Source organism: Martelella mediterranea DSM 17316, from assembly GCF_002043005.1.
GTDB lineage: Bacteria > Pseudomonadota > Alphaproteobacteria > Rhizobiales > Rhizobiaceae > Martelella > Martelella mediterranea.
Window position 1 is genome coordinate 4,308,776 of the sequence record NZ_CP020330.1, and the last position, 115,343, is coordinate 4,424,118.

A 115,343-nucleotide genomic window follows, 5' to 3' on the forward strand; every position below is an offset into this window, starting at 1 on the left:
ATCCACGTTTCCTTGGGATTTTGGTTCCTTGATGGTCGCTCAGCCACCCACCTGCGTCATCCTCGGGCTTGACCCGAGGATCTAATCACATCAGACGCGAGAAGCGTTGGCGGATTTTTGATGTTATATTTCAATGACTTCATGACGCCGCAGACGCCTGTCGCAGGGTGAGGTGCTTGGATCCTCGGGTCAAGCCTAAAGATGACGCCCGTAAAACAGAGAGACTTGTCAACAAATAGTGCTGTTATCTTCTCCGGCGTACGCTCAGTGCAGCCGGGAACCGTTCGCGACGGGTTTGTCGACACCTGCAAGCACAACCGCGCCGGCGTCATCGGCAAAGCCTAAAGTCAGCACTTCAGAGCGCACCGGGCCGATCTGGCGCGGCGGGAAATTGACGACGGCCATGATCTGGCGGCCCACCAGCGTTTCCGGCGTATAATGCACTGTGATCTGGGCGGAGGATTTCTTGACGCCAATCTCCGGGCCGAAATCGATCTTGAGCCTGTAGGCGGGCTTGCGCGCCTCGGGAAAGTCTTCGGCCTCGACAATGGTGCCGACGCGGATGTCGACCTTCAGGAAATCATCAAAACTAATCTCGTCGCTCAATTCTCCGCCCTCCGATCAGCCGGCAAGCTCCTGCGAACGCTCGCGGGCGGCTTCCAGCGCGCGGTCGAAAACCGGCTGCAGCCCATCCTCGGCCATGAGCTGCTCCAGCGCGGCCGCCGTGGTGCCGCCGGGCGAGGTGACATTCTTGCGCAGAGTGCCCGCATCGTCGTCGGACGCATCAAGCAGCGCGCCCGCGCCGGTCACCGTGCCGCGGGCAAGCCGCATGGCAAGATCGGGATCGAGGCCAAGCTTGCGCCCGGCTTCGGCCATGCATTCGACCAGATAGAAGGCATAGGCCGGACCACTACCGGACACCGCGGTGACGGCATCGATATCGGCTTCCTTCTCCACCCACTCGACTTTACCAACGGCGGCAAGCAGCGTGTCGGCGACTGCCTTGCCCGCCGCGCCGACCTTGTCGTTGCCGAAAGCGCCGATCATGCCGCGGCCGATCATCGCCGGGGTGTTGGGAATGGTGCGCACGATCGGCAGCGCGCCAAGCCGCTCCTCGAAATAGCCGAGCGTCTTGCCGGCGGCGACCGAAATCACCAGCGTGTCGTCATCGATCATTGGCTTGACCGTGTCGAGCACCGCATACATCACCTGCGGCTTGACGGCGAGCACGAGGATCTTCGCCTTGATCGCATCGGAAGCCGCGACCGCGTGGCGGATGCCGCTTTTGTCGAGCAGGCTCTTGATGTTGTTGGATGGGTTGGGATCAATGACCGTGATCGCCTCGCGCCTCAGCCCGCCAGCGACCCAGCCGGACAGCATCGCGCCGCCCATATTACCCGCCCCGACCAGCACCACGCCATCGATGTCTGCCAGTTCCGTCATCTCAGGCCTCTCCGACCGTCTCGAACAGCACCGCCTTCATGGCGTCGTCGGCGGACATGCCGGACCAGACGACGAACTGGAAGGCCTGGAAATAATTCTCACAGGCATCGAGCCCGCTGGACAGCGTGACTTCGACCTGCTGGTTGGTGGGCTCGGCGCCACCGGCCAGAAGCAGGGACTGGCGATAGACCACGACATTTTCATGTGCCCAGAAATCGAAATGCCCCATCAGCACCTGGGAATTCACCCGCGACAACAGCTTGACGACCTCGTTGACCCGATGCTCGGGCACCCGCAGATCGAAGGCGCAGGCCAGATGCAGCGCCTCGTAGTGGCTCATCCACGAGAACGAGACGTGATAGTCCGCCCAGCGGCCGCCGACCGTCATGGCGATCTCATCCTCGCCGGAACGCTCGAACGTCCACTCATTCGTGGCGGCCACGAATTCGATCATATCGACCGGATTGTTCAGTCGTTCGATTTCCAGCAAACCCAGGCTCATAAACCACCTTCTCAGCGCGGGGCCGCCGGTCATCCGTCAATGCGGACCGACACAGGACCTCCTGCCTCAATTTCGAATCATCTATTAAAATCAGTGTATAATGCGATTTCATCTACACCAGCCCCCAACGGCGGCCTTTCACGATCCGAGTCTTTTCGCGGCTCTGAAAATGATTCAGGGCTGACACCTAACCGACTCTGCGACCTGCATTTTTTTGCCATGTCCACAGGCCTGATTTTTTTTGGTGAAATCCGTCTTTGGGCCCGTTTGGAGGTCGGTTTTGGCGCGCGGAAACGAAGAAACCGGGCCGCATGTGCTGACCCGCTTTCAAAATTCGGATTTTCGGAGGGTGGGGGGGGCGGGTTATTTGCCCCCCTTCAGTTTGCTGACAAAGCCTGCCCTATTCTCCGCCGTCATCCTCGGCCTTGTGCCGAGGATCTAAGCACGGATCAACGCGAGGAGCGTCTCGGGAAAAAAGTGACCTCAAACACACTCCCTTCCGGCGCGCCAACGCCGCTCGCGCGGAACGGACGTCATCCTCGGGTCAAGCCCGAGCAACTGTGTGCTTTTCTGTCAAGTTGTTTGTGCATTGAGGATTGGTCTTTGCTCCCGAATGGCTGTGTTGAGGGCGACGAGGAGCTTTCTGGCGATGGCGACGATCGCGGCTTTGGGTGCCTTGCCGCGGCTTCGCAGATGGTCGTAGTCCTGTTTCCACCGGCCGGTTCTGATCGCGGCAAGGGCGGCCATGTAGAGGGCATCGCGCACCCGCTTTCGCCCACCCTGGACATGGCGTTTGCCGCGCATGAGGCCGGATTCACGCGCGATTGGCGCCACGCCGGCCAGGGCGGCGATGGCGCGCCGGTCAACCAGGCCCAGTTCGGGCAGGCTGGCAAGGATTATGGCGGTGCAAACCGGCCCGACGCCTGCGGCCGAACGCAGCAGCGCCGCATCGCGGGCAAGATCGCAGGTCTCTTTGATGGCATTGGCGATCTGCCGCTCAAGCGCGCGGATCTGGACGTCGAGCAAGGCGATCACCGCCTCCAGGCTTTCCGTCACCACCGGATCGGCGACGCCCTTCAGGCGGATACGTTCGGCCTTGCGCATCGCGACCAACTGGTCGCGGCGGCTGTTGAGGCCCTGAAGCTTCAGCCGTTCGGGCGAAACCGGGGCGGTGGCCGGCAGGTCGAGATTGGCGCCGTAAAACGCCAGCATGCGCGCATCCACCGCATCGGTCTTGGCCAGCATGCCGATGGAGCGGGCAAAGTCCCGGGCGCGGCGGGGATTGGCGCGATGGAAGGAAAGCTCCGCCTTCTCAAGCGCCCGCACCAATGGCTGGTCCCACGGGGCGGTGGCTTCCAGCACCACGAAAGCCCGGTGTTCGAGCGCAAGGCCGATCAGGGCGGCGATGCCCGCCGGATCGTTGGAAAAGCTGCACGACCTGGCAGCCGGGTGAAGATAAACATCGAGACGCTGACCGGAGACATCGCAACCGATCGTGTTTTGTGGCAAGGTCATGATCCCATCCTTGTCCTACGGGCTCGGCGCGCCAACGCCGGCCCCGGCAACTGTTCGGGGTGGTTGACGAAAGGCGGGCGGCGTTTCCAGCTCGGGCACGGTCGCATAACGACCAAGGATGACACGAAACACCGTCCGCCAATCAGACTGCCGCGTTCACGGCAGACGTCAACAGACAAGGATGACGTCCGTAAAAAGGATAGGTCTGTCAATATTTTAGACGCAGATCAGCCGCCCGCCTTTTCACTGAGCTTCGCCTCGAGCGCGTCGATGCGGGCGCGCAGCGCGTCGTTCTCGTCGCGGGCCTTGATCGCCATGTCGCGCACGGCGTCAAACTCCTCGCGTTTGACGACGTCCATGCTGTTCAGCCAGCGCTCGACCTGGGCCTTGACCCCGGTTTCGAAATCCTTGCCGGCGCTTTGCACCGAGCCCGCCGCATCGGTCATCAGCTTTGCCAGATCGTCGAGAATGCGGGTGGTGCCGGAACTCATGTCGCTGTCTCCTTGGTCGGCCGGGCGCTGTGCCGGCTGCTCTTTGCCTTGAATTAGTGCCGGTTCGGGAAGCACGCAAGGCCGCCGACCGATAATCTGCGATAACAGGCAGCGCCTGCCGCAATTCGGCCGGCTTGACCGGGCCCCGTTATGCCGCCATCTTCGCGCCCGATCATAGAGGAAACCCCGCCTTGCTGCCAGATCATATCAAACTTGCTGCCATCCCCTACCCCGCCATCGACCCGATCGCGCTCAGGCTCGGCCCGCTGCAGATCCACTGGTACGGACTTGCCTATGTGGCCGGCATCCTGCTCGGCTGGCTCTATGCCCGCTGGCTGCTGAAGAAGGACAGGCTGTGGCCGGCAAACCAACCGCCAATGGCGGTTGCGCGGCTGGATGACTTCGTCACCTGGTCGGTGATCGGCATCGTGGTCGGCGGACGGCTCGGCTACATGCTGTTTTACGCGCCGGGCGCTTTCCTCGCCAACCCACTGACGATATTCAAGATTTGGGACGGCGGTATGTCGTTTCACGGCGGGCTGATCGGCATGATCGTGGTGATGATCATCTTCTCGAGGCGGCACGGCATTCGCGTCTGGTCGCTGCTGGATCTGATCGCGACGGTCGCGCCGATCGGGCTGTTTTTCGGCCGAATCGCCAATTTCATCAATGCCGAATTGTGGGGCCGCCCCTCCGATGTGCCCTGGGCTATGGTGTTTCCGGGCGCGGGCGACCTGCCGCGCCATCCGAGCCAGCTTTACGAGGCCGGGCTGGAGGGGATCGTCATCCTTATCGTGCTGTTCGTCATCACCCGGTTCTTCGGCGCGCTGAAGCGGCCGGGGCTGACCGGCAGCATCTTCATCTGCCTTTATGCGCTGTCACGTATCTTCGTGGAATTCTTCCGCGAGCCCGACCCGCAACTCGGCTATCTCTTCGGCGGCTGGCTGACCATGGGCATGGTGCTGTCGCTGCCGATGCTCGCCGTCGGACTCTGGGGCATATGGTATTCCGGCCGCATGGCAAGACGGAGCCCGGCACCGTGACGACGCCGCTGCTGCCGAAAATCCGGGCGATGATCGAAGCCGACGGGCCAATGCCGGTTTCGACCTATTTCTCGCTCTGCCTTGCCGATCCCGAGCACGGCTATTACCGGACCCGCGATCCGCTTGGCGCCAAGGGCGATTTCACCACCGCCCCGGAAATTTCGCAGCTCTTCGGCGAGTTGGTCGGCGTCTTCCTGATTTCCGCATGGCAGGCCCATGGCAGCCCGGTGGAAACGAGGCTGATCGAGGGCGGCCCCGGTCGCGGCACGATGATGGCCGATATCCTGAAGACCATCGCCGCCCTCGCGCCCTCGATGTATAGCGGCCTTTCGGTGACGCTGATGGAAACCAGCCCGGCGCTGCGCGCCCGGCAGAAGGAAACGCTTGCGCCCCATGCCGACCGGCTTTCCTGGGTGGACCAGTTGGCCGACGCGCCCGAAGGCTTCACACTCTTCGTCGCCAACGAACTGTTCGACGCGCTGCCGACCCGGCAATTCGTCAAATCCGGCGCGCATTTCTTCGAACGGGTCGTGACGCTGGACGAGGATGGCGCGCTTACCTTCTCCCTGTCCCCGGCCCGGCTTGAACCGGCAAGTCTTCCGGAGGGCTGGCAAGGCGCGAAGGAAGGCGCGATCTTCGAATACGCGCCCGCCCGCGAGGCGCTGATGGCGGAGATCGCGGCCCGGCTGATCCGCCATGGCGGCAGCGCGCTGATCATCGATTACGGCCATCTCGAAAGCGGTTTCGGGGACACGCTTCAAGCGCTGCGCGATCATCGCTTCGATCCGCCGCTCACCCATCCCGGCGAGGCGGATCTGACCAGCCATGTGGACTTCGCGGCCCTTGCCGCATCCGCCCGCGCGGAAGGCGCGCATGTCCATCCGCCAATGACGCAGGGCGATTTTCTGGCAGCCCTCGGGCTCGGTCCCCGCGCCTCCGCGCTCGGCCGCGGCAAGGACCAGGAAACCCAGGGCAAAATCGTCGCAGCCGTCCGCAGACTTGCCGGCGATGGCCCAGAGGAGATGGGCGATCTGTTCAAGGTTCTGGCGGTCTCGTCCGGGCCGGTCCAGCTCGCCCCCTTCGATGGCGCGGATTGACAAACCCGCCTCGACCGCCTCAACATTTAACAACGAAACACCGGAAACACGCCATGCTGGACACCGCCATTCGCGATGCGCTCTCGCCGCTGCAAAGCCCGCTCTTCGAGGAACGGCTTGCCGGCACGGATATCCGCTACGGCTTCTTCACCCGCCGAGGCGGCGTCTCCACGGGGCTCTACGACAGCCTCAATTGCGGCATCGGCTCCGATGACCGCCCTGAGGCGGTTGCCGAAAACCGCGCCCGGGTCGCGGGATGGTTCGACGCGGATGCCGACCGGTTGATGACGCTCTACCAGTGCCATTCCGCCGATGCGATCGCGGTTTCCGGCCCGCATGAAGGCGAACGCCCGCAGGCAGACGGCATGGCGAGCGCGACGCCGGGCCTCGTGCTCGGCGTGTTGACCGCCGATTGCGGGCCGCTGCTGTTCGCCGATCCCGAAAACGAAATCATCGCCGCCGCCCATGCCGGCTGGCGCGGGGCGTTCAGCGGTATCATCGAGGCGACGATCGAGAAAATGGTGGCGCTCGGCGCGCGCCGTCGCTCGATCATCGCAGCACTCGGGCCCACGATCGGGCCCGAGAATTACGAGGTAGGGCCGGAATTCGTGGAGCGTTTCACCGCCGCCGATCCGGCCTTCAGGGCCCTGTTCCGGCCCTCGCCATCCGATGGCCACGCATTTTTCGACCTGCCCGGCTTTATCGGCCTCAGGCTTGACCGGGCGGATATCGAGCACGACATCATCCGTCATTGCACCTATCAGGACGAGGAAGGTTTTTATTCCTATCGTCGCGGCACCCATCGGGGTGAAAAGGATTATGGCCGCCAGATCTCGGCCATTTCCATTCTTTGAGCATTTCACATATCAATGCGTGCCTGCACGCTTGGGGAGACTGACATGGCGCTTGCTTTTGAACCTGAAGAATATGCCGAGCGATTGTCGCGGCTGAAAGCCGCGATGGCCGAGAAGAAACTGGACGCGGTGCTGCTGTTCGCGCAGGAAAGCATGTACTGGCTGACCGGCTATGACACATTCGGCTTCGTGTTTTTCCAGTGCCTCGTGGTGACCGCGGATGGCCGCACGGCGCTGCTGACGCGCTCGGCCGATGTGCGCCAGGCCCGCCAGACCTCCAATATTTCCGAGATCCGCATCTGGGTCGATCGCGGCCAGACCGATCCGAGCCGCGACCTGAAGGAGATGCTTTCCGACATGGATCTGCTCGGCTGCCGGATCGGCGTCGAATACGACACCCATGGCATGACCGGGCGCTCGGCCCATTTCCTTGACGGACAGCTCAGTTCCTTCGGCCAGCTTCAGGACGCCTCCTATCTCGTCAGCAATCTCCGGCTCATCAAGTCGGAAGCGGAGATCGCCTGCATCGAAAAGGCCGCCACGCTCTGCGACGATGCCTTCGACGCCGCCCTGCCGCTGATCCGGCCGGGCGTGGACGAGGCCGAGATTCTTGCCGCCATGCAGGGCACGGTGCTGTCCGGCGGCGGCGATTACCCCGCCAACAACTTCATCGTCGGCTCCGGCGAAAGCGCGCTTCTGTGCCGCGCCAAATCCGGTCGCCGCAAGCTTGACGCCAACGACCAGTTGACGCTCGAATGGGCCGGCGTCTGGTCGCATTACCACGTCGCCGCCATGCGCACCGTGGTCATCGGCGAACCGACGGAGCGCCACCAGTCGCTGTTCCGCGCAGCGACGGCGACCCTGTCGGCGATCGAGGAAATCCTGAGGCCCGGCCATACCTTCGGCGATATCTTCGACAAGCATGCCGAGATCATGGATGCGCGCGGGTTGTCGCGCCACCGCCTGAATGCCTGCGGCTATTCGCTCGGCGCGCGATTCGCGCCGTCATGGATGGAGCACCAGATGTTCCACACCGGCAACCCGCACCCGATCCTGCCGTCGATGTCGCTGTTCGTGCACGTGATCATCATGGATTCCGACAGCGGCACGGCGATGACGCTGGGGCGCACCTACCTGACCGGCGAGGACGAACCCCGGCCGCTGTCGCGCCTCGGCCTGGACCTTTACACAAAATAAAGGATGATCGCCGCACGCGTTTGACATTGCCCCCTTCGCTTCGGAAAATTGCGGCCGTATTTCCGCTTCATCCGTGACCCGGAAATGCGCAATCTTCTGATTTTTCTGGCGTCCGGGCCGGTTTTTCCGGACGCCTCCGGCGTTTTCCGGGAAGGGCAAGGCATATGGCGCGTGCGGCGAGCCTTCTACTCATCACCGGCCTGCTTGCGGCCTGCTCGACGGCCGACGTTCTGACGGTGGATGCGACGCCGCCCGAGACCGTTGGCAGCGCCCCCGCCCAGTATAATCCGCCTGCTGTTGCCGCCGCGCCGGCGGAGAACGTCGCCCGCCAGAGCCTCGCGCCGCCATCGGGCGCTCCGCAGCAGACCTATAGCACTTCGCCGCAAACGAGCTATCCGGCAACCGCTTCCAGCGCACCGCGCTATGACGCGACGCCGGGCGTGGGGCGCCCGCCAAGCACTTTCGGCGCGCAGCTGGCAAACCTCGCCCCGGCCGAACCTGCCTATACCCCGCCGCCGCAACAGACCGTGGCCGCGCCCGCGCCGCAGACGACCGCGACTGCGGCAGCCCAGCCCGCCCCGGCTGCCCAACCTCCGGCGGCAAGCGCGCCCGCCGCCACAGCAGCCGCGCCGAGCGCTTCGATCGCCGCTGCCGACACGCTCCGCTTCCTGCCGATCATCGGCGCGCCGTCCGACAAGCTGCAGCCGCTCTCCGCTCGGCTCGGCGAAAGCGCGCGGGCGGCAGGCCTTTCGATTGTCGCCATGGACGACGACAAGGCCGATCTCAGCCTCAAGGGCTATTTCTCCGCCGTCGACCAGGAGGGCGTGGTCTCCGTGATCTATGTCTGGGACGTGATCGGCGCCAATGGCGTGCGTCTGCACCGCATCCAGGACCGGCAAGCCTCCGAGACCGGCGGCTTTACCGGCTCCGACCCCTGGGCCGGCGTCAGCGCCGATATGATGGCGGCGATCGGCCAGAAGTCGATCGGCTCGCTTCTTGCCTGGCTCGATACGCAGGGTTGACCCGCCCGCGCACAGGGCCCGCGCATGTTCCTGTCATAAAAAATTCGGAAAAGCCCAGGGACAGCTTGACTGCGGCCTTGCTTTCGCGTTGATCCGCGTTAAAAAGCGACAGTCAGATTGAACGGGCGAGATGATATGAAAGTTTTCGCGGGCAATTCCAACCGACAACTTGCCGAAGCGATTTGCAATTATCTCAATGTGCCCCTTGGCAAAGCCAGCGTCAGACGCTTCGCCGACCAGGAAATCTTCGTTGAAATTCAGGAAAATGTGCGCGGCGAGGACGTTTTCGTCGTCCAGTCGACCTCGTTTCCCACGAACGACCACCTGATGGAACTGCTGATCATGATCGATGCGTTCCGCCGGTCCTCCGCGCGCCGCATCACCGCGGTCCTTCCCTATTTCGGTTATGCCCGTCAGGACCGCAAGCCCGGTCCGCGCACCCCGATCTCGGCCAAGCTGGTCGCCAATCTGATCACCCAGGCCGGCGCCAACCGGGTGCTGACCCTCGATCTTCATGCCGGACAGATCCAGGGCTTTTTCGATATTCCGACCGATAATCTCTACGCGTTGCCGATCCTCGCGCGCGACATCAAGGCGCGGCGCAATCTCGACAATGTCATGGTGGTCTCGCCGGATGTCGGCGGCGTGGTGCGCGCCCGCGCGCTTGCCAAGCGGCTCGACTGTCTGCTCGCCATCGTCGACAAGCGTCGCGAGCGGCCCGGCGAATCGGAGGTGATGAACATCATCGGCGAGGTCGAGGGCAAGGAGTGCATCCTGATCGACGACATCATCGATTCGGGCGGCACGCTGGTCAATGCCGCAAGCGCGCTGCTTGCCAATGGCGCCCTGTCGGTCACCGCCTATATCACCCACGGCGTGCTGTCCGGCACCGCCGTCGACCGGATCACCGCCTCGAGCCTCGAGGAACTGGTGATCACCGATTCGATCCAGCCGCGCGGCGACATGGTCGCCTCCTCCAAGGTCCGCGTGATTTCGACGGCCGCCCTGATCGGCGAGGCGATCAACCGCACCAGCCACGAATCATCGGTTTCGAGCCTGTTCGACTAGAACAGCTCCGTTTTCACGGCAGCGCATACCCTTAATCAGGGACATTCGGTCCTCTTCATCGGACGTTCAGGCTCCAGTTCCGCGGCCTGGAACATTCCGCATGGAAGCACTGGACCGTATTCAAACGCATATTCCGCAATCCCGCCATTTATCAATTTTAAATTAGTTTCGCCTCATACTGCGGTTCCGTTCAGGTTGTTCTCACCAAACCAATTTCAATATATCGGTTCGTTGCGAAGGAGGCTGTCATATATTCCGCATGCAGACAACGGACGTGCGTTCGCGGCTTCGCTCAGCTGGCATTGCTCGCTATTGTGTTATTTGCCTCCCCTCTCCATGCCAGACCCCGCCCCTTCGCGTTCCCGCCCGCCATCGATGAGAGCCCGATGGCCATGTTCGTCGTCGACCCTTCGACCGGCTCGTTTCTCGCCTCCAACCGGGCGGCGCAGGCGCTTTACGGCTGGTCGCGGGAAGAGTTCCAGGCGCTTTCCGTTTCCGACCTGAACCAGATGCAGCAGTCGAAGGTTGCCGACGACCTCGACCAGGCCGTGCAGTTGCAGAGAAATTATTTCGAGTTCAGCCAGCGCCTGAAGGATGGCGAACTGCGCGAAATCAGCATGTTCAGCTGGCCGATTACCGAGCAAGGCGAAACGGTGCTGATGTCCGTGGTGCTTGAAAGCCGGGATGCCGGCCGGACCTATGCCATCATCGACTTCAATCGGATGAACCTCGCCTTCATCTTTGTTCTCGGCATACTGGTGGCGACGGTTCTGCTGCTGATCTTCATCACATTTCGGCGGCGCAGATTGGTGCGGGAGCTTGGCCGACAGCACCTGCTTTTGCGCGTGATGATGGACGCGATACCGGATCAGATCTATTTCAGGCGTCCCGACCGCCAGATCGTGGCCTGCAACCAGGCGGCGGCCGAATTTCTCGGCATGCCGGTGGAAATGATCGTCGGCAAGAGCGACCGGGAGTTGTTCGGGCAGAGCGAGGACAGCCTGTTGCGGCAGCAGGTCTTCGGCGCGATCGATGAGCGCGACCACCAAGTCGTCCAGGGCGAAGTCACAAGTCCGACGGGCAAGAAACACACGCTTGAAATGTTCCGCGCGCCCGTGATCGACCCCAGCGGCAAGCCCTTCGGCACCGTCAGCATCTGGCGCGACATCACGGACCGTCGGCGCAACGAAGAGCGGATCGAGGCGCTCGCATTCTATGACCCGTTGACCAAGCTTGCCAATCGCGCCAGGGCGCAGGAAGTCTTGCTGGACCTGCTCGCCGCGCATCGACATGCCAAGCAGCATATGGCGCTCGCGATCTTCGACCTCGACAATTTCGCCGCGGTGAACTCGATCTTCGGCCACAATATCGGCGATGCGCTGCTGCGGGCGACCGGGCGGCGGTTGAGCAACACGATCGAGGCCGGCAGCTTCGCCGCGCGGCTTTCGAGCGACGAGTTTCTGGTGCTGCTGACGGAACTGGGCGACGACCGGACGACGGCGCTGCAGACCGCGCAGGAACGGATCGACAGGCTGCACGAGAAACTATCCCAGAAGGCCTTCGTCAACAGCCATCACATCACGCCCAGCACCTGCGTCGGCGCCGTGCTTGTGGGCCCGGACGCCGAAAGCGCCAACGACGAGTTGCGCCGCGCGGATCTTGCCATGCACAACGCCAAGGCGAAGGGACGCGGCAGCGTAAGCTGGTTCCATGACGACATGGTCGACCAGCTGGTATCGCGTTTCGACCTGGAAACCGCGCTGGAACGGGCGCTGCAGACCAACGGCTTCAGCATCTACCTACAGCCGATCATCAACCGCAATGCCTCGGGTCGTCACTTCGAGGCGCTGTTGCGGCTCGACCATCCCGAGCGCGGCGTCATCAGTCCGGGCGATTTCATCGATGTCGCCGAGAGCACCGGCCTTATCGTGCCGATCGGCGCCTGGGTTCTGGAGGAAGCCTGCAAGATGTTGAGCGAATATCCAGACCTGCATCTTTCGGTCAACGTCTCGGTGCAGCAGTTCCTGCAGGAGGATTTCGTCGATCAGTTGACCGCGCTGCTGGAACGCTACGACTTCGCCCCCAACCATCTCACGCTGGAGATGACCGAAAGCCTGATGATCGCCAATTTCGAGATCACCCTGTCCCAGTTGATGGCGATCCGCGACCTGAAGATCCGCCTCTCGATCGACGATTTCGGAACCGGCTACTCCGCCTTGCTTTACCTCAAGCAACTGCCACTCGACGAATTGAAGATCGACCAATCCTTCATCTCCGGCGTACCGCATGACAGCAACGACACATCGCTGGTCGAGCTGATCATCACCACGGCGCACCATCTCGGCCTCGTGATCGTGGCGGAAGGCGTGGAAACCCCCGAACAGGAGGAATGGCTGCGCAGACATGGCTGCGAGAGCCTGCAGGGCTTTCTGTTCAGCCGGCCGCAGCCAATCAAGCATTATCTGCCATCTTTCCATTGAGTGCCATTCCATGGCAGGCTGGCGGAAATGTTCTTTTGGTCCGTGCGCCCGGACGGAAAGCCGGCGTCCACTGGACGCTCTTTGAATGAGGTGAGAGATGAAAGCGCTGCTGCTGGTCGATATCCAGAATGGCTTCTGCCCGGGCGGCAATCTTGCCGTCGCCGATGGCGATGCCGTGGTGCCGGTTGCCAACCGGCTGATCGAAAACGGCGGCTACGGCCTGATCGTCGCCTCGCAGGACTGGCATCCGCCCGGCCACGGATCGTTCGCCTCGTCCCACCCCGGCAAGCAGCCCTTCGAGATGGGCGAGCTTTCGGGCAAGCCGCAGGTCATGTGGCCCGATCACTGCGTCCAGAATACGCCCGACGCCGATTTCCACCCCGAGCTGAACGTTGCCGCAATCGATCATGTCCAGCGCAAGGGTGAAAATCCCGACGTCGATTCCTATTCGGCCTTCCGCGACAATGATCGCAACGCCGTGACCGGGCTCGATGCCTATCTGCGGCACAAATCGGTCGGAACGCTCGATATTCTCGGCCTGGCGACGGATTACTGCGTCCGATTCTCGGCGCTCGACGCCGTTGCCATGCTGCCAGGCGTCAGGGTTCGCCTGATCGAGGACGGGTGCCGCGGGATCGATGCCGAGGGCGTCAGCGACGCGATTCGCGAGATGCGCGACGCCGGCGTCGAGATCATCGACAGCGATGCCGCCATCGCCGGCTGAGAATTCCTTAATCCACCCATCAACCGAACTGATTTGTGTTGCCGGCCTCAACCGGCTAAGCCCTGAGAATGTCCCTCGATTTCCTTATCCGGGCTTGCCGCCTGATGACCTCATCTTGTTTTCCGCTCCGGCCCACGGAAGGTCTCCGTCATGGTTGACGCCCCCGATTTTCTGACCGGCATGCGCTCCGGCGTGGTGCCGGCGCTTTCGGCGGCGCCGTTCGGCGTCCTGTTCGGCGCCGTCGCCGTGGCGCAGGGGCAGAGCGTGGCCGAGACCGCGCTGATGAGCCTGACGATATTCGCCGGCGCAAGCCAGCTGGTGGGCGTGGAACTGTTTGGCCAGCATGTCGCGGCCTGGATCATCGTCGCCTCGATCCTCGCAGTCAACTTCCGGCACGTGCTCTATTCGGCGGCGGTCACACCGATCCTCTCGCGTTTTTCATCGGCCGAGCGCCTTGCCTCCTTCTTCTTCCTGACCGATCCGCAATTCGCCGAAACGCTGAAGCGCGAGGATGCGGGCACGCCGGTGACCTTTACCTGGTATATCGGCATGGCGATCTGCTTCTATGCCATCTGGAACGTGATGACGCTGATCGGGGCGACCCTCGGCGGGTTCATCGAAAACCCGGAAGCCCTCGGGCTGGACGTGCTGCTGCCCATCTATTTCCTGAACATCGTCATCGGCTTTCGGCGGCGGGCGAACTATCTGCCCGTGGTGGTGGTCAGCGCCATCGGTTCGGTGGTCGCCTTCATAACCATCGGTTCGCCCTGGCATGTCAGCGTAGGGGCCTTTGCCGGGATCCTGCTTGCCGCGGCACTGCCACCCCGGCCTGCCGGCAAGGCGGACAAGCCATGAGCAATTTCACCGATGATCACATCGTGCTGGTCATTCTGGCCGCAGCGCTCGCAACCTACATGACGCGGATTGCGGGCTATCTCCTGCTCTCGGCGGTCTCGCACATCCCGCCGCGGGTCGAAGCGGCGCTCAACGCGATTCCGGCCGCGGTGCTGACGACGCTGGTCGCGCCTGCCTTCTATGCCGGGGGATGGGATACGAAACTCGCCCTGGCGGCCGCTCTCCTGCTCGGGCTCCGCTACGCCTCGCCTCTGCCGATGATCGCGGTCGGCTGGGCGGTGGTGATGATCGCGCGCTATTTCGTCATTGGCTGAGAGGCCTTGTGGCCGCCTCCAGCCAGCGCCGCTCGGCCTCGCTTGCAGCCAGAGGCGCAAGTTTTTCGCGCACCTCGCCGTGATAGGCGTCGAGCCATGCCTTCTCCTCCGGGCTCAACAACGCTGGCACGATCAGCCTCAGATCGATCGGGCACCATGTCAGCGTCTCGAAGCCGAGCATCGGGATTTCGCCGCCCTCGATCGGCTCGGCCTCTTTCACCAGAACCAGGTTTTCGATGCGGATGCCAAACGCGCCGGGGCGATAGTAGCCCGGCTCGTTGGACAAGATCATGCCGGGCTTCAGTTCGGCCGATCCCAGCCGCGATATCCGTTGCGGTCCCTCATGCACCGAGAGATAGGAGCCGACACCGTGGCCGGTTCCGTGGGCATAGTCGACGCCGGCCTGCCACAGCGCGGCGCGGGCGAACGGGTCGAGATCCATGCCGCGCGTGCCTGCCGGAAAGCGCGCCCGGGAAATTGCGATCATGCCCTTCAGCACCAGCGTAAAGAACTTCTTCTGCGCGTCATCGACTTCGCCGATCGCGATCGTACGGGTGATGTCGGTGGTGCCGTTCTGGTACTGCGCCCCGGAATCGACGAGATACATCTCGCCGGGCTGGAGCATGCGGCTGGTCTCGCTGGTGACGCGGTAGTGGATGATCGCGGCATTCGGTCCCGCGCCCGAGATCGTGTCGAATGAGATGTCGCGCAGCGGGTTCTGCATCCGCATCCCGGTCTCGGCGCGCGCCGCCTCCAGCGCGCTTGCCGCATCGATCTCGCTGACCGTGCCGGGCGTCTGACCATCGAGCCATGAGAGAAACGACACCATGGCCGCGCCGTCCTGCAGATGGGCGGCGCGCGTGCCCGCCTGTTCCGCCGCGTTCTTGACCGCGCGGGCGGGCGCAACCGGGTCGGGCGCGTTCTGCCACGTGCCGCCGGCCGCCTCCACGATCTGCACCACGGCAAAGGGCACCGCCGCGCGATCGATCAGCAGCGTTTCGCCCGCCGCCGCGATCGCCGCAAGCGCATCGGAAATTGCTTCGGGCGGCAGCAAGCCGGCAAGCGGTGCGAGATGGCCAGCGGCCTCGCCGGCCACTTTTTCCGGCATCACGAACAGCATCGCCGAGCCGTCCGCCTTTACGATCGCGCGCGACAAGGGGGCTGGCGTATGGGCAACGTCATTGCCGCGGATGTTGAACAGCCAGCCGACCGAGGTCGAATCGGCGATCAGCACCGCCTCGGCCTTCTTCTTTTGCAGCATCGCGGCAATGGCCGCGATCTTGTCCCCGGCCGGTTGTCCCGCCAGATCGCTTTTCTGAACCGTGACGGGCGCGGAGGGCACGGCCGGACGATCGGCCCATATGCCGTCAATCGGGTTTTCGGAAAGCAGCACCAGTTCGCCGCCGATGTCGGCCAGCGCGGATTGCAGCTTCTCGACCTCCGCTGGCGTATGCAGCCAAGGATCGATGCCGAGCTTCAACCCTTTCGGCTTGTGCTCGCCAAGCCATGCGGAAGGCGGGCAGCCGACAAGATCGCCGGCGGTGATGAGTGCGGCATCGGTCTGGGCGGCAAGCTGGGTGGTGTAGCGACCATCGACGAACACCACGGCCTGTTCTTCCATCACCAGCGCGATACCCGCCGAGCCGGTGAAACCAGTCAGCCAGGCCAGCCGCTCGGCCGATGGCGGCACATATTCGCCTTGATACTCATCGGTGCGCGGCACCAGAAAGGCGTTGATGCCGAGGGCTGGAAACAGCGCGCGCAGGCCGGCGATGCGGGGTGCTGCCTGTTCGGGGCGTGAGGAAACGTCGAAGGACTGAAACATGAATGGATACCACTGGCTATTTGACGGCGCGACGATAGCTGATCGAACGCCGGATCGGAATCGTTTTCCGCCGCGTTTTTGCGTGCGCGGGTAATCGCGCCAAGCATGCAAGAGGTGCATGGCTCCCATGACCCAGCCCACCTGCCTCAACGCCGGGCATGCATCTATATTGGGCACAGTTGATCGATGAAGGCCTCGCGCCGAACCGGAGGTCCGGTTTGAAAGCGGCAGGGCCGATTGGATCGGCGGCCGACACCGCATTCCGATCATCAAGACAGGGAGTTACCGAAATGGGCTTTTTCCGCACCGCCTACAAGAATCTTACCGAGGCTCGCCAGCGTCAGGCAGACCGTTTCGTCGCCGGCGCCCTGCTGCGCCTTGACGACGTGTCTCTCAATGAGATCGGCAAATCCCGCGCCGAACTCACCGACAAACGGTCTGGTCGCACGCGTCTCTGATCTGCCGGAACGTTTAAGCGTTGAATATTGCGCCTGCTTGAGCTTGCTCGCAGGCGCAATGTTTTTTTTCAAAGGCCGCCCACTCGGGGTGGCCTTTTCTGTTTGCAGTTCGCGTCAGAGATCAGTCAACTTCGGGAAACAGCAATTCAACGATGTAGCTCGGGTCGAAGCGGGTATCGAGCATGCCATAGGTGGAGCGCCAGCCGGCGGCGAGGCGGGTCTCCAGGAAGGCATCGGCAATCCGCCCCGCCCCAAGCCGGTAAAGTTCCGCAGCGCCCGCGGCGAGCGCCAGTTGCTCGACGAATATTCGGGCGGCGCTTTCATCGCTCTTGCAGAGCGCCATCGCCGCGCGCAGCAGCTCCACGATCTTGCCCCCCGAAGCGCCGAGATCGCGCGCGATGACCTGGAACACGGCCTCGAACAGTTCGCCGCCATGCTCCACGACCCGGCGCAGGTCGAGCGCCATCAGGTTGCCGCCGCCGTCATGCATCGCGAGACCGGGCGCATCGCGATAGTGGCGGGCGATCGGCCGGTCCTCGACAAAGCCGTTGCCGCCCATTGCCTCCATCGCCTCGGCCACCACGGCGGGCGCGATCTTCGTGGTCCAGTATTTGGTAACCGGGGTCATGACCCGCGCATAGGCCGCCTCCTCGGCGCTGTCGCGGGCACGGTCGAAGCTTTCGGCAAGCCGGAACGACAGCGCGCCGGCGGCGGCGACATCGAGCGCGAGATCGGCGAGCACGCGCATCATCAGCGGCTGGACCACCAGCGTGCGGCCGGCCACTTTGCGCCCCCGCGCGGCATGCGTCGCTTCGGCCACCGCCGCGCGCATCAGGCCCGAGGCGATCACGGCGCTGTCGAGCCGCATCAGAGTCAGCATGTCGAGGATCGTCCTCAACCCGCCATCCGGCGGCCCGAGCAGGAAGCCGAAGGCATCGGAGAATTCCACCTCGGCGGCCGCATTGGAGCGAAGCCCCAGCTTGTCCTTGAGGCGCTGGTAGCGCAGCGCATTGCCCCTGCCCTCGTCCAGAAGCCGCGGCACCAGGAAGCATCCGGGTTTGCCATCGACATCAGCGAGCATGATGAAGGCGTCGCTCATCGGCGCGGAGACGAACCATTTGTGGCCGGAAAGCCGATAGACCCCCTCGCTGACCCGATGCGCCTTGGTGGCAAGCGCGCGCATATCGCTGCCCGCCTGCTTTTCGGCGATGGCGAGCCCAACCGTGGCGGATGCCTTCTGGTTCTGGGCGCGGTTGGTCGAATCATATTTGCGCGACAGGATTTTCGGCGCCCATTCGTCGCGCAGTTGCGGGGCCGCGGCGAGAACGGCAAGCGAGGCGGAGGTGGATGACAGCGGCTCCAGATGTCCGCATTCGAGCTGGGCGGTCAAGAACACCCGGACGGCGCGCAGCTTGTGGGCCTTGGATTTCGAATCGGCATCGCGCGGCGGCTCCCACAGCAGCGAATGCAGGCCGGATGCCATGGACCGGCGCATCAGCGCATGCCAGGCCGGATGGAAAGAGACGACGTCGAGCCGCTCGCCCGCCGGTCCGTGGGTCTTGAGCTGCGGCAGGCTGGTATTGGCCATCTGCGCAAGTTCCTGCGCATCGGGCGAGGTAACGTAACGTCCGATCGCATCGAACTCCTCGCGCAGCGGTTTACCGAGGGAACGCGTCAGGTCGCCAAGCAGCGGGTCCGACTGGAACGCGTTCAGATTGCTCCACGGCCTTGGCTGGTTCAGAGTCTTGTAAATGTCGGTGTCGGCCATCGGCGTACACATCGTCCCGTTTTCAGCTTATCCGCAGTTGGCATGCTTCGATATCATCTGTCAAAGCTTGCGGCGAGGCCGGCGAGCCATTATAGACGCCAGAACTTCTTCCGACGGACCGCCCGACCTCATATGGAGGAAAGCTTCATGGTCTTCTTTCCCCACCGACACTTGATCGGCATCAAGGGGCTTTCTCCCATCGATATCAACACCCTTCTCGACAAGGCCGAAGAGGCGATCGCCTTCAACCGGTCGCGCGAGAAGAAGAACGCCGTGCTGCGCGGCCTCACCCAGATCAACCTGTTCTTCGAGGCCTCGACCCGGACCCAGGCCTCGTTCGAACTGGCCGGCAAGCGGCTCGGCGCGGATGTGATGAACATGTCGGTCGGCAATTCCTCGGTCAAGAAGGGCGAGACGCTGATCGATACGGCGATGACGCTGAACGCCATGCACCCCGATGTGCTGGTGATCCGGCACTCCTCGGCTGGCGCTGCCGAACTGCTCTCCCAGAAGGTCGCCTGCGCGGTGATCAATGCCGGCGACGGCGCGCATGAACATCCGACCCAGGCGCTGCTCGACGCGATGACGATCCGCCAGGCCAAGGGCCGGCTCGACAATATCGTGGTGGCGATCTGCGGCGATATCCTGCATTCACGCGTCGCCCGCTCCAACATCATCCTGCTCAACACGATGGGCGCGCGCGTGCGCGTCGTGGGCCCCGCGACGCTGCTACCCTCCGGTATCCGCGACATGAGCGTCGAGGTCTGCGACACGATGGAGGAAGGGCTGAAGGGCGCCGACGTGGTGATGATGCTCCGCCTGCAGCGCGAGCGCATGTCCGGCGCCTTCGTACCCTCGGTGCGCGAATATTTCCACTTCTGGGGCTTGGACCGCGAGAAGCTGAAGGCGGCCAAGGAGGATGCGCTGGTGATGCACCCCGGACCGATGAACCGCGGCGTGGAAATCGCCTCCGACGTCGCCGACGGGCCGCAAAGCGTGATCGAACGGCAGGTGGAAATGGGGGTCGCGGTGCGCATGGCGGTGATGGAGACGCTGATGCTTTCGGAAAACGGAGGGTCGCGCGCATGAAGCCGCTCGTTCTGAAAAACGCCCGCATCATCGACCCCTCTCGCGACCTTGATGAAACCGGCACGATCATCGTCGAGGACGGCCGGATCGTTGCCGCCGGGGCCGAAGCCATGAACCAGGGCGCGCCGGAGGGCGCCGAGATCGTCGACTGCAACGGTCTTGTCGCAACGCCTGGCCTTGTCGACGCCCATGTCTTCGTCGGCGAGCCTGGCGCGGAGCATACCGAAACCATCCGCTCGGCAAGCCAGGCGGCGGCGGCCGGCGGCATCACCTCCTTCGTGATGATGCCGGACACCCAGCCGCCGATCGACGATATCGCGCTGCTCGAATTCGTGCTGAAGACAGCGCGCGACAACGCCGTCGTCAACGTCTATCCCGCCGCCGCCCTGACGAAGGGCCTCAAGGGCGACGAGATGACCGAGATCGGCATGCTCAGGGCCGGAGGCGCAGTCGCCTTTGCCAATGGCCGCTACTCGCTTTCTGACAACCGGGTGCTCCGGCGCGCGATGACCTACGCCCGCTCGTTTGATGCCGTGGTGGCGCTGGAGCCGCGCGACCGCTATCTCTCCGAAACCGGCGTCATGAACGAGGGACTTTTCGCAAGCTGGCTCGGCCTTTCCGGCACGCCGCGCGAGGCCGAGGTTATCCCGCTTGAACGCGATCTGCGCCTTGCGACACTCACGAGAGCCCGCTACCACGCCGCGCTGATCTCGGTCCCCGAATCGGTCGAGGCCGTGGGGGTGGCGCGCGATCGTGGCGCTTCGGTTTCCAGCGGCATCTCGATCAACCATCTGACGCTCAACGAAAACGACATCGGCGAGTACCGCACTTTCTTCAAGCTCTCGCCGCCGCTCAGGCAGGAAGAAGACCGTCAGAAGATGGTCGAGGCGCTGAAGGACGGGCTGATCGACATCATCGTCTCCTCGCATGACCCGCAGGACGTCGACACCAAGCGCCTGCCGTTCTCCGATGCCGAGGATGGGGCGATCGGGCTTGAGACCATGCTCGCCGCCGCCCTTCGCCTCCACCACAGCGGCGACGTGCCGCTGATGCGGCTGATCGATGCGATGTCGACGCGACCGGCGAAACTGTTCGATCTCGACGCCGGCTCGCTTCGTCCGGGCGCGAAGGCCGATATCACACTGATAGATCTCGATGAGCCCTGGGTGGTGACGCCCGACCGGCTGGTATCGCGTTCAAAAAACACGACATTCGAAAATGCCCGCTTTTCCGGACGGGCCGTCAGGACATATGTTGGCGGCATTGAGGTCTACAAGGCGGACTGACCGGGAGGGGACGACGTGCCGGCACTATTCTCATTCGATCTGACAGCGACGCAGGCCGCGATCGCGCTGGCCGGCGGTTACCTTCTGGGCTCGATCCCGTTCGGCTATCTGATCACGAAGGCCGCTGGCCTCGGCGATATTCGCGGCATCGGCTCCGGCAATATCGGCGCCACCAATGTGCTGCGCACTGGCAAGCGGCATCTGGCCGCCCTCACGCTTGTGCTCGATGCACTGAAGGCAACATTTGCTGTAATCCTGGCGACGACGCTTTACGGCAGCGATGCCGGGCTTCTGGCGGGCGCGGCCGCCTTTATCGGTCACCTGTTTCCGGTCTGGCTCGGCTTCAAGGGCGGCAAGGGGGTTGCGACCTATATCGGCGTGCTGCTCGGCGTCGCGCCGGCGGCGGTGCTTATCTTCGCCTTCGTCTGGCTGCTGATTGCGCGTCTTTCGCGCTATTCCTCGCTTTCCGCGCTGATTGCAACGCTTGCCATACCGGTTGCTCTGTGGATAATGGGCCTACCGCAGGTTTCAATCGTAATGGCCGTTCTCACGGTGATCTCATGGTGGCGGCACAAGACCAATATCGAGCGCCTGATATCGGGCACCGAAAGCAGGATCGGAGACAAGGGGTGACAGCGAGGGGGATTTTCCGCATCCGGGCCGAACGGTCTCCATCAACGGAAATGCCCCTTTGACAAGCCGCTCCGGCATCGCCCTGTCGGAAAGCCAGCGCATCGCCTGGCTTCGTCTGATCCGCAGCGACAATGTCGGCCCGGTCACTTTTCGCGAACTCATCAATCACTATGGCAGCGCCGAGGAAGCACTTGAGCGTCTGCCGGAACTTGCCGTGCGCGGCGGCGCGCGGAAGCGGTTTCGGGTGGCAAGCGTCACTGAAGCCGAAAGCGAGCTGGAAACCGCCGCCCGCCACAAAGGCCGGTTCGTCGCGATTGGCGAGCCGGACTACCCGCCAGCGCTGCGCGCGATCGACGGTGCGCCGCCGCTTCTTGCCATGTCCGGCAGCGGCGATGTCGCGACCCGGCCCGCGCTCGGCCTTGTCGGCGCGCGCAATGCCTCGGTCGCCGGCGCGAAATTCACCGCCATGATCGCCGGTGCTGCGGCCGGCGCCGGCTATACCGTGGTCTCGGGCCTTGCCCGCGGGATCGACGCCGCCGCCCACCGCGCGAGCCTTGCCCATGGCACGCTGGCCGCGCTTGCCGGCGGCCTCGACCGCCCCTACCCGCCCGAAAACATCGAACTCTATCGCGCAATCTGCGAGGATGGCGGCGTCGCCATCAGCGAGATGCCCTATGGCTGGGAGCCGCGCGCCCGCGACTTTCCCCGCCGCAACCGGCTGATCGCCGGCTGCTCGCTTGCGGTCGTGGTGATCGAGGCGGCAAACCGCTCCGGCTCGCTGATCACCGCGCGCCTTGCCAATGAGTGCGGGCGACTGGTGCTAGCCGTGCCGGGCTCGCCGCTCGATCCGCGCGCGCAAGGCACCAACGGGCTGATCAAGCAGGGCGCTATGATCGTATGCAGCCCGGAGGACGTGCTGGAGGCGCTGGCGCCGCTGTCCCAGATGGAACTGCCGATCCGGGGCGGGGCCGACGAGGAGGATACCGAAGACCTGCCGCCAGCCGCCCCCGATGACGACGACCGCGCCCGCGTTGCCGAGGCGCTTGGCCCCAGCCCGTGCGAAATCGATGACCTGATACGCTTCACCGGCGTGAACCCCGCCGCCGTGCAACTGATCCTGCTCGAGCTGGATCTCGCCGGCCGGCTTGCGCGGCACCCGGGTGGTCGGGTCTCGCTGATCTGAGACACGCGACCTTCATAGGGCAATGATAGCGCTAACAGACCCTGCGGGTCGTTGCCGATCAAAACCGAATTCAGCCCTTGCCCACCGACGTGGCGAGCACCTGCGTCTGCAAATCCCCAGCCTCTATATAGGCCATGTCGATCAGGTAGCAGAGCATTTCCGCCCCGTCCTTGTTTGAAAGCCGGCGCAACTGGCCCAATATCTGACGGATATAAATTATTTCCTCCTCGGTCAATTTTTGAGAACCTTCGCGTTCGGCTGGAAAGGACGACATACATACACCTATTTTTCGGCCACGGATCGAATCCGAACCGTACTCTACTCATCCGGCTAAACAATACCGGCAAAGGTCAGGATTGCAATTACAATTAGTATTCTCTTCAGGTTGTATTAGCGTGTAGTCATGCAAAAATAGCTTCAAGGGCTTGACCCGGCCGCTGTCTCTGTCCATCTCGTGAGCGACCGGCCGGAACAGTAAATGCAGCTTTAAACAGCCCAAAAATGTCTATTCTGCTTGATCTCCCGGCGAAATTGGTAGAAGCGGAAGCGACGGTTGCCATCAGGGGGACGCCTCTGTAGCGTTCTCCCATAAGCGCGAGGCCCGTCATATCCGCCATCTGCCTGGATGCGCCTCGCGGCCGCCAAGCCGGCGGGCACGGCCGAGCGCGCGACCGACAATTTGCCGCGAAGATGCGGGCGTCGAACGAAGTCCGACGCAGACCCAGGATACGGATTACATGGAAGTTGTTGTTGTAGAGTCGCCCGCGAAGGCCAAGACGATCAACAAATATCTCGGCAAGGACTACAAGGTCCTCGCCTCCTTTGGCCATGTCCGCGACCTGCCCGCCAAGGATGGATCGGTCCTGCCCGATGATGATTTCGCGATGTCGTGGAAGGTCGATACCGCATCGACCAAGCGGGTCAAGGATATCGCCGACGCGGTCAAGAACGCCGACGGCCTGATTCTCGCAACCGACCCGGACAGGGAAGGCGAAGCCATTTCCTGGCACGTTCTCGACCTTTTGAACAAGAAGAAGCTGCTGAAGGACAAGCCGGTCAAGCGCGTCGTCTTCAACGCCATCACCAAAAAGGCCGTGCTCGACGCCATGGCCAATCCCCGCGACATCGACGAAGCGCTGGTGAACGCCTATCTCGCCCGCCGCGCGCTCGACTATCTGGTCGGCTTCAACCTGTCGCCGGTTCTGTGGCGCAAGCTGCCGGGCGCGCGGTCTGCCGGCCGCGTCCAGTCCGTGGCGCTGCGTCTCGTCTGCGACCGTGAAAACGAAATCGAACGTTTCGTTCCCGAAGAATACTGGAACATCGTCGCCGATCTGAAAACCGTGCGCGGCGATGCCTTTGAAGCCCGGCTGGTGCAAGCCGACGGCAAGCGCATCCAGAAGAATTCGGTGAAGAACCAGGAACAGGCTTTCCGCATCCGCGACCTGCTCGAAGGTGCGACCTATTCGGTGGCGAGCGTCGAGGCGAAGCCCGTTCGCCGCAATCCCGGCCCGCCGTTTACCACCTCGACCCTGCAGCAGGCTGCCTCGTCTCGCCTCGGCTTTTCCGCCTCGCGCACCATGCAGGTGGCGCAGCGGCTCTACGAAGGCATCGCGGTCGGCGGCGAGACGGCGGGTCTCATCACCTATATGCGTACCGACGGCGTCTCCATGGCCCCGGAAGCCGTGACGGCGGCGCGCGACGCGATTGGCGATCAGTTCGGCGCGCGCTATCTGCCGGAAAGCGCCCGGCATTATTCGGTGAAGGCAAAGAACGCCCAGGAGGCCCATGAAGCGATCCGTCCGACCGACTTCACCCGCACGCCGCAATCGGTGAAAAAGTACCTCGATTCCGACCAGTTCCGGCTCTACGACCTCGTCTGGAAGCGCGGCATCGCGAGCCAGATGGCGTCGGCCGAGATGGAGCGCACCACCGCAGAGATCACTGCAGCCAAGGGCGGCGAGAGCGCCGGCCTGCGCGCCGTCGGCACCGTCGTGAAGTTCGACGGCTTCCTCGCCGCCTATGCAGACAATCGCGAGGAAAAGACGCCATCCGACGAGGATGACGACGACGGCCGTCTGCCCGAAATCAACAAGGGCGAAAATGTCGACAAGGAAAAGATCCGCGCCACCCAGCATTTCACCGAGCCGCCGCCGCGCTATTCGGAAGCCTCGCTGATCAAGCGGCTGGAAGAGCTCGGCATCGGCCGCCCCTCGACCTATGCCTCGACGCTCGCCACGCTACGCGACCGTGAATATGTCACGATCGAGGGCCGCAAGCTGACGCCGGAGCCCAAGGGCCGGCTGGTGACAGCCTTCCTGGAGAACTTCTTCAATCGTTATGTCGAGTATGACTTCACGGCCGAGCTTGAGGAAAAGCTCGACAAGATTTCCGACGGCTCGCTCGAGTGGAAGCAGGTGCTGCGCGATTTCTGGAAGGATTTCTATGCCCAGGTCGAGGGCACCAAGGAACTGCGCGTCACCAATGTTCTGGACGCGCTGAACGAGGCGCTGGCGCCGCTGGTGTTCCCCAAGCGTGAGGATGGCGGCGATCCGCGCCAGTGCCAGGCCTGCGGCACGGGGCAGCTTTCGCTGAAGCTCGGCAAATACGGCGCTTTCGTGGGCTGCTCGAACTATCCGGAATGTAACTTCACCCGCCAGCTTTCCGGCGACGCGGAGGCCGCAAACGGCGGCATCAATCCGAACGAACCCAACGAGCTTGGCGCCGACCCTGAAACGGGCGAGATCGTCACGCTGCGCTCCGGTCGATTCGGCCCCTATGTCCAGCGTGGCGACGGCAAGGAGGCCAAGCGTTCCTCGCTACCCAAGGGCTGGAAGCCCGAGGATATTGACCTTGAAAAGGCGCTCCGGCTGCTGGCGCTGCCGCGCGATGTCGGACCGCATCCCGAAGACGGCAAGATGATTACGGCCGGCCTCGGCCGCTACGGACCGTTCGTGCTCCACGACGGCACCTATGCCAATCTCGAAAGCATCGACGAGGTCTTCGAGGTCGGCGTCAACCGCGCTGTTGCCGCCATTGCCGACAAGAAGGCCAATGGCGGACGCCGGGGCGCAACGGCAAAGGCACTGAAATCACTTGGCGACCACCCCGATGGCGGCGGCGAAGTGACCGTCAACGAGGGCCGTTACGGGCCTTATGTCAAATGGGGCAAAATCAACGCCACCATCCCCAAGGGCAAGGACCCGCAATCGATCACCATGGAAGAGGCGGTCCCGCTTCTGGCAGCGCGCGCCGAAAAGGCAGGTATAAAGAAGCCCGCCAAGAAGGCGGCTGCCAAAAAAACGGCCGCGAAATCCAAGACGGCGACAAAGAAAACGGCCAGTTCTAAGAAGACGGCCGAGGCTGAAAAGAGCGACAGTTGAGCGCAAAACCGACCGCCTCCCGGTCTCGCAAACCGGATGAGATCATTCACGGCGAAGTGCCGCCGCGCGATGTTCTGTTGAAGTTCATCGCCGACAATCCCGACCGCGCCTCCAAGCGCGAGATCGCCAAGGCGTTCGGGATCAAGGGCGACGACCGCGTGGTGCTGAAGGCGATGCTGCGCGAGCTCGAGGACGAGGGCCTGCTGCAGAAGAAGCGCAAGAGCCTGATGCGGCCTGGCGCCCTGCCCCCGGTCACCGTGCTCGACATCACCACCCGCGACAAGGACGGCGAGCTGATCGGCCGTCCGGCCGAATGGCCAATTGAGGAAGGCGCGGCCCCCGCCGTGCTGATCCGCCAGCAGGGCGGCGGCAAGAACGGCAAGCGCAAACCGGCGAGCGCCGGCATCGGCGACCGGGTGCTCGCCAAGATCTTCCCGTCGAAATCCGAAACCGGACCGGCCTATACCGCCCGCGTCATCAAGGTCATCGACAAGCGCCGCACGGCGGCGCTCGGCGTGGTCCGCATGCTCGATGACGGCTCGGCCCGGCTGATGCCGATCGACCGGCGAAACGACGAGGTCGAGATTGCCGACCTTGCCGGCGCGAAGGATGGCGACCTCGTGGAGGTCGATGTCCAGCGTTCCGGCCGTTTTGGTCTTGCGCGCGGCTCCGTGCTTTCCGTCGTCGGCTCGCTCGCCTCGGAAAAGGCGGTCTCGATGATCGCGATCCACGCCCACGGCATTCCGCATATCTTTCCGAAGGAAGTGCTCGACGCGGCGGATGCGGCGAAGCCCGCCACCATGTCGCACCGCGAGGACTGGCGCGACCTGCCGCTCGTCACCATCGACCCGGCCGACGCCAAGGACCATGATGACGCGGTCTTCGCCGAGCCGGACACAAGGCCGGAAAACGAGGGCGGCGTGATCGTCACCGTCGCGATCGCCGACGTCTCTTACTATGTCCGCCCGAAATCCGCGCTCGACCGCGAGGCGCTGAAGCGCGGCAATTCAGTCTATTTCCCGGACCGCGTCGTGCCGATGCTGCCCGAGCGGATTTCCAACGATCTCTGCTCGTTGCGCGAGGGCGAGGACCGGCCGGCGCTTGCCGTCAGGATGGTGTTCTCGAAGGAAGGCCGCAAGGCATCCCACACCTTCCACCGCATCATGATGAAGAGCGCGGCGAAACTGTCCTACCAGCAGGCCCAGGCCGCCATCGACGGCACCACCGACGACAAGACTGGCCCGCTTCTGGAGCACGTGCTGAAGCCGCTCTGGGCCGCCTACAAAACGATGACGATCGGCCGTGACCGCCGTCAGCCTCTCGAACTCGACATGCCGGAGCGCCGCATCCTGCTGAAGGATGACGGCACGGTCGACAGGGTGGTCGTTCCGCCCCGCCTCGATGCCCACAGGCTGATCGAGGAGATGATGATCCAGGCCAATGTCGCCGCCGCCGAAACGCTGGAGCAGAAGCGCCAGGCGCTGATCTACCGCACCCATGACGCGCCGTCGCTCGCCAAGCAGGAGACGCTGCGCGAGTTTCTGGCGACGCTTTCCATTCCGCTGGCAAAGGGCGGCAATCTGCGCGCCAATTCTTTCAACGGCATCCTGTCCAAGGCCGAGGACAGCCCGCACAAGGACATCGTCAACCAGATGGTGCTGCGTTCGCAGAGCCAGGCGGTCTATTCGCCGGAAAACATCGGTCATTTCGGGCTGAACCTGATGAAATACGCCCACTTCACCTCGCCGATCCGCCGCTATGCCGACCTGATCGTCCATCGCGCGCTGGTCGCCTCGCTGCATCTCGGCGAAGGCGGGCTGACGGCGGAGGAGGAAGCGCAGCTCGACGACATCGCCGCCGAGATCTCGACCTTCGAGCGCCGCGCCATGGCCGCCGAGCGCGAGACCGTGGACCGGCTGATCGCGCATCATCTGGCGGGCCGCATCGGCGAGAGCTTCGATGGCCGCGTGGCCGGCGTCACCCGCTCCGGCCTGTTCATCGCACTGCCGGAATATGGCGCCGACGGCTTCGTTCCGGTCTCCACGCTCGGCGCCGACTATTTCGTCCATGACGAGGTCCGCCAGGCTCTGGTCGGCGAGAAGACCGGGCTTGGCTACCAGCTCGGCGATGATGTCGAGGTGCAGCTCGTAGAAGCCATTCCGCTGGCCGGCGCGCTCAGATTCGAAATGCTCAGTTCAGGCAAGAAGCTGCCGGCGGCGACCCGTTCCTTCCACAAATCGAAGCGCGGCCGCCCGATGCGCGGCGGAAGGCCGGGGCGGCGGTAAATCCGGCCCGGCGATCAAACCGGCACGGCGCTTGCCTTTTGCAACCGTGTCGGATATAGGCACTGCGTTCGCGCAGACACCCTTGGAGGCAGCGCGAATGAGGGCCGGCAACGGCGCTCCGCTTTGCGGCTTTCAGATATCGCCGCAAAACGCTCCGCACACAACCGAAAGGAATTGCTATGAGCAACACCAACTCTGTGCTCACGGCCGAAGCGCGCGAACGGGTCGGTAAGGGGTCCGCCCGGGAACTGCGTCGCAATGGCATGGTACCGGCCGTCATCTACGGCGACAAACAGCCCCCGGTTTCAATTTCGATCTCGCGCAACGAGATCACGAAGCTTATCTTCGGCGGTGGTTTCATGACGACCACGTTCAACGTCGAAGTCGGCAAGGACAAGTACATGGTCCTGCCGAAGGACTATCAGCTCGATCCCGTCCGCGATTTCGTCATGCATGTCGATTTCCTGCGCATTTCGGAAAAGAGCATCGTGACCGTGGCGGTTCCGGTTCACTTCATCAACGATGACACCTGCCCCGGCATCAAGAAGGGCGGCGTTCTCAACATCGTCCGTCACGAGGTCGAATTCCACTGCCCGGCGAACGCGATCCCCGACAGCATCACGGTCGATCTCGGTTCGGCCCAGCTCGGCGACAGCATCCACATTTCGTCGGTTGACCTGCCGAAGAACGTGACGCCGGTCATCACCGACCGCGACTTCACCATTGCCACCATCGCAGCGCCGGCCGGCCTCAAGTCCGACGACGAAGAAGCGCCCGAGGCCGATGAGGTTGAAGCAACCGCACAGTCTGACGACGACAATTCCGACGAGAATTGATCCCGTCCAGGACAGGCAATCAGGGACCGCGGGCGAAAGCTCGCGGTCTTTTATTGTAAGCGCCGACTAAAATACACTTGCCAACCCTGTTGCCAAAGCGTTTAATATCAGTGTTTTAAGTCTGTCGGCTGCGCCTTGCCCCGCCGGGAAAGCGTGTTTCAAGCCTTTGGATATCGGCACATCTCCCCTTGGGATCAGCAACCAATGCGTCAGGCAGGAGCGCGCTCTGTGTTACGCCGTCAGTTGAGCAGAACGAATATGATAGCGCTTTCATGCGGGATAGCGCTTGCCTCCACGATGATGCTGACCGCGCTTCTTGGACTTTGGGTCGCGGAGAAGCGGCGGGTTGAAGCGAGGGACTACATTGCCGACCTGGCAAGCTCGGTAGCGCCGGCGATCAGGGCCGCCGACAGCCGCTCCATTCACGAGATCGCCACAGCGCTTGTGAATACATCCGTCATCAGAAAGCTTGAAATCACCAGCCGAACCGGCCTGCTTGAGCTGATCGTGAGAGATGAAAACCTGACGCGTCGTCAGGAGCGGAACCTGCTCGCCTACGCCCAGCCGGTCGACTTTACGCGCCAGGCAGGCGGAACAGGGCAATTGTCGTTCTATTTTGCCGACCCCACATTCTGGAGCACCTGGATCCTGCGCGGCATCTGCCTGTTCGCGGCGGTGGCGCTGGCCCTGCTCGTCTGGCGGGCGCCGCCGGCCCTGGCGGACAGCGCCTTCAAACGCGAATTGCTTGAAGGCCGCATGCGGCGGCGGCGGCGCCGGGCGAAACTGAACAGGTTCTCGCGCAGTTTTGCCTTGTCGGAACGCAAGTCGCTGCCGGCCACCACCGCTTTCGGCGAATTGTTCGAAAGTGAAAGCGAAATGGTCGTTCTGATTTCGGTCACCGGCCAGATCGTAGACGCCAGCCATGGCTGGCTGACCGCGGGCGGATACCGGCGCGAGAAGGTCTTGAACGTTCACATGACCGAGTTCATCGCCGACCCCGACCGCCGCATGGTGGCCGACCGGCTGGAGCGGATGCGATCTTCGGGACTGTCGCAGGCGGGCACGCTGAAATATCTGCGCGCCGATGGCAGCTGCATCGATATCTGGTTTTCCGCCGTTCCCGTCTCCACACCCGATGGCAACAATTTCATACTCGCCGTCATCCGGGAGCTCCCTGAGATATCGGGCAGCGCGGATGCGCACACGCCGCTTCTCACCGATCCCCTGACCGGGCTTTTGAACAGGATGGGGTTCGAGCGGGCTCTGGATCGCCTGTTGGCCAATCCCGGGCGGGACGTGATCTGTGTTCTGGTCGATTTCGACCGTTTCAAGACCATTGTCGACCACCACGGTTTCCGCACCGGAGAGGAGGTCTTGCGCGGTTTCGTCAAGCGGCTCACCCCGGCACTGGATGAAATGACCGCCGCCGCGCGCCTTGGGGGCGATGAATTCGCCTTCGTGCTCACCGGTCCCGATGCCAAGGCGCGGGCCGAGGCGCTCGCCAGCGCCATCCAGGATGCGATCTATCTGCCCTTCATTGTGAAGACGGCCTCGATCACGACCAATGTCAGCACCGGCATCGCCTGCGCGCCGGACCACGCCACCGATGGCACGGATCTGCTGCGGCTTGCCACAATCGCGGTTTCGGTTCAGAAGAACGCCGGCCGCCACGGAACGCTGTGGTTCGAGCCGGAAATGTTCGCCAACGCCAGACGGCGCGCGGAAACCGAGGCGCATCTGCAAAGGGGCATCGAGGAGAACCTGTTCGAGCCGCACTTCCAGCCCATCATCAGCTTCGCCGGCGGCGCAACGATCGGCTTCGAGGCGCTGATCAGGATAAACCACCCCGAAAAGGGCGTGATCATGCCCGGCGAATTCATCGCGATCGCCGAGGAGACCGAGCAGATCGTTCCGGCCGGACGCCAGTTCTTTGCAAAAACGCTTGCGGGTTTCCGGCAGATCAGCAGGGCGTTGCACAATGATGCGCTCTATCTCGCGGTGAACCTCTCGCCGGTGCAGCTCACCCCCGACATGATCGATTTCATGGCCGAGAAACTCGATGCTTTCGGCATCGATCCGGCGCGGCTGACCGTCGAGATCACCGAGGCGGTGTTTCTGGAAGACAGCGACCGGATCCGCGCGAGCCTGCAGAAGCTGCGGCTGATGGGCTGCCGGCTGGCGCTTGATGATTTCGGCACCGGCTATTCGTCGCTCTCCTATCTCTCGCGCCTGCAGGTGGACGTGATCAAGATCGACCAGTCGTTCACCCGCAACCTCACCGATCACGACGCCGCCGTCGCCAGCCGGTCACGCCGCCTGATCGAGGGAATCGCCGCCATTTCGCTCAATATGGGCTGCCAGATGGTGGCGGAAGGCGTCGAGAACGCGGAACAGGCGCGACAAGTTCACGCCATCGGCGCTCAATATGGCCAGGGCTATCTCTATTCCCGACCGCTCTCTCTTGCCGCTACCATCGCAAAGCTTTCCAGCGGTTGACACCGGCGACGAAAACCGGTTGTTGAGAACCGGTTTTCACGACAGGACAGTCCCATGCTCATCATCGCGGGCCTCGGCAATCCGGGCAGCCAATATGAAGGCAATCGCCACAATATCGGCTTCATGGCCGCCGATGCGATCGCCGAAAAGAACGGCTTCTCGCTCTGGTCGAAGAAGTTCAAGGGACTGATCGCCGAGGGCAGCCTTGCCGGCGAGAAGGTGCTGATCATCAAGCCCCAAACCTTCATGAACCTCTCCGGCGAAAGCGTGGGCGAGGCAATGCGCTTCTACAAGCTGACGCCGGCCGATCTGATCGTGATCTATGACGAGCTGGACCTGATGCCGGGCAAGGCCCGGATCAAGACCGGCGGCGGCTCCGGCGGCCATAACGGCATCAAGTCGATCGACGCGCATTGCGGCAAGGACTACCGACGGCTGAGGCTGGGCATCGGCCACCCCGGCAGCAAGGAGCGCGTCCACGGCCATGTGCTGGGCGATTTCGCCAAGGCGGATTCCGAATGGCTGGAGCCGCTGCTCTCGGCACTCGCGGAAAATGCCGATCTTCTGGTGCGCGGCGAGGATTCAAAGCTGATGAACAAGCTTGCGCTTTCGGGAGGGGCCGTGCCGGCAAAACCGGAACCGAAACCCGCACCCGCCCGCAAGGGCCAGTCTCACATCCACAAGGCCCGGCAACGCGGCCAGCAGTCTGTGCCGGAACGCGGCCCGATGGCCGATATGCTGAAGAAGCTGCTCGGCCCGAAGAAGGACTGAACCGGCCTACTCTTCAGGCTCGGTCCTGAACATCAGCGGAAAGCCGATTTCCTTGGCAAGATCAACCGCTTCCTTCGCCTTGGTCTCGGCAATGTCGCGGGTGTAGACGGCGACGACGCAACTGCCTTTCTGGTGGGCGGTGATCATGACCTTGTAGCCCTGATCCTCGCTCATGCGGAAAACCGCCTTCAGCACCACCAGCACGAATTCGCGCGGCGTATAGTCGTCATTGACGAGAATGACCTTGTAGAGCCGCGGCTTTTCAACCTTCGGGACGGTTTTGGTCTTGCGTTTGGTATCGGCGCCCGTATCGCTCACGCGCTTGCTCTCTGATTTGGTCTCTGATGAGGATTGTGTGGTCGGCGGCGGCCATTCATCGCGGCGCCCGACGATGGACCTATTTTGCGCTTTCAGCGGCATTTTCGCAAGGGCCGGGGCGAGAAAAGCCCGGTTTCGTCGATCGAGCCTTGACCTTGGCGGCCTAGATCGCCCATAGCCACAGGCCAGAAGCGAATTAACGAAACAGGATATTTCCATGGGTTTCAAATGCGGAATTGTCGGCCTGCCCAATGTCGGCAAATCGACCCTTTTCAACGCGCTGACGAAGACCGCCGCGGCGCAGGCCGCCAATTATCCGTTCTGCACGATCGAGCCCAACACCGGCGAAGTCGCCGTGCCCGACGAGCGCATGGCAGCCCTTGCGAAAATCGCCGGCTCCAAGGAAATCATCCCGACCCGCATCTCCTTCGTCGACATTGCCGGCCTGGTGCGCGGCGCCTCCAAGGGCGAAGGGCTCGGCAACCAGTTCCTCGCCAATATCCGCGAGGTCGACGCCGTGGTCCACGTGCTGCGCTGTTTCGAGGATGACGACATCACCCATGTCGAGGGCAGGATCGACCCGGTGGCCGATGCCGAAACCATCGAGACCGAGCTGATGCTCGCCGACCTCGAAAGCCTGGAACGGCGCGCCGACCAGACCCGCAAGCGCGCGACCGGCAAGGACAAGGAGGCGCTGGCCGTGCTGCCGGTGATGGAAGCCTCGCTGAAGCTTTTGCAGGACGGCAAGCCGGTGCGCAGCCTTCTCGCGACCCTTGACCCCGAGGACCTGAAGATCCTGAAGGCGCTCAACCTTCTGACCTCCAAGCCGGTGCTTTACGTCTGCAATGTCGCCGAAGCCGATGCCGCCAATGGCAACGAACACACAAAAGCGGTTGAAGAGATGGCGGCCAGACAGGCCGCGGAAACCGTGATCATCTCGGCGGCGATCGAGGCCGAAGTGGCCCAGCTCGATGCCGAGGAAGCCGAAATGTTTCTCTCCGAAATGGGTCTCGAGGAGCCTGGCCTCGACCGGCTGATCCGCGCCGGCTACAAGCTGCTCGACCTGATCACCTATTTCACCGTCGGGCCGAAGGAAACCCGCGCCTGGACCATCCGCCGCGGCACCAAGGCCCCGGCGGCCGCCGGCGTGATCCACACCGATTTCGAACGCGGCTTCATCCGCGCCCACACCATCGCCTACGACGACTACATCGCCTTCAACGGCGAAACCGGCGCCAAGGAAGCGGGCAAGGCCCGCGACGAAGGCAAGGAATATGTCGTCGCCGACGGCGACGTGATCCACTTCCGGTTTAATACGTAAACGCTCTTGCCTGCATTGCGGCCTGCTTGAAGTCGCCTCTCCCCTGCGCCACATTGCTGTCATCCAGTGAGCATCCGGGGACCGAGCATGAGCGTTTATGATTTTACCGCGAAGAGCATAGCCGGCGAGGACGTGAGCCTTGCCGATTTCAGGGGCCATGTGCTGCTGATCGTCAACACCGCCAGCAAATGCGGGTTCACGCCGCAATATGAAGGGCTGGAGATGTTGCACAGGAAATACAAGGATCAGGCCTTCGCGGTGTTCGGTTTTCCGTGCAACCAGTTCGGCGGTCAGGAGCCGGGTGCGGAAGATGAGATCGCCGAATTCTGCAAGACCCAGTTCGACATCGACTTCCCGATGTTCGCCAAGGTCGATGTCAATGGCGACGATGCCCATCCGCTGTTCAAATATCTGAAGAAGGAACGCCCCGGCCTTCTCGGCTCCGGCATGATCAAATGGAATTTCACCAAATTCCTGATCGGCCGCGACGGCGAGCCGATCAAGCGTTACGCCCCGACCGAAAAGCCGGAGGATATCCAGGACGATATCAACGACGCGCTGGCGAAAGCGGCCTGAAGTCGCTTCACGCTGCCAATTTTTCGTGGGTGACGCCCGTCGTGAACGGGCGGGTCACGAAGACAACCGGCCTAAACCGCCTCAATGCCCCTCGTACTCCACCAGCGAGCGTACCTCGACATCCATTGCCTCAAGCTTCTTGCGGCCCGGAAGGTCCTTCAGGTCGATGATGAAGCAGGCCGAGACGATCTCGGCGCCCATCTGGCGCAGCAACTTGACAGCGCCTTCCGCGGTGCCGCCGGTGGCGATCAGGTCGTCGCACAGGATTACCTTCTCGCCGGGCCGGATGGCGTCGACATGCATCTCCATCGTGTCCTCGCCATATTCGAGCTGATAGGCCATGGAGACGGTCTTGTCGGGCAGCTTGCCCTTCTTGCGGATCGGCACGAAACCGGCGGATAGCTGGTGCGCCAGCGCGCCGCCGAGAATGAAACCGCGCGCCTCGATGCCGGCGATCTTGTCGATCTTCATCCCGACATAAGGCTGCACCAGCTCATCCACGGCCCGGCGAAAGGCGCGGGCATCGCCCAGCAGGGTCGTGATATCGCGAAAGATGATGCCGGGCTTGGGATAGTCCGGGATCGAACGGATCGCGGCGGCCAGTTCGGGGTTCGATTTCATTGTCAAAGGTCCTTTCGTCGTGCCAGACCGAACACATTAAAAAGGCGGCTGCCGCCGCCTTTTCCTGCTTATGCAAAACGTCGAGAAATCAATGCGGCTTGCGCGCGTAGATCGATTTCTTCGTCAGGTAGACCAGAACCGTCAGGATCACAAGAAAGACCATAACCGTAAGACCGGTCTGCTTGCGCGCCTCGAGCTTGGGCTCCGCCGTCCACATCAGAAATGCCGATATATCCTTGGCATACTGATCGAGCGTTTCGGGCGAACCGTCCTCATAGGTGACGATCCCATCGGAAAGCGGCGGGGCCATCGCCAGAGCCGCGGCATTGGCGAAATACGGGTTGTAATGGCCGCCCGCCGGAACCTCGACGCCTTCCGGCGGCTCTTCATAGCCGGTCAGCAGCGAATAGATATAGTCCGGTCCGCCTTCCTGATACTGCGTGAACATGTCGAACACGAAGGTGGGAAAGCCACGGGTGATGCCGCGCGCCTTCGCCATCAGCGACAGATCGGGCGGGGCAGCACCATTGTTGGAGGCGGCGGCCTGTTCGGCATTTTCAAACGGCGCCGGGAAATAGTCCGACGGGATGCCCGGCCGCATATACATGTTGCCGTCATTGTCCGGACCGGCCTCGATTTCGTAATCGGCGGCGAAGGTCTTCACCTGATCTTCCGAATAGCCGAGATCGGTCAGCGTGCGGAAGGCCACGAGGTCCATCGAGTGACAGGCCGAGCACACTTCCTTGTAGACCTTCAGCCCGCGCTGAAGCTGGGCGCGGTCATAGGTGCCGAGCGGGCCGGAGAAGCTCCATTCCATGTTGTGCGGATGCTTCAGCGGATAATGCGGCGTGCCGCCTTCGTGTCCCTCCTCCTCGGCCGCCATGGCACCCGTCAGACAGACGGGCGTCATCAGCGCTGCGAACAGGATGCGGGTAACAAGTTTCTTCATGATATTTCCCCCGCCCTTCACACGCCGGAACCGGCTGGCTTTTTCCGGGCGGCTTCCTTTTCAAGCACCGCCTCGGTGATGGAATTCGGTATCCTGGTCGGCTTCTCGATAAGCCCCAGAACCGGCATGATGACGAGGAAGAACCCGAAATAATAGAGCGTGCCAAGCTGCGACAGCACCACGAATATGCCTTCGGCGGCCTGCGAGCCGAGCCAGCCGAGCATGATCGCGTTGGCGACGAACAGCCAAAAGAACAGCTTGTACCACGGACGGTAGGCAGCAGAACGCACCTTGGACGTATCCAGCCAGGGCAGGAAGAACAGGATCAGGATCGAACCGAACATCACCAGCACGCCGCCGAGCTTGGAGTCGATCGGGCCGACATTGAAGGTGATGGCGCGCAGCATGGCGTAGAACGGCAGGTAGTACCATTCCGGAACGATATGCGACGGAGTCTTCATCGAGTCGGCCGGAATGTAGTTGTCCGGATGCCCGAGGAAGTTCGGCATGTAGAAGATGAACCAGGCATAGACGATCAGGAACACGGTCACGCCAAGCGCATCCTTGACGGTCGCATAGGGCGTGAAGGCGACGGTGTCGCTCTTCTGCTTGACCTCGATCCCGGTCGGGTTGGTCTGCCCGGTCACGTGCAGCGCCCAGATATGCAGGATCACGACGCCGGCGATCATGAACGGCAACAGGTAGTGCAGCGCGAAGAAACGCTGCAGCGTTGGCTCGCCAACGGCAAAACCGCCGAGGAGGAGTTGCTGCACCCAGTCGCCGATCAGCGGGAAGGCGGTGAAGAAGCCGGTGATGACGGTGGCGCCCCAGAACGACATCTGCCCCCAGGGCAGAACATAGCCCATGAAGCCGGTGGCCATCATCAACAGGTAGATCACCACGCCGAGCATCCAGAGGATTTCGCGCGGTGCCTTGTAGGAGCCGTAATAAAGCCCCCGCGCGATGTGCAGGTAGACGGCGATGAAGAAGAACGACGCGCCATTGGCATGCATGTAGCGCAGCAGCCAGCCGTAGTTGACGTCGCGCATGATCTTCTCGACGGAGAGGAAGGCGGCGCCGGTGGAGGCGGTATAGTGCATGGCCAGCACCACGCCGGTGGCGATCTGCACGATCAGCATCACCGACAGCATGGCGCCGAACGTGTAGGCGTAGTTCAGATTACGCGGCACCGGGTAGGTGACGAAGCTGTCGTAAAGCATGCGGGGCAGCGGCAGACGCGAATCCACCCATTTCGACACGCCGTTCGACGGCACATAGCTTGAGTGTCCACTCATGAAACAGTCTCTCCCCCTCAACCGATCGTGATCACGGTATCGGCCGTAAATTCGTATAGCGGAATGGCGAGGTTCTGCGGCGCAGGCCCCTTACGGATACGGCCGGCCGTATCGTAATGCGAGCCATGACAGGGACAGAACCATCCGCCGAAGTCACCGGCCTGGCCGAGCGGTATGCAACCGAGATGGGTGCAGGAACCGATCATCACGATCCAGTTTTCCTTGGATTCTCCGGCCGAGCGATCGAGGTCGGTCGCGGGCGAGCCTGAGGGCAGGTTCTCGTTGCGCGCTTCCGGATCCTTCAGGTCGGAAAGCGGGACGGCCTTGGCCTCCTCGATTTCCTGTTCCGTGCGATTACGGATGAAAACCGGCTTGCCGCGCCACTTCACCGTCAGCGACATGCCGGGTTCGAGGCTCGATACATCCACTTCCACTGTCGATAGCGCAAGGGTCGACGCGTCGGGTCGCATCTGGTCGATAAACGGCCAGGCGACCGCCGCGGCCCCGACGGCTGCGGCCATTCCGGTAGTCAGATAAAGAAAATCGCGCCGGGTCGGTTCGCCGGAATGATCCGTCGAAACAATCTCGTCTTGCACCGCTGTCCCTCCATAGCTGATGCCGCTGCCACCGAGGACCGTCCTTCCTCCGCATGTCTACCCGCGAAGGCGCGTGGCAGCGTCCATTTGATCCGCCAAGTTTTATGCATGTTCATCAACGATGTCCAGTGTTTGACAGATTTCAATCACAAGCAAAAGCCCAAGCCTTCGCGCGCCCCCAAAATGCGAGCGGCAAAGACGCGACCGACGCGCGCCGAAGCATCACTCCTCCGTATCGAACGACGGCAGAAAGCCGCCGGACTGCCGCTCCCACAGCGAGGCGTAAAGCCCTTTCTTCTCGATCAGTTCGGCATGGGTTCCCTGTTCGACGATGCGGCCCTTGTCCATCACGATCAGCCGGTCGAGGGCTGCGATCGTCGACAGCCGGTGGGCGATCGCCAGCACGGTCTTGCCCTCCATCAGCTTCATCAGATTGGACTGGATCGCCGCCTCCACCTCCGAATCAAGCGCCGATGTCGCCTCGTCGAGCACCAGGATCGGCGCATTCTTCAGCATCACGCGGGAAATCGCGATGCGCTGGCGCTGGCCGCCCGAAAGCTTCACACCGCGTTCGCCGACATGGGCATCGAGCCCCTTGCGGCCGCGCAGGTCGGAAAGATCGGCGATGAAGCTGTCCGCCTCGGCCCGTTCCGCCGCCTCCCACAGCCTGTCGTCATCGGCGTCCTGAGAGCCGAAGCGGATATTGTCGCGGATGGCGCGGTGCAAAAGCCCGGTATCCTGGGTCACCATGCCGATATGGGCGCGCAGGCTTTCCTGCGTGACATCGGCGATGTTCTGGCCGTCGATCAGGATCCGGCCGCCATCGACGTCGTAAAACCTAAGCAACAGGTTCACCAGCGTCGACTTGCCGGCGCCGGAGCGTCCGACAATGCCGACCTTCTCACCGGCCCCGATCGTGAGCGACAGATTGCGGATCACCGGGCCCGCGCCGTCATAGCCGAAGGCCACATTCTCGAAGCGGATTTCGGGATGACTGACCGTCAGTTCCGCCGCGTCCGGCTTGTCGACAAGTCCGATCGGCTGGGCAATCATCTCGGCCGAATTCTGGATCGTGCCGATCGCGCGCATGATGCCGTTGAGCTGCATCATCAGCCGCCCGAGCAGCATCGAGAGCCTCAGCGCGAGACCGAGCGTGAAGGCGACCGCGCCGGAGGAAATATCACTGGTGAACCAGAGTTGGACGGACAATGCCGCGATCGCGGTGATCATCACCCCGGAGAGCAGGTTGAGCGCTGCCCGCACCCCGGTGATCAGCCGGGTGAACGTCTGGATCTGGGCGATCAGCCGGAGGAAGCCCTGGCGGATATAGGTGTCATTGCCCTCGTCGCTGCCGAACAGTTTCAGCGTCAGGATATTGGAAAACGAATCAACCAGCCGACCGGACATCATCGAGTTGACCTCGGCCAGTTCCTTGGCGTTGTGACGGATGCGCGGCACGAAATACCGCGCCAGGATAGCAAAGATCGCGATCCACAGCGCGATCAGCGCCGCAAGCCGCCAGTCCAGCGCCGCCACCAGCGCCATGGTCGAGATCGTGTAGATCGCCATGAACCAGACGACCTGCAGGAGCGAGGACATCAGGTCGCCGATCGACTGGCCGGCGGCAGAGACCTTGGTGACGATCCGGCCGGCGAAATCGTTCTGGAAGAAGGTGAGCGACTGGCGCGCCACATAGCGGTAGGACTGCCAGCGCACAAGGTTCTGGAAGCCGGGCGTGATCGTCTGCTCCTCGACCAGCATCGACGCCGACAGCAAGGTCACGCGCACCACGATCATGGCGAAGGCCATGCCGATAAGCGCCCAGCCATGGGCCGCCATCAGGCCCGACCAGCCCGCCTCGCGCGAGGTTTCATCGAGAATGTTGATCAGCACGCCCATGAACCAGAACGACGCCGTCTCCATCAGCGCAGCGCCGCCGCCGAGCACCAGCATGGTGAAAAACGGCCATTTCGCCTGCCGCAGATAGAACCAGGTGAATCCGAGCAGCGTGTCCGGCGGCTGCTCCACCGGCCGGTCGGCGAGCGGATCGATCCAGTTTTCGAAGATGCGGGCAATGCGACGGAAAATCATAATCGAGCCTTACAGGGATTCGCCGTTCGCGAAAATGCCATTCAACGCGAACCGGGCCCGCCTTTCAGCGGGCCCGGCTCATCTTATTCAGCGGCGGTGTCGGCAATGAGGTCCTCGTCACCGCCGAGGAAACCGCCGGACTGGCGGCGCCACAGGTCGGCATAGATGCCGTGACCGTTGGCGAGTTCCTCGTGGGTGCCCACCTCGACGATCTCGCCCTTGTCGAGCACGACCAGACGGTCCATCTCGGTCAGTGTCGACAGCCGGTGGGCGATCGCGATCACGGTCTTGCCTTCCATCAGCCCGAACAGGCTTTCCTGGATGGCGGCCTCGACTTCCGAATCGAGCGCCGAGGTCGCCTCGTCCAGCACCAGGATCGGCGCGTCCTTCAGGAACACGCGCGCGATCGCGATACGCTGACGCTGGCCGCCGGACAGCTTGACGCCGCGTTCGCCGACATGCGCCTCGAGCCCGGTCCGGCCGTGCATGTCGCTCAATCCCTGGATGAACTCCCAGGCATTGGCGCGCTTGGCCGCCGCGATCACCTGCTCGTCGCTCGCGCCGGGGCGGCTATAGGCGATGTTGTCGCGGATCGAGCGGTGCAGCAGCGAGGTATCCTGCGTCACGACGCCGATATTCTCCCTGAGGCTGTCCTGCGCCACCTTCGACACATCCTGGCCATCGATGGTGATCCGCCCGCTCTCCAGATCGAAGAAGCGTAACAGCAGGTTCATCATCGTGGTCTTGCCCGCGCCGGAGCGGCCGACGAGACCGACCTTTTCGCCCGGCTTGATGGTCAGCGACAGACCTTCGATCACGCCGCCCTTCTTGCCGTAATGGAAGGAGATATCGTCATAGACGATCTCGCCTTTCTTGACGGTCAGGGCCGGAGCATTCTCGACATCGGTGAGTTCGTGCTTCTTGGTCATCATCGCCATGCCGTCATAGACGGTGCCGATGTTTTCAAAAAGCCCGGTCACTTCCCACATGATCCACTGCGACATGCCGCCGATGCGCATCACCAGACCGAGCGTCAGGGCGATGGCGCCGACGGTGATCGTGTCCTGCATCCAGAAATGGATGGCCAGCGCGGCGACCGAGAACAGGGCGATCGCGTTGTTGATATAGACGAGGATCTGGAACTGGGTCACTCGGCGCATCTGCCGGTAGACGGTATCCAGGAACCCGTCCATGCCTTCCTTCGAGAACTGCTCCTCGCGACCCGCATGGGAAAACAGCTTCACCGTTGCGATATTGGTGTAGCTGTCGACCACGCGGCCGGTCATCAGCGAACGCGCATCGGCCTGCTCCGCCGAGATCCTTCTGAGCCTGGGAATGAAGTACCACAGCAATATGCCGTAGATCACCAGCCACACCAGAAGCGGAATCACCAGACGCCCATCGGCCGCCGCGACGACGAAGATCATCGACCCGAAATAGCTCACCACATAGACGAACATGTCGAGCGTCTTCATCACCGTTTCGCGAACGGCAAGCGAGGTCTGCATCACCTTCTGCGATACCCGCCCGGCGAACTCGTTGGCATAGAAGTTCATCGAATGGCGCAGGACATAGCGGTGCATCTGCCAGCGGCCGATCATCGGCAGGTTGGGCATCAGCGCCTGATGGATCAGCAGCGACGAGAAGGCGGTCAGCAGCGGCAGCCCGACGAGCACCAGCGCGCCCATGAAGAACAGATGCCAGCCTTCATCCGCGAGGAAGGTCTCGCGGTCGGCCGTCGACAGCCAGTTGACGATGTCGCCGAGGAACTGGAACAGATAGACTTCCGCAAAGGCGACCGCGGCCGCAACAACCGACATCAGAATAAGCCAGGGCGCTGCCGGCTTGGAATAATGCCACAGGAAGGGGAACAACCCCTTGGGCGGCGTGTCGGGCACTTCCGTGGGATACGGATTCAGGCGGGTTTCAAACCAGCGAAACATGATCGGACTCCAATAGGTCTCCTCAAACCCAAAACGGCGGCACAAAGGCGCACAGACACGGGACGAGACGGAGACTGGAACAGCGGCCAAACGATAAGGGCCGCGACAGTTGGGATTGATTATCTAGGAATTATAAGAGGCGTGTGAAAGGTCACGCGAGCCGGCGTGGCGGGACGCGGAGCAACACGGTGCTGCTGACAATCATCATGCGGTCGCTCCTCTGCCGGCGTTGAAAACGGAGCCGCTTATACGCCCGCCGCCGAATTTTGACCAGCGTCAATCGACAATTACGTGGAGATTGCAAGACAGTGTTGCCGGTGGGCAACGGGGGTGATCAGTGCCATCAACGCTGGTTGTGTGTGGCGCGCGCCGCTTGAAAGTTGCGGCCAAATGTCCGAAACCGCGACATGAGAGCAGTTCCGCGGACGTCAGGCGTTTCCACCTGACTGCGAAACGCTCCAGGCCCCGCGCCGCGAGTTGGACAGGAAGACTGCCTATGCAAGGTTTCAAAGCCGGTTGGTATCGCAAGCTCGCGCTTATGACGCCCTACAAGCCATGGCACCATTGCCTGCGGATTTCGCTCGGCACCGGCCTGCCGCTGCTCGCTGGCGTTCTTTCCGGCGACATCGCGCCGTTTCTCTATGCCGCGCTCGGCGCGTTCCTGACCGAGGTCACGACCCGGCTCGGCCCCTATCGCGAGCGGTTCCGGATGATCGCGATTTCGACCGCGATCGGCGCCATCGGATGCCTGATCGGACCGGTGATTGCCGGTCACGGCCCGACGACCTTTCTCGTCCTGATGCTTGTCGGCCTCGCCTCCGGCATCATCAGCAGCTATGGCGCCGCGTTTTCGACTGGCGCACTGTACATGCTGGTGCTTGCCATCGTTCATGCCAGCACCGCGGGCAGCATGCCGGCATGGGCGGTCGGCGCCTGTTTCGTCGCGGGCGCCGCCCTGGTCACGGCCATGCTTGCCATTGACGCCCTTGCCGACCACGACAGGCCCGAACGCATATTGCGCGCAAACCTCATCCGCGCGCTGGCCCAATTGGCCCGCGCCAGGGACCGCGCCGCCGCCGAGACCGCCCGCCGCGCCGTGACCGACCAGACCAAGGCCGCCTATGACATGCTGATCGAGAAGCGCAGCCACGACGCCGGCCGCACGCGGGACATGGCACGCAGCGCCAACATGCTGTCGCTCGCCCATCAGCTGACCATGGCGATCATCGGCGCGCACCGCGACCCCAAGGCCCGGCAGGCGGCGGCCGACATGCTGGACGCCGTGGCAAACGCGCACGAGGCCAATGGTCGCCAGCCCTCTCTGGAAGGCGATGGCGAACTCGCCCGGCTGTGCCGCCAACTCTCCGATACGCTCTGGCGAACGAATACTGTCGAACGCGGCTCAGCCGATGCGACCCGCCGCCACGCGCCGCATCTCTCGCGCGCGGCGTTTCAGACCTGCCTCCGCAAGCTGATCGTCGGGCGCGAGGTCATCGACGCCGCGCTGCGGCTTGCGCTTTGCATCGGCATTGCGGAAATCGCCGGACGCTTCGTCTCCGGCGATCATGCCTATTGGGTGCCGATCACCGTCGCCATCATCATGAAACCCGATTTCGGATCGGTGTTCGTGCGCGCCGTCCACCGCAGCATCGGCACCGTCATCGGCGTGCTGATCGGGATGGCGCTGATCAAGCTGATCCCCGACCGGCTCGGGCTGGTCGCCGCCATCGCCGTGCTTGCCGCTCTCCAGCCATTGGCGGCACTGCGCAGCTATGCCGCGAAGGTGGTGTTGCTCACCCCCGTGGTCCTGCTCATGATCGAGATCGCGGTTCCCGCAGCCCCGTTTCACTATGGTCTCCAGCGGCTTGACGACACCCTGGTCGGCGCGGCGATCGTGCTCGTTTTCGGCTACCTGATCTGGCCTCGCTCCCAGGGCATCAGGATCGCGAGCGCCTTTGCGGCATCAAACCAGGCCGTCGCGGATTTTCTCGCCGCAGCCTCCGGCAGCGGCGCGGAAAGCGTTGGCAAAAACCTCGGAGAAAAGGAGTTTGCCGCCTATCGCAAGCTTTCCGACCTGCGCACCCAGCTTCAGAAACTGAGCGCCGAACCGCCGCCGGCAGGCCGCGAGGCCGCTTCGTGGTTTCCCGCCGTCGTTGGCGCGGAACGCCTCTGCGATGCGATTTCCGCCTATGCCGACGGATGCAAATGCGGCGAGCCGCCGCCGGATCCGGAACGGATCACCCCCGCCGAACAGGCGATGGCCGATCTGAGGGCTCATATGCCGCGACCAACGCGCACCGAGAAAACCGACCGGTTCACCGCCGTGGAAGCCGAAATCGACTGGCTTGCCGACTATCTGCGCAACCTGCCATCCGGGTGACCGCGACCCTTTCCGTCTCTCAGAGAGAGCCGTCCTTCATGTAGGATTGCGGCGGCACCCCGAAATGGCGGCGGAAGGCGGCAACGAAGGCGCTCACGCTTTGATAGCCGAGCCGCCCGGCGATCTCCGTGCTGCTTCTTCCGTGGCCGAGATCGTTGACCGCCTCCATCAGCCTGAGCCGGCTGCGCCATTCGGAAAAGCTGAACCCGGTCTCGCGGCGGAACAGACGCTCGAGCGTACGCACGCCCGCGCCCGAAGAGCGCGCCAGTTCCTCCAGATTGGCATGATCGTCCGGGCTTTCAAGCAGGCGGCCGGTGACGCGCTTGAGGCGCGGATCGCTGCCGGCGGGCAGGCTGAGGGGCGCGGACGGCAGTGTCGCCAGTTCATCGATGATGACCTCTGACAGCCGCGAAAGCCGCTCGTCCTTGTCGGCCGCCTCCTCCAGCGCCAGCGCGCGAAACTTGAGGATCAGATGCCGCATCAGCGCGGTCATGTGCAGAACCTCGCAGGCGCTCTTGCCGACGCGGGTCACGGAGGGGTCGATATAGATGAAACAGGCCGCGACATCGGTTTCCATCGCCACCGCATGCACGACCCCGCCCGGTATCCAGACGCAGTGGCTGGAGGGCGCGAGCCAGTGCGTGCCGCCGGAGCGCACCCGCAATATCCCCTCCTCCGCCCACAAAAGCTGGCCGCGCGGATGAGAATGCGATTCGCGGCCGACCTCGCCCGCCTTCCAGCGCCGCACCCGCGCCATGACGGGACGCTCGGGGTCGAGGACCGAACCCGGCGCCTCGTCCTCGAAGAAGATTGTCGGAAACGCGATATCGTTTGGCATCATGTAGCAGTTCCGCAGTTCTTTCCGATCTCATACACTGACCGAAAGAACAATCCAAAGGCTTATCGATGCCGACCTACAAGAAACTTATCGTCGCGGGCATCGCCATACTGGCGATCATATTCGCATTTTTTCCCGTCTCCTTCATGACCCCGGATCAGGCCCGCACCCTGGGCCTAGTGCTGGTGACGCTCAGCCTCTGGGCAACCGGCCTGGTGCCGCCCTATCTGGCCAGCCTGCTGTTCTTCGTCATCGCCCTGCTGTTGAAACTCGCGCCGCCGGAGGTGGTGTTTTCCGGGTTCCATTCCGCCGCGATGTGGCTGATATTCTCCGGGCTCCTGGTTGCCGCGGCCATTAAAAGCTCCGGCCTAAGCGAAAAGATCGGTTCCGCTCTGCTCGGACGCTTTTCCGGAAGCTATGTCTTTCTGATATCCGGCATATTCGCGATCTCGATCGTGCTGTCCTTCGTGATGCCCTCGTCGCTCGGGCGATTCTTCCTGCTCTGGCCGATTGCCGCAGCCCTTGCCGATGGCCTTGGCTTCGAGAAGGGAACGACCGGGCGAACCGCGATTGCCATCGCAGTCACCTTCGGCTGCCATATTCCCGGTTTCGCTCTGCTGCCTTCCAACGTACCCAATCTCGTTCTCGCCGGCGCTGCCCAGACGATCTATGGCATCGACCTTACCTATGCCTCCTACATGGCGCTGCACTTCCCGATCCTGGGGCTTTTGAAAAGCATCATCATGGTCGTGCTGATCGTCCGAATCTTTCCCGATACGCCGAGACCGAAGAGCGACGGCGGTAAGGCGGAGGTCGCCTCGCGTCCGCTTGGCTGGCGGCAATGGTATGTCGTCGTTATTCTCGTCACGACGCTCGCCTTCTGGATGACCGATACGTTACACGGCATCAATCCGGCCTGGGTCGGTATTGCCGCCTCGATCGCGCTGCTATGGCCTGGCGTGGGGCCGGTCGGGCCGGCCGAATTCGACAAGCATGTGAATTTCAGCGTATTGCTGTTCATGGGCGGTTTTCTGGCGCTTGGCGCCGTCGTCAATTTCACCGGTCTCGGGATCGTGATCGCCCATGGCATGGAACGCTTCCTGCCGCTCGAACCCGGCCAGGATTTTCTGAACTTCATGTCTTTGTCGCTGATCGCCTTCGTGGTCGGCATCATATCGATCCTGCCGGGCGTGCCCGCCGTCTTGACCCCGATGGCGGGCGAACTGGCGGAACTGACCGGCTTCAGCGTGATGGCGGTATTGATGACGCAGGTCATCGGCTTCTCGACCATCCTGTTTCCCTACCAGTCCGCCCCGTTGATGGTCGGCATGCAGGTCACCGAGCAGCCGGTGGCCAAGCTGATGAAGATCCTCCTGCCGCTGGCGGCGATCACCGCGCTGATCCTGGTTCCCCTCGACTTCCTGTGGTGGAGACTTCTTGGGGTCATCTGAGGCTTGAGGCACCCGGCATTCCGACATAGACAATGCCCATGACCCTGCGCATTGCCCTTTACCAGCCGGATATCGCCGGCAATACCGGCACGATCCTCAGGCTCGCCGCCTGCCTCGGCCTTGCCGTCGATATCATCGAGCCGGCGGGGTTCGCGCTGTCCGACCGGAACCTCAAGCGGGCGGGACTGGATTATATCGCGAGCGCCGTCCTGACCCGGCATGTCGACTGGGAGGCCTTCGAGGCCTTCCGGCGCGATAGCGGCCGGCGCCTTGTACTGGCCTCCACGAAGGCAAGTGTCGGCCATACCGAGTTCGCCTATCGGCCAGATGACATCCTGCTGTTCGGCGGCGAGAGCGCCGGCGTGCCCGATCATGTCCATAAGGCCGCCGACCATCGGGTGCGGATCCTGATGGCTGAGGGGCAGCGTTCGATCAATCTCGCGGTATCCGCGGGCATCGTCGCGGCCGAGGCGATGCGCCAGACGGGTGGTTTCGAGGGGCTTTCCTGACCGCGATCAGTCGGCGGAGGAGAGCCGCCGCATGGTGAATTCGATCCGGTCGTCGCCGGTCACGCGCCAGCTTTCAACTTCGGTCCAATAGGCCGCCTTGGGATAGCTCTGGAACCACTCGCGCGCCTTGGCGCGGGCATCCTCGCGGGCGAGGCAATAACGCTCGCGCACGAACCCGTCGCTCTTTTCCCGCGCCCGGTGTTCCCGGATGCGTTTTTTCAGCCCCGCCATTGAAGGCGGCTTTGGAACATTGGCCATCACGCTATCCTTCATTCTTCAAAGAAGATAAGGTTTTCATCTGATCTTTGCGAGTCAAATCAAAAGCCCGGGTCAACGGGCGTTTCAGTCTTGAGTGGAGTGCATCTATGGAACGGCCGCAATTGCCCGTGGGTCTGCCGGACGATATCGAAGACAAAAAAGCCGCCTCAAAGGCCTGGTTCGAAAGCCTCCGGGACACGATCTGCGCCGGCTTCGAGGCCCTGGAACGCGAGCTGACGGGCCCGATGAGCGATCTCGAACCCGGCCGTTTCGAGGTCAAGGACTGGACCCGCGAAAACGGCGAAGGCGGCGGCCGGATGTCGACCATGCATGGCCGCGTGTTCGAGAAGGCGGCGGTCCACACCTCCACCGTCGAGGGCGTTTTTTCGCCGGAGATGGCCGCCAACATGCCGGGCGTCGACGAGGAGACGCGCTATTGGGCGAGCGGCATCTCGCTGATCGCCCATCCCGTCAACCCGCATGTGCCGGCCGTGCACATGAACACCCGCATGATCGTCACCAAGAGCTGGTGGTTCGGCGGCGGCGCGGACCTGACGCCCGTGCTTTCCCGCCGGCGCAAGCAGGAAGACCCCGACAGCATGCTGTTTCACCGCGCCATGGAGATCGCCTGCAACCGCCATCAGGCCGTCATCGACTACAAGAAGCTGAAGACATGGTGCGACGAGTATTTCTACCTGCCGCACCGCAAGGAAGCGCGCGGCATTGGCGGGGTGTTCTTCGACTGGCAGCATTCGGCGGATGACAAGGGCGGGCTCGATGCCGATTTCGCTTTCGTTCAGGATATCGGCCGGGCGTTCAATCTGGTCTATCCGCGGATCGTGCGCTCCAACTTCAATCACGAATGGACGTCGGAGGATCGCGACGAGCAGCTGATCCGCCGCGGGCGCTATGTCGAGTTCAACCTGCTCTACGATCGCGGAACCGTTTTCGGCCTGAAAACCGGGGGCAATATCGAGGCAATCCTGTCCTCGCTGCCGCCTGTCACAAGATGGCCTTAATTCTAAATCGTTACAGTTAATTTTTTATCAAACTATCGCCTTGTTCACCTTGCATTCATAGGGTCGTTGCACCACGTCAGTATAAGACTTGATTGTAAACTTGTTCGGGAGGAGCTGAACAATGACGAAGAAAGTCGAAATCAAGGAATACAAGCATAAACAGGACGACCAGAAGCCGAAACCGCGCAAGGTTGCGGCCTCTGAGGAGAATGCGCGTACGGGCCATATCGCCCACCTGCATCGTCGGCCCTGCGAGGGTTCGGCCGTGTTTGAAACCTGGGCCCGGCACTAAGACAGGGAGCCGTGAATGACGGCTCCGATCGGGCCCGCCGCGACCCGCGGCGCTCAGCAAAGACCTCCCGGTCCTTGCCGGCTGGGAGGCCAACCACAAGGAGGAAGCCATGAAACGCTTTGATTGCGGTTCACTCGTACCCGGTTGCACCTTTCATGCCAGTGCGGACGAGGAGGCGGAAGTCGTCCGTCGCGCCGTCGAGCATATGAGGACAACCCATGGCGAGACCATTATTCGCGAGAATATGGTCGACAACATCAAGGCGCGCATCAAGGACGAGGAAAAGGTTTAGGCCTTATCCTTGCGAAGCGCGTCGAGCCGGGCGGCGAGCGCTGCCCGGTCAGCTTTGAAATCGCCTTCGATCCACCAGTCTTCCAGCTTTTTCAGATAGTCGCCGACCGCCGGCCCCGCCGGCACGCCGGCAGCGACGATATCGCCGCCCGAAAACGGCATTTGCGGCTTTTCCCATCTCTCCGCGAAATCGACCAGTTGCCCGAGCTTGCCGGCCTCGCCTGCCGCGTCGAGATCGCCTGCGGCGGCCTTGCCGCGCGCGCTCGCCAGCGCCAGTTTCAGCCTGATGAGAATGCCGTCCCTGCCATTGCGATAGAGCAGCTTGCGCAATGCCAGCGCCGTGGTTGCGCCGCTGATGGCGGGCGCCGTCGCGAAGGCGAGGAAGAGCGCACGCTCGGCATTGGAGAATTTCAGCCGGTCGGCGAGTTCAGTGACACGGACGTCATAGGGCGGAATGATCGCGGCAAGCCGCAGATAAGGGTCCGGCTGCCAGCCGAGCGCGGCTTCGCAATCGATCAGCGCGGGGATGGCATCGATCCCCCATTTCTCGCTTTCCGGCACGATGGCGGTCAAAATCCCGGTCTGACGCATCCATAGCAGCGCGCGCGAGGGATCGCGGGCGGTCAGCAGCTTCTTCGTCTCCGCCCACACCCGCTCGGCCGAAAGCGATGCGAGACCGTCGCGCGCGCGAGCCGAGGCGCGAAGGCCGTCCGCATCCGGCCTGCCGCCGCCATACCAGGCGAAGAACCGGAAAAACCGCAGAATCCGGAGATAATCCTCCCGGATCCGCGTTTCCGCCTCGCCGATGAACCGCACCGTCTTCGTCTCGATATCGGCAAGCCCGCCGACCGGGTCATGGATCTTGCCATCGGCATCGGCATAGAGCGCGTTGATGGTGAAGTCGCGTCGCGCGGCGTCCTCGGCCCAGTCGGTGCCGAAGCGCACCGTCGCGTGGCGGCCGAAGGTTTCGACATCGGCGCGCAGCGTGGTCGTCTCGAAGGGCTTGCCCTCGCAGACCACCGTGACAGTGCCATGATCGATCCCGGTCGGGATCGCCTTCATGCCGGCATCCTTCGCCCGGGCCATGACGGCGTCGGGCACAAGCGTCGTCGCAAGGTCGATATCACCGACAGGCTGATCCATCAGCGCATTGCGCACCGCGCCGCCGACAATGCGGGTTTCGCCGCCCTCGCCGTTCAGAATTCCAAGAACCGTCTTCAGCCGGTCGTCTTTGAACCAGTCCTGATTGCAGAGCTTGGTCAAGCGTAAAGCCTTTCGTAAATAGTCCTGACGATGCCGGCGGTTATGCCCCAGATTCGGTGATCGCCGAACTTGATTTCGTAGTACTGCCGCATCTGACCGCCCAACATCGCGGTGCCGCGGGCGTGGTTGGCGGGATCCATGATGAAGCCGAGCGGCACTTCGAACACCGCGTCGACCTCGTCCGGATTGATCTTCAGCGAAAAGCCGGGCCGCACCACCGACAGGATCGGCGTGATCCGGAAACCGCTGCCCGCAAGATAGTCCGGCAGCCGCGCCACCGGCTGGACGAAATTGCGAGCAATCCCGATTTCCTCCTCGGTTTCGCGCAGCGCCGCGTCCTCCGGGGACCGGTCCTCGGGATCGATCGAGCCGCCCGGAAAGGCGATCTGGCCGGAATGCTTGCGCAGCTTCGTGGTCCGCTGGGTGAAGATGACGCGCGCCTCGTCTCCATAGTCAACCACCGGCACCAGAACGGCGGCGGCCCGCATGTCGAGATCTTCGTAATAGGCGAAGAGGTCGGGATTGAGCTTGTGATCGCCATGATCGCGCCAGGCATGTTCCGGCGGCCGTCCGCGCTGGCTGAGCGCCCGTTCGCGAAAAGCGCCTGCGGCAAACGGTGTTTCCTTCACAGATTCATTCACAGACGTTTCTCCAGCGCCGCCATCTCCATGACCGGAAACGCCATCCCGCCGGATCGGATCGCAAACATGGCGCGGCCGTCGATGTCGATCTCCTCGCCAAGCGCCATCAGGTCATAGGTCAGCGCCCGCGAAAATAGCGCCTCAAGCCTACCGCGCACCAGCACATAGGGCCTCAGCCCGTCATCATCGTCATCGGCGGCAAAGCGCAGGGGATGATCGGGACCGGCCTCAACCACATCACCCATATTGGTGCGAATCACAAGCGTCCGGCTGTCGCCGTCCCCCTCGATGTCCCCCTCGACATCCATGCCGACGGCAATGAACGGCGCATCCTCCACCGTGATCCTGAGCTTTTCCACCGGCGTTACCAGATAGGTCTCGCCGTCCTCGTCCTTGCGCAAGACCGTTGAAAAAAGCTGGGCCATGGCCGCGCGGCCAATGGGGCTGCCCTGATAGAACCAGGTCCCGTCCGCCTTGATTTCCATGTCGATATCGCCGCAAAACGCCGGCTCCCAACGGTCCACAGGCGCGGCCTTGCGCAATTTGCCGCCATCAAGCTGGCGCGTAATGGCCGAAGCCAGCCCGCCGACATCGCCCGCCATATTGCCTTGCGTCATTTTTCCGTCTCACTTTCAGGGCCAGAATGCCCTCCTCTCGAAATAGTCATTTCAAACCGGCTTGTCAGCCGCCCGCAGGTGATTATCCTTTCCCGACAGGTAGCGTTCCAACTTTTCGCCGCCTGAGACCCGAACTGGCCATGGGCCGTGGAGACATGTAAATGGGCGCGATTGACACCGAGGAAACGCAGATCGTGGCGGAGGCCGAAAAGGCGCTCGCCGATATCAGGATCGTGCGTGAGGAAGTGTCGAAAGTCATCTACGGGCAGGAAAGCGTGGTCGAAAACGTTCTGCTCGCGATCCTTTCCGGCGGTCATGCGCTGCTGGTCGGCGTGCCGGGGCTTGCCAAGACCAAGCTTGTCGCAACGCTCGGCACCGTGCTCGGCCTTGACGGCAACCGCATCCAGTTCACGCCCGACCTGATGCCCTCCGATATTCTGGGCTCCGAAGTGCTGGAGGAGAGAGAGGCCGGCCGCCGCGCCTTCCGTTTCATCAAGGGCCCGGTGTTCGCGCAATTGCTGATGGCCGACGAAATCAACCGCGCCTCGCCGCGCACGCAATCGGCGCTGCTGCAGTCCATGCAGGAATATGCCGTCACCATCGCCGGCCAGCATTACGATCTGCCGCGCCCGTTCCACGTGCTCGCCACCCAGAACCCGCTGGAGCAGGAAGGCACCTATCCGCTGCCGGAAGCCCAGCTCGACCGGTTCCTGCTGCAGGTCAATGTCGATTATCCCGACATCGCATCCGAACGCCGCATCCTGCTGGAAACCACCGGTGCGGAAGAGGCAACCGCAAGCCCGGTGCTGAGCGCCGCGCGACTGATGGAAATCCAGACGCTGATCCGCAAGATGCCGGTCAGCGAAAGTGTGCTGGAGGCGATCCTTGCGCTGGTGCGCGCCGCGCGCCCCGGCGAGGGTCACGCCGATACCGACCGCGACGTCGCCTGGGGCCCCGGCCCGCGCGCCGGTCAATCGCTGATGCTGACGGCCCGCGCCCGCGCGCTTTACCAGGGCCGGCTTGCGCCGTCCGTCGATGATGTACGCGCCCTTGCCGGCCCCGTGCTGCAGCACCGCATGGCGCTGACCTTCGCAGCCCGCGCGGAAGGAAAGACCGTGACCGACGTCATCGCCGCAATCGCCCAGCGCGATTTCAACTGACAGGCTTGCCATTGGCTGCAATCGGACAAACGACACCGCCGACCGCCCGTAATTCGGCCCTTGCCGAAGGCCGGCGGCGCGCGGCCCTTTTGCCGGACTGCCTGATCGAGGCGCGCCGGATCGCCAACACGGTGATCACCGGCTGGCACGGCCGCAGGCGGCGGGGGCCGGGCGAGAATTTCTGGCAGTTCAGGCCCTATTCGCCGGGCGAATCGATGACGCGCATCGACTGGCGGCGTTCGGCGCGCGACGACCACACCTATGTCCGCGACATGGAATGGGAGGCGGCGCACACCGTCTGGCTTTACGCCGATCTCAGCCCGTCCATGCATTTCCGCTCCGAGCTTGCGCCCGTCTCCAAGGAACACCGCGCGCTGGTGATCCTGCTGGCGCTTGCCGAAACCCTGCTGCGCTCCGGCGAACGCGTCGGCTATCCCGGCCTGATGGAGCCGGTCTCCAACCGCAACGGCGCCGAAAAGCTTGCCCATGCGCTGGCGGCGGCATCCGACATGCCGGTTGAGCTGCCGCAGACCCGGATGATGCGCGGCCCGTCGGAACTGGTGATGATCGGCGATTTCCTGGATGCGCCGGATCAACTGTTTGCACAGATCATGCCGCTTTCGGAACGCGGCCTCAGGGCGCATCTCATCGAGGTGGCGGACCCGGCGGAGGAGAGTTTCCCCTATAGCGGCCGCACAGCTTTCACCGACCCCGAGACCGGAAGCGAACTGACGCTCGGCCGCGCTGAAAGCCTGAAGGACGCCTATCTCGCGGCATATCATGCCCGGCGTGAGGTGCTTGCCGATACCGCACGCCATGCCGGCTGGTCGTTCGCGACCCATCACACCGACCGCCCTGCTTCCGAGGCGCTGACCGCGATCCATACGCGCCTTGCCGGCCTCGGCAGAGGGGTGCGGTGATGGAATTCGCAAGCCCGCTCATCCTGGCCGCGCTGGTGGTTCTGCCGGCAATCTGGTGGCTGTTGAAGCTGACGCCGCCGCGTCCGCGCCGCGAGGTGTTCCCGCCGCTCGCGATCCTGCTCAGGCTTGCCAAACGCGACGAGACGCCGGCGAAAAGCCCGTGGTGGCTGACATTGCTGCGCATGGCGCTGGCCGCGCTGGTGATCCTCGCGATCGCCAATCCGGTGATCGACCCCGAACGCACCACGATCGCGACCGGCGGCCCGCTGGCGCTCCTGATCGACAATGGCTGGGCCAGCGCCGAGGACTGGAAGTCGCGCACCCGCGCGGCCGAAACGCTGATCGATGCCGCCGCCGATGCCGACCGGCCGATCATGATGGCGTTCACCGCCGAGACCGTGAATGATCCAACGCCGGTTTCGGCAACCGAGGCGCGCCAGCGCCTTGCCGCCGCAGAACCGCGCGCCGCGCGCCCCGACCGGCTGGCCGCAGCGACCACGCTGTCCGAGGCCTTCGGCGAAACCCCGCCCGCGACCGTCGCCTTCATCAGCGATGGCCTTGCCGAACCGGATGACGCGGCCGCTTTTTCCATGCTTTCCTCGGCCGAGGACAATATCGTGCTGAGCGCGCCGCGCGCCCTGCCCGCGGCCCTCACCGATGTCGACAACGACGCGACCGCGAGCCGCATCACCGCCAGCCGCGCGGAATCCGCTTCGCCGGCGGAAATGACGGTCAACGCCTACGACCTCCAGGGCCGGGTGATCGCCTCGGCTCCGCTGGTCTTCGAGGCCGGCGCCGGGGCCGCTTCCGCCGAAATCCGCGCGCCGTTCGAGGTCCGCAACGATTTCGCCCGGGTCGCGATCGATGGCGCGGCCAATGCCGGCGCGGTCCATCTGCTCGATGACGGCTTCAAGCGACGGCGGGTGGGGCTGATATCGGGCAGCCCGGCCAACGATGCCCAGCCGCTTCTCTCCGCCGCCTATTACCTGCAGCAGGCGCTCTCGCCTTATGCCGACCTGATTTCGAGCGATGCGGCAACGCTGCCCGAGGAGATCGCCGCGCTTACCGATCGCAACCCCTCGGTGCTGATCCTGAGCGATGTCGGCACCCTGCCCGAAGAGGCCCATGCCGCGCTCTCGCAATGGGTCGAGGCCGGCGGCACGCTGATACGCTTTGCCGGTCCGCGGCTTGCCGCCGCCTCGGGCGATGACACCCTTCTGCCGGTGCGGCTGCGCTCCGGCGCGCGCGCCTTCGGCGGCGCGATGAGCTGGAGCGAGCCGCAGCCGCTGGCGCCGTTTCCCCCCGAAAGCCCGTTCTACGGTCTGCCGGTTCCAGACGACATCACCGTCACCCGTCAGGTGCTGGCCGAACCCGCCCCTACCCTCGCGGATCACACCTGGGCAAGCCTTGCCGATGGCACCCCGCTGGTGACGGAGGGCGCGCTCGGCGAGGGCCGGATCGCGCTGTTTCATACCTCCGCCGATCCCAACTGGTCGAACCTGCCGATCTCCGGTTATTTCGTTGAGATGCTGCGTCGGATCGTAAACCTGTCGCGGGCGGGACAGGCCGAAGAAGGGGATGCGGTTTCGCTGCTTTCGCCCTATCGCCTGCTCGCCGCCAACGGCACGCTCACCAGCGGTGTGGCCGACGCTAAGCCGCTTGCCGTCCCCGGCGGGCCAACGGCGGCAACGGCGGAACACCCGCCCGGCCTCTACGGCTCGCCGGATGGCTTCACGGCGCTGAACCTGTTTGCGGCAGGCGATCAGCTTGCGCCGGTCGATATTTCGGGCTTCGGTGATGCGGTCAGAACCGTGACGATCGGCGATGCCCGCGCCTTCAGCCTGAAACCCTGGCTGCTGGCCGCCGCGATGGCGCTCCTGATCATCGACGGCATCATCATGCTGGCCATGAACGGGGCGTTCCGATCCCTGCGTCCGCGCCGTGCAGCAATGTCGGTTGCGATCGTCGCTGCCTGCGCCCTGGCGATCCCGCTTTATCTCGGCTCAGCGCCGCCGGTTCACGCCCAGATGGACGATGCGGCGATCGCCGATCTCTTGTACGAGACCCACCTCGCCTATGTCGTCACCGGCGAGGACGAGGTCGACCGCATCTCCGAACGCGGGCTGAAGGGCCTTTCCGACTACATCTCCTACCGCACGGCGCTGGAGCCCGGCGACCCCGTCGGCGTCGATCCGGCGAGCGAGGAGCTCGCCTTCTACCCGCTGATCTACTGGCCGATCTCGGCCACGGCGCCGATGCCCTCCGAAGAAGCGATTGCCGGGATCGAGGCCTATATGCGCAATGGCGGCACCGTGCTGTTTGATACCCGCGACCAGTATTCGCCGCTTGGCCAGAGCGCGGTGAGCGCCAACACCGAGCGGCTGCGCCAGATCCTCGACAATATCGACGTGCCGCCGCTGGAGCCCGTGCCGGAGGATCACGTACTGACGCGTTCGTTCTACCTGCTCTCCGATTTCCCCGGCCGCTATGACGGCTCGCCGCTCTGGGTCGAGGCCCGCGCGGGCGAGGATGCGGCCGGCAATATCGTCACCAGCGGCGGCGACGGGGTTTCGCCGATCCTGATCACCGGCAATGATTTCGCCGGCGCCTGGGCTACCAATCCCGATTCGACGCCGATGCTGCCGACCGTGCCGGAAAACCCGACGCAGCGCCAATATGCCTATCGCACCGGCGTCAACATCGTGATGTACATGCTGACCGGCAATTACAAGGCCGACCAGGTGCACGTCCCTGCCCTCCTGGAAAGGCTGGGGCAATAATGGCGCTGACCTTCGCACCGCTGCTGCCGCTCTGGGCGATCTATGCCGCGCTCGCCCTCGTGCTCGCGCTGATGGCCGCCGGCTACCTCACCCGCATGCGGGCGACCACGCTGCGCGCCGCCGCCGGCCTGTTGCTGGTGACGGCGCTTGCCAATCCGACCATCAGTCGCGAGGAACGCTCGGCGCTCACGACCATCGTGCCGATCGTGGTTGACCGCAGCCAGAGCCAGTTGACCGGCGAGCGCGAAGGCCAGACCGACGCGGCGCTTGCCGCCCTTCAGGCAAGGCTCGCCGACGATCCGATGATCGAGCCCCGTGTGGTGGATGTCGCCACCGCCGACGAGAACGGCCGCGCCGAAACCCGCGCCTTCGCCGCACTTTCGGAGGCCGTGCGCGATGTGCCGCCAAGCCGGCTGGGCGCCGCCTTCCTGATCACCGACGGCCAGATCCACGACCTGCCGGAGGATGCCGGCGGTCTTCCCGGCGCAATGCCGCTCAACGCGCTGGTGACCGGCACCGACAGCGAATATGACCGCCGCATCGAAATCAACGAAGCGCCGCGCTTCGGCCTCGTCGGCGACAGCCTGCCGGTGGAATTCACCGTGGTCGATGACGGACCGGTGGACGAGCACACAAACGGCCCGGCCAAGGTGACGGCCCGCATCAACGGCCAGGTGGCGGCCGAGATGCTGGTCGGCACCAACCTGCCGACGCGCTATGTCTTCGACATCGACAATGGCGGCGAGAACATTCTCGAACTCTCCGTCGCGCCGGTCGATGGCGAACTGACCACCATCAACAACCGCGCCGTCCAGATCGTCGAAGGCATCCGCGAGAACCTGCGCGTGCTGCTGGTCTCGGGCTCGCCGCATTCGGGCGAGCGCACCTGGCGCAACCTCCTGAAATCCGATGCCTCCGTCGATCTGGTGCATTTCACAATTCTGCGTCCGCCGGAAAAGCAGGACGGCACGCCGATCAACGAGCTTTCTCTGATCGCATTCCCGACGCGCGAACTGTTCGTCGACAAGATCGACGATTTCGACCTGATCATCTTCGACCGCTACCAGAATCGCGGCGTGCTGCCGCTGCTCTATTACGACAATATCGCGCAGTATGTGCTGAATGGCGGCGCGCTGCTGGTGGCCGCGGGACCGGAGATCGCGGGCCCCGAATCGATCGCCGACACGCCGCTTTCCGCCGTGCTGCCGGCGATACCGACCGGCGACCTTGCCGAGGGCGGCTACTACCCCGAAATCTCCGAGACCGGCGAGCGCCATCCCGTCACCCGCTACCTGCCCGGCAGCGGTTCCGAGCCGCCGGCATGGGGCCGCTGGTTCCGCTCGATCCCGGTCGGTCCCGCGCGCGGAGAAACCGTAATGACCGCCGCCGACGGCGCGCCGCTGCTGGTGCTATCCCGAGAGGGCGAAGGTCGCGTTGCCGAATTCCTCTCCGACCAGGGCTGGCTCTGGGCGCGCGGTTTCGAGGGCGGCGGCCCCTATGTTCCGCTCTACCGTCGCATCGCCCATTGGTTGATGAAGGAACCGGCGCTGGAGGAAGAAACGCTTTCGGCCGCTGTCGATGGCGAGACGCTGACAATCACCCGCCAGACGATGGAAGACGGCGCGCCGGACGCGACCGTGACCACGCCGTCGGGCCAGAGCATCACGGTCCTGCTCACCGAGACGGAGCCCGGTCTCTACCGGGGCGAAACCCGGGTCGATGAAATGGGGCTGTTCACCGTTGCGAATGGCGATCTTCAGCGCCTCGTCAATGTCGGCGATCCGGATGCGCCGGAGTTCAAGGGCATGATCTCGACCACCGCCACCCTCGCCCCGCTTTCAGCGGAAACCGGCGGGCTGACCCAGCGGATTGCCGACGGCATGCCGCCGATCCGCCTTGTCAACGGCCCGGTCCGGCCTGGAAACGACAGCTATATGCCAATTGTGGAAACCGCCGACACAAGGCTCGAAAGCATCCGCTCCCTGCCGCTCTTCAACGGCCTCCTCGGCCTCGCAGCCCTCCTCGCGCTGATCTCCGCCACATGGTGGCGCGAGGGGCGGAGCTGAGGACGGGCTTTGCCGCAAGTGAAACGCAAGCTTCGATAAGCGGCCTCGCAGCCCATAATCTCTCGCCTTGAGAGCACGAAAGTAGCATATGGTTTTCCGCATAGCCCCCAAGTCTTCTCGCCCCGGAGGGGAGAGATGTCGCGAAAGCGACAGTGAGGGGGGAGCCTATCACCGCGAGCACTCTCACAATTTGAAATGCCGCGCCACCCTCACTGCCCCTGTCGGGGCATCTCTCCCGCCAGCGGGAGAGAGTATTGGGAGCAAGCTGCTACGCCATATGCGGCAGCCCTGCCCTCAAGGGGGGAGATTGAGGCTGAGGCGGTTTCGCCAACGCGCCGGCCTCTCACAAAACGGAAAAGCCCTAACCGCGAAACCGCATCATGCCGATGAGCTTCGCTTCCACGCCTTCGACAAGCGGCGCGGCCAGAACGCGGCGGTAATCCACCGGTCCCGGCAATTGCAGCGTCGGCGGGACGATCGGCAGGAAGCCGAGCGGGCCGTAATAGGGCGGATCGCCAACCAGGATCACGACTTCCGACCCGGCATCGCGGGCGGCCTGAACTGCTATCTTGACGAGGTGACGGCCGATGCCGCGGTTCTTGTAGGAGGGTTTGACGGCGAGCGGTCCGAGCATGTGCCCTTCGGCCATACCCGCGAAAACCGGCGTCATCCGAACCGAGGCGATAACCTCGTCGCCATCGACGCAGACAAAAGAAAGCGCGGGATCATGAGGCCCCTGTTCGCGGATACGGGCGGCAGCCCGCACGAAACGGGCCGGGCCGAAGGCCTCGGCATTGATGTCTTCGATGGCAGCGTCGTGGGAGGCCTCTTCGGGGAGGTAACGCAATTCACTCGTCATTGATGTCTGAACCTGTCTGGAGAACGCATGATTTCGGGGCCGGAGGAGGTCCGGTCTGAAGTCTCAATCAGCGTCGTCGCAGGTCCCGCATGACATTTTCCATATTTGCGTTTCGTCGGCCACTAGCAGGAAACGCAGCGGTCGTCCAGACCGGCGACTGCGAAAACGACAGGGCCCGATGGCATGCAACACACTGTCAATGGTTTCAGGGGTGGCAAAGTAGCGGGCGCGCCGTATGTAAATGGGTAAGACGAATGAAAGGAGCAGGCCATGGGTATGCTGGTAGACGGCGTCTGGAAGGACGTCTGGTACGACACCGACAAGACGGGCGGCAAGTTCAAGCGCGAAAGCTCGAAATTCAGGAACTGGATCACCGCCGACGGCAGCGCCGGCCCCGAGGGCGAAGGCGGCTTTGCGGCCGAGAAGGGCCGCTATCACCTCTATGTCGCGCTGGCCTGTCCCTGGGCGCACCGCACGCTGATCTTCCGCAAGCTGAAGGGGCTCGAGGACTATATCGACGTCTCGATCGTCGACCCGCTGATGCTGGAAAACGGCTGGGAATTCAGGAACCGCGACGGCGGCACGGCCGACAAGGTCAACGGCGCCGATTATCTCTGGCAGGTCTATACCAAGGCCGATCCGAACTATTCGGGCCGCGTCACCGTGCCGGTCGTCTGGGACAAGAAGCGCGAGACCATTGTCTCCAACGAATCGGCGGAAATCATCCGCATGTTCAACAGCGCCTTCGACCATCTGACCGGCAATGACGTCGACTTTTACCCGGAGGATCTGCGCGAGGGGATCGAGGAGATCAACGCCGTGGTCTACGACACCGTCAACAACGGGGTCTACAAGGCGGGCTTCGCGACCACGCAGGAGGCATATTCGGAGAATGTGCTCAAGCTGTTCGAAACGCTCGACATGCTGGAAAAGCGCCTCTGCGAAAACCGCTATCTGATGGGCGACCGGCTGACCGAAGCCGACTGGCGGCTGTTCACCACGCTGGTGCGCTTCGATCCGGTCTATGTCGGCCACTTCAAGTGCAATCTGAGACGGATTGCCGACTATCCCAATCTATCGGGCTATCTCAGAGAACTTTATCAGGTGCCGGGCGTTAAGGAGACAGTCAATATCGACCACATCAAGCGCCACTATTACGGCTCGCACAAGACGATCAACCCGACGGGCATCGTGCCCGAAGGGCCGGCACTCGATCTCGACGCACCGCACGGGCGCAGCTGAAAAGGCGGCGCTTGTCCGGCGGGCGTCGGAAAGCTAAGAAGACTGCATGTATACCATCGCCCATATTTCCGACGTCCATCTCGGGCCGCTGCCGCGGCTGTCACCGAAGGAGCTGTTTTCCAAACGGATCACCGGCTTCTTCAACTGGCATCGCAACCGCCGCAAGCATCTCGGCAAGGATACGCTGGAGAACCTGCTGCTGGCGATCGCGGACGAGAATCCGGACCACCTCGCGATCACCGGCGACCTGGTCAATCTCGCCACCACCAAGGAAATCGATATCGCCGCCGACTGGCTGAAAAGCGTCGGCCCGGCGCATGAAGTCTCGCTGGTGCCAGGCAATCACGATGCCTATGTCGGCGGCGCTTACGCCAAGATCGCCAGGGCCTGGGGCGACTACATGCAGGGCGATGATCACGAGGGGGCGCATCTGGGCAAGATGACCTTCCCCTATCTCCGCAGACGCGGTCCGATCGCCATCATCGGCTGCTCATCGGCCATTCCCTCGCCGCCATTTCTGGCGATCGGCTCGTTCGAGGCGAAACAGGCGCGCAAGACCGCCGAGCTTCTACGCCAGGCAGGCGAGGAAGGGCTGTTCCGGATATTGATGATCCATCATCCGCCTGTTCGCAACGCGGCCCCGCGCCACAAGCGGCTGCTCGGCATTCGCCGGTTCCGGGCAACGATCGCAACCGGCGGCTGCGAACTGGTGCTTCACGGCCATACCCATCTCAACACCGTGAATTTCATTGAAACCCGAAAGGGCAAGACGCCGGTGATCGGCATCGCCGCCGCAGGCCAGGGCGCCAACGGCAAGAAGCCGCCGTCCGGCTTCAACCTTATCTCCGTCAGCGGCAGGTCCGGCTCATATGAAATGCAATGCCGCCGCCACGCTTTGAGCGCGGCGAGCGGCCTCATAGAACCGGAAAGCGAATTCAGCTTCTCTTATACCAAAGACCGTTGATTGGCCCTTCGCGTTACACCGCGTCCTCGTGCACGGGGGTCCGGCGCAAAGCCGGGGTAGCGCTGGCATCAACGATAGCGTTAACGTTGAACCGGACGGCATTGCGCAGTTTCAGGCATTCATTCTGGCCTATCCCGTCCCAATCAAGGCTGCGCTGCACGACGTGGCGACAAATCTTGAAATAATGTGCCTGGCCGAGAAGGGTAAAGGTCAGGATCGCCAGATCCTCGCCATTCTCGTCACGTCCGGTGGCCCGCGCCAGCAATTGCCGCAAGTGCTTGTTCAGCGGCTCGATAAACTCGTTGAACAGAAGGTCGAAAGCCTCGCTTGGAAGCGCGATATAGCGCATGATGAAGGCCGAGATCTCATCCTGGTCGTAATTGGGCGTCAGGGGCTGAACCAGACGCACCATCAATTCGACCAGTTCTTCCCGTGCCTCGGTCGGCGTCATCTTCGCCGATATCGGCTCCAGCATCGCACTGCCGATATTGTTCTTGGCAATATCGATCACGTAAAGTGCACAGGCGCGCATCAACCCGGGCTTGCCGCCGAAATGGTAGGCGATACTGCCAATATTCGCGCCTGAAAGTTCCGCGATTTTACGTGTGGAAACAGCGTTATAACCATATTCTCCAAAAAGCCGGAGGGCCGCGGCGATAATCGCCTGCCTCGTTGCTGCTGCACCGCTCTGATTTTCGATCATGGCTCTGTTTATTACTCTGTTTCTGGCCAAACGTTGATCATAGAATTAATTCTCCCCTTCATTCTATTTTCTGTTTGGCAGGCAAGATAAAGCAACGTGCCCGCAAGCGCCAGCCATATTTCAGCCATATTTCCCAAGCTGCATGGCTGGACCTGCTGCAACAGAAGGTTGCGATCCAAGTAAATTCGCTTTCCGACTGGGGAAACGCTGCAGGCCCCTTGTTTCCGCCATTTACACAAGGCAATATCGCGCCTGCATGCGGGCCGGCGAAGGGGTTGACCGGCCATTATTATATCGCGTATGCGATCGAGAGTTTCAAGGTCGTTATGGATTCCGCAGTCATCAAGAGCAGACCGAAAAGGGCAGCCGGCCGTCGCCGCTGGATGGCGGGCGCGGCCTGCGCGGTATTTCTCGGCATCGGTGTGGCCGTGGGCGCCAGCCTGTCGCGGGATTCCGGCGCCTCCCACGTTGTCGATCTTTCGCTCGACCAGTCGAACGACTGGATCGATGACGTCTGTGCGAGCTTCAGGGTCTTCGGCCGGAAATACCAGCCCCTGGTCGATGTCGGCCCTGATGATGACGCAGCCTTTGCGGAACTCGTCCAGCGCACCATCGGCATCGACATGACGGTCCCCACTTTCGAGGAAGGCGCTTCGATCTTCGAGGGTGCCAGGGTCGTGGCGATCGACCGCGCCCCGGGCATCGAGCTGTTCTACCGCAATGCGGCCGGCGACCTGCTGTCCGTGTTCGTGCTGGCCCGCCCCGCCTCGCCCGACAATCAGGTGACGGATGTGCAGGAAACCATCCGCGACGACCTCATCGTCTCGTGGTGGCAGGGCGAACGCACGCTGGTCGCCGTCGTCGGCCCGTCTTCCGATGCCAACATGCCGGAACTGGCCCAGGCCGCCTATCTCAAGCTTTGAGAAAACGAAAGCCGGCCGCGTTGAGCGCGACCGGCCTTCTTCAGAGTCGTAAGGCGCGCGCTACCGCGCCGTCAGGACCTGGTTCGCCGCCGACACGATCGCTTCCAGCGATGCGGCGACGATATTGGTGTTGATGCCGACGCCATAGATCTTGCCGCCATCATAGGCGACCTCGACATAGGCGATCGCCTTGGCGTCGGAACCGTGGTTCAGCGAGTGCTCGGAATAGTCCTCGACCGACAGCGCAATGCCGAGATAGTCGGACAGCGCATTGATGAACCCGTCGACGGGGCCGTTGCCCTTGGCCTCGATCCGTTTGGAAACGCCATTATCCTCGATCTCCGCCGTCACCACGCGCTGGCCCTTGGCCTGGCCCTGCGGGTAGGTCTGGTGATCGACGAACCTGATGCGGCCGTTCGGCTGCTCGACATATTTTTCCATGAACACGTCGTAGATCCGCTTCGAAGGGAGCTCGCGCCCCTCTTCATCGGTGATCTTCTGCACGTGCTCGCGGAACGCCACCTGCAGGCCGCGCGGCAGGTTGATGCCGTAATCGGATTGCAGGATGTAGGCAATGCCGCCCTTGCCGGACTGCGAGTTGATGCGGATGATCGCCTCATAGGTGCGGCCGACATCCTGCGGATCGATCGGCAGATAGGGCACTTCCCACTGCGGCTTGTTGGCAACCTTGATCGCCTTCATGCCCTTGTTGATGGCATCCTGATGCGAGCCGGAAAAGGCGGTGTATACCAGTTCGCCGACATAAGGGTGACGCTCCGGAATGACCATCTGGTTGGAATATTCGTAGACTTCCTTGATCCGCTCGATATCCGAGCAGTCCAGTTCCGGATCGACGCCTTGCGTGAACATGTTCAGCGCCAGCGTGACGATATCGACATTGCCGGTGCGCTCGCCATTGCCGAACAGCGTGCCCTCGATCCGGTCCGCGCCGGCCAGAACGCCCATCTCGGCGGCGGCAATGCCCGTACCGCGGTCATTGTGCGGATGCACGGAGACGATCAGGTTCTCGCGGTTGTCGAGATTGCGGCACATCCACTCGATCTGGTCGGCGTAGATGTTGGGCGTCGACATTTCCACCGTCGAGGGCAGGTTGATGATCAGCTTGTTGTCGGCGGTCGGCTTCACAACCTCGATCACCGCGTTGCAGATCTCCAGCGCGACGTCCAGCTCCGTCCCGGTGAAGCTTTCCGGAGAATATTCGAAACGGTAACCGCCGCCGGCCTTGGCCGCCATGTCGGTGATCATCTTGGCCGCATCGACCGCGATCTGGCGAATACCCGCCACATCCTTGCCGAACACGACCCGGCGCTGCAACTCGCTGGTGGAATTATAGAAATGCACGATCGGGCGGTGCGCGCCCTCCAGCGCCTCGAATGTGCGGGTGATCAGCTCCGGCCGGCACTGGACCAGCACCTGCAGCGACACATCATCGCCGACATTGCCGTTTTCGACGCACCAGCGGGCAAAGTCGAAATCCGTCTGCGATGCGGACGGAAAGCCGATCTCGATTTCCTTGAAGCCCATGTCCAGCAGCAGCTGGAACATGCGGGCCTTGCGGTCGTGGCCCATCGGATCGACCAGCGCCTGGTTGCCGTCGCGCAGATCGACCGAGCACCAGATCGGCGCCTTCTCGATGCGTTTCGACGGCCATTGCCGATCTGTCAGATTGATCTGCTGATAGGGCTGGTATTTGTGAGCCGCGAACGGCATGCCCTTGGCGGTTGTGGTTTTCACGTCCATTTTTCCTCACTCCGGCGCTCATCCGCGCGTCCCGCGCAATGGCTGCCTTTATCTTCAATTTCAGGGATTTTTCAGGAGCGCTTGTGCCAGACGGCTTTCCGGCCGCCGGGCGCTCCTCAAAGGACCCGGCAACCGCCGTTAAGGCCGAGAAGAAGAAGCGAGTTTAGGTCGCGCAGGACGGGCGCCGCGGCAATGGCACCGCGCGTGGACTTCGCCTGAAAATTGTTCGCAAACCTGATCATGAGCGTTCCTTAGCGACATCCGCGGCAAATTGCAATCGCAAACAGCGCCTCCTAGGCGGGCTTGCGCGAACGCCTCGCCGCCCATGACTTGATGCCATGCACCAGCAGACCCGCGAGAAGGCCCCAGAAGGCCCCCGAAATGCCGAGAAAGCCGACGCCGGAGGCTGCGACCAGAAATGTGATCGCCGCCGCCTCGCGCGCGTCCGGCTCCTTGAAGGCCCCAAGCACCGCGCCGCCGAAAGCGCCGATCAGCGCAAGGCCGGCCACCGCCTCGATCAGCACCGGCGGCGCCAGCGAAACGGTTGCCACCACAAGGCCGCTGAACAGGCCAAGCACGATATAGCCGATCCCGGCGATGATCGCCGACCAGTAGCGCCGTTTCGGATCGGGGTGGGCATCCGGGCCCGCGCACATCGCCGCCGTGATTGCCGCCAGATTGACCCCGTGCCCGCCGAAGGGCGCGGTAAACAGCGTGGCGAGGCCGGTTGCCGAGAACATCCGGCCGGCCGAGGGGCGGTAATTGTTGATGTTGAGAATCGCGACGCCCGGAATGTTCTGCGAGGCCATGGTGACGATGCACAGCGGCAGCGCCAGCGAGATCGCGCCTTGAGCCGAGAAATGCGGCGTCACCCAGACCGGCGCGGCAAACGCATTGCGAAATACGCCGGACCACGCGCCCGCTTCGATATCGACGCCGAAGATCAGCACCGCCACGAAGGCGAGAAAAGCGGCCGGTACTGCCATCAGCCGGTTAAACGCGCCGACGATCACCCAGGTCGCAACGATCGGCAGCGCCAGCAGCGGCGAAAACTTCACAGCCTCCACCGGCGCGAAACAGAGCGCCAGCAGCACGCCGGCGAGCATCGCATTGGCCAGCGGCGCGGGAATGGCGGAAATCGCCCGACCGACCGGCTTCACCATGCCGGCGAGGATGATCAGCACCGCCGAGATAATAAAAGCACCGACCGCCGCGTTGAAGCCGCCGGGCAAAGCCCCGCTGGTGGCCATCAGCGCCGCGCCCGGCGTCGACCAGGCCACGCTCACCGGCATCCGCGTGACCACCGAGATGACGATGCCGCACACCCCCATGCCGATCGACAGCGCCATAAGCCCCGATGCCGATTGCGCATGGCTGGCGCCCGCGCCTTCCAGCCCCTGAAGCACGACCGAAAACGAGCTCGCGAAGCCGACAAAGGCGACCAGAAGCCCCATGAACAGGCTCTGCAGTGAAAAATCCCGCAGCATTGCGCACCCCTTCAACAACGCCGACCCGCGCCGGCGGCACCAAGCGGTTGCAGCGTAAATGGGGGTTGCAGTCAAGCCCGACGCCGACATGGCCAGTACGGTGTGAAAAGCCTTGAACTTATCCTGCAGCCTGTCGGCCTCAATCTCCCCCCTTGAGGGGGAGATGTCGCGAAAGCGACAGAGAGGGGCATAAGCCGCAAGCTCCGAACTAACGGAAAGATTTCACCCCTCTCTGCCCCTGTCGGGGCATCTCTCCCTCAAGGGGAGAGATTGTGGGCTGCTCGGCTCTTTGCACGACCACCTCCCTCAAAGCGGCATACGCAAAATACCCCACAAACGAAAAGGGCCGGCATCGCTGCCGGCCCTTTCGATTTCCGTGTTGCTCCGAAAAATCAGAGCGTGCGCGTGACGTGCTCGACGCGGAAGGCTTCGATGACGTCGCCGGCGCGGATGTCTTCGTAGTTCTCGAAGGCCATGCCGCATTCCTGACCGACCGGCACTTCGGAGACTTCGTCCTTGAAGCGCTTCAGCGTCTTCAGCTTGCCCTCGTGGATAACCACGTTGTCGCGGACGAGGCGGACGCCGGCGCCGCGTTCCATGCGGCCCTCGGTGACGCGGCAACCCGCGACCTTGCCGACCTTGGAAATGTTGAAGACCTCGAGGATCTCCGCATTGCCGAGGAAGGTCTCGCGCCGTTCCGGCGAAAGAAGACCCGACATCGCCGACTTCACGTCATCCACCAGGTCGTAGATGATGTTGTAGTAGCGGATCTCGATGCCTTCCTGCTCGGCAAGCCGGCGGGCCTGCGCGTTGGCGCGGACATTGAAGCCGATGATCGCCGCATTGGAAGCTTCCGCAAGCGAAATATCCGACTCGGTGATGCCGCCTGCCGCCGCATGGACGATCCGGGCGCGCACTTCGTCGGTCCCAAGCTTTTCGAGCGCCGCAGCGATCGCCTCGACCGAACCCTGAACGTCGCCCTTGATCAGCAGCGGGAATTCCTTCAGCCCGGTATCCTGCAACTGGCTCATCATCTGCTCGAGCGAACCGCGCGAACCAGACTGGCGGGCGGCCGCCTTGTCGCGGGCAAGCCGCTGGCGGTATTCGGAGACTTCGCGGGCCTTGCCTTCGTTTTCAACGACGGCGAAGCGATCGCCGGCCGCGGGCGTGCCGCTGAGACCGAGGATCTCGACCGGCATCGACGGGCCGGCTTCCTTCACATGTTCGCCGCGATCGTTGACGAGCGCGCGCACGCGTCCCCACTGATCGCCGGCAACCACGATCTGGCCGGGCTTCAGCGTGCCCTTCTGAACCAGAACGGTCGCGACCGAACCACGGCCACGGTCGAGCTGGGCTTCGATCACCACGCCCTCGGCGGTGCGGTCGGCATTGGCCTTGAGGTCGAGGATTTCGGCCTGCAGCAGGATCGCCTCGAGCAGCTTGTCTAGGTTCTTGCCGGTCTTGGCCGAGACTTCGACTTCCAGCGTGTCGCCGCCCATGGTTTCCACGAACACTTCGTGCTGAAGCAGCGCCGTGCGCACCTTCTGCGGATCGGCGTCCGGCTTGTCGATCTTGTTGATGGCAACAATGATCGGCACGCCGGCGGCCTTGGCGTGATTGATGGACTCGATCGTCTGCGGCATGACGCTGTCGTCGGCGGCAACCACCAGAATGGCGATATCGGTCACCTCGGCGCCGCGGGCACGCATTGCCGTAAAGGCGGCGTGGCCGGGCGTGTCGATGAAGGTGATCTTCTGACCGTCCTGCTCGACCTGATAGGCGCCGATATGCTGGGTGATGCCGCCGGCCTCGCCGGAGACCACATTGGCATGGCGGATCGCGTCCAGCAGCGAGGTCTTGCCGTGGTCGACATGGCCCATGATGGTCACGACCGGGGCGCGCGGCTCCAGATCGCCCTCGTCATCCTTGACGTCGAAAATGCCCTCTTCCACGTCCGATTCGGCAACGCGCTTCACGGTATGGCCGAATTCGGTGGCGATCAGCTCGGCGAGATCGGCATCGATCACGTCGCCGGGCTTCATCATCTGCCCTTCCTTCATCAGGTACTTGATCACATCGACCGAGCGTTCGGACATGCGCTGCGACAGTTCCTGAATGGTGATGGTTTCCGGCAGCACGACCTCGCGCAGAACCTTTTCGCGCGGCTCCTGCGAATGGGCGCGGCGCATCTTTTCCTGGCGGCGGCGCATGGCCGAAAGCGAACGGCCGCGCTGGCTGCCGCCGTCCTCGTCGCCGGTAACCGCAGTTACCGTCAGCTTGCCGCGGCGACGCTCGCCGGTGCCCTTGGGGCGGGAGGCGGGTTTCGGCGCGGTGTCGGGCCTCAGCGCCTTGCCGCGCGCCGGTCCGCCTTCGCTCTCGCCTTCGCGGCGCGGCTTGCGGCCGCGCGCCGCTTCATCATCCTCTTCCGCCGTCGTGCGCGCGACAGGGCGCGGACGCTGTGCGGTCCGGCTCGGCTTGGCGTCCTCGCCCGGCGGCAGATCGGGCACGACCGGCACCTCGGCCTCGGTCGGCGTTTCCTCGACGGCGGGCGCGGGCGCTGCGGCGCGGGCCTTGGCCTCTTCCGCTTCGCGCTTGGCCTTTTCCTCGGCTTCGAGCTTCGCCCTTTCCTCGGCAATGCGGGCCTCTTCGGCCTCGCGCTTGCGGCGTTCGGCATCCTCGGCCTCGCGCTGCTGCGCCATCACCAGCGCGCGGCGGCGGGCATCCATCTCCCCCTGGGAGAGATCGTGCAGCACATTGCCGCGCTGGCGGTTCTGGCCGCCACGGTCGGCATTACCCCGATCCTGGCCGCGATCCGGCTGACCGCCGCGCTGGCGGTTCTGCGCGCCCGGCCGCGAAGGCTGGCCCTTGGGGTGGTGCGTCGGCCGGTCATCGTTGCGGCGGGTCTCGCCCTGGCGCGGCTGGGCGCTCTGAGAAGCCGGCGCGCGCGATGCTGATGCTGCTGCTGAAGTGTCTTCGCCGGGCTTGTGGATCCGGCGTTTGCGTGTTTCCACCACGACCGCCTTGCTGCGACCGCGGCCCATATCCTGGCGCACGGTGCCCTGGCTCACACCCGACGGCTTCAGCTTAAGCGTCTTCTTGCCTTCATTGTCGAGTGTCTTGTCGTCTTTACTGTCCGTCATTCGGTTCCCGTTCCTTGGCGCGGGAACCATCTCCGATCGGAGACAGTATGCCCGCCCTAAAAATTCATATTATGGCGTCCGGCCAACTTCCGTGACGTCGTCATGTGTTCGTCATCGCGGCTTTTCCTTCGGTTCGGGCATCTGCCCGGTACCTTTGAAGTATCATTGCGCGCTTCACTACACCCTCACCGGCCTTTCCCGCAAGCACTGCGGCGTGTTTAAACGCATTCTCATGCAAAAGAGTGCCGATTTCGTCCGCATTGAAAGGCCTGAGCGCCGGCACCGGCGCATCGGCCTCGCTTTGATGCATGAAGGCGGTGCGGGCCTGATCCAGCTTGCGGACGCCATCCGGCGCGGCATCGGCGGAATGAAACACGGCGATCGCCACGCCGCTTCTGATCGCAAGGTCGACCTTGGCCGAGCCCGTCACGAATTCCCCCGCCTTGATCGCCATGTTGATCATACCCGCCAACTGGCGCGCCATCAACATGTCAACCATCGCGCCGAGATCGTCGGCGGCCTGAACCTTCTGCTTCAGCGCCCGGGAGAACAGGCCCTTCGCGACAGCCTTGTCGACGGCCCGACGTTCCGCGACGACCCAGCAGCCGCGGCCGGGGAGCTCGCGCTTCAGGTCCGGCACGACCTGCCCGTCGGGGCCGGCGACAAACCGGATGAGTTCATCCGAATCGCCGGCCTTGCGGGTTACGATGCAGGTGCGCTCGCTCATCGCCTCAGCCTCGACCGCTTTGCGGGGCGAGGTCACGACTTCGAGAATACGCCGCTCAGATCGTCAGCTGCCGGCTCCTCGTCGCCGCCCTCGACCTCTACTTCCTCTTCCTCGGGAAGGTCGGCGGCGAGGTCTTCCTCGGTGATCCAGCCTGCAGCGAGACGCGCCTGCATGATCATGTTTTCCGCTTCGACGCGCGACAGCGCGAAGGACGACAGCGTGCCGTCGAAACGCTTGGTCTGGCCATTCTGACGCTCGGTCCAGCCGATCAGGTCGTCGGCGGCGCAGCCGGCGAAATCTTCCATCGTCTTGATGCCTTCCTCGCCGAGCGCGACCATCATCGCCAGCGTCATGCCGTCGATCTGGCGCAGGTCGTCGGAAACGCCGAGTTCCCGGCGCTTCTCGTCCAGTTCGGCATCGAGACGCTCCAGATGCTCGCGGGCGCGCATCTGGATTTCCTGCGCGGTTTCCTCGTCAAAGCCCTCGATCGAGGAAATTTCGTCAAGGTCGACATAGGCCAGTTCCTCGATGGCCGCGAAGCCTTCCGAGGCCAGCACCTGACCAACCATCTCGTCGACGTCCAGCGCATCCATGAACAGCTGCGAACGCTCGTTGAATTCCTTCTGGCGGCGCTCCGATTCCTCGTTCTCCGTCATGATGTCTATGTCCCAGCCGGTGAGCTGCGAGGCGAGACGGACATTCTGGCCGCGGCGGCCGATCGCCAGCGAAAGCTGGTCGTCCGGCACCACGACGTCGATGCGCTCGGCATCCTCGTCCAGCACCACCTTGGCGACCTCGGCCGGCTGCAGCGCGTTGACGATGAAGGAGGCCGGATCTTCCGACCACGGAATGATGTCGATCTTCTCGCCCTGAAGCTCGCCGACGACCGCTTGGACGCGCGAACCGCGCATGCCGACGCAGGCGCCGACCGGATCGATCGACGAATCGGACGAGATCACGGCGATCTTGGCACGCGAACCGGGGTCGCGGGCAACCGACTTGATGGTGATGATGCCGTCGTAGATTTCCGGCACTTCCATGGCAAACAACTTGACCATGAACTGCGGATGGGTGCGCGACAGGAATATCTGCGGACCGCGCTGTTCGCGGCGGACGTCATAGACATAGGCGCGGATGCGGTCGCCGTAGCGCGGCACTTCGCGCGGGATCATCTCATCGCGGCGGATGATTGCCTCGCCACGGCCGAGATCGACGATGACATTGCCGTATTCGACGCGCTTGACCGTGCCGTTGACGATCTCGCCGATGCGATCCTTGTATTCGTCATACTGGCGATCGCGCTCGGCTTCCCGCACCTTCTGGACGATGACCTGCTTGGCCGACTGAGCGGCGATCCGGCCGAAATCCATCGGCGGCAGCGGATCGGCGATGAAATCGCCAAGCTTGGCTTCCGGGTTGCGGTCGAGCGCCAGCGCCAGCGGGATCTGGGTGCTGTAATCCTCGGCTTCCTCGACCACTTCGAGCAGGCGCTGCAGGTGGATTTCGCCGGTCTTGGGATTGATGTCGGCGCGGATATTGGTTTCCGATCCGTAGCGCGACTTGGCCGCCTTCTGGATGGCGTCGGCCATGGCGGTCAGGACGATCTCGCGATCGATCGATTTTTCCCGCGCCACCGCGTCGGCGATCTGCAACAGTTCCAGCCGGTTCGCACTTACTGCCATGTTCCTGTCTCCATTCTTGTCTGCGAGCCTCGAGGCTTCGCGAAATTGCTGTCACGCCTGCGCGATAAAAGCTGCGGTCGGGCGGTGTTCAATTCTCTTCGGTGTCTTCGACACCATTGTCTTCGTCGTTTTCGTTGGCGGCCTTTTCCTTGGCCAGCTTGTCGGCGCGCAACGCCTCGCGGATCAACTCGTCCGTCAGGATCAGCTTGGCATCGGAAAGCGCCGAAAACGGGATCGTGACCTCGCTTGGCTCGCCATAGGCGACGCCGTCGCGCAGAAGCGTGAAGCCGTCATTGTCGGCCTCGACGATGCGGCCGCGGAACCGCTTGCGCTCGCCGATGAGCACAGAGGTCTCGCATTTAAGCAGGTGACCCTTCCAGCGGTAGAAATCGGACTTGCGCACCATCGGCCGGTCGATGCCGGGCGAGGAGATTTCCAGATGATAGGCGCGGTCGATCGGGTCCTCGACATCGAGCACCGGAGAGACCGCCTTGGACACTTCCTCGCAGTCCTCGACCGTCATCGTGCCGTCGAAACGCTCGGCCATGATCTGCAGCGTCAGCCCGTTCTGGCCGGAGAGATTGACCCGCACCAGCTTGAAACCGATATCCTCCAGAACAGGCTCGAGCATATCGGCAATCCGCTTCTCGACGCCGGTTTCCACGATAAGCCGTTCTTCTCTTGCCCTATCATCCATGTTTGTCAGCCATGTTCCTCAAATCTGTCCCATCAGGCTCCCGGCGCCTGGCGGCCGCGCCAAACAAAAAAGAGCGGGTCCGTGCGGCCCCACTCTTCATCTGACGATCAAGAATTTGAGCCCTAGATAACCTCACGAAGGGAAAATTGCAAGTTTTATCGCGGCCCGGGCATGGAACCGACCTCGGGGGATATAGGCAACCGCCTGATTTCGGTCCTATACTTGTGGTTCGGGAGAAGCCGAAGCGAACGCAGCATCGCATCCGCCGATCGCGCTGCGCGCAAACAACAAAATGCCCGGAGGAACGACGATCCATGAACAAGGCGACACCCTCGCTTTTTGCCCCGTTTGCGCATACCACCTTCCGCAATATCTGGTTTGCCTCGATCGCCTCCAATCTCGGCACCAACATCCAGAATGTCGGCGCGGCCTGGATGATGACCTCGATCTCGAATTCGGAAAGCATGGTGGCGCTGGTTCAGGCCTCGACCACGCTGCCGGTGATGCTGTTCGCGCTGGTCGCCGGCGCGATTGCCGACAGTTTCGATCGCCGACGGGTGATCCTCGCCGCCCAGGGCTTCATGTTCGCCGTCTCCGTGGCGCTGGCGCTTGCGGCGGTTGCCGGCGTGATCACGCCGTGGATGCTGCTGGCCTTCACCTTTCTCATCGGCAGCGGCAATGCCCTCAACAACCCGTCCTGGCAGGCTGCCGTCGGCGATATGGTGCCGCGTTCCGACGTCCCCGGGGCGGTCACGGTCAATTCCGTGGGTTTCAACATTACCCGCAGCGTCGGCCCGGCCGTCGGCGGCACCATCGTCGCGATCGGCGGGGCGGCGGCGGCATTTGTTGTGAACGCGCTGAGCTATCTCGGCCTGCTGACAGTGGTCTTCCGCTGGAAATTTGTGCCTCCGGAAAACCCGCTGCCACGCGAGAAGATGACCACCGCCATCGGCGCCGGGTTGCGCTACGTGTTCATGTCGCCCAACATATTGAAGGTGCTGCTGCGCGCCTTCCTGTTCGGCCTTGCCACGGTTTCGGCGCTGGCGCTGCTGCCGCTGGTGGCGCGCGACGTGATCGCCGGCGGGCCGCAGACATTCGGCATCATGCTCGGCGCGTTCGGCATCGGCGCGATCGGCGGCGCTTTCGCCAATGCAAGGCTGAGAGCCGCACTTTCCAACGAAGCGATCATCCGCGCGGCCTTCCTGGTGTTCGGCGCGAGCGCGGTGGTCATGTCGCTTTCGACCTCGCTGATCATCGACTGTCTGGCGCTTTTCTTCGCCGGCGCTTGCTGGGTCATGGCGCTTTCGCTGTTCAACACGGTGGTGCAGCTCACAACGCCGCGCTGGGTGGTCGGCCGGGCCCTGTCGCTCTACCAGACCGCTGCCTTCGGCGGCATGGCGGGCGGAAGCTGGCTCTGGGGTTATGTCGCCGAAAACCTCACCATCACCCATGCCTTCCTGGCCGCGGCGGGCGTCGCGGCCTTCGGCGCGGCAGTCGGCTTCGTGTTCAAGATGCCGGCCTTCGAAAGCCTGAACCTCGATCCGCTCAACAGGTTCCGCACGCCGGAGCCCGCCCTTGGCCTCGTCGCCCGCTCCGGCCCGATTGTGGTCGAGACCCGCTTCGTGATCGCGGCTGAAGATACCCAGGAATTCCTGCGCCTGATGGTCGAGCGCCGCCGCATCCGGCTGCGCGACGGCGCGCGCAAATGGGCGCTGATGCGCGATATCGAGGAGCCCGATGTCTGGTTCGAGACCTATCACGCGCCCACCTGGGTCGATTATGTGCGCCACAACCAGCGCCGCACCCAGGCCGATGCCGACAATTTCGACCGGTTGCGCGAACTGCATCGGGAAGACGGCATGCCGCGGGTCCGGCGCATGATCGAACGCCAGGCGATCCCGCCGCGCGACACCATCTTCAACCGCCCCTACGACGCGCATCATCATCATCATTGAAGGGGAAGTATGAGGGCGGCCTTCTCCATCAGCTTCGTTGGGCTTTGGTGTGGGTTGGAGACCTCGCAACCCACAATCTCTCCCCTTGAGGGAGAGATGCCCCGACAGGGGCAGAGAGGGGTGAACCCTTTCCGGGAGCACAGAGCGTGCGGCGTATGCCCGATACCCCTCTCTGTCGCTTTCGCGACATCTCCCCCTCAAGGGGGGAGATTGATTGAGGGCTATGCGGCCACTGCTTCAAGCAATATCTGCTTCAGCACAAATCCCGGCAGCCCTGAAACTACCGCAGCAATTCGTTCTTCAGCGCCGGCGTCGGCCAGCAGGTCTGGCTGACGCGGTTTTTCGCCTGCCAATCGCCGATCGAGCGCCGGGTCTTGAAGCCGACAAGACCGTCCGCGCCGCCGACGTCATAGCCCATGCCCTCGAGCTTGCGCTGCATGGCGGCGACGTCGGAGCGCAACAGCGTGCCGGTGCGCTGCCAGGGCTGGGCAAAGGCGCCCATGCCGTACTGGATGCGGTCGGCGAGATTGCCGACAAAAAGGGCGTAGAGGTCGGAATTGTTGTATTCCTTGAGCACGTAGAAATTCGGCGTGACGATGAATTCAGGCCCGTAGCGGCCTTGCGGCACCAGCATCATGCCCGGCTTGCGCAGTTCCTCGGCGGGAAAGGCCTTGCCGTTGACGCGGGTGATACCCTGCTTGGTCCAGGCCGAAATCGCCCGGGCATTGTCAGGCCCTTCCTGGGCGCAGGAGACATTGTCAGGGATCACCGCCTCATAGCCCCAGTCGCGCCCGCGTTCCCAGCCGTCGCTTGCCAGATGCTTGGCGATGGTGGCGAGCGAATCGGGCACCGAGTCCCAGACGTCGATAACGCCGTCGCCGTCGAAATCGACGGCATAGTTCATGAAGTTGGACGGCATCAGCTGCGGCTGGCCGAAGGCGCCGGCCCATGACGCCTTGCGCTTGTCGAGCGGGGCAGCCCCGCTCTGGATGATCTGCAGCGCGGCGATGAATTCGCGCTGGAACATCTGCTGGCGCGAGCCGGTCATGAACGCCTTGGTGCCGAGCACCTGGAGAATGTCGTATTTTTCCTCCGCCGCGCCATAGCCCATCTCGCGACCCCAGATGGCGAGCACGATGCGGCCCGGCACGCCGTAGCGCGCCTCGATCCGGTCCAGTACCGGCTTGTACTGATTGTAGAGCTGGCGTCCCTTGACCGCGAGATAATTGAGATTGTTCTCGCTGAAATAGGGGCCGGGCTCGGAGAACTCCGGCTGCGTCTGCTTTCGCTGCGCCGGCGGCTTGGTGCCGGGTGGTACGAGGTCCGGCAGCGACCAGTTGATCGAAAGCCCCTGCGTGACCCGGTCATAGACCGAAGCCGACACCCCGGAACGAAGCGCCGCCTGGCGCATGTCGCTGGCAAGCCAATGGCTGAACTGACGGTCGACGGTCGCCCTGTCATAGGCATTGGCGACCGTGGAGAAACCCGCGCCCGCAAGGAAGGCGAGCGCGATCGCAAACACGGCGCAGAGAATGCGGACGGCCATAAACGGGCGTGATCTGTTCATTCAGGCTTCTCCTTTTCGCGCGGAGTCTCGGGCATCAGGGTTACCGAATGATAAATCAATTATGGCCGCATCTGGGCATTACGATGGCGTTTATGGCTCTCAGGCCCGTCCCGCCTCGACATCGGCGCCGAAGTCGTTTGTCTGTTCCTGCCCGGGCTTGCAGTACCAGTAAAGCAGAACGAACAGGCCGATCACGGTGAAGCCGATAAGCTGCCACCAACCGCTGCGGCCGACGTCATGAAGCCTGCGCGCGGAGATCGCGATCGACGGAATCAGGGTCGCCAGGTTCCAGAGCCCCTGCAGATAGCCGACCTTGCCGAACAGGACCGAATCAATTCCGCCGAGAACGCCGCTGATGATGATGGTCCACAGCACCCAGAACCAGAACGCCCCGCGCGAGGACCGTCCGCTGAAAAGGGCATAATTCTTGAACGTAAGCTGAAACGCCTCCACGAAACCGACATTGCGGTGATCGCGACCGACGATCGAAGTTGGTGATTCCGACATGATTTTCCCCTGTTGTCCCGGCATCAGACTACGCCCGGTGCGCAACGAGCGCAATAAGCGCGCATTGGCCATCGTGCGGCTCCGTTCTTCCCAAGCCCGCCGTCTTCGGATAGGAAGCACGTGACCGTCGCACCGGCCCCTCGCCGCCCGCGGCCGCACTGCCCTTGTCGTCAATTTTGAGGTCGGCTGAAACTCATGACTATCGGTTGGATCGAGGCCGCCTTTCTGGGCCTGCTGCAGGGGTTGACGGAATTTCTTCCGATCTCCTCAAGCGCGCATCTGCGCATCGCCGGCGCATTCATGCCATCGGGGGCCGATCCCGGCGCGGCATTCACCGCCATCACCCAGATCGGCACCGAACTCGCCGTGCTGGTCTATTTCTGGTCCGACATCATGCGGATCGCGAAGGCATGGCTCGGCCACAATCTCCGGCTCGGCAGCGGTTACGACAGGGCCGATGTGCGCATGGGCTGGCTGATCATCATCGGTTCGCTGCCGATCGTCATTCTTGGCCTTCTGTTCAAGGACGAGATCGAGACCTCGCTGCGCAATCTTTACATCACTGCCGCGATGCTGATCATCTTCGGCATCGTCATGGGGATCGCCGACCGGATCGGCGCCAAGCGCGTCCGGCTGGAAAACCTGACATGGCGCGACGGCATTCTCTTTGGCTTTGCCCAGGCGATGGCGCTGATACCGGGCGTGTCGCGCTCCGGCGGCACGATCAGCGCCGGGCTGTTGCTCGGCTACACCCGCGAGGCGGCGGCGCGCTATTCATTTCTGCTGGCCGTGCCGGCCGTTTTCGGCTCCGGCTTCTACCAGCTTTTCAAGAGCATCGGCGAGGACAATCCGGTCGGCTGGGGGGCAACGGCGCTTGCAACCGCGATTGCCTTCTTCGTCGGCTACGCGGTGATCGTGTTCTTCCTGCGGCTGGTTTCGACGCGCAGCTACATGCCGTTCGTCTATTACCGGGTCGCGCTCGGCGCAGGCCTTCTGGTCCTGCTCGGGCTCGGTGTGATCAGTCCTGTTGGCTGACGGTCACCCATCATTAATCCTTCGGTGGTTAGATGGGCCGCAAACAATCACGTGATCGGGTCGTGTCGCGGCTTCTGGCCGGGCGTCGATCCATGACCTACGCGACGGAAGCCAGATGTCTACGCTCTATCACCACCCGATGTCCGCCGCCTCACGCTTCATTCGCCTGGTGATCGGCGAATATGCCTTCGAGGTCGACATGATCGAGGAGCGGCCGTGGGAAAAACGCAAGGCCTTCCTGACGGCCAATCCCGCCGGCACCCTGCCGGTCTTCGTCGATGACAATATGCGCGCGCTTTGTGGCCCGTTCGTGATCGCCGAATTCATGGACGAGACCCATGGCGTGCTGCAGCGAGAACGCCGGCTACTGGCGGAAGAGCCGTTCCAGCGCGCCGAAATTCGCCGGCTGACCGAATGGTTCCTGCTGAAGCTCGAACAGGACGTCACCCATCCGCTGTGCCGCGAGCGGGTCTACAAGCTGCAGATGAGCACCGAATATGGCGGCGGCGCGCCTGATTCGCGCGTGCTGCGGGCGGCCCGCGCCAATATCCGCCAGCATATGAAATATGTCGCCTGGCTTGCCGGCAGCCGGGGATGGCTGGCGGGCAAGCGGATGAGCTATGCCGATCTTGCCGCCGGCGGCGCGATCTCCGCGCTCGATTATCTCGGCGAAATCAACTGGGACGAGACCCCCGCCGCCAAGGAATGGTACCAGCGTCTGAAATCCCGCCCCGCCTTCCGGGCGCTGCTCGCCGACCGGGTGCGCGGCGTGGTGCCGGTTTCTCACTACGCCGATCTGGATTTTTAGGCCGCAACGCGCCACCTTTGGAGAAAGTATCACCCTTGCGGCGATGCGCGATCTGTGAAACGGCGGCGTTATGAATGAGCGTTCCGAAAAGCTGAAATACTTCCTGCGCGAAGAAGCCCTCTCGCAGGGCTTTTCCGCCTGCCGAATTGCGCGCGCCGAAGATATGCCTGAGGCGGCGAACGCGCTCGCCGAAGGCATCGCCAAGGGTCATTACGGCGAGATGGCCTGGATGGCGGAAACATTCGAACGCCGGTCCTCGCCGCTGAAGCTCTGGCCGGAGGCCCGCTCCGTCATCATGCTGGCGATGAATTATGGTCCGGAAGACGATCCGCGACCGCTTCTGAAGCGGAAGGACCGCGCCAATATCTCGGTCTATGCCCGAAACCGCGACTATCACGACGTCATCAAGGGAAAGCTGAAACAGATCGCCGGGCGCTTCGCCGCCCGCAGCGGGGCCGACGTCAAGGTGTTCGTCGATACCGCGCCGGTGATGGAAAAGCCGCTTGCCGAAAAGGCCGGCATCGGCTGGCAGGGCAAACACACCAATCTGGTCAGCCGGCAATTCGGTTCATGGCTGTTCCTGGGCTCGATCTTCACCACCGAAGACATTGCGCCCGATACCGCCGAGCGCGACCATTGCGGCTCGTGCCGCGCCTGCCTGGATGTCTGCCCGACGAAGGCCTTTCCGAGGCCCTACCGGCTCGATGCGCGGCGTTGCATTTCCTATCTCACCATCGAGCATCACGGCGTCATCCCGCTGGAATTTCGCGAAGCGATGGGCAACCGCATCTATGGCTGCGACGACTGTCTCGCCGCCTGCCCCTGGAACAAGTTCGCCGAACAATCCTCGGAGATGAAACTGATCGCGCGCGACGACCTGAAGGCCCCGCGCCTGTCCCAGTTTCTCGGCTTCGACGATGCCGACTTCCGCGCCTTCTTCTCGGGTTCGCCGATCAAGCGGATCGGCCGCGACCGTTTCGTCCGCAATTGCCTGATTGCCGCTGGCAATAGCGGCGACGCCGCGCTCGTTCCGCTTTGCCGCCGCCTGATCGATGACGACAGCGCGGCCGTCCGCGCCATGGCGGTCTGGGCGCTGGCGCGGCTTCTGCCCGGAAAAGAATTTGCCGCATTGGCAAGAACACGCTTACATGAGAGTGATGAGACCGTCCGCCACGAATGGCAACGCGAGGAGGAGACGCTATGCATCTGATGATTTTCGGCGCCGGCTATTCCGGCAAGGCGATCGCCACAGCGCTTGCTCCCTCCGCCAGCCAGGTCGCCGGCACCACGCGCAGCGCGGAAAAGGCCGCTGACCTCGGCCATTGCGGCATGGAAGCCTTCGTCTTCGACGGAAAGACCATCGATCCCGCGCTCGGCCACAAGCTTTCCTGCGTCACCCATCTGGTGCAATCGATCCCGCCCGGTCCCGATGGCGACAGCCTGCTGAACATCGCCAGCAACACCGCCCACAACGAACTGCCGGACCTGCAATGGCTCTGCTATCTCTCGACCGTCGGCGTCTATGGCGATCATGACGGCGCATGGGTGGACGAGACCTCCGAATGCCGGCCCACCTCGGAGCGCTCGAAACAGCGCCTGGCCGCCGAGCAGCAATGGCTGGAAACCGGCGCGAAACACGGGCTTCCGGTCGCCATTCTCCGGCTTTCCGGCATTTACGGCCCCGGCCGCAACCCGTTCCGCAAGCTGCTGGATGGAACGGCGCAAAGGGTGATCAAGAAAGGCCAGGTCTTCAACCGCATCCGCGTGGAGGATATCGCCTATGCCGTGGCCTTTCTGGCCGAGCGCGAGATCGGCGGCATCTTCAACGTCACCGACGACGAACCGGCCCCGCCGCAGGACGTGATCACCGAAGCGGCCCGTCTGATGGGCATCGAGCCGCCGCCGGAAGTGCCGTTCGAGGAGGCCGACATGTCGCCCATGGCGCGGTCGTTCTGGGGCGAGAACAAGCGGGTGAGCAATGCCAAGCTGCGCAAGCTCGGCTACGAGTTCGAGTTTCCGAACTACCGGCAATCACTGAAGCAGTTGTGGGATATGCGGGCGTATTGAGGATGATGGCTTTCCTCTACCACCACTCAGTTTGAGGAAAGTTCTCTCCCCCTGTTCCGGGTCACCCTCGGGACAAAAGTGTACAGCCTTGATACATACCTGACAGATGTTCGGAGACATGCCTGACACTTCTCGGATTGCAATCTGGGAGGTTTTGATGGGGTGGGAGACGAAGTCTGTGGTGGATCAGCGGTTGGAGTTTTGCCGGCTTTGTGCGCTTGAGGGCGCGAATATTTCGCAATTGTGCCGGCGCTTCGGGATTTCTCGCCAGACGGGCTATGTCTGGCTGAAGCGTGTCAGGGCTGGCGAGGGGGTGCAGGATCGCTCGCGGCGGCCGCACGCGAGCCCGCGGCGCACCGGTCAGGCGCTTGAACAGGCGGTGCTTGAGGTGCGCGATGCGCATCCGGCCTGGGGCGCCCGCAAGATTGCGTGGATGCTGGAGCGTATGGGGACCGATCCGCCGGCGGCCTCGACAGTCCATGCCATCCTGGTTCGACACAAGCGGATCACAACGCCTGAGGGCGCGGGCCCGGCTTATGGACGTTTCGAGCGCGAAGCGCCAAACCTGCTATGGCAGATGGACTTCAAAGGACGTTTTCAACTCGTCTCGGGGGCTGGTGTCATCCGCTCACCGTCCTCGATGATCATTCGCGGTTTGCCCTCGGACTTGAGGCCTGCGCCGACGAACGGAGGATGACGGTTCGCAGTCGGCTGGAACGCATCTTTCGTCACCATGGGCTGCCGATGGCGATCTATACCGACAATGGCAACCCGTGGGGAACGGCGTTCAGCACGGCTGGACACGCTTGCGCGTCTGGCTCCTCAAGCTGGGGGTAGAACTCATTCACGCCCGCCCCTACCATCCGCAGGGACGCGGCAAGAACGAACGCTTCCACCGCAGTTTCAAGGCTGAAGTTCTCGCCTTCCAGCCATTGTCGGACTTCAGGCAGGCGCAAAGGGCGTTTGATCGCTGGCGCGACCTCTATAACCATCATCGGCCGCATCAGGGCATCGCCATGGCCGTGCCCGCAAGCCGCTACAGCCCGTCGCCCCGCAGCTTTCCCGCCACTGTTCCCGAGCCCGTCTATGACCCAGGCGAGATCGTCAGGCGCGTCAGCAGCACAAACGCCTATGTCGCATTCAACGGCAAGGCATGGCGTGTGCCGAAGGCCTTTCAAGGGGAAATGCTGGCAATCAGACCCCTCGAAACCGACGGCCAACATGGCGTGTTCTTCGCAGCAAACCAAGTCGCCCTCATCGACCTTAACAAAGACGAGTAACTGTCAGGCATGTCTCCGAACACCTGTCAGGGATGTCTCCGGGCTTTACACTTGTCCCGAGGGTCCAGGCGACGCTCTCCGTGTGGCCTGGATCCTCGGGTCAAGCCCGAGGATGACACAGGTGGACGGGAAAGCGCGGCGGAAAGTCGCCAAACCGGACAACAACAGCCTTGCGCCTGAGGTGACCACGGTTATCCCTACATCCCGACCGCATACTGCTCCCACGCCCCGCCCGGCGCGGTGGCCGCCGCGAGCGCCGCGAGGTTCTGCTGCGCTTCTTCAGCCGAAACGCCGGCGGTGACCACGCGCTGGGCCTCTTCCTGCTTGCCCTGCAGCGCCAGAACCAGCCCGAGATTGACCCGGACATCCGACCCGGCATCGCGTTGGTTCACGGCCTCGCGGAGGAAGTTTTCGGCCGTCGGCAGGTCATGGGTCAGCACATAGGACGTCGCCATCGCCGACAGCACGTCGGGATTGTTCGGCGACAGGCTGAGCGCCTTGCGATAGCGCATCCGCGCTTCCATCGGCTGGCCCATCTGGTCGAGGATCGTGCCCTCTTCATTGTAGACGCGCCAGTCATTGGGGCTGAGCGCAGCGGCCTGCCGCACGGTTCTGAGCGCATCCGGATAATAGCCGAGCGCCGCCTGTGACCTGGCGTAGAAAAGCTGCGCCTCGCCGGAACCGGGGTTGAGGGCGGCCACCTGTCGCATCACCTCATTGGCCTTTTTGTAATCGCCGGTCGCCTTGAGATATTCCGAATATTCGATGCCGCTGTTCAGCCGGCCGGGACGGGAAAGATAGGCGCTTTCCAGCCGGTAGCTCACCTGCGCCTGCTGAGACAGCGAAAGCCCGGCGAAATCTTCCGCCATGCGGTAGCCGGATGTGTTGATGCCGCCGCCGCGCACGCTGGCACAACCCGATAGCGCAACAAGGCCGGCGGCAAGCACTATCGCCGCGCGCGATGCATGGCCGGTGGGATTGTTGGTTTTCATGCAATCTCCGTCTGTTCTCAGCGCCTCGATCGGCGTATGGAATCACCGTCCACCGCCTTTGGTTACTTTACAGAAAGTTTTTTCGCGCGAAAGTACGCGGGAAAACCAGTTCCGAGCAAAGCCACATGTCGCATTTCCAGTTTATCACCCGCCCGCTCCCCTTCTGTCCCGCCGACGCGCCAGTCCGGCCGCTCTACGCCCTTGCCCAGGGCGAGACGGACAAATTGCCGGAAAGCGTCCGCGCCTTTGCGAGCGCCGCCGGCTTTTCGGGAAACGAGGGAGAGCTCCTGCTGGTTCCCGGCGGCGATGGCGGCCTTGGCGCAGCGCTGTTCGGCCTCGGCAATGGCGCGAACCCCTTCGTTTTCGGCCGACTGACGAAACTGCTTCCAGCGGGCGACTGGCGTCTGGCGCAGTATGCCGGCGATGCGACGCTGGCACTAACGGGCTTTGCGGCCGGTTCCTACCGCTTCGAGCGCTATGTGAAGCCCGCCGCGAAGGTCGTGCGGCTCGCGATCCCCGACGGCGTTGATGCCGCCGAGATTGAGCGCGCATGGGCCGCGATCTGTCTGGCCCGCGATCTCGTCAATACCCCCACCAACGACATGCAGCCCGACCATCTGGAAGAGGTGTTTGCGAGGCTTGCCCGTCATTATGACGCCAGTTTCAACGCGATCCGCGGCGACGATCTGCTTTCGGCGGGCTTTCCGCTGGTCCACGCTGTCGGCCGCGCCGGCGAGAAGGCGCCGCGGCTGATGGAAATGCGCTGGGGCCGCAAGGGCGCGCGGGCTATCACCCTCGTCGGCAAGGGCGTGTGCTTCGATACCGGCGGCCTCGATCTCAAGACCGCTGCCGGCATGCTGCTGATGAAGAAGGACATGGGCGGGGCCGCCAATGTGATGGCGCTGGCGCTGATGATCATGGATGCCGGGCTCGACGTCGATCTGCGCGTGATCATTCCGAGCGTCGAAAATGCCGTGGCCGGCAACGCCTTCCGCCCCGGCGACATCTACCGCTCGCGCAAGGGCCTGACGGTGCAGATCGACAATACCGATGCCGAGGGGCGGCTGATCCTCGCCGACGCGCTGACCTATGCCGACGAGGAACTGCCCGACCTCCTGATCGACATGGCGACGCTGACGGGCGCGGCCCGCGTGGCGCTCGGCCCGGATATCGCGCCATTCTTCGCGACATCCGATGCCTTCGCCGAAACGCTTGCAGCCAAAGGCGAACGGCTGCGCGATCCGGTCTGGCGGATGCCGCTTTTTGCCGGCTACGAGTCCAAGCTCAAAACCGGCATCGCCGATCTCACCAACGCGCCGTCGGGCGGGCTGGCGGGCGCGATCACCGCCGCGTTGTTTCTCAAGCAATTCGTCGGCCGCGCCAGGGAATGGACCCATTTCGACATCTACGCCTATGCCCAGTCCGACCGCGATTTCGGTCCGGCCGGCGGCGAGGCGCAGGCGATCCGCGCCATCTTCGAAACCATCCGCAAGGGCTGACGCATGCAACTCGACCGCCGGCTTCACGCTTTCAGGGATGATCTCGCCGATGTCCGGCTTTCCGGCATCGTCCGCGCGGCGCGGTTCGCGGATCCGATCCCGGCGCAGGTGATCGTCCCGGTCGCCTCGGTGCGGCGCGAGCCGGCGCATGCGGCGCGGATCGACACCCAGCTCCTGTTCGGCGAGACGGTCGATATATTCGAGCGCGCAAACGGCTGGCTGTGGGTGCAATCCCGCTTCGACTGCTATGTCGGCTACCTGCCGGAGGACGTGGTTGCCGAGGGCGCCCATCCAGTGGCGACCCATGTGATTTCGGTGCCCCGCACCTTCCTCTATCCCGAGCCTGACCTGAAAACCGGACCGGTCTCGGCGCTTTCCATGGGCAGCCGAATGACCTTCGTGGACGAGGCGGAGCTGCGGGGCAGCCGCTATCTCATGTCGGCGGACGGCACCGCCGTCTTCGCCGATCATTGCTTTCCCGTCGGCCGCCCGTTCGAGCGCGATCCGGTGAAGACGGCGCTGCGCTTTCTCGAAACGCCTTATCTCTGGGGCGGACGATCCGGCTTCGGGCTCGATTGCTCGGGCCTGGTGCAGATCGCGATGATGATGGCCGGGCGCACCGTGCCGCGCGATTCCGACATGCAGGAACTGATGGATGGCGACCCGGTGACCCGGCGCGGCCTGAAGCGCGGCGATCTCGTGTTCTGGAAAGGCCATGTCGGGCTGATGGAAGACCCCAAGACCCTGATCCACGCCAATGGCGCGACCATGCGGGTCACCCGCGAAAACCTCGACCATGCCATCACCCGCATCGCCCCCCACTACGGCAACCCGACCTCGTATCTGCGGCCGGCGAAGTAAGCGGATCATAAGCGTTTTTTTTGCATATGGTCTCCCCGCATAGCCCCCCAATCTTCTCGCCCCGGCGGGAAGAGATGTCGCGAAAGCGACAGTGAGGGGGGAGACTTTCACCGCGAACGCCCTCGCGGCTGGATGCGCTGCGCCACCCTTGTAACTTCGAATCCGCTGCTTGTGGTATAGAGCAGGTTGCGGTGGCGGACGGGAGACCGGTCACCCTGAGGGACACCAAGCCCGTGAGTGAGCAAGGGTCCTCGTCCGCCGTTCCATCGAACCCGAACAGTCGCTTGGGCCGCTCGAAGCGAAGCCCGCTTAAGCAAGGATGGGATCGGATGGACGCTCTTAACATCGGTATCGACGTCTCCAGGGATCGTCTGGATGTCGCCGCCAACACGTCTTCGATGGCCCCTTTTCATGTCCCGCGCGATCATGACGGGCTGGAGGACCTGATCGCGCGGCTGAAGCCGCTCGGGGCCGCACGGATCGCCATTGAGGCCACCGGCGGCTTCGAAACCGTGGTCGCGGCGGCGCTGGCTTCGGCCGGACTGCCGGTTGTCATCGTCAATCCGGCGCAGGTGCGGGCCTTTGCCCAGGCGCTCGGCAAGAGGGCCAAGACCGATCCGATCGATGCAGCCGTGATCGCCCGTTTCGCCGAGGCCACAAGGCCCGCCCTGCGGCCGCTGCCGGACGCCGAAACCCAGGCCCTGGGTGATCTCGTCGCTCGCCGGCGGCAGATCATCGCCATGATCGGCGCGGAAAACCAACGCCTGAAGCGATCGTCTCAGCGCACGGCCAAGAGCATCAACCGGCTCCTCAAGGCGCTGCAGAAGGAACTCACCGACATCGATCAGGACATTGACGACAGCATTCGCCGATCGCCCCATTGGCGGGCCAAGGTCGAGCTCATGAAGTCTGTCCCCGGTATCGGTGACCAGATCGCCCGCACCCTGATCGCCGAACTGCCGGAACTCGGTACGCTCGACCGACGTCAGATCGCCGCTCTCGTCGGTCTGGCTCCATGGACGCGTCAGTCCGGCCAATGGCGCGGAAGGAGCTTCATCGGCGGAGGACGCGCCGGCGTCAGAACGGCGCTCTACATGGGAGCCCTCGTTGCAGCGCATCACAATCCAAGCCTCAGGGCGTTCAGGGATCGTCTGGTCGCTCATGGAAAACCTAAACTCGTGGCCATCATCGCAGTCGCACGAAAACTCATCACCATCCTCAACGCAATCCTCCGGGACAATCATCCATGGCGCGAACAAAACGCTTGACCAGAAAGACAGTCGCTCACTCCCCCTTTCGGGGGTATCTCTCCCGCCAGCGGGAGAGAGTATTGGGAGCAAGCTGCAAGCGCCCATCCCTGTGACGAGGATCGCTACGCGCTGAAACGCGCCGCTACGCCACCTTCCGAAACCGCTTCAGCCGCAGCGCATTGCTCAACACGAACACGCTCGACAGCCCCATCGCCGCCGCTGCCAGCATCGGCGACAGCAGAATGCCGGCTGCGGGATAGAGCACGCCGGCGGCAACCGGGATCAGCAGCACATTATAGCCGAAGGCCCAGAACAGGTTCTCCGCGATATTGCGCATCACCGCCCGCGACAGCGCGATGGCGTTGACCACACCGGCAAGATCTCCGGACATCAGCACGACATCAGCCGTTTCAATGGCGATATCGGTGCCCGTGCCGATGGCGATACCGGTATCGGCGGCGGCGAGCGCCGGGGCGTCGTTGATGCCGTCGCCGGCAAAGGCGATCGCGCCGTGCTCTGCCCGCAGCGTCTCGAGCGCCGCGACCTTGCCATCCGGCAGGACATCGGCCACCACGGTATCGATCCCCACTTCGGCGGCGATCGACCGGCCGGTCTTCTCGTTGTCGCCGGTGATCATCGCAGTCTTCACGCCCGCCTCGTGCAGCGCGGCGATCGCGGCCCTTGCCGAGGGTTTGACCGGGTCGGCAACGCCGATAACGCCGGCGGGCTGGCCATCGACCGCGATGAACAGCAGCGAGCGCGCCTTCGCCGCCAGTCTTTCGGCCTCGTCACCAAGGCCTGCGGTATCGACAGAGAGTTTTTCCATGAACCGGCGCGCGCCGACGGCAACGGACCTGCCGCCGACCGATGCTTTCACGCCATAGCCCGGGACGGCCTCGAAACCCTCCGCCTTTTCCACGGCCAGTTTTCGCTCGCGCGCACCAGCCGCGACGGCTTCGGCAAGCGGATGTTCCGAGCCCGCCTCCACGGCGGCGGCAAGCGCCAGCAGCGCATCCTCCTCGAAGCCGCCGACGGCGAGGATATCGGTCACCGCCGGACGGCCTTCGGTCAGCGTTCCGGTCTTATCGAAGGCGACGATCTTCGTATCACGCAGGGTCTGCAGCGCCTCGCCATTGCGGAACAGCACGCCGGTTTCCGCCGCCCTGCCGGTGCCCACCATAATGGAGGTCGGCGTGGCGAGCCCCATGGCGCAGGGGCAGGCGATGATCAGCACCGCCACGGCATTGACCAGCGCGAAGGACAGCGCCGGCGAGGGGCCGAATACCAGCCATATCACGAATGTCAGCGCGGCAGCGGCCAGCACCGCCGGCACGAACCAGGCGGTGACCTTGTCGACCATGGCCTGTACCGGCAGTTTCGCGCCTTGCGCGGTTTCCACCATTTTCACGATGCGCGCCAGCACGGTATCGGCGCCGATGGCGGTGGCGCGGAAGGTGAAGCTTCCGGTCTTGTTGATGGTACCGCCCGTGACGGCGTCGCCCTCGGCCTTCTTCACCGGAACCGGCTCGCCGGAAATCATCGATTCATCGACATGCGACGCGCCCGAAACGACCGCGCCATCGACCGCGATCCGCTCGCCCGGACGCACGACCACGAAATCGCCCTGCTTGACATCCGCGATCGGGATATCGACGGTCTCGCCATCGCGTTCCACCCGCGCGGTCTTCGGCTGGAGGTCCATGAGATGGGTGATCGCAGCGGAGGTGCGGCCCTTGGCCTTGGCCTCCAGATAGCGGCCGAGCAGGATCAGCGTGACGATGACGGCGGCGCTTTCGAAATAGACCTGCGCCGCGCCCTCAGGGAAAAGCTGCGGCAAGAAGGTTGCAAGCGTAGAATAGCCCCAGGCCGCCAGCGAGCCGAGCATGACCAGCGCGTTCATGTCGGGCGACAGCCGCCTGAACGAGGCCGTCCCATGGCGGATGAAGCGGCGTCCGGGACCGAACACCACAACGGTCGCCAGCACGAAGTAAAGGATATGCAGCGGGAAGACGCCAACGGCGTTCATCAAGGCATGGCCGAGCGACGGGATCAGGTGCGAGCCCATTTCCAGCACGAACAGCGGCAGGGTGAAAATCAGCGCCACCAGGAAATCGCGCTTCAGCGCGGCCTGCTCCTTCGCCCTGATATCCGCATGGGTCTCGGTTTCCGCCGTGGCATCGGTGATACGGCGCGGCGTATAACCGGCCCCCTCGACGGCGGTCATCAGCGCGGCGCTATCGGCGGCGGCCTCGATGGTCGCCCGTTCGCTTGCAAGGTTCACATGCGCCGAGACGACGCCGGGCACGGCCATCAGCGCGCGTTCGACATTGCCGACGCAGGAGGCGCAGTGCATGCCTTCGATGCCGAGTTCGATGGTCTCGAGCGCCACGCCATAGCCGGCCTTCCCGATCGCAGCGACCACGTCGCCGGCGGCCGTCGGGTCTGCAAGCGTGACATCGGCCGTCTCTGTGGCGAGGTTGACGGAGACCGCCGAAACGCCCTCCACCCGGCCGACGACCCGCTCGACGCTGCTGACACAGGAGGCGCAGGTCATGCCTGTCACCGGAAGGGTGATGTGGGCAGGCTTTTTCGCAAGCGTCTGTTCCATGGTCGGTTTTCCTTCTTGGTGCGTGGCGCGCCGCTTGCTCCAAACAATCTCCCCCCTTGAGGGGGAGATGCCCCGACAGGGGCAGAGAGGGGTACAGCGCCAGCCTATGCGCTCTGAGTTCGCCGAGAGGGTTCACCCCTCTCTGTCGCGTTCGCGACATCTCCCCCTCAAGGGGGGAGATTGTTGGCTGCGGCGTTTCCGGAACGAAGCAATCTCAGTCGAACCCGGATCGGCCGGTCTGGCTCACCCCTTCACGTCGTAGCCGGCATCCTCGACGGCCTTTACAGCCTGCTCGCGCGTTGCCGGCGCATTTAAAGCAAACCGCGCCTCGTGTTTCTCGAGGCTGACATCCACGTCGGAAATGCCCGGCACAGCGGAAAGCGCCTTGGTCACGGTCGTTATGCAGCCACCGCAGCCCATGCCTTCAATCTTCAAGGTCTCGGTCATTGACATTCTCCTTCTGGAACCTGTTGCGGCAGAGATGGGGCTTCCAGTTGCTGGAAGGTCAAGAGCGATCCGTTGATTTTTCTTGTCACCGCGCTTGAAAACCGCCGGAAGCTCTGTCTTTGCTTGCGGAAACAGGAGGTAAAACACCATGGACCTGCATATCTGGCTCGCCTTTGCCGCCGCCTCGACAGCGCTGCTGCTGATCCCTGGGCCGACGGTGCTGCTGGTGCTGAGCTATGCCTTGAGCCAGGGCCGGCGGGTGGCGCTGGCGACGGTCGCGGGCGTCGCGCTCGGCGATTTCATCGCCATGACCGCCTCGCTGGCCGGCCTCGGCGCGCTGGTGCTGGCCTCGGCGCAACTGTTCATGGTGCTGAAATGGATCGGCGCGGCCTATCTCGTCTATCTCGGCTTCAAGCTGTTTCGCAGCAAGGGCGTCGGCGATGCCGTGCCCTCGGCGTCGGAAGCCGCCCTCCCGCCCCGGCATGTCTTCACCCATGCCCTGATGGTGACCGCTCTCAACCCGAAATCGATCGTGTTCTTCATCGCCTTCGTGCCGCAATTCGTGAAGCCGGAAGCGCCGCTCGCGCCGCAATTCGCCATCCTGATTTCGACCTTCGTCACCCTCGCCGCGCTCAACGCGCTGGCCTATGCGCTTGCCGCCGACAGGCTTCGGAAAAAGCTCGCCTCCCCGGTCGTCACCGCCCTTCTGCCCCACCTCGGCGGCGGCGCGCTGATGGCCATGGGCATTGCCACGGCGGCATGGCGACGGGCGGCGTCGTAAGCCGGGAATATTGACGCCTGCCCCGTGCGGCGCTATTGACTTCTTCCTCGTGGTGATTTGGCCGGCCGGCTTGCAGCCACGTTAAACAAGTCGCTAAAGGGCCGAGCGAGCGGAAGCCCCCGGCCTGCGATTTGTGCGCGGCCGGTTTTCTGTTTGTATGGATGTGAACATGCCTATCAAGATTCCAGACACACTGCCCGCCTATGAAACGCTGATTGCGGAAGGCGTGCGGGTCAAGACGGAAACGGTTGCGGAGCGGCAGGATATCCGCCCGCTGCACTTCGGGCTGCTCAATCTCATGCCGAACAAGATCAAGACCGAGCTGCAGTTCGCGCGCCTGCTCGGCGCCTCGCCGCTGCAGATCGAGCTGTCGCTGATCCGCGTCGGCGGCCACAAGGCCAAGAACACGCCGATCGAGCATCTTCTGTCGTTCTACAATACCTGGGACGAGGTTGCGGACCGCAAGTTCGACGGCTTCATCATCACCGGCGCGCCGATCGAGACACTCGCCTTCGAGGAGGTCACCTATTGGGATGAGCTGAAGGAAATCCTCGACTGGACGACCACCCATTGCCATTCGACGATGAATATTTGCTGGGGCGCGATGGCGGCGGCCTATCACTTTCACGGCGTCGCCAAGCATCTTCTCGACAAGAAGGCCTTCGGCATCTATCGCCACCAGAACCTGAAGCCGTCCTCGATCTATCTCAACGGCTTTTCCGACGATTTCCAGGTTCCGGTGTCGCGCTGGACCGAGGTGCGGCGCGCGGAACTGGCGAGTGCTTCCGGCATGGAAATCCTGATCGATTCCGACGAGGTCGGGCCGTGCCTGGCGCACGAGGAATTCGCCAACCGGCTCTACATGTTCAACCATATCGAATATGATTCGAACTCGCTTGGCGATGAATACCGGCGCGATGTCGAAGCCAACGTACCGGTCGACCTGCCGCACAATTATTTCCCCGGCGACGACCCGGCGCGCACGCCGCAGAACCGCTGGCGCTCGCATGCCCATCTCTTGTTCGGCAACTGGATCAACGAGGTCTACCAGACCACGCCCTATCATCTGGAAGAAATCGGGATCGACCGACAGATCGATCGGGAGGGCGCTTGAAGCCCTCCCCTTTCCGGCGCAGTATCGCGCCGCAATGACATATCGCGGAGAAAAGCAATGAACACGCCCCAGGACTTCGGAAAAACCCGAGACGGACAGGCGGTAGAACGGGTCACGATCTCCGGCGGCGGACTGACCGCCAATATCCTGAACTGGGGCGCGGTGGTGCAGGACCTGCGCCTGGACGGCCACCCGCACGCGCTGGTGCTGGGCTTCGACACGTTCGAGCACTATCTCGACTATTCGCCCTATTTCGGCGCGACGCCCGGACGCTCCTCCAACCGCATCGCCGATGGCCGCTTCACCATCGACGGCACGGAATACCAAGTCGACCGCAATGAAAACGGCGTCACCAATCTCCACGGCGGCAGCGACGGCACCGGCGTCAGCCTCTGGGAATTCGAGGAGATCGGCGAGGATCGGGTGACGCTGAAGATCGTGGACCGCGACGGCCGCGGCGGCTTTCCGGGCAATTGCACGATCCGCGCCCATTTTCAGCTCAAGCCGCGCGGCGTGTTCTCGGTGGTCTACGAAACCACCACCGACAAGCCGACAATCGCTAATATCTGCAATCACAGCTATTTCAATCTCGGCAATGGCACGGATACGCTGGAACACCAGATCATGATCACCGCCGAGCATTACCTGCCGACCGATGAGCGCCAGATCCCGACCGGCGAACTGGCGCCGGTCTCCGGCACGCCGTTCGATTTCCGCAAGCCCCAGCCGATGAAACGGGAATATCCGAACGGGCGGCAGGTGCTGTTCGACCATAATTTCTGCCTGTCATCGGAGCGCATGGAAAAGCGCCCGGTGATCAGCGTGCGCGCGCCGTCCTCCGGCGTCACCATGGACGTGCTGACCACCGAACCCGGCGTGCAGTTCTACACCGCCTTCAAGCTGGACGAGACGCCCGAAGGGCTGAGCGGCTTTCCCTATGGCCCGTTCGCCGGCTTCTGTCTCGAAACCCAGGTCTGGCCCGACGCCGTCAACCATAAGGGTTTTCCCAACGCCATCCTGCGCCCGGGCGAGACGCTTCGGCAGGAGACGGACTATGTCTTCCGCAAGAGCGAGACCAAGAAGGCCCCGGCGTAAAGCCGCCGGGTCTGGAATCGCGGCCGGATGTTTGTCGTTTCAAAACTGTTCTGGATGATCTTCCAGCCGCTTGCCTTCGCTTTCCTGACAATGTTGGCCGCGCTCGTCTGCCTCGCCTTTTCGTGGAGCGCGGCGGCAGCAGTTTTCGCCGCGCTCGCGGCCATTACGCTCGGCATCGCCTGTTTCACCACGGCCGGGGCAATGCTGATGGCGGGCCTAGAGAACCGTTTTCCCCGACCGGAACTTGAGGCGCCGCCTGCCCTTGCAATCGTGCTCGGCGGCGGCATCAGCACCGGCATTTCGGCGCGGCGCGGCACCTATGTCTTCTCCAGCGCAGGCGACCGTTATATCGAGGCGCTCAGGCTCGCGCGGCTCTATCCGGCGATGAAAATCCTGGTGACCGGCGGCGATAATTCGCTGTCGGGCAATATCCATGGCGAGGCCGCGCCCGCCGCCCGGTTCTTCGCCGATCACGGCATTGCCGCGGAACGGCTGATCTACGAGCCGAGCGCGCGCAATACTGCGGAAAACGCCAGCCTGACGGCGGCATTGCTGGCCAGCCAAGGTTTGAAAGACGCAGGCTGCATCGTCATCACATCGGCCTATCACATGCCGCGTTCGATGGCGCTGTTTGGCCGCCAGCGCATGAAGGTCATGCCATGGCCCGCCGATTATCGCACCGACGGCAATATCCGGTTCGGTTTCAGCTTCGACAAGCCGATGATCAACGCGATGATGCTCTCGACGGCGCTCAGGGAATGGGCGGGATTGCTGCTGTTGCGGCGTTCAGCGAGCGGGCCGTAAACGTATCAGCGGCGCTTGGGGCGCAGGCGGACCACGACATCGATATGGGCGATCTCCATGCCCTCGGGCGGGGTCGGCATGCCGGTGAGCGAAATGCTGCTTTCGGGCATGTCCACAACCTGGTTTTCGCCCTCGATGAAGAAGTGATGATGATCCGAGGTGTTGGTGTCGAAATAGGTCTTGGCACCCTCGACCGCGAGCACCCGGATCATGCCGGCATTGGTGAACTGATGCAGCGTGTTGTAGACGGTCGCCAGAGAAACCGGCACGCCGGCCTCGATCGCCTCGTCATGCAGTTCCTCGACGGTCAGGTGGCGATCGCCCTTGGCAAACAGCAGTTCGGCCAGCGCGACACGCTGGCGCGTGGGACGCAGACCGCTTTCGCGGAGCCTTGCTTCGGAGATACGATGTCTCGCTGCCATAATTCCTACGGGCGCCTGAACTGTCACAACACAAATATAGCCCGATATAACGGGATTGAGAATCGCTTTCAATAGGGTGAGGGCTTGCGGCACTTGAAATTAAACTGCAAATACGGGCCCGAATGGCGTTTCACTCTGGCAGCAGGCGGCGGCTTCCTGTATGGCCACGGGTGGAGCGAAACGATGAAGGGTTTGCAGATTTTGGTGAAGTAATACCGCCGCGCATTGCTGGAAAGCGGTTACGCCCTTATCTTGAGGCAGACACGAAACCCCCTCGCTGAACGAAGGGAAGCAGAGTTTTAATGAGCACGAGACAATCGCAGTTCGACTACGAGGACATCATCAAGTGCGCCGAGGGCGAGCTTTTCGGCCCGGGCAATGCGCAATTGCCGCTCCCGCCGATGTTGATGGTCCACAGGATCACCGAAATATCGGAGACCGGCGGCGCCCACGACAAGGGCTTCATTCGCGCCGAATATGATGTGGCCCCCGACGATTGGTATTTCGCCTGCCACTTCAAGGGCAACCCGATCATGCCGGGCTGCCTGGGTCTTGACGGCATGTGGCAGTTGACCGGCTTCTTCCTCGGCTGGCTGGGCGAGGAAGGCCGCGGCATGGCGCTTTCCACAGGCGAGGTCAAGTTCAAGGGCATGGTCCGCCCGTCTGTCAAGCTTCTCGAATACGGCATCGACTTCAAGCGCGTCATGCGCGGCCGCCTGGTTCTGGGCACGGCCGATGGCTGGCTGAAGGCCGATGGCGAAATGATCTACCAGGCGAGCGACCTGCGCGTCGGCCTGTCCAAGGACAAGGCAGAGTAACGCTTCGCTTGCAAGTCAAATAAAGAGGTCAACAGATATGAGACGTGTTGTCGTCACAGGGTTGGGAATCGTATCCTCGATCGGAAACGATGCGGCCGAAGTCACCGCCTCGCTGCGTGAGGCCAAATCAGGCATCACCTTTTCGCCGGACTTTGCCGAACACGGCTTCCGGTGCCAGGTCTGGGGCAGCCCGGATATCGATACCAGCGACAAGGTCGATCGCCGCGCCATGCGGTTCCTCTCGCAGGGCGGCGCGTGGAACCACGTCGCCATGAAGCAGGCGATCGCCGATTCCGGCCTGGAAGAGAGCGATTACAGCGAGAAGCCGCGCGTCGGCATCATCATGGGCTCCGGCGGTCCCTCGACCCGTACGTTGATCGATGCGGCCGACATTACCCGCAAGAACGGCTCTCCGAAGCGGATCGGCCCCTTCGCCGTGCCGAAGGCGATGTCATCGACGGCCTCGGCCACGCTTGCGACCTGGTTCAAGATCCACGGCGTCAACTACTCGATCTCGTCGGCCTGTTCCACGTCCGCGCACTGCATCGGCAATGCCGTCGAGATGATCCAGTGGGGCAAGCAGGACATGATGTTCGCCGGCGGCCACGAGGACCTCGACTGGACGATGTCCAACCTGTTCGACGCCATGGGCGCGATGTCGAGCGATTTCAACGAAAGCGATCCGACCCGGGCATCGCGGGCTTATGATGCCAACCGCGACGGCTTCGTCATCGCCGGCGGCGCGGGCGTCGTGGTTCTGGAAGAACTGGAACACGCCAAGGCGCGCGGCGCCAAGATTTACGGCGAAGTGGTCGGCTACGGCGCGACCTCCGACGGCTACGATATGGTCGCCCCTTCCGGCGAAGGCGCGGTGCGCTGCATGAAGATGGCGATCGAGACCGTCAACGGCGAAATCGACTACATCAACACCCACGGCACGTCGACCCCGGTCGGTGACAGCCGCGAGATTGGTGCCATTAAGGAAGTCTTCGGCGACAAGCTGCCGAAAATCCAGTCGACCAAATCGCTGACGGGCCATTCGCTGGGGGCTGCCGGCGCCCAGGAAGCGATCTACAGCCTGTTGATGATGCAGGAAGGCTTCATTGGCGAGAGCGCCCATATCGACGAACTCGATCCCGAGTTCGAAGGCGTTCCGATCGTGCGCGAGCGCATCGACAACGCCAAGATCGACACCGTTCTTTCAAACTCGTTCGGCTTTGGCGGCACGAACGCTACGCTGGTCTTCCAGCGCTACAATGGATAATGCGCAAATGACCGGACTTATGAAAGGCAAACGCGGCCTGATAATGGGCGTTGCCAACAATCATTCGATTGCCTGGGGCATCGCCAAGGCGGTTCACGCCGAGGGCGCGGAGCTTGCCTTCACCTATCAGGGCGAGGCGCTCGGCCGGCGGGTTCATCCGCTGGCGGCAGAGGTCGGTTCCGACTTCGTCGTTCCCTGCGACGTCGAAGACATCGCCAGCGTCGATTCGGTATTTGCCGCAATCGAGGAACGCTGGGGCAAGCTTGACTTCCTCGTTCACGCGATCGGCTTTTCCGACAAGAGCGAACTCAAGGGCCAGTACGCCAACACCTCGCGGGAAAATTTCGTCCGCACCATGGTGATCTCCTGCTTCTCCTTCACCGAAGTGGCCAAGCGCGCCGCCGCGCTGATGCCGGATGGCGGATCGCTGCTGACGCTCACCTATGGCGGTTCCACCGCCGTGGTGCCGAACTATAATGTCATGGGCGTGGCCAAGGCCGGCCTGGAAGCTTCGATGCGCTACCTTGCCGGCGACTTCGGCCCGCAGGGGATTCGCGTCAACGCGATTTCGGCCGGTCCGGTGCGCACACTCGCGGGCTCCGGCGTCGGCGACGCGCGTCTCGTCTACGCATGGCAGCAGCGCAACGCGCCGCTGCGCCGCTCGACCACGATCGAGGATGTCGGCGGGTCGGCGCTCTATCTCTTGTCCGATCTCGCCTCTGGCGTGACCGGCGAGATCCATTTCGTCGACAATGGCTACAATATCCTCTCCATGCCCATCCCCGAAATGATGCGGCGCGGCGATCCGGAGACCTGATTCCGGCACATATTAATGCTTCGTTAAATCTCAGGTTGCATAAGACGCGCTCATTTCGATGAGCGCGTCTTTTTTTCGCCTGACGGAATAGGCCGTGGAATCAATGCCGTATTCCTCCATAGACGGGCTCGAAACCAAACCGCGTGATCGCCATCACTAGCGAAACGAACGCCCTAAAACCAAACTATCTTATTGTTATAAAATAATTTTTTCCTGCCGCCCTCGACCAGCAGACGCTGGGATAGCAAACATCCGGGTATCCTTATGGCCTGTTTTTCAGCGTCCGAGGCGGCGCGCGGCGGCGCGTTAAGATTTTGTTCATTTTCTCTCCCGTTCAGCGGGAGCAACAACCGGACCAATACCCGCTACAACTCCGCGAAGCATCGTGAGCCTGCGCAGAAACTCTCTTTTAATCGACTGATTTAAAAGGAATTCTCCGCCAGGGCGAAAAAAGCAAGATGACGCTTCAGACGCGGCCGACATGATTCGCCGTTAGCGGGCGGCATCCACTTTTGTTGCGAATTTGCACCACCCCCTTTTATTCAATCAAATGATTTATAGTTCCACCTAGGGTTTATTGAGACGGACGCACAAGACGTTGTTAATGGTTGCCAGAAGCCGGGGGGCAATTCACCGGACTTCACTAAATCGGGGCTAGCGCCTCCTTTCCATGCTCGATTAAATTGAGGATTTAACTATGACCATCAAAAGCCTTTTCCTGGGCTCCGCAGCAGCTTTCGCCGCTGCCTCCGCTGCCCAGGCAGCTGATCCGGTCGTCGTGATCGAACCCGTACAGGCCAACTATGTTGAAGTCTGCGACGCTTTCGGCGCCGGCTACTTCTACATCCCGGGCACTGAAACCTGCCTTAACGTCGGCGGTTACATCCGTTTCCAGATCGATGCACAGACCGGCGGCAACGTCGAAGACACCTGGAACGCCTGGACGCGCGGCCAGTTGGTCGTATCTTCCAAGACCGACACCGAACTCGGCGCTCTGACCGGTGTGATCGTTCTGAACAGCGAATACTATTCGAACGATGGCTCCAGCGACACCTACATCGACGAAGCCTACCTCGGCCTCGGCGGCTTCCAGGCTGGTAAGTTCCTCAGCTACTGGGATGAAGGTCTTCTCGGCGAAATCGACGACCTTGCAGGTCAGACCAACTTCAACTCGATGCGCTACGTCTATGTTGGCGAAGGCTTCGTAGGCGGTCTCTCGCTCGACGCGCTTGAGCCCTCCATGGTTGGCCTTTCCAACTCTGGCGACAACACGCCCAAGCTCGGCGTTTCCGGTCGCGTAGGCTTCCAGGCTGGCGGCATTGGCGCCAAGCTCGATGTTGGTTACGACACCTACAACGAAGAAGCTTCGTTCCGTCTGATGACCTCGCTGGCACTCGGCCCGGGCTCGCTCGACCTCGGCGCCAACTACTCCACCGGCTGGAACGCTTACGCCAACTCTTACGGCAACAACGACTTCCAGAACTACTCGCTGCCGACCCCGACCGTTATCCCGGGCGTATATGCTGAGTGGGCTCTTGCTGCCGGCTACAAGCTGAACGTAACCGACAAGTTCTCCGTTACGCCTGCTGTTCAGTGGACCTCGGCCAACATCCCGGGTGCCGACAACGAAGATTACTGGTCTGCCGGTGCGCTGTTCGACTACACCATCGTCGAAGGCCTGAGCGCCAAGCTGAACGTTGAATACACCGACACGCCTGATCAGTACTACGCTGATGACTACTGGGCCGGTTGGTTCCGTCTGCAGCGCGACTTCTAAGTCACGCAAACAGATCGCAGGGTCCTTTGGGCCCTGCACTACCCCCGGAGCGGCAACGCTTTCCGGGGGTATTTTTTTGATTAGTCGCGGGCTTTTGGCCCTCTGTGTCGCCAGCCGTCCGAAGCCATCACAGCCCCGCCGATGCGGCAACGGCCTTTATGATTCTTTCGTGGGTGTCGGCGCGATCCACGCCGTCCGGATCGGTACAGACCGGATCGTCCTGCTCTTCCGCGAGGAAGGCTGCGCCATCCGATTTGCACAGCCCCAGAAAGGTGATGTGATAGGAAGGCGCGATCACCTGATAGTCGGCATCGGCCAGGCGATTGGCGAGGTTGCTGCCGTTCTCCGAGACATCCCCGGTCTTCAGTCGGTCCCGGTCGCCGAGATTGATGAATGACACCGGCACGGTCACCGCCTCCACGCTTGCCTCCGTCACCGTATAGGTGAAGGCTGGATCGATGGCGATGACGTGGCCGATCCGGTCGTCGTGGCCATCGGCGGAAAAGCCCTCGGGCAGATGATCGAGATCGACATTGCCCTTGGCCAGAAAGCCGCAATCGGTCGCCTTTGGATTGGCTTGGCAATAGTCGCGATAGGTCTGCCGGTCGAAGCGGAGGCCGCCGAGATTGAGCACGGTTGCACCTCCAAGCGAGAAGCCGAGCGCAGTGATCCGCGACCTGTCCACATGCAGCCCCAGCACCGGATCGGCGAGCAGCGCGTCGAGGGCTGCGGAAATATCGCCTGCACGCCGGTCAAGATAGAGCGAGGCGCGCGGCGAGGAATCGCCCGACGTGCTGCCCGGATGATTGACCGCGAGCACCATCGCCCCCTTTTCGACCAGCGCCGAAAACAGCCAGGCGCTGTTTTCCATATTGCCGCCCGAGCCGTGGGAGAACACGAACAGCGGATATTGCCCTTCGGCAATCTTCGCGCCCATCCAGACGGAGGCGCCGTGGAAAACCGGATTGTCGCCGACGACACCGCGATAGCTTCTGACGCCGGCGGGATACCAGAGGCTTGCGGCCACCGGCAGGGCGCGGTCCGGCGGAAGCACGGTCATCCGCTCATAGCCGGGAAGGTCTTCTGCCGCGAAGGCATGCGCGGCAACGCCGCAGGAGAACAGGAGGGAGAGAAGAATGCTTTTCATGGACGTATCCTTTCGGGTTGAAACCGCCTCCTTCTCGTAATTTTCGGCCTCTCCGGCGTCCTCAATCCGGTTTCAGGTCGCCCGGAACCGGTTTATGAACTATCAGACCGGCAGATGAAGGAGACGACATGCTGGTTTTGCCCGTCCCGATGGTCACCGCTCTGGTGCTTGGTTTTCTGATCCTCCGGGTGCTGACGGTCGAGGAACGGTCGCCGGTGGTGATCGTGTTTCTTTCGGCCTGCGCGGTGCAGAGCCTGATCGTCGCGCTGCTGCAATATTACGGGTTTTCTCTGCTGCGCCCGGTTCAGCCGGTGACGGCGACCCTGATACCGGTCCTGGCCTGGCTGACTTTCCAGACCGCATTTCTGCGTCCGCTGAAACCGGCACGCGACAGCCTCCACCTGCTGGTGCCGGCCTTCACCGTCTTCTGCATCCTGTTCGCACCCGCCACTATCGACCTCATCCTGCCGGCAATCTTCATCGCCTATGGCGGGCTGATCCTTTACGTGCTGAAATCCGGCGGCGATGCCCTGCCGCTGGCGCGGCTTGAGGCGGGACGCCAGCCGCTGTGGCTATGGACCGGCATTGCCGTCAGCCTGCTAGCATCGGCATTGAGCGACAGCCTGATCGCGATCGCCTTTCTCTCAGACAACCCCGGATGGGCGCAGCTGATCATTTCCATCTTCACCTCTTGCGCGCTGCTTTCGGTCGGCCTTCTGAGCGTTTCGCCGAACGCATTCGGCGAGACCGAAGCGGAGGCGCCGCCGCGCCCCGCCGCAGCGCCCGCACCGGAGGAAGGCGACCACGCGATCGTCGATCGGCTTGACGGTTTGCTGACAGAGGAAAGGCTCTATCTCGAACCTTCGCTCACCCTCGCGCGCCTCGCCCGACGGCTGCAGATGCCGGCAAAGCAGCTTTCGGCGGCGCTCAACCGGGCCACCGGCGAGAATATCTCCCGCCACATCAACCGTTTTCGAATCGTCCATGCCTGCGAAAGGCTCGTTTCCGGCGACAGCGTCACCACCGCGATGCTGGAAAGCGGCTTCAACACCAAGTCGAACTTCAATCGGGAATTCCAGCGGGTTACCGGCAAAAGCCCTTCGGCCTGGGTGAAGGCGACCCGGCTTTCTGAAAGCCTCTAGAGCCGACCAGCGAAAAGGTCCGCCTGCGGCGGCTCCTCCCAGGCATTCTCGAGCTTGAGCAGATATTTCTTGGTCGGCAGCCCACCGCCGAAGCCGGTGAGTGCGCCGTTCGCGCCAATGACGCGGTGACAGGGCAACAGGATCGGCAGCGGATTGTTGCCATTGGCGGTTCCGACCGCCCGGCTGGCATTGGCATCGCCGAGCGTCCTGGCGATCGCGCCATAGGTCGTGGTCTCGCCATAGGGGATCGTTGCCAGATATTCCCAGACGCGGTTCTGAAACCCGCTGCCCGACAGATGATAGGCAAGGTCGAACTGCTTCAGTTCGCCGGCGAAATAGGCATCGAGCTGACGTCGCGCCTCTGCGAACGGCGCATCATAGCGCTGCCAGTCCGGCCGCGGCCCGAACGCCTTGTGGCCGGTCGGAAACGAGATGAAATGCAGCCGGTTGCCATCTCCGGCGACCAGCAGAGCGCCCACCGGGCTGTCGATATAGGTATAGAACAGCCCGCTCATCGCGCCGGTCTCCGGATCGCCGAGGGCGGACGTCCGTAAAGCTTGGAAAACGCGGCGTTGAAGCGCCGGACGCTGCCGAAGCCTGCACGCGCCGCCACGTCCGCGACCGGCAGCGAAGTCTCATCCAGCAACCGCTTTGCCCGGCCGATCCTCAGCGTCTGAGCCGTCTGCAATGGCGACGCGCCAACATGGACGGCAAAGAGCCGCGACAGATGCCGCGCGCCAACACCGAGGCGTGCGGCAAGTTGCTCCACCGTGCCAGCATCCAGCGCGCCCTCGCCGATCAGCTTCAGCGCCCGCTCGACGGTTGTACGCGTGCCGTTCCAGGCCGGCGAAAACGGTGCGGTTTCAGGCCGGCAGCGCAGGCACGGCCGGTAGCCCGCCCGCTCGCAGGCGGCTGCCGTTGGGAAATAGCTGACATTCTTCGTCAGCGGCTGTTTCACCGGGCAGACCGGCCGGCAATAGATCATCGTCGTCCTAACGGCGGTAAAGAACCTGCCGTCATACGCCGGATCGCGCGCCTGCCGCGCCGCTTCGCATGTGTCGAAATCCAACATGGCCCGATTTTAGCAGCGCCGGTTGAGGGAGGCGAGCACGATGTCATTATGAGGTCCGAAAACGACCGGCGCAACCATCGGCCCGGTCCGTGACCTGCAAGGGGCACTCGAACTTGCGCTCCCGCCTCTGCGGGTATATGAGAATGCGCATCGCGAAAAGCGATCGTCTCCGCCCTCTGGCGAACTGGACGGTCGAGTACACGCCGCCGCAGACCTTCGTCCCGGCCGGCCAGCGTTTCCCTTAAACCCGTGCCTGATCCGTCAGGCCGAACGCAAGCACGACCCATCGTGTCTGCGTCAGAGGAACGCGTCCATGAACAGACCTCTCATCATCATCTATACCGCCATTGTGCTCGATGCCCTCGGCATCGGCCTGATCTTTCCGATCCTTCCCGCACTGCTGAAGGAGGTGACCCATTCCGCCGACGTCGCCCCCTTTATCGGTGCACTCACGGCCCTTTATGCCGCGATGCAATTCATCTTCGCCCCGGTGCTCGGCACGCTTTCGGACCGGATCGGCCGGCGTCCCGTGCTTCTGATCTCGCTTGGCGGCGCGGCGGTCAACTATCTGCTGCTCGCCTTCGCGCCATCGCTCTGGCTGCTGTTTCTCGGCCGCGCCATTGCCGGCCTCACCAGCGCGAACACAGCCGTCGCAGCCGCCTTCATCACCGATATTTCGGCCGAAGACACCCGCGCCCGCCGCTTCGGCCTGATGAGCGCGATGTTCGGCATCGGTTTCATTGCCGGTCCGGTCACCGGCGGCTTTCTCGGCGATCACTGGCTGCGGCTGCCGTTCATCGCGGCCGCTCTCCTGAACGGCTGCAATTTCCTGCTCGCCCTTTTCGTTCTTCCCGAAACCCGCAAGGCGACTGCCGGCAGGTTCGATCCGGCCTCGCTCAATCCGCTGCGGCCACTGCGCTGGGCCTTGTCGATGACGGGCATGCTGCCCGTGATCCTGATCTTCTTCCTGTTCAGCTTCACCGGCGAGGCCTATGGCGTGAGCTGGGCGCTCTGGGGCCATGATGTGTTCGGCTGGAACGGTCTCTGGATCGGGCTTACGCTCGGCACATTCGGCATCTGCCAAACGTTAACGCAGATTTTCCTGCCCGGCCCCGCGGCCCGGATCCTCGGCGAGCGCGGCGCCATCCTGACCGGGATCGGCGGCGCGTCGATCGCGCTCACCGCCATGGCCTTCACCCATCACGGCTGGATGGTCTTCGCCGTGATGCCGGTGTTCACCCTTGCCGGCATCGGCGTGCCGGCGCTGCAATCGCTCGCGACGCGAATGGTCGACGACACGCAGCAAGGCCGGTTCCAGGGCGTGGTGGCGGCGATCATCAGCCTCTCCTCCATCATCGCGCCGCTGGCCTTTTCGGCGATCTATTTTTCGTTCCAGTCCACATGGCCGGGAGCGGTCTGGCTCTCGGTGGTCGCCGTTTATGCGCTTGCCGTGCCGCTGGTACTCGCGCTGAGGACCACGAGGTCAGCGGGCTGATGCCGGCTTTGCCGGACCATCAGGCGTTTGAAGACAGGACCGCCTGCCGCATGAAACGGCCGGGCGGGCTGCCCGTATGGCGGCTGAAGGCGGTGCTGAAGGTGCTTGCGCAGCTGTAGCCGATCGTCTCGGCGATCTCGTCCAGCGTGTGGCCGCCATGGCGCAGCATATCCCTGGCAAGGCTCATGCGCCACCGGGCGAGATATTCCATCGGGCGGGTTCCGAGCGCGCGGGCGAAGCGCTCGAAGAAGGCCGAGCGGGACATGCCGGCGACGCGGGCAAGGTCCGGGACAGTCCAGGCGCGACCGACATCGCCATGCATGGCCCGGAGTGCGGCGGCGAGCCGGGGATCGGCCAGGCCGCGCAGCAGGCCGGGCAGCGTTCTTTCGGCCGGCACCGCCCGCAGCGCCTCGATCAGCAGGATCTCGACATAGCGCTCCAGAATGAGTTCGCGGCCCGCCGCCTCCCCTGCGGCCTCCTCGCCCACGAGGCGGACGAGTTGCGCAAGCCTTGAAACCCCACGGATATGGATCATGCGCGGCAGCAGCGCCACGAGGAGACCGGCATCGGGCGAGGCAAAGCTGAACCAGCCGCCGAACTGCCTGAGATCGGCCGCCCCCTCCTGCCGTCCATAACGCACCGCGCCATCAGGCAGGGGATCGGCTTTGGGGTCAATGAAGACCGGTTGCGCCGGCTCCATGCCGGACATGGTGAAAGCCGGCGTGGCCGACAGCAGCACGAAATCGCCCTCCTCCAGCACGACCGGCTCCTCTCCATCGACGGCCAGCCTGCAACGCCCCTCGAGCACCGCGCAAAACCCCGGCTGCCCGAATTCGGCGTAGCGCACCGCCCAGCGCCCGGCACCGCTGATGCCCTTGGAGAACACCGCGCCGGGCCGGAGAAGCCGGACGACATCGGAAAGTGGATCCGCCATTCTGGACTATCTCAAATTAAAACAGGACTTATGATTAATGATAATCCAGTTTATCCGGGCTACATCGGTCCCGTCAACAACACACGGGAGACCGATATGAAAACCATCCTGATCACCGGCAGTTCGTCCGGTTACGGGTTTGAGACCGCCCGCCACTTCCATGCCGAGGGCTGGACCGTCATCGCCACCATGCGCTGCCCGCGCCCGGAGCTATACCCCGCATCGGAGCGCATCCGCCTACTGGCGCTGGATGTCACCGACGCCGACAGCATCGCTGCGGCCATCGAGGCCGCCGGCCCCATCGATGTCCTCGTCAACAATGCCGGTATCGGCGTCGTCGGCGCCTTCGAGGCCACGCCGATGGCCCATATCCGCAAGGTGTTCGAGACCAACACCTTCGGCGTGATGGCGATGACCCAGGCGGCTATCCCCGGCATGCGGACGCGCGGGACGGGCACGATCGTCAACGTCACCTCCAGCGTGACGCTGGCGCCAATGCCGCTCGCCGCCGCCTATACCGCCAGCAAGCAGGCGATCGAGGGATTTACGGGCTCGCTCGCCCATGAACTCGGCGCCTTCGGGATCGGCGCGAAGCTGGTGGAGCCCGGCTATGCCCCGACCACGCAATTCGCCGCCAATACCGATATTCCGGTGATGGACCTCATTCCCGAGGCCTATGCGGACTATGCCGCACCGATTTTCGCCGGTTATGCGAACCCGCCGCTGATGACGAAGGAAAGCGATGTCGCCGAGGCAATCTGGCGCGCGGTGCATGACACATCGGGACAATTGCGCTTTCCGGCGGGCGCGGATGCGGTGGCATTGATGGAACAGGCGTGAGGGCGCATGCGCTCACACTTTTGTTGCCTTTTCATTCTCATCCGATCCGCTATATCATCGTCTCATGCAGGATGCGTTTTCGACCATATTTCCGCTCCAGCGCGGCCGGGTGCATGACGCCTCCGGCCCCGGCGCCCCTTTCTTTGCGGCAGCCCTTGCCGGCATGACCGGCGGCACTGTGCTGTGGATCAAGCCGGCATGGTTTGCCGAGGAGATCAATCCGGTAGCGTTTTCGGCCTTTTTCGACCCGCGCGATATCATCCTGGCGCGCACCGCCGACCAGACGGAAACGCTGGCCGCCGCCGAAGAAGGCCTGCGTTCGGGCGCCGTCGGCCTCGTCGTCATGGAGGTGGACAAGCCGGTCGAGCTCACCCCCGGCCGCCGCCTGCAGCTTGCCGCCGAAAGCGGCCGCAGCATCGGCCTTTCGCTGCATCCCGAAGGCGCCGGCAATCAGGCGGCGACCACGCGCTGGCTCTGCAAACCGCTGTTTTCGGCTTCCGACTCGACTCTGCAGGAATGGTCGATTATAAAGAACAAAGCAGGAACAAATAACAGTTGGGCAGTGCGGTGGGATGAAACGGCGCGTCGTATCCATATGGTTTCAGAGACTGCCGAGCGAGCGGGTTCTAAGGGCCCGCCCGGTTGATGGCCCGTTCGCCGTCACGCTGAACGAGGGCAATCACGACCGGCTTTACGACCTCAACCGGGAGGCCGAGGGCCAGGGGCTGGAGCGCGGCATGGGGCTTGCCGATGCCCGCGCCTATGTGCCGGACCTCGTCACCCGTCCCGCCGATATCGATGCCGACCGACGCTTCCTCACCATGCTCGCCCGCTGGGCGACGCGCTATACGCCCCATGCCGGGCTCGACGGCGAAGACGGGCTGGTGCTCGACATCACCGGCGCATCCCACCTTTTCGGCGGCGAAGCGGCGATGCTTGAGGACATGAAGGAGCGGCTTGCCCGCGCCCGGCTTTCCGCGAAGATCGGCATCGCCGACACGCGCGGCGCGGCCTGGGCGCTGGCCCATTTCGCCCCCGGCATTGCGCCCCCGGGCAAGACCAGCGCAGCACTCGGCCCGCTTTCGGTCTCGGCGCTCCGCATCGACGACAAGACCGCAACCGCCCTGAAACGCCTCGGCCTCAACACCATTGCCGACATGACGGCCCTGCCCCGCGCCACGCTCGCCCGCCGCTTCGACATGGCGCTGATCGAACGACTCGAACAGGCGCTCGGGACACGCGGCGAGGCCGTCTCGCCGCTTTCCGAGCCGCCGCATTACGGTGTGCGGATGAGTTTTCCCGAACCGATCGGCCTTGTGGATGACGTGATGGCCGCCCTTTCCCGCCTGTTGGACACGCTCTGCCTGCGGCTGAAGAACCGGGAAGCAGGCGCGCGGGCCATTATGCTCTCGGTGGAGCGCGTCGACCAGACCCGACAGAATGTCACCCTCCGCCTCGCCCGCCCGATGCGCGAGGCACCCCGGATCCTGCGCCTGTTCGAACGCCCGGTCGGCGAGATCGACGCCGGCTTCGGCATCGAGCGGATCCGGCTCGAAGCCCTCGATGTGGAAGTCCTGCCCGCCGAGCAGATCGGCGAAGGCGGGCTGGTGGAGGGCGAGGCGCTGGACGATCTCGTCACAAGGCTTGGCGCGCGCATCGGGCTTGATAACATCGTCCGCTTCCAGCCGGTCGCCAGCCATATTCCCGAACGCGGCTTCACCGAGAACCCCGCCGCCTATGGCAGGGTGGATACCGAATGGCGCATGGATCATCCCCGCCCCTTGCGCATGTTCGCCCCCGAGCCGGTGACGAGCGACGCCGCCCGCCGCCCGCCCTCGCGGTTTTCCTGGCGGCGCATGCGGTTCGAGACGGCGGCAAGCTGCGGACCGGAGCGGATCGCCCCGGAATGGTGGCGGCCGGACGAGGCCTGGCGCACAGGCCTGCGCGATTACTGGCGGGTGGAAACCCGCCAGGGGCTGAGGCTGTGGATGTTTCACACCCCGCAGACCCCCGGCTGGTTCGTCCATGGCCTGTTCGCGTGAGGTCCGACCATGGATTATGCCGAGTTATGCGTCACCACCAATTTCACCTTCCTCACCGGTGCCTCGCATCCGGAGGAGATGGTGATCCGCGCCGCCGAACTGGACCTTGCGGCCATCGCCATCACCGACCGCAATTCACTTGCCGGCGTGGTCCGCGCCTTCCGGGCGCTGAAGGAAATCAGACGCAAGATCGAGAAGCAGGCCGAGGAACAATCGATCCGGCTTTCGACCCATATCGATCCCTCGTCGCGCCAGCCGGCCGGCGATGCCCGCGCCATCCCTCTGCCGCCCATCCGCCGCCTGCCGCGCCTGATCGTCGGCTGCCGGCTGGTGCTGGCCGACAGCCCCGTCGATTTCGTGGCGCTGCCGAAGGACAAGCCGGCCTATCAGAAACTCGTGCGGCTCCTGAGCCTCGGCAAGCGCCGCGCGCAAAAGGGCGAATGCCTGCTTTACCTCCGCGACATGCTGGAATGGGCCGATGGCTCCATCCTGATCGCGCTGCCCCAGGGGCTGGAGAACAGGGCGGAGGCGACAGACCATATCACCCAGGCGCACCGCCGCTTTCCCGGCCACGTCTTCACCGGCGCGGCCCCGCGCTATGACGGCTCCGATGCCGCCTGGTTTGCCGCCCTCACCGCCCTTTCACACAAGACCGGCGCGCCGATGGTCGCCGTTGGCGACGTGCTGATGCACCACGCCAGCCGCCGCCAGCTCGCCGATGTGCTGACCTGCATGCGCCATCACATCACCATTGATGCGATCGGCCACCTTGCGCTGCCAAATGCCGAGCGGCGGCTGAAGCCGGCGCAGGAAATGGCGGATATTTTCCGCGATCATCCCGCCGCCATCCGCCGCACGCTGGAGATCACCGCGCGCCTCACCTTCGAGCTGACCGAGCTTTCCTACAACTATCCCGCCGAGGTCGCCCATGGCGTGGCGCCGCAGGCCCGCCTTGCCCGCCTCACCTGGGAGGGGTTGAGGCGGCGCAATCCCGAAGGCATTCCGGCACGCAACCGGGAGCTTGCGGAAAAGGAGCTGGCGCTGGTCGGCGAGCTCGGCTACGCCGCCTATTTCCTCACCGTCCACGACATCATCGCCTTTGCGCGCAGCAAGGGCATTCTGTGTCAGGGGCGCGGCTCGGCGGCCAACTCCATCCTCTGCTATGCGCTCGGCATCACCGATGTGAAGCCGGAGATGATCGGCATGGTGTTCGAGCGCTTCGTCTCCCGCCATCGCGGCGAGCCACCCGATATCGACGTCGATTTCGAGCATGAAGAACGCGAGAAGGTGATCCAGTACATCTACAAGACATATGGCCGCGACCATGCCGGGCTCTGCGCCACCGTGATCCATTTCCGCTCGCGCGCGGCGATCCGCGAGGTCGGCAAGGTGATGGGCCTGTCGAACGATGTCACCGCCGCCCTTTCCGGCCAGATCTGGGGTATTTCCAGCAAGGGCGCCGAACCGGAACGGCTGAAGGAGGTCGGCCTTGATCCTTCCGATCGCCGGCTCGCCCAGACCATTCGCCTGATCGGCGAAATCATCGACTTTCCCCGGCACCTGTCGCAGCATGTCGGCGGCTTCGTCATTACCGAGGATCGGCTGGACGAGCTCTGTCCGATCGAGAACGCGGCGATGGAAGACCGCACCGTGATCGAATGGGACAAGGACGATATCGATGCGCTCAACATCCTCAAGGTCGATGTCCTGAGCCTTGGCATGCTGACCTGTCTACAGAAATGCTTCGGCCTGCTGACCCAGCATTACAACCGTCCGCTTACCATAGCCGAGGTTCCTCAGGACGACGAAGCCACCTACGACATGCTCTGCGCCGCCGATGCCATCGGCGTGTTCCAGGTGGAAAGCCGGGCCCAGATGAACTTCCTGCCGCGCATGCAGCCGCGTGAATTCTACGACCTCGTCATCGAAGTCGCGATCGTGCGCCCCGGCCCGATCCAGGGGGGCATGGTGCAGCCCTATATCCGGCGGCGGCTGGGGCATGAAAAGGTCACCTATCCGAAGGAGGAACTCCGCGGCGTTCTCGAAAAGACCAAGGGCGTACCGCTGTTCCAGGAACAGGCGATGCTGATCGCCGTGGTTGCCGCTGGGTTTTCGCCGGAGGATGCCGACCGGCTGCGCCGCTCGCTCGCAAGCTTCCGCCAGATGGGCACGATCGGTGAATTCGAGGAACAATTCATCAACGGCATGCTCAAAAATGACTACGAGCTTGATTTCGCCCAGCGCTGCTTCGCCCAGATCAAGGGCTTTGCCGATTACGGTTTTCCCGAAAGCCATGCGGCCGCCTTCGCCATGCTCACCTATGTCTCGGCCTGGCTGAAATGCCATTATCCGGCGGCCTTCGCCTGCGCGCTGCTGAATTCGCAGCCGATGGGCTTTTACGCGCCGGCCCAGATCGTCCGCGATGCCCGCGAGCATCAGGTCGAGGTGCGGCCCATCTCGGTCAATCACAGCGCCTGGGACTGCACGCTGGAGCGCCGCGCCGATGGCGCCTATGCGCTGCGGCTCGGCTTCCGCCAGATCAAGGGGCTGAAGCAGGAGGATGCCGTCTGGCTGGAGAACGCGCGCGGCAACGGCTACCAGACGCCGGAAGACGTGTGGCTGCGCGCAGGCCTGATGCCGGCGGTGCTGGAGCGCCTTGCCGAGGCCGACGCCTTCGCCGATGCCGGCCTGTCGCGCCGCGATGCGCTGTGGCGGGTGAAGGCGATCCGCGCGCCAAAACCGCTGCCGCTTTTCAACGACCCGATCGACGGCGAGCATATCAGCGAACCGGATGTGATCCTGCCGACGATGAATCTCGGCGAACAGGTGGTGGAGGATTATGTCGCGACCCGCATGAGCCTGCGCGCCCACCCGATGGAGCTGCTGCGCCCTAAAATGCCCGGCCTGACGCTGCATTCGGCGCTGGCGACAACGCCGCTGCGGCGCGTCAGCGTCTCAGGCCTCGTCATCACCCGCCAGCGCCCCGGCACGGCCTCCGGCGTCATCTTCCTGACGCTGGAAGACGAAACCGGCGTCTCCAACGTCGTCGTGTGGAAAAAGGTCTATGAACGCTTCCGCCGCACGGTGATGGGCGGCAGGCTGCTGAAGGTCACCGGCAAATTACAGCGCGAAGGCGTGGTCGTCCACGTGATCGCCGAAACCATCGAGGATTGCTCCTGGCGCCTCTCCGAACTCGGCCACCCGATGGACGACGCCATCGGCATCACCGATCCAAAGGCCGACGACACGCCGCGCCGCCCGAAACTCCAGCCCCGCGCCCACCACCCGCGGGAGCAGGCGAAACGGTTGTTCCCGAGCCGGGATTTTCATTGAGTTTTCATCCGATACCGGGGCATGAAATAGCCCGGCGCAGCCATGAAAGGACGAAAAACTTGAAAACCCTTATCGCTTTCGCGGGCCTGCCCGGCACGGGCAAGAGCACCATTGCCAGGGCGCTTTCGGCCAAGACCGGCGCGGTCTATCTTCGTGTCGATGAAATCGAGACCATCATGCTGGCGCATGCTCCCGACCGGGATATCGGATCGGAGAGCTATGAGATTCTCGCCGCACTCGCGACCTCCAATCTCGCCCTCGGCCATACCGTGATCACCGATTGCGTGAACCCCTGGGCGCTTACGAGAGAGATGTTCGCGGAGGCTGCCGCGCGGGCCGATGCCCGCTTTCTGGGGGTCGAGATCATCTGTTCCGATCCCGCCATCCACCGTCTGCGCGTCGAAGAACGCCCGATCGATATCCCCGGCTGGAAGAAGCCCACTTGGCAGGACGTGATCGCGCGCGACTACGCAGGCTGGTCCATCGCCGATATCCGCATCGACACCGCCGGAAGCAGCGTCGAACAGGCCGTTTCGCAAATCATATCAAATCTTTGAGGCATCAGACCGGAAGCGGGGCCGGACACGACACCTCAATACATCGACTTCCGGTAGCTCTCCTCAAGCCCCTCATCCAACGTCTTCATCTCCTCCGGATCTTCCGGCGCGGCGTCGATCTGGTCGAGGATGATCTTCACCAGCGAGGGCATTTCGCTGCGGTCCTGGCGGCTTTCCGGGTCCCAGAGTTTCGAGCGGCGGAAGGCCTTGGCGCAGTGCAGGAAAACCTCCTCCACATGGACCGCGATCGCGGTCAGCGGCAGGCGGTCCTTGACCGCAAGCAGCGCGAGCAGGTCGGGATCGTGGGTGATCACGGCCCGGCCGTTGATCCGCAGCGTGTCATCGAAGCCCGGCACCATGAAGATCAGGCCGACCGAAGGATTGGCGAGGATGTTCGACTGGGTATCGAGCCGGTTGTTGCCGGGCCGGTCGGGTATCAGCAGCGTCCTGTCATCCAGCACCTTCACGAACCCGCGCGGATCGCCGCGCGGGCTGACATCCGCCCGGCCATCGGCCGCCTGGGTGCCGATACAGAGAAACGGCGAGCGCGCGATGAAATCGATCGCATGCCGGTCGAGCCGCGGCAGGGATTTCTTCGCCGCAAGGTCGTGCGTCGCCGGAAACAGGGATCGCAGTTCCTGTTCGTCCGCTATCAGGAATTCCGGTTTCAATGCGCCCGCCATAGCCTCGTCCTCCGCTCATATCGAAACCATGGATGACGGGCGAAGGCCGTTTTTACAAGAAAAAAACGCCCCCGGCCGACGAGCAACAGGCGGGGGCGGTTGACAGCACTCAGGCCGCTGCGACCTTCGCCAGAGCGTCCAGGGCCTCCACGCAGGCGGCGGCAGCCTCGCGGCCCTTGTTGTGCTCGTCGTCACCCGAGCGGTCGAAAGCCTGGAAGGCGGTGTAGGTGGTGAGGATGCCGAAGGTGACGGGCATTTCGGTTTCGAGCGAGACCTGCATCAGGCCGTGAGCAGCGGCTTCCGAGATATATTCGAAATGGGCCGTCTCGCCTTTGATCACCGCGCCGATGCAGACGACGCCTGCGAATTTTCCCGTTTGGGCAAGCTTCTTGGCGACCAGCGGGATTTCGAAGGCGCCCGGCACGTCGAAGATATCGGCGTCGGAAACCGGCGCGCCGCGTTCGGCAAGCTCGGCCTTTGCGCCGTTCAGAAGGCCGGTGGTGACCTTTTCGTTGAAGCGGGAGATGACGATGGCGATGCGATGGGACACGCTGTTTTCCTTTCAGTGTCAAGATGTGCCGGAACAGGCAGGCGGGCTCAGTTCGGCAGAAGGTGGCCGAACTTCTCGCGCTTGGCCGCCAGATAGGTTTCGTTATGTGGGTTGGTTGCGATGATCAGTGGCAACCGTTTTTCAACCGTCAGCCCGCAGCGGGCGAGCGCCTCGGGCTTTGCCGGATTGTTGGACAATAGCTGCAGCCTTGAGACGCCGAGGCTCTTGAGGATATGGGCGGCGGTATAATATTGCCGGGCATCGGCCGGCAGGCCGAGCGCCAGATTGGCCGCGTGGGTATCGAGCCCTTGTTCCTGAAGGCCATAGGCGCGGATCTTGTTGGCAAGGCCGATGCCCCTGCCCTCCTGCCCGCGCAGATAGACCACGACGCCGCCCTTCTCCCCGATCAGCGCCATGCTTTCTGCAAGCTGATCGCCGCAATCGCAGCGCAGCGAACCGAACACGTCGCCGGTCAGGCATTCCGAATGCACCCGCACCAGCGGGCTTGCCGAAAGCGGGCCCTTGACCAGCGCCAGATGCTCCACGCCGTCGACCCTGCTCGTGAAGGCATGGACCTTGAACGCGCCATGCGCGACGGGCAGGTTGGCCGCCGCGACCTCGTCAACGAGGATTTCGGTTCGCATGCGGTATTCGGCAAGGTCGGCAATCGTCAGGAACGGCATGTCATGCTCTTTGGCAAACGCCATCAGGTCGTCGCGGCGGGCCATCTCGCCGTCGTCGCGCATCACCTCGCAGATCACAGCCGCCGGGTTCAGGCCGGCGAGCCGGGCGAGATCCACCGCCCCCTCGGTGTGGCCGTCACGGGCAAGGACGCCGCCTTCGACGGCGCGCAGCGGAAACATGTGGCCGGGCGAGACGATATCGCCGGGCTTCGCGTCCGGATTGGCGGCGGCGGCGACCGTTCGGGCGCGTTCTGCCGCCGAAATGCCGGTGGTAATCCCCTCTGCCGCCTCGATCGAGACCGTGAACGCGGTGGTATGGCGGGCGCGGTTGTCGGCCACCATCGGGGTCAGGCCTAGCCGGTCGACCTGCGCTCCCGTCAGCGTCAGGCAGATCAGCCCGCGCGCGTGCTTGGCCATGAAATTGACGGCGGCGGCATCGGCGAACTCGGCGGCGACCACGACATCGCCCTCGTTTTCACGGGCTTCGTCATCGACCAGCAGCACCATGCGGCCGGCGCGCATGGCGTCCAGCGCGCGTTCCACCGGCTCCATAGAAAAATCGCGTTCCATCTTCATTGGTCTTCTCCGGGCCCTTTAACGGCATCAAATTCGGGATTGGCATGGGTGATCGCGATATGATCGGGATTACCCTTGGTGATCAGCACATGTTCGTCGGCAAGGCCGGCATTAAGCACGGCTGCGGTGAGCGAAGGTCCGGCCTCGACCAGCACTTCCAGCGCGCCCCGCGCGCCCAGCATGGCGATCGCTTCGTCAAGGCCGGCGGGGTTGAGCACGGTGAAGCCGCGCGCGCGTGCCGCTTCGAGATAGCGCTGCGGCACCCGCCCCCGGCGGTCAAGCAAAGCCAGAAACCGGCGCTTGCCGGGAAAATCGGGCACATGGCGCACCGTGAATTCCGGGTCATCGGCAAGCACCGTGCCCGATCCGGTGAGGATCGCATCGGCACGGCGGCGCAGCCTGTGGGCAAACACCAGCGAGGACTTCGAGGTGAATGTCTTGCGGCCGGCCGGCGGTGCCATGCCGCCGGTCTCGTCCACCGCCTGCTTGACGGTGACCCAGGGCCTTCCCGTTCGGGCATGTTTGGCGAAAGGCGCGATCAGCCGTCTGGCGGCAACGCTCTGGCCACGGAGTTCCGGGTCGTCGTCGATGAAGACGACATCGAGCCCCGCCGCCTTCAGCCGCGCCGCGCCGCCGCCCTTGACCGAGGGGTTGGGATCGGCCGCGCCGATGATCACCCGGCGCGCCGGGGTCGCTAGGATCGCATCCGAACAGGGCGGGGTGCGGCCATGGTGATTGCAGGGCTCGAGCGTCACCACCACGGTGTGGATGCGGCCCGACACGCCAAGCGTCCGGGCGCTCGCGATTGCCATGGCCTCAGCATGCGCCTCGCCGGCTTTCATGTGATAGCCTTCGGCCAGCACCGCGCCATCTTCATCCAGCAACACGCAACCGACCGGCGGATTTGGAGAGGTGGCGCCGGCAAAGCGCGCGGCACCCTCAAGCGCACGCCGCAAGGCGGCATGCTCGGCTGATGATATCGTTATGTCCGGGGCTGTGATCATGCCCTTGGCCTCGTTATTGCAACAAGACGCCAGCAGGGCAAAAAGCGTAAAAACAGCGTAAAATACCCTCGTCAAAGGGTAGATTCCGCGCGTCGATACGCTTTGTTCTCTTCCATCCGGACTCTAACCGTCGGCTCCGGAATTACACCGGATCTGCTGACCCTTCTTCGACTCTCGAAAAAGGCGCTCGCGGGCTGATGCTCGATAAGAGCAATTACCGCCGGTGGGGAATTTCACCCCGCCCTGAGAACGTCACCGGCCCAACCGGACCGGCGACCTAAACTTAGGGGGGCAATCTGAAAATGACAAGCCCGATTCTGCCTTCGCTGTCGCGGAAGGGCGAGACACAGTGTCAACGCGGCATTTATGCGTCGAGTTCGAACACCGGCACGAAACCACCAAAGATCATGCGCTTGCCATCGAAGGGCATTTTCATCTCGCCCATTTCGGGATCGTCTATCATTTTCTGCCAGGCCGCGTCGCGCGCCGCCTTGTCCGGCCAGATGACCCAGGAAAACACGA

At 63.3% G+C, this 115,343-nt stretch carries 101 protein-coding genes, 1 pseudogene and 2 riboswitches (1 of these 104 cut by a window edge); of the genes and pseudogenes, 58 read left to right on the forward strand and 44 right to left on the reverse strand.

The window, feature by feature from the left end; all coding sequences use genetic code 11:
* Positions 1–264 precede the first annotated feature (264 nt).
* The 5 genes from Mame_RS20155 to Mame_RS20175 all read right to left on the reverse strand — a co-directional run bounded on the left by Mame_RS20155 (position 265) and on the right by Mame_RS20175 (position 3,951).
* Positions 265–606, reverse strand: a complete 342-nt coding sequence (locus Mame_RS20155) for a tRNA-binding protein (RefSeq protein ID WP_018067764.1) — start codon at positions 604–606, stop codon at positions 265–267.
* Between the two features lie 15 nt (positions 607–621).
* Entirely contained in the window at positions 622–1,443 is an 822-nt protein-coding gene (proC, locus tag Mame_RS20160; RefSeq protein ID WP_018067763.1) for a pyrroline-5-carboxylate reductase, read from the reverse strand.
* A 1-nt stretch (position 1,444) separates the two neighbouring features.
* Positions 1,445–1,945, reverse strand: a complete 501-nt coding sequence (locus tag Mame_RS20165) for a type III secretion system chaperone family protein (RefSeq protein WP_018067762.1) — start codon at positions 1,943–1,945, stop codon at positions 1,445–1,447.
* Between the two features lie 573 nt (positions 1,946–2,518).
* On the reverse strand, positions 2,519–3,460 hold the full coding sequence (locus Mame_RS20170) for an IS110 family RNA-guided transposase (protein ID WP_079920942.1): 942 nt from the start codon (positions 3,458–3,460) through the stop codon (positions 2,519–2,521).
* Positions 3,461–3,687: 227 nt separating this feature from the next.
* Positions 3,688–3,951 (reverse strand): accessory factor UbiK family protein, encoded by a 264-nt coding sequence (locus Mame_RS20175; RefSeq protein ID WP_018066721.1) that lies wholly within the window; start codon positions 3,949–3,951, stop codon positions 3,688–3,690.
* 191 nt (positions 3,952–4,142) lie between these two features.
* Between Mame_RS20175 and lgt the strand changes: the two genes are divergently transcribed.
* From lgt to Mame_RS20225, 10 genes are all read left to right on the forward strand, one after another.
* Entirely contained in the window at positions 4,143–4,994 is an 852-nt protein-coding gene (gene lgt / locus Mame_RS20180; protein WP_018066722.1) for a prolipoprotein diacylglyceryl transferase, read from the forward strand.
* Complete coding sequence (locus tag Mame_RS20185; protein WP_026173813.1) at positions 4,991–6,091, forward strand: class I SAM-dependent methyltransferase; 1,101 nt, start codon at positions 4,991–4,993, stop codon at positions 6,089–6,091. The genes lgt and Mame_RS20185 overlap by 4 nt, the downstream gene beginning before the upstream one ends.
* A 53-nt stretch (positions 6,092–6,144) precedes the next feature.
* The gene (pgeF, locus tag Mame_RS20190) at positions 6,145–6,945 is read left to right on the forward strand and encodes a peptidoglycan editing factor PgeF (RefSeq protein ID WP_018066724.1); all 801 of its coding nucleotides are present in this window, start codon (positions 6,145–6,147) and stop codon (positions 6,943–6,945) included.
* Between the two features lie 45 nt (positions 6,946–6,990).
* The gene (locus Mame_RS20195; RefSeq protein ID WP_018066725.1) at positions 6,991–8,142 is read left to right on the forward strand and encodes a M24 family metallopeptidase; all 1,152 of its coding nucleotides are present in this window, start codon (positions 6,991–6,993) and stop codon (positions 8,140–8,142) included.
* 164 nt (positions 8,143–8,306) lie between these two features.
* Positions 8,307–9,164, forward strand: coding sequence for a hypothetical protein (locus Mame_RS20200; RefSeq protein WP_018066726.1), 858 nt, complete (start codon positions 8,307–8,309; stop codon positions 9,162–9,164).
* 135 nt (positions 9,165–9,299) lie between these two features.
* Complete coding sequence (locus tag Mame_RS20205; RefSeq protein WP_018066727.1) at positions 9,300–10,232, forward strand: ribose-phosphate pyrophosphokinase; 933 nt, start codon at positions 9,300–9,302, stop codon at positions 10,230–10,232.
* Between the two features lie 386 nt (positions 10,233–10,618).
* Positions 10,619–12,712 carry a sensor domain-containing protein gene (locus tag Mame_RS20210; protein ID WP_018066728.1) on the forward strand — a complete coding sequence of 698 codons (2,094 nt, stop codon included), beginning with the start codon at positions 10,619–10,621 and terminating at the stop codon, positions 12,710–12,712.
* Positions 12,713–12,809: 97 nt separating this feature from the next.
* Complete coding sequence (gene pncA, locus Mame_RS20215) at positions 12,810–13,436, forward strand: bifunctional nicotinamidase/pyrazinamidase (protein WP_018066729.1); 627 nt, start codon at positions 12,810–12,812, stop codon at positions 13,434–13,436.
* A 150-nt stretch (positions 13,437–13,586) separates the two neighbouring features.
* A complete protein-coding gene (locus Mame_RS20220; RefSeq protein ID WP_018066730.1) occupies positions 13,587–14,291 on the forward strand; it encodes an AzlC family ABC transporter permease in 705 nt (234 codons plus the stop codon).
* The gene (locus Mame_RS20225) at positions 14,288–14,605 is read left to right on the forward strand and encodes an AzlD family protein (protein ID WP_018066731.1); all 318 of its coding nucleotides are present in this window, start codon (positions 14,288–14,290) and stop codon (positions 14,603–14,605) included. Before Mame_RS20220 ends, Mame_RS20225 begins: the two co-directional genes overlap by 4 nt.
* Here Mame_RS20225 and Mame_RS20230 read toward each other — a convergent pair.
* The 3 genes from Mame_RS20230 to Mame_RS20235 all read right to left on the reverse strand — a co-directional run bounded on the left by Mame_RS20230 (position 14,595) and on the right by Mame_RS20235 (position 18,656).
* The gene (locus Mame_RS20230) at positions 14,595–16,430 is read right to left on the reverse strand and encodes an aminopeptidase P family protein (RefSeq protein WP_018066732.1); all 1,836 of its coding nucleotides are present in this window, start codon (positions 16,428–16,430) and stop codon (positions 14,595–14,597) included. The two genes, Mame_RS20225 and Mame_RS20230, sit on opposite strands and share 11 nt — an antisense overlap.
* A 269-nt stretch (positions 16,431–16,699) precedes the next feature.
* Positions 16,700–16,960: a hypothetical protein gene (locus Mame_RS26785; protein ID WP_155122157.1), complete on the reverse strand. Its 261-nt coding sequence runs from the start codon at positions 16,958–16,960 to the stop codon at positions 16,700–16,702.
* A 49-nt stretch (positions 16,961–17,009) separates the two neighbouring features.
* A complete protein-coding gene (locus Mame_RS20235) occupies positions 17,010–18,656 on the reverse strand; it encodes an acyl-CoA dehydrogenase family protein (RefSeq protein ID WP_018066734.1) in 1,647 nt (548 codons plus the stop codon).
* Between the two features lie 147 nt (positions 18,657–18,803).
* On the opposite strand from Mame_RS20235, the gene Mame_RS20240 reads away from it, so the two are divergent.
* The 4 genes from Mame_RS20240 to dprA are packed head-to-tail and all read left to right on the forward strand — an operon-like array spanning position 18,804 to position 22,847.
* Positions 18,804–19,745, forward strand: coding sequence for an aspartate carbamoyltransferase catalytic subunit (locus tag Mame_RS20240; RefSeq protein WP_026173814.1), 942 nt, complete (start codon positions 18,804–18,806; stop codon positions 19,743–19,745).
* Complete coding sequence (locus Mame_RS20245) at positions 19,742–21,031, forward strand: dihydroorotase (protein ID WP_018066736.1); 1,290 nt, start codon at positions 19,742–19,744, stop codon at positions 21,029–21,031. Before Mame_RS20240 ends, Mame_RS20245 begins: the two co-directional genes overlap by 4 nt.
* 15 nt (positions 21,032–21,046) lie before the next feature.
* Positions 21,047–21,664 carry a glycerol-3-phosphate 1-O-acyltransferase PlsY gene (gene plsY / locus Mame_RS20250; RefSeq protein ID WP_018066737.1) on the forward strand — a complete coding sequence of 206 codons (618 nt, stop codon included), beginning with the start codon at positions 21,047–21,049 and terminating at the stop codon, positions 21,662–21,664.
* A gap of 58 nt (positions 21,665–21,722) precedes the next feature.
* Positions 21,723–22,847 carry a DNA-processing protein DprA gene (gene dprA, locus Mame_RS20255; protein WP_018066738.1) on the forward strand — a complete coding sequence of 375 codons (1,125 nt, stop codon included), beginning with the start codon at positions 21,723–21,725 and terminating at the stop codon, positions 22,845–22,847.
* 70 nt (positions 22,848–22,917) lie between these two features.
* Here dprA and Mame_RS20260 read toward each other — a convergent pair whose 3' ends face one another.
* Positions 22,918–23,082, reverse strand: a complete 165-nt coding sequence (locus Mame_RS20260) for a hypothetical protein (protein WP_230722664.1) — start codon at positions 23,080–23,082, stop codon at positions 22,918–22,920.
* A 502-nt stretch (positions 23,083–23,584) separates the two neighbouring features.
* Between Mame_RS20260 and topA the strand changes: the two genes are divergently transcribed.
* The 5 genes from topA (at position 23,585) to pth (ending at position 32,615) form a co-directional block, all read left to right on the forward strand.
* Positions 23,585–26,227, forward strand: coding sequence for a type I DNA topoisomerase (gene topA, locus Mame_RS20265; protein WP_018066740.1), 2,643 nt, complete (start codon positions 23,585–23,587; stop codon positions 26,225–26,227).
* A complete protein-coding gene (gene rnr / locus Mame_RS20270; protein WP_018066741.1) occupies positions 26,224–28,512 on the forward strand; it encodes a ribonuclease R in 2,289 nt (762 codons plus the stop codon). Before topA ends, rnr begins: the two co-directional genes overlap by 4 nt.
* A 179-nt stretch (positions 28,513–28,691) precedes the next feature.
* A complete protein-coding gene (locus tag Mame_RS20275; protein ID WP_018066742.1) occupies positions 28,692–29,348 on the forward strand; it encodes a 50S ribosomal protein L25/general stress protein Ctc in 657 nt (218 codons plus the stop codon).
* A 258-nt stretch (positions 29,349–29,606) separates the two neighbouring features.
* Positions 29,607–31,844, forward strand: coding sequence for a putative bifunctional diguanylate cyclase/phosphodiesterase (locus Mame_RS20280; RefSeq protein ID WP_018066743.1), 2,238 nt, complete (start codon positions 29,607–29,609; stop codon positions 31,842–31,844).
* A 54-nt stretch (positions 31,845–31,898) separates the two neighbouring features.
* Positions 31,899–32,615: an aminoacyl-tRNA hydrolase gene (gene pth / locus Mame_RS20285; protein WP_018066744.1), complete on the forward strand. Its 717-nt coding sequence runs from the start codon at positions 31,899–31,901 to the stop codon at positions 32,613–32,615.
* Between the two features lie 6 nt (positions 32,616–32,621).
* Here pth and clpS read toward each other — a convergent pair whose 3' ends face one another.
* A complete protein-coding gene (gene clpS / locus Mame_RS20290) occupies positions 32,622–32,933 on the reverse strand; it encodes an ATP-dependent Clp protease adapter ClpS (RefSeq protein WP_026173815.1) in 312 nt (103 codons plus the stop codon).
* A gap of 217 nt (positions 32,934–33,150) precedes the next feature.
* On the opposite strand from clpS, the gene ychF reads away from it, so the two are divergent.
* Both ychF and Mame_RS20300 read left to right on the forward strand, forming a co-directional pair.
* A complete protein-coding gene (gene ychF / locus Mame_RS20295) occupies positions 33,151–34,254 on the forward strand; it encodes a redox-regulated ATPase YchF (RefSeq protein ID WP_018066746.1) in 1,104 nt (367 codons plus the stop codon).
* An 87-nt stretch (positions 34,255–34,341) separates the two neighbouring features.
* The gene (locus Mame_RS20300; protein WP_018066747.1) at positions 34,342–34,830 is read left to right on the forward strand and encodes a glutathione peroxidase; all 489 of its coding nucleotides are present in this window, start codon (positions 34,342–34,344) and stop codon (positions 34,828–34,830) included.
* A gap of 81 nt (positions 34,831–34,911) precedes the next feature.
* On the opposite strand, the gene Mame_RS20305 is transcribed toward Mame_RS20300, so the two are convergent.
* From Mame_RS20305 to Mame_RS20330, 6 genes are all read right to left on the reverse strand, one after another.
* The gene (locus Mame_RS20305; RefSeq protein WP_018066748.1) at positions 34,912–35,451 is read right to left on the reverse strand and encodes an adenine phosphoribosyltransferase; all 540 of its coding nucleotides are present in this window, start codon (positions 35,449–35,451) and stop codon (positions 34,912–34,914) included.
* 88 nt (positions 35,452–35,539) lie between these two features.
* Complete coding sequence (locus Mame_RS20310; RefSeq protein ID WP_026173817.1) at positions 35,540–36,400, reverse strand: cytochrome c1; 861 nt, start codon at positions 36,398–36,400, stop codon at positions 35,540–35,542.
* A 17-nt stretch (positions 36,401–36,417) separates the two neighbouring features.
* Positions 36,418–37,695 (reverse strand): cytochrome b, encoded by a 1,278-nt coding sequence (locus Mame_RS20315; RefSeq protein WP_026173818.1) that lies wholly within the window; start codon positions 37,693–37,695, stop codon positions 36,418–36,420.
* A gap of 17 nt (positions 37,696–37,712) precedes the next feature.
* Positions 37,713–38,216, reverse strand: a complete 504-nt coding sequence (gene petA / locus Mame_RS20320; protein WP_418287799.1) for a ubiquinol-cytochrome c reductase iron-sulfur subunit — start codon at positions 38,214–38,216, stop codon at positions 37,713–37,715.
* 297 nt (positions 38,217–38,513) lie between these two features.
* Complete coding sequence (locus Mame_RS20325; protein ID WP_018066752.1) at positions 38,514–40,382, reverse strand: ABC transporter ATP-binding protein; 1,869 nt, start codon at positions 40,380–40,382, stop codon at positions 38,514–38,516.
* An 83-nt stretch (positions 40,383–40,465) separates the two neighbouring features.
* Positions 40,466–42,325 carry an ABC transporter ATP-binding protein gene (locus Mame_RS20330; protein ID WP_018066753.1) on the reverse strand — a complete coding sequence of 620 codons (1,860 nt, stop codon included), beginning with the start codon at positions 42,323–42,325 and terminating at the stop codon, positions 40,466–40,468.
* A gap of 496 nt (positions 42,326–42,821) precedes the next feature.
* Between Mame_RS20330 and Mame_RS20335 the strand changes: the two genes are divergently transcribed.
* Positions 42,822–44,705, forward strand: a complete 1,884-nt coding sequence (locus tag Mame_RS20335) for an FUSC family protein (RefSeq protein ID WP_018066754.1) — start codon at positions 42,822–42,824, stop codon at positions 44,703–44,705.
* A gap of 19 nt (positions 44,706–44,724) precedes the next feature.
* On the opposite strand, the gene Mame_RS20340 is transcribed toward Mame_RS20335, so the two are convergent.
* Positions 44,725–45,546, reverse strand: a complete 822-nt coding sequence (locus Mame_RS20340; protein WP_018066755.1) for an AraC family transcriptional regulator — start codon at positions 45,544–45,546, stop codon at positions 44,725–44,727.
* 65 nt (positions 45,547–45,611) lie between these two features.
* On the opposite strand from Mame_RS20340, the gene Mame_RS20345 reads away from it, so the two are divergent.
* Together Mame_RS20345 and Mame_RS20350 are read left to right on the forward strand one after the other, a co-directional pair.
* A complete protein-coding gene (locus Mame_RS20345; protein WP_018066756.1) occupies positions 45,612–46,994 on the forward strand; it encodes an SLC13 family permease in 1,383 nt (460 codons plus the stop codon).
* Between the two features lie 38 nt (positions 46,995–47,032).
* The gene (locus tag Mame_RS20350) at positions 47,033–47,503 is read left to right on the forward strand and encodes a tRNA (cytidine(34)-2'-O)-methyltransferase (RefSeq protein ID WP_018066757.1); all 471 of its coding nucleotides are present in this window, start codon (positions 47,033–47,035) and stop codon (positions 47,501–47,503) included.
* A gap of 6 nt (positions 47,504–47,509) precedes the next feature.
* Here the strand turns inward: Mame_RS20350 and Mame_RS20355 are convergent, their stop codons facing one another.
* Complete coding sequence (locus Mame_RS20355) at positions 47,510–47,761, reverse strand: hypothetical protein (protein ID WP_026173821.1); 252 nt, start codon at positions 47,759–47,761, stop codon at positions 47,510–47,512.
* Positions 47,762–47,868: 107 nt separating this feature from the next.
* Here Mame_RS20355 and hemF point away from each other — a divergent pair, with 107 nt between their 5' ends.
* The 3 genes from hemF to Mame_RS20365 all read left to right on the forward strand — a co-directional run bounded on the left by hemF (position 47,869) and on the right by Mame_RS20365 (position 49,364).
* Positions 47,869–48,780, forward strand: a complete 912-nt coding sequence (gene hemF, locus Mame_RS20360) for an oxygen-dependent coproporphyrinogen oxidase (protein WP_018066759.1) — start codon at positions 47,869–47,871, stop codon at positions 48,778–48,780.
* A gap of 121 nt (positions 48,781–48,901) precedes the next feature.
* The gene (locus Mame_RS26790; protein ID WP_018066760.1) at positions 48,902–49,072 is read left to right on the forward strand and encodes a hypothetical protein; all 171 of its coding nucleotides are present in this window, start codon (positions 48,902–48,904) and stop codon (positions 49,070–49,072) included.
* Between the two features lie 109 nt (positions 49,073–49,181).
* Entirely contained in the window at positions 49,182–49,364 is a 183-nt protein-coding gene (locus Mame_RS20365; RefSeq protein ID WP_018066761.1) for a DUF1059 domain-containing protein, read from the forward strand.
* On the opposite strand, the gene Mame_RS20370 is transcribed toward Mame_RS20365, so the two are convergent.
* The 3 genes from Mame_RS20370 to Mame_RS20380 are packed head-to-tail and all read right to left on the reverse strand — an operon-like array spanning position 49,361 to position 51,884.
* Entirely contained in the window at positions 49,361–50,626 is a 1,266-nt protein-coding gene (locus tag Mame_RS20370) for a CCA tRNA nucleotidyltransferase (RefSeq protein WP_018066762.1), read from the reverse strand. The two genes, Mame_RS20365 and Mame_RS20370, sit on opposite strands and share 4 nt — an antisense overlap.
* Positions 50,623–51,267, reverse strand: coding sequence for a CoA pyrophosphatase (locus tag Mame_RS20375; protein WP_018066763.1), 645 nt, complete (start codon positions 51,265–51,267; stop codon positions 50,623–50,625). Before Mame_RS20375 ends, Mame_RS20370 begins: the two co-directional genes overlap by 4 nt.
* Positions 51,264–51,884 (reverse strand): DUF1285 domain-containing protein, encoded by a 621-nt coding sequence (locus Mame_RS20380; protein WP_018066764.1) that lies wholly within the window; start codon positions 51,882–51,884, stop codon positions 51,264–51,266. The genes Mame_RS20375 and Mame_RS20380 overlap by 4 nt, the downstream gene beginning before the upstream one ends.
* 161 nt (positions 51,885–52,045) lie before the next feature.
* On the opposite strand from Mame_RS20380, the gene Mame_RS20385 reads away from it, so the two are divergent.
* From Mame_RS20385 to Mame_RS20400, 4 genes are read left to right on the forward strand one after another with little or no spacing between them, the layout of a single operon-like run.
* On the forward strand, positions 52,046–53,044 hold the full coding sequence (locus Mame_RS20385; protein WP_018066765.1) for an AAA family ATPase: 999 nt from the start codon (positions 52,046–52,048) through the stop codon (positions 53,042–53,044).
* 11 nt (positions 53,045–53,055) lie between these two features.
* A complete protein-coding gene (locus Mame_RS20390) occupies positions 53,056–53,964 on the forward strand; it encodes a DUF58 domain-containing protein (protein ID WP_018066766.1) in 909 nt (302 codons plus the stop codon).
* Positions 53,964–56,744 (forward strand): DUF4159 domain-containing protein, encoded by a 2,781-nt coding sequence (locus Mame_RS20395; protein ID WP_018066767.1) that lies wholly within the window; start codon positions 53,964–53,966, stop codon positions 56,742–56,744. The genes Mame_RS20390 and Mame_RS20395 overlap by 1 nt, the downstream gene beginning before the upstream one ends.
* Entirely contained in the window at positions 56,744–58,810 is a 2,067-nt protein-coding gene (locus tag Mame_RS20400) for a hypothetical protein (RefSeq protein WP_018066768.1), read from the forward strand. Before Mame_RS20395 ends, Mame_RS20400 begins: the two co-directional genes overlap by 1 nt.
* A gap of 361 nt (positions 58,811–59,171) precedes the next feature.
* Here the strand turns inward: Mame_RS20400 and Mame_RS20405 are convergent, their stop codons facing one another.
* The gene (locus Mame_RS20405; RefSeq protein WP_033410910.1) at positions 59,172–59,669 is read right to left on the reverse strand and encodes a GNAT family N-acetyltransferase; all 498 of its coding nucleotides are present in this window, start codon (positions 59,667–59,669) and stop codon (positions 59,172–59,174) included.
* A 270-nt stretch (positions 59,670–59,939) separates the two neighbouring features.
* On the opposite strand from Mame_RS20405, the gene Mame_RS20410 reads away from it, so the two are divergent.
* A complete protein-coding gene (locus tag Mame_RS20410; RefSeq protein ID WP_018066770.1) occupies positions 59,940–60,911 on the forward strand; it encodes a glutathione S-transferase family protein in 972 nt (323 codons plus the stop codon).
* Positions 60,912–60,957: 46 nt separating this feature from the next.
* Entirely contained in the window at positions 60,958–61,875 is a 918-nt protein-coding gene (locus tag Mame_RS20415; protein WP_018066771.1) for a metallophosphoesterase family protein, read from the forward strand.
* 13 nt (positions 61,876–61,888) lie between these two features.
* Here Mame_RS20415 and Mame_RS20420 read toward each other — a convergent pair whose 3' ends face one another.
* The gene (locus Mame_RS20420; protein ID WP_018066772.1) at positions 61,889–62,578 is read right to left on the reverse strand and encodes a CerR family C-terminal domain-containing protein; all 690 of its coding nucleotides are present in this window, start codon (positions 62,576–62,578) and stop codon (positions 61,889–61,891) included.
* A 326-nt stretch (positions 62,579–62,904) separates the two neighbouring features.
* On the opposite strand from Mame_RS20420, the gene Mame_RS20425 reads away from it, so the two are divergent.
* On the forward strand, positions 62,905–63,501 hold the full coding sequence (locus Mame_RS20425) for a hypothetical protein (RefSeq protein ID WP_155122158.1): 597 nt from the start codon (positions 62,905–62,907) through the stop codon (positions 63,499–63,501).
* Positions 63,502–63,561: 60 nt separating this feature from the next.
* Here Mame_RS20425 and leuA read toward each other — a convergent pair whose 3' ends face one another.
* The 6 genes from leuA to rimP all read right to left on the reverse strand — a co-directional run bounded on the left by leuA (position 63,562) and on the right by rimP (position 72,995).
* Positions 63,562–65,262 (reverse strand): 2-isopropylmalate synthase, encoded by a 1,701-nt coding sequence (gene leuA, locus Mame_RS20430; protein ID WP_018066774.1) that lies wholly within the window; start codon positions 65,260–65,262, stop codon positions 63,562–63,564.
* A gap of 293 nt (positions 65,263–65,555) precedes the next feature.
* Positions 65,556–66,749 (reverse strand): benzoate/H(+) symporter BenE family transporter, encoded by a 1,194-nt coding sequence (locus Mame_RS20435; RefSeq protein ID WP_018066776.1) that lies wholly within the window; start codon positions 66,747–66,749, stop codon positions 65,556–65,558.
* Between the two features lie 392 nt (positions 66,750–67,141).
* Entirely contained in the window at positions 67,142–69,889 is a 2,748-nt protein-coding gene (gene infB, locus Mame_RS20440) for a translation initiation factor IF-2 (RefSeq protein WP_018066777.1), read from the reverse strand.
* A gap of 100 nt (positions 69,890–69,989) precedes the next feature.
* The gene (locus Mame_RS20445) at positions 69,990–70,616 is read right to left on the reverse strand and encodes an RNA-binding protein (RefSeq protein ID WP_079921011.1); all 627 of its coding nucleotides are present in this window, start codon (positions 70,614–70,616) and stop codon (positions 69,990–69,992) included.
* A 32-nt stretch (positions 70,617–70,648) separates the two neighbouring features.
* Complete coding sequence (gene nusA / locus Mame_RS20450) at positions 70,649–72,298, reverse strand: transcription termination factor NusA (protein WP_018066779.1); 1,650 nt, start codon at positions 72,296–72,298, stop codon at positions 70,649–70,651.
* Between the two features lie 88 nt (positions 72,299–72,386).
* Positions 72,387–72,995, reverse strand: coding sequence for a ribosome maturation factor RimP (gene rimP, locus Mame_RS20455; RefSeq protein ID WP_018066780.1), 609 nt, complete (start codon positions 72,993–72,995; stop codon positions 72,387–72,389).
* A 314-nt stretch (positions 72,996–73,309) separates the two neighbouring features.
* On the opposite strand from rimP, the gene Mame_RS20460 reads away from it, so the two are divergent.
* Entirely contained in the window at positions 73,310–74,950 is a 1,641-nt protein-coding gene (locus Mame_RS20460; RefSeq protein WP_018066781.1) for an MFS transporter, read from the forward strand.
* A gap of 280 nt (positions 74,951–75,230) precedes the next feature.
* Here the strand turns inward: Mame_RS20460 and Mame_RS20465 are convergent, their stop codons facing one another.
* Entirely contained in the window at positions 75,231–76,517 is a 1,287-nt protein-coding gene (locus Mame_RS20465; RefSeq protein ID WP_162141095.1) for a lytic murein transglycosylase, read from the reverse strand.
* 99 nt (positions 76,518–76,616) lie between these two features.
* Positions 76,617–77,024, reverse strand: a complete 408-nt coding sequence (locus Mame_RS20470; protein ID WP_018066783.1) for a DUF805 domain-containing protein — start codon at positions 77,022–77,024, stop codon at positions 76,617–76,619.
* Between the two features lie 195 nt (positions 77,025–77,219).
* Between Mame_RS20470 and Mame_RS20475 the strand changes: the two genes are divergently transcribed.
* The 5 genes and pseudogenes from Mame_RS20475 to Mame_RS20495 form a co-directional block, all read left to right on the forward strand.
* Positions 77,220–78,059: an undecaprenyl-diphosphate phosphatase gene (locus tag Mame_RS20475; RefSeq protein ID WP_018066784.1), complete on the forward strand. Its 840-nt coding sequence runs from the start codon at positions 77,220–77,222 to the stop codon at positions 78,057–78,059.
* A 115-nt stretch (positions 78,060–78,174) separates the two neighbouring features.
* Positions 78,175–78,867, forward strand: a complete 693-nt coding sequence (locus tag Mame_RS20480) for a glutathione S-transferase family protein (protein WP_026173823.1) — start codon at positions 78,175–78,177, stop codon at positions 78,865–78,867.
* A 70-nt stretch (positions 78,868–78,937) separates the two neighbouring features.
* On the forward strand, positions 78,938–80,077 hold the full coding sequence (queG, locus tag Mame_RS20485; protein ID WP_018066786.1) for a tRNA epoxyqueuosine(34) reductase QueG: 1,140 nt from the start codon (positions 78,938–78,940) through the stop codon (positions 80,075–80,077).
* Positions 80,068–80,934 (forward strand): SDR family oxidoreductase, encoded by an 867-nt coding sequence (locus tag Mame_RS20490; protein ID WP_018066787.1) that lies wholly within the window; start codon positions 80,068–80,070, stop codon positions 80,932–80,934. The genes queG and Mame_RS20490 overlap by 10 nt, the downstream gene beginning before the upstream one ends.
* 157 nt (positions 80,935–81,091) lie before the next feature.
* Positions 81,092–82,258, forward strand: a pseudogene (locus Mame_RS20495) (IS481 family transposase); the annotation flags it as partial.
* A 153-nt stretch (positions 82,259–82,411) separates the two neighbouring features.
* On the opposite strand, the gene Mame_RS20500 reads toward Mame_RS20495, so the two are convergent.
* The gene (locus tag Mame_RS20500; protein ID WP_018067863.1) at positions 82,412–83,206 is read right to left on the reverse strand and encodes a tetratricopeptide repeat protein; all 795 of its coding nucleotides are present in this window, start codon (positions 83,204–83,206) and stop codon (positions 82,412–82,414) included.
* Positions 83,207–83,331: 125 nt separating this feature from the next.
* Between Mame_RS20500 and Mame_RS20505 the strand changes: the two genes are divergently transcribed.
* The 3 genes from Mame_RS20505 (at position 83,332) to Mame_RS20515 (ending at position 86,834) form a co-directional block, all read left to right on the forward strand.
* Positions 83,332–84,705: a leucyl aminopeptidase family protein gene (locus tag Mame_RS20505; protein ID WP_018067864.1), complete on the forward strand. Its 1,374-nt coding sequence runs from the start codon at positions 83,332–83,334 to the stop codon at positions 84,703–84,705.
* A 3-nt stretch (positions 84,706–84,708) separates the two neighbouring features.
* Positions 84,709–85,566 (forward strand): C40 family peptidase, encoded by an 858-nt coding sequence (locus Mame_RS20510; protein WP_018067865.1) that lies wholly within the window; start codon positions 84,709–84,711, stop codon positions 85,564–85,566.
* 329 nt (positions 85,567–85,895) lie between these two features.
* Entirely contained in the window at positions 85,896–86,834 is a 939-nt protein-coding gene (locus Mame_RS20515) for an IS110 family RNA-guided transposase (protein ID WP_079920685.1), read from the forward strand.
* A gap of 124 nt (positions 86,835–86,958) precedes the next feature.
* Here the strand turns inward: Mame_RS20515 and Mame_RS20520 are convergent, their stop codons facing one another.
* Positions 86,959–89,424, reverse strand: coding sequence for a heavy metal translocating P-type ATPase (locus Mame_RS20520; protein ID WP_018064549.1), 2,466 nt, complete (start codon positions 89,422–89,424; stop codon positions 86,959–86,961).
* Between the two features lie 243 nt (positions 89,425–89,667).
* Complete coding sequence (locus Mame_RS20525; protein ID WP_018064548.1) at positions 89,668–89,871, reverse strand: heavy-metal-associated domain-containing protein; 204 nt, start codon at positions 89,869–89,871, stop codon at positions 89,668–89,670.
* Between the two features lie 148 nt (positions 89,872–90,019).
* On the opposite strand from Mame_RS20525, the gene Mame_RS20530 reads away from it, so the two are divergent.
* The 4 genes from Mame_RS20530 to Mame_RS20545 all read left to right on the forward strand — a co-directional run bounded on the left by Mame_RS20530 (position 90,020) and on the right by Mame_RS20545 (position 93,665).
* The gene (locus Mame_RS20530; protein ID WP_018064547.1) at positions 90,020–90,652 is read left to right on the forward strand and encodes a LysE family translocator; all 633 of its coding nucleotides are present in this window, start codon (positions 90,020–90,022) and stop codon (positions 90,650–90,652) included.
* A 39-nt stretch (positions 90,653–90,691) separates the two neighbouring features.
* A riboswitch (SAM riboswitch) is annotated at positions 90,692–90,769 on the forward strand.
* Positions 90,770–90,821: 52 nt separating this feature from the next.
* Complete coding sequence (locus tag Mame_RS20535; protein WP_026173428.1) at positions 90,822–91,766, forward strand: homoserine O-succinyltransferase; 945 nt, start codon at positions 90,822–90,824, stop codon at positions 91,764–91,766.
* A gap of 57 nt (positions 91,767–91,823) precedes the next feature.
* Positions 91,824–92,861 (forward strand): aldose epimerase family protein, encoded by a 1,038-nt coding sequence (locus tag Mame_RS20540; RefSeq protein WP_018064545.1) that lies wholly within the window; start codon positions 91,824–91,826, stop codon positions 92,859–92,861.
* A gap of 27 nt (positions 92,862–92,888) precedes the next feature.
* Positions 92,889–93,665: a YdcF family protein gene (locus Mame_RS20545; protein WP_018064544.1), complete on the forward strand. Its 777-nt coding sequence runs from the start codon at positions 92,889–92,891 to the stop codon at positions 93,663–93,665.
* Positions 93,666–93,670: 5 nt separating this feature from the next.
* Here the strand turns inward: Mame_RS20545 and irrA are convergent, their stop codons facing one another.
* Positions 93,671–94,087: an iron response transcriptional regulator IrrA gene (irrA, locus tag Mame_RS20550; protein ID WP_018064543.1), complete on the reverse strand. Its 417-nt coding sequence runs from the start codon at positions 94,085–94,087 to the stop codon at positions 93,671–93,673.
* A gap of 302 nt (positions 94,088–94,389) precedes the next feature.
* Here irrA and fabA point away from each other — a divergent pair, with 302 nt between their 5' ends.
* From fabA to Mame_RS20570, 4 genes are all read left to right on the forward strand, one after another.
* Positions 94,390–94,905, forward strand: a complete 516-nt coding sequence (gene fabA / locus Mame_RS20555; RefSeq protein WP_018064542.1) for a 3-hydroxyacyl-[acyl-carrier-protein] dehydratase FabA — start codon at positions 94,390–94,392, stop codon at positions 94,903–94,905.
* A 37-nt stretch (positions 94,906–94,942) separates the two neighbouring features.
* Complete coding sequence (gene fabB / locus Mame_RS20560) at positions 94,943–96,169, forward strand: beta-ketoacyl-ACP synthase I (protein ID WP_026173427.1); 1,227 nt, start codon at positions 94,943–94,945, stop codon at positions 96,167–96,169.
* 7 nt (positions 96,170–96,176) lie between these two features.
* A complete protein-coding gene (gene fabI, locus Mame_RS20565; protein ID WP_018064540.1) occupies positions 96,177–96,986 on the forward strand; it encodes an enoyl-ACP reductase FabI in 810 nt (269 codons plus the stop codon).
* A 697-nt stretch (positions 96,987–97,683) separates the two neighbouring features.
* Positions 97,684–98,763 carry a porin gene (locus tag Mame_RS20570; protein WP_018064538.1) on the forward strand — a complete coding sequence of 360 codons (1,080 nt, stop codon included), beginning with the start codon at positions 97,684–97,686 and terminating at the stop codon, positions 98,761–98,763.
* A gap of 127 nt (positions 98,764–98,890) precedes the next feature.
* Here Mame_RS20570 and Mame_RS20575 read toward each other — a convergent pair whose 3' ends face one another.
* Positions 98,891–99,910 carry an alpha/beta hydrolase family protein gene (locus tag Mame_RS20575; RefSeq protein WP_018064537.1) on the reverse strand — a complete coding sequence of 340 codons (1,020 nt, stop codon included), beginning with the start codon at positions 99,908–99,910 and terminating at the stop codon, positions 98,891–98,893.
* A 128-nt stretch (positions 99,911–100,038) separates the two neighbouring features.
* Here Mame_RS20575 and Mame_RS20580 point away from each other — a divergent pair, with 128 nt between their 5' ends.
* A complete protein-coding gene (locus tag Mame_RS20580) occupies positions 100,039–101,052 on the forward strand; it encodes a helix-turn-helix domain-containing protein (protein ID WP_018064536.1) in 1,014 nt (337 codons plus the stop codon).
* Here the strand turns inward: Mame_RS20580 and Mame_RS20585 are convergent.
* Both Mame_RS20585 and Mame_RS20590 read right to left on the reverse strand, forming a co-directional pair.
* A complete protein-coding gene (locus Mame_RS20585; protein ID WP_018064535.1) occupies positions 101,049–101,567 on the reverse strand; it encodes a methylated-DNA--[protein]-cysteine S-methyltransferase in 519 nt (172 codons plus the stop codon). The genes Mame_RS20580 and Mame_RS20585 overlap by 4 nt on opposite strands.
* Positions 101,564–102,124, reverse strand: a complete 561-nt coding sequence (locus Mame_RS20590) for a bifunctional transcriptional activator/DNA repair enzyme AdaA (RefSeq protein WP_018064534.1) — start codon at positions 102,122–102,124, stop codon at positions 101,564–101,566. Before Mame_RS20590 ends, Mame_RS20585 begins: the two co-directional genes overlap by 4 nt.
* Before the next feature lie 256 nt (positions 102,125–102,380).
* On the opposite strand from Mame_RS20590, the gene Mame_RS20595 reads away from it, so the two are divergent.
* On the forward strand, positions 102,381–103,619 hold the full coding sequence (locus Mame_RS20595; protein ID WP_257789101.1) for a TCR/Tet family MFS transporter: 1,239 nt from the start codon (positions 102,381–102,383) through the stop codon (positions 103,617–103,619).
* 19 nt (positions 103,620–103,638) lie between these two features.
* On the opposite strand, the gene Mame_RS20600 is transcribed toward Mame_RS20595, so the two are convergent.
* Positions 103,639–104,553: an AraC family transcriptional regulator gene (locus tag Mame_RS20600; protein ID WP_018064532.1), complete on the reverse strand. Its 915-nt coding sequence runs from the start codon at positions 104,551–104,553 to the stop codon at positions 103,639–103,641.
* A gap of 96 nt (positions 104,554–104,649) precedes the next feature.
* Between Mame_RS20600 and Mame_RS20605 the strand changes: the two genes are divergently transcribed.
* The 5 genes from Mame_RS20605 to Mame_RS20625 all read left to right on the forward strand — a co-directional run bounded on the left by Mame_RS20605 (position 104,650) and on the right by Mame_RS20625 (position 111,325).
* Positions 104,650–105,393, forward strand: coding sequence for an SDR family oxidoreductase (locus Mame_RS20605; RefSeq protein ID WP_018064531.1), 744 nt, complete (start codon positions 104,650–104,652; stop codon positions 105,391–105,393).
* Positions 105,394–105,457: 64 nt separating this feature from the next.
* A complete protein-coding gene (locus Mame_RS20610) occupies positions 105,458–106,039 on the forward strand; it encodes an ImuA family protein (protein ID WP_018064530.1) in 582 nt (193 codons plus the stop codon).
* Positions 105,966–107,435: a Y-family DNA polymerase gene (locus Mame_RS20615; RefSeq protein WP_018064529.1), complete on the forward strand. Its 1,470-nt coding sequence runs from the start codon at positions 105,966–105,968 to the stop codon at positions 107,433–107,435. The genes Mame_RS20610 and Mame_RS20615 overlap by 74 nt, the downstream gene beginning before the upstream one ends.
* A gap of 9 nt (positions 107,436–107,444) precedes the next feature.
* On the forward strand, positions 107,445–110,768 hold the full coding sequence (locus tag Mame_RS20620) for an error-prone DNA polymerase (RefSeq protein WP_018064528.1): 3,324 nt from the start codon (positions 107,445–107,447) through the stop codon (positions 110,766–110,768).
* A gap of 59 nt (positions 110,769–110,827) precedes the next feature.
* Complete coding sequence (locus tag Mame_RS20625) at positions 110,828–111,325, forward strand: P-loop nucleotide/nucleoside kinase family protein (RefSeq protein WP_018064527.1); 498 nt, start codon at positions 110,828–110,830, stop codon at positions 111,323–111,325.
* A gap of 35 nt (positions 111,326–111,360) precedes the next feature.
* Here the strand turns inward: Mame_RS20625 and Mame_RS20630 are convergent, their stop codons facing one another.
* The 5 genes from Mame_RS20630 to Mame_RS20650 form a co-directional block, all read right to left on the reverse strand.
* Positions 111,361–112,008, reverse strand: coding sequence for a pyridoxamine 5'-phosphate oxidase family protein (locus Mame_RS20630; protein WP_018064526.1), 648 nt, complete (start codon positions 112,006–112,008; stop codon positions 111,361–111,363).
* A gap of 109 nt (positions 112,009–112,117) precedes the next feature.
* Positions 112,118–112,558, reverse strand: coding sequence for a 6,7-dimethyl-8-ribityllumazine synthase (gene ribH, locus Mame_RS20635; protein ID WP_018064525.1), 441 nt, complete (start codon positions 112,556–112,558; stop codon positions 112,118–112,120).
* A gap of 47 nt (positions 112,559–112,605) precedes the next feature.
* Positions 112,606–113,817, reverse strand: a complete 1,212-nt coding sequence (locus Mame_RS20640) for a bifunctional 3,4-dihydroxy-2-butanone-4-phosphate synthase/GTP cyclohydrolase II (RefSeq protein ID WP_018064524.1) — start codon at positions 113,815–113,817, stop codon at positions 112,606–112,608.
* On the reverse strand, positions 113,814–114,821 hold the full coding sequence (gene ribD / locus Mame_RS20645) for a bifunctional diaminohydroxyphosphoribosylaminopyrimidine deaminase/5-amino-6-(5-phosphoribosylamino)uracil reductase RibD (RefSeq protein ID WP_018064523.1): 1,008 nt from the start codon (positions 114,819–114,821) through the stop codon (positions 113,814–113,816). Before ribD ends, Mame_RS20640 begins: the two co-directional genes overlap by 4 nt.
* A gap of 100 nt (positions 114,822–114,921) precedes the next feature.
* Positions 114,922–115,076: riboswitch (FMN riboswitch) on the reverse strand.
* Positions 115,077–115,185: 109 nt separating this feature from the next.
* Positions 115,186–115,343, reverse strand: the 3' end of a protein-coding gene (locus Mame_RS20650) for a DUF1428 domain-containing protein (protein WP_018064522.1). The gene runs 196 nt beyond the window's last position; 158 of the gene's 354 nt are visible here — the last part of the coding sequence; its start codon lies beyond the right edge, outside the window — the gene reads right to left on this strand; it ends in the stop codon at positions 115,186–115,188.

What these genes read in the sequence shown, in the direction of transcription:
- proC (WP_018067763.1), bottom strand. Translation starts at nt 1,443, where the DNA reads ATGACGGAACTGGCAGACATCGATGGCGTGGTGCTGGTCGGGGCGGGT.
- Mame_RS20165 (WP_018067762.1), bottom strand. Translation starts at nt 1,945, where the DNA reads ATGAGCCTGGGTTTGCTGGAAATCGAACGACTGAACAATCCGGTCGAT.
- Mame_RS20170 (WP_079920942.1), bottom strand. Translation starts at nt 3,460, where the DNA reads ATGACCTTGCCACAAAACACGATCGGTTGCGATGTCTCCGGTCAGCGT.
- Mame_RS20175 (WP_018066721.1), bottom strand. Translation starts at nt 3,951, where the DNA reads ATGAGTTCCGGCACCACCCGCATTCTCGACGATCTGGCAAAGCTGATG.
- pgeF (WP_018066724.1), top strand. Translation starts at nt 6,145, where the DNA reads ATGCTGGACACCGCCATTCGCGATGCGCTCTCGCCGCTGCAAAGCCCG.
- Mame_RS20195 (WP_018066725.1), top strand. Translation starts at nt 6,991, where the DNA reads ATGGCGCTTGCTTTTGAACCTGAAGAATATGCCGAGCGATTGTCGCGG.
- Mame_RS20200 (WP_018066726.1), top strand. Translation starts at nt 8,307, where the DNA reads ATGGCGCGTGCGGCGAGCCTTCTACTCATCACCGGCCTGCTTGCGGCC.
- Mame_RS20205 (WP_018066727.1), top strand. Translation starts at nt 9,300, where the DNA reads ATGAAAGTTTTCGCGGGCAATTCCAACCGACAACTTGCCGAAGCGATT.
- Mame_RS20210 (WP_018066728.1), top strand. Translation starts at nt 10,619, where the DNA reads ATGGCCATGTTCGTCGTCGACCCTTCGACCGGCTCGTTTCTCGCCTCC.
- pncA (WP_018066729.1), top strand. Translation starts at nt 12,810, where the DNA reads ATGAAAGCGCTGCTGCTGGTCGATATCCAGAATGGCTTCTGCCCGGGC.
- Mame_RS20220 (WP_018066730.1), top strand. Translation starts at nt 13,587, where the DNA reads ATGGTTGACGCCCCCGATTTTCTGACCGGCATGCGCTCCGGCGTGGTG.
- Mame_RS20225 (WP_018066731.1), top strand. Translation starts at nt 14,288, where the DNA reads ATGAGCAATTTCACCGATGATCACATCGTGCTGGTCATTCTGGCCGCA.
- Mame_RS20230 (WP_018066732.1), bottom strand. Translation starts at nt 16,430, where the DNA reads ATGTTTCAGTCCTTCGACGTTTCCTCACGCCCCGAACAGGCAGCACCC.
- Mame_RS20235 (WP_018066734.1), bottom strand. Translation starts at nt 18,656, where the DNA reads ATGGCCGACACCGACATTTACAAGACTCTGAACCAGCCAAGGCCGTGG.
- Mame_RS20240 (WP_026173814.1), top strand. Translation starts at nt 18,804, where the DNA reads ATGGTCTTCTTTCCCCACCGACACTTGATCGGCATCAAGGGGCTTTCT.
- Mame_RS20245 (WP_018066736.1), top strand. Translation starts at nt 19,742, where the DNA reads ATGAAGCCGCTCGTTCTGAAAAACGCCCGCATCATCGACCCCTCTCGC.
- topA (WP_018066740.1), top strand. Translation starts at nt 23,585, where the DNA reads ATGGAAGTTGTTGTTGTAGAGTCGCCCGCGAAGGCCAAGACGATCAAC.
- Mame_RS20275 (WP_018066742.1), top strand. Translation starts at nt 28,692, where the DNA reads ATGAGCAACACCAACTCTGTGCTCACGGCCGAAGCGCGCGAACGGGTC.
- Mame_RS20280 (WP_018066743.1), top strand. Translation starts at nt 29,607, where the DNA reads ATGATAGCGCTTTCATGCGGGATAGCGCTTGCCTCCACGATGATGCTG.
- pth (WP_018066744.1), top strand. Translation starts at nt 31,899, where the DNA reads ATGCTCATCATCGCGGGCCTCGGCAATCCGGGCAGCCAATATGAAGGC.
- ychF (WP_018066746.1), top strand. Translation starts at nt 33,151, where the DNA reads ATGGGTTTCAAATGCGGAATTGTCGGCCTGCCCAATGTCGGCAAATCG.
- Mame_RS20300 (WP_018066747.1), top strand. Translation starts at nt 34,342, where the DNA reads ATGAGCGTTTATGATTTTACCGCGAAGAGCATAGCCGGCGAGGACGTG.
- Mame_RS20305 (WP_018066748.1), bottom strand. Translation starts at nt 35,451, where the DNA reads ATGAAATCGAACCCCGAACTGGCCGCCGCGATCCGTTCGATCCCGGAC.
- Mame_RS20310 (WP_026173817.1), bottom strand. Translation starts at nt 36,400, where the DNA reads ATGAAGAAACTTGTTACCCGCATCCTGTTCGCAGCGCTGATGACGCCC.
- Mame_RS20315 (WP_026173818.1), bottom strand. Translation starts at nt 37,695, where the DNA reads ATGAGTGGACACTCAAGCTATGTGCCGTCGAACGGCGTGTCGAAATGG.
- petA (WP_418287799.1), bottom strand. Translation starts at nt 38,216, where the DNA reads ATGGCCGCAGCCGTCGGGGCCGCGGCGGTCGCCTGGCCGTTTATCGAC.
- Mame_RS20325 (WP_018066752.1), bottom strand. Translation starts at nt 40,382, where the DNA reads ATGATTTTCCGTCGCATTGCCCGCATCTTCGAAAACTGGATCGATCCG.
- Mame_RS20330 (WP_018066753.1), bottom strand. Translation starts at nt 42,325, where the DNA reads ATGTTTCGCTGGTTTGAAACCCGCCTGAATCCGTATCCCACGGAAGTG.
- Mame_RS20335 (WP_018066754.1), top strand. Translation starts at nt 42,822, where the DNA reads ATGCAAGGTTTCAAAGCCGGTTGGTATCGCAAGCTCGCGCTTATGACG.
- Mame_RS20340 (WP_018066755.1), bottom strand. Translation starts at nt 45,546, where the DNA reads ATGATGCCAAACGATATCGCGTTTCCGACAATCTTCTTCGAGGACGAG.
- Mame_RS20345 (WP_018066756.1), top strand. Translation starts at nt 45,612, where the DNA reads ATGCCGACCTACAAGAAACTTATCGTCGCGGGCATCGCCATACTGGCG.
- Mame_RS20350 (WP_018066757.1), top strand. Translation starts at nt 47,033, where the DNA reads ATGACCCTGCGCATTGCCCTTTACCAGCCGGATATCGCCGGCAATACC.
- Mame_RS20355 (WP_026173821.1), bottom strand. Translation starts at nt 47,761, where the DNA reads ATGGCCAATGTTCCAAAGCCGCCTTCAATGGCGGGGCTGAAAAAACGC.
- hemF (WP_018066759.1), top strand. Translation starts at nt 47,869, where the DNA reads ATGGAACGGCCGCAATTGCCCGTGGGTCTGCCGGACGATATCGAAGAC.
- Mame_RS26790 (WP_018066760.1), top strand. Translation starts at nt 48,902, where the DNA reads ATGACGAAGAAAGTCGAAATCAAGGAATACAAGCATAAACAGGACGAC.
- Mame_RS20365 (WP_018066761.1), top strand. Translation starts at nt 49,182, where the DNA reads ATGAAACGCTTTGATTGCGGTTCACTCGTACCCGGTTGCACCTTTCAT.
- Mame_RS20380 (WP_018066764.1), bottom strand. Translation starts at nt 51,884, where the DNA reads ATGACGCAAGGCAATATGGCGGGCGATGTCGGCGGGCTGGCTTCGGCC.
- Mame_RS20385 (WP_018066765.1), top strand. Translation starts at nt 52,046, where the DNA reads ATGGGCGCGATTGACACCGAGGAAACGCAGATCGTGGCGGAGGCCGAA.
- Mame_RS20395 (WP_018066767.1), top strand. Translation starts at nt 53,964, where the DNA reads ATGGAATTCGCAAGCCCGCTCATCCTGGCCGCGCTGGTGGTTCTGCCG.
- Mame_RS20400 (WP_018066768.1), top strand. Translation starts at nt 56,744, where the DNA reads ATGGCGCTGACCTTCGCACCGCTGCTGCCGCTCTGGGCGATCTATGCC.
- Mame_RS20405 (WP_033410910.1), bottom strand. Translation starts at nt 59,669, where the DNA reads ATGACGAGTGAATTGCGTTACCTCCCCGAAGAGGCCTCCCACGACGCT.
- Mame_RS20410 (WP_018066770.1), top strand. Translation starts at nt 59,940, where the DNA reads ATGGGTATGCTGGTAGACGGCGTCTGGAAGGACGTCTGGTACGACACC.
- Mame_RS20415 (WP_018066771.1), top strand. Translation starts at nt 60,958, where the DNA reads ATGTATACCATCGCCCATATTTCCGACGTCCATCTCGGGCCGCTGCCG.
- Mame_RS20420 (WP_018066772.1), bottom strand. Translation starts at nt 62,578, where the DNA reads ATGATCGAAAATCAGAGCGGTGCAGCAGCAACGAGGCAGGCGATTATC.
- Mame_RS20425 (WP_155122158.1), top strand. Translation starts at nt 62,905, where the DNA reads ATGGATTCCGCAGTCATCAAGAGCAGACCGAAAAGGGCAGCCGGCCGT.
- leuA (WP_018066774.1), bottom strand. Translation starts at nt 65,262, where the DNA reads ATGGACGTGAAAACCACAACCGCCAAGGGCATGCCGTTCGCGGCTCAC.
- Mame_RS20435 (WP_018066776.1), bottom strand. Translation starts at nt 66,749, where the DNA reads ATGCTGCGGGATTTTTCACTGCAGAGCCTGTTCATGGGGCTTCTGGTC.
- infB (WP_018066777.1), bottom strand. Translation starts at nt 69,889, where the DNA reads ATGACGGACAGTAAAGACGACAAGACACTCGACAATGAAGGCAAGAAG.
- Mame_RS20445 (WP_079921011.1), bottom strand. Translation starts at nt 70,616, where the DNA reads ATGAGCGAGCGCACCTGCATCGTAACCCGCAAGGCCGGCGATTCGGAT.
- nusA (WP_018066779.1), bottom strand. Translation starts at nt 72,298, where the DNA reads ATGGCAGTAAGTGCGAACCGGCTGGAACTGTTGCAGATCGCCGACGCG.
- rimP (WP_018066780.1), bottom strand. Translation starts at nt 72,995, where the DNA reads ATGGATGATAGGGCAAGAGAAGAACGGCTTATCGTGGAAACCGGCGTC.
- Mame_RS20460 (WP_018066781.1), top strand. Translation starts at nt 73,310, where the DNA reads ATGAACAAGGCGACACCCTCGCTTTTTGCCCCGTTTGCGCATACCACC.
- Mame_RS20465 (WP_162141095.1), bottom strand. Translation starts at nt 76,517, where the DNA reads ATGAACAGATCACGCCCGTTTATGGCCGTCCGCATTCTCTGCGCCGTG.
- Mame_RS20470 (WP_018066783.1), bottom strand. Translation starts at nt 77,024, where the DNA reads ATGTCGGAATCACCAACTTCGATCGTCGGTCGCGATCACCGCAATGTC.
- Mame_RS20475 (WP_018066784.1), top strand. Translation starts at nt 77,220, where the DNA reads ATGACTATCGGTTGGATCGAGGCCGCCTTTCTGGGCCTGCTGCAGGGG.
- Mame_RS20480 (WP_026173823.1), top strand. Translation starts at nt 78,175, where the DNA reads ATGTCTACGCTCTATCACCACCCGATGTCCGCCGCCTCACGCTTCATT.
- queG (WP_018066786.1), top strand. Translation starts at nt 78,938, where the DNA reads ATGAATGAGCGTTCCGAAAAGCTGAAATACTTCCTGCGCGAAGAAGCC.
- Mame_RS20490 (WP_018066787.1), top strand. Translation starts at nt 80,068, where the DNA reads ATGCATCTGATGATTTTCGGCGCCGGCTATTCCGGCAAGGCGATCGCC.
- Mame_RS20500 (WP_018067863.1), bottom strand. Translation starts at nt 83,206, where the DNA reads ATGAAAACCAACAATCCCACCGGCCATGCATCGCGCGCGGCGATAGTG.
- Mame_RS20505 (WP_018067864.1), top strand. Translation starts at nt 83,332, where the DNA reads ATGTCGCATTTCCAGTTTATCACCCGCCCGCTCCCCTTCTGTCCCGCC.
- Mame_RS20510 (WP_018067865.1), top strand. Translation starts at nt 84,709, where the DNA reads ATGCAACTCGACCGCCGGCTTCACGCTTTCAGGGATGATCTCGCCGAT.
- Mame_RS20515 (WP_079920685.1), top strand. Translation starts at nt 85,896, where the DNA reads ATGGACGCTCTTAACATCGGTATCGACGTCTCCAGGGATCGTCTGGAT.
- Mame_RS20520 (WP_018064549.1), bottom strand. Translation starts at nt 89,424, where the DNA reads ATGGAACAGACGCTTGCGAAAAAGCCTGCCCACATCACCCTTCCGGTG.
- Mame_RS20525 (WP_018064548.1), bottom strand. Translation starts at nt 89,871, where the DNA reads ATGACCGAGACCTTGAAGATTGAAGGCATGGGCTGCGGTGGCTGCATA.
- Mame_RS20530 (WP_018064547.1), top strand. Translation starts at nt 90,020, where the DNA reads ATGGACCTGCATATCTGGCTCGCCTTTGCCGCCGCCTCGACAGCGCTG.
- Mame_RS20535 (WP_026173428.1), top strand. Translation starts at nt 90,822, where the DNA reads ATGCCTATCAAGATTCCAGACACACTGCCCGCCTATGAAACGCTGATT.
- Mame_RS20540 (WP_018064545.1), top strand. Translation starts at nt 91,824, where the DNA reads ATGAACACGCCCCAGGACTTCGGAAAAACCCGAGACGGACAGGCGGTA.
- Mame_RS20545 (WP_018064544.1), top strand. Translation starts at nt 92,889, where the DNA reads ATGTTTGTCGTTTCAAAACTGTTCTGGATGATCTTCCAGCCGCTTGCC.
- irrA (WP_018064543.1), bottom strand. Translation starts at nt 94,087, where the DNA reads ATGGCAGCGAGACATCGTATCTCCGAAGCAAGGCTCCGCGAAAGCGGT.
- fabA (WP_018064542.1), top strand. Translation starts at nt 94,390, where the DNA reads ATGAGCACGAGACAATCGCAGTTCGACTACGAGGACATCATCAAGTGC.
- fabB (WP_026173427.1), top strand. Translation starts at nt 94,943, where the DNA reads ATGAGACGTGTTGTCGTCACAGGGTTGGGAATCGTATCCTCGATCGGA.
- fabI (WP_018064540.1), top strand. Translation starts at nt 96,177, where the DNA reads ATGACCGGACTTATGAAAGGCAAACGCGGCCTGATAATGGGCGTTGCC.
- Mame_RS20570 (WP_018064538.1), top strand. Translation starts at nt 97,684, where the DNA reads ATGACCATCAAAAGCCTTTTCCTGGGCTCCGCAGCAGCTTTCGCCGCT.
- Mame_RS20575 (WP_018064537.1), bottom strand. Translation starts at nt 99,910, where the DNA reads ATGAAAAGCATTCTTCTCTCCCTCCTGTTCTCCTGCGGCGTTGCCGCG.
- Mame_RS20580 (WP_018064536.1), top strand. Translation starts at nt 100,039, where the DNA reads ATGCTGGTTTTGCCCGTCCCGATGGTCACCGCTCTGGTGCTTGGTTTT.
- Mame_RS20585 (WP_018064535.1), bottom strand. Translation starts at nt 101,567, where the DNA reads ATGAGCGGGCTGTTCTATACCTATATCGACAGCCCGGTGGGCGCTCTG.
- Mame_RS20590 (WP_018064534.1), bottom strand. Translation starts at nt 102,124, where the DNA reads ATGTTGGATTTCGACACATGCGAAGCGGCGCGGCAGGCGCGCGATCCG.
- Mame_RS20600 (WP_018064532.1), bottom strand. Translation starts at nt 104,553, where the DNA reads ATGGCGGATCCACTTTCCGATGTCGTCCGGCTTCTCCGGCCCGGCGCG.
- Mame_RS20605 (WP_018064531.1), top strand. Translation starts at nt 104,650, where the DNA reads ATGAAAACCATCCTGATCACCGGCAGTTCGTCCGGTTACGGGTTTGAG.
- Mame_RS20610 (WP_018064530.1), top strand. Translation starts at nt 105,458, where the DNA reads ATGCAGGATGCGTTTTCGACCATATTTCCGCTCCAGCGCGGCCGGGTG.
- Mame_RS20615 (WP_018064529.1), top strand. Translation starts at nt 105,966, where the DNA reads ATGAAACGGCGCGTCGTATCCATATGGTTTCAGAGACTGCCGAGCGAG.
- Mame_RS20620 (WP_018064528.1), top strand. Translation starts at nt 107,445, where the DNA reads ATGGATTATGCCGAGTTATGCGTCACCACCAATTTCACCTTCCTCACC.
- Mame_RS20630 (WP_018064526.1), bottom strand. Translation starts at nt 112,008, where the DNA reads ATGGCGGGCGCATTGAAACCGGAATTCCTGATAGCGGACGAACAGGAA.
- Mame_RS20640 (WP_018064524.1), bottom strand. Translation starts at nt 113,817, where the DNA reads ATGAAGATGGAACGCGATTTTTCTATGGAGCCGGTGGAACGCGCGCTG.
- ribD (WP_018064523.1), bottom strand. Translation starts at nt 114,821, where the DNA reads ATGATCACAGCCCCGGACATAACGATATCATCAGCCGAGCATGCCGCC.